Consider the following 115,032-nt stretch of genomic DNA (forward strand, 5'->3'; position numbering starts at 1 on the left):
AGCGCCTTCCTGCCGCGTCCACTTTCCGGGCCCGGCAGGAAGGTGGCGCGTTAGCGCTGGGCTTCGCCGCCCAGTCCTTCAACCAGGCTTTGAATCAATGCCGCCAGTTCGCCGGTCATCAAGATAAAGTCGGCGTCAAAACGCTGCGCAAAATCTTCGCGGTCAATATCTTCATTCTGGTCACGTAATTCGTCGCAGAACTTCAGACGTTTAATCGATGCGTCGTCGCAGATCACAAACTGGATACGCTGCTGCCAGTCGAGCGCCAGTTTGGTGACCACTTTACCCGCTTCGATATGTACGGCGATCTCATCGCTCACCAGATCCTGTTTCTTCGCGCGGATCACGCCGCCATCTTCCAGCATCGCTTTCAATTCGGCTTCGTCAAGCAGCTGGAAGCCCTGAGCCACGCTACCGGAGCGCACCCATTCGGTCAGCGTCAGCTCGATCGGATTTTCCAGCGTCAGCGGCACTACAGGCAGCGAGCCCAGCGTTTTACGCAGCAGCGCCAGCGTATCTTCCGCTTTCTTCGCGCTAGCGCAGTCCACCATAATCAGGCCGTTGACGGTATCGATCCACATCATCGTCTGGCTGAAGCGGCTAAAGGCGCGCGGCAGCAGCGAGTGTAGAACTTCATCTTTCAGCGAGTCTTTTTCCGTTTTCTTCAGCTTGCGGCCCTGATCGGCTTCGAGCTTGAGGATCTTTGCTTCCAGCGCCTGTTTGATCACCGGAGACGGCAGGATCTTTTCTTCTTTACGGGCGCAGATAACGATCTGGCCGTTTGCCGTATGCGTCAGCGCGTCGCTGTGCGATCCCATCGGCGATACCCAACCGGTTTTCGCCATATCCTGGCTGCCACAAGGGGTAAATGTCAGCTCGGCCAGCTGTTTTTCCATCTCTTCGGCGCGTAATTCGATATCGCGGCTCAGACGGTAAACCATTAAATTTTTGAACCACAGCATGATAATTTCCACGGCTTTGTCGTTAAATCAGGCGGGCATGATAGCGAATTGTCGCTATGCTTGCATTGTTAATCGGGGTGAGGAGCAGACTGTGCGTATTGGTATTGATTTAGGTGGAACAAAAACAGAAGTTATCGCCCTGAGTGAGCAGGGCCAGCAGTTATTTCGCCACCGCTTGCCAACCCCGAGGGAGGATTATCGCCAGACCATCGAGACGATTGCCGCGCTGGTGGAGATGGCCGAGCAGGCGACCGGGCAGCGCGGCACCGTCGGTATGGGCATCCCCGGCTCGATTTCGCCGTATAGCGGGGTGGTGAAAAACGCCAACTCGACCTGGCTGAACGGCCAGCCCTTCGATAAAGATCTCAGCCTGCGCCTCAATCGTGAGGTCCGGCTTGCCAACGACGCCAACTGCCTGGCGGTTTCGGAGGCGGTCGATGGCGCGGCCGCGGGTGCGCAAACCGTGTTTGCGGTAATTATCGGTACCGGCTGCGGCGCGGGGGTGGCGTTGAACGGGCGCGCGCATATCGGCGGCAATGGCTCCGCCGGCGAATGGGGGCACAACCCGCTGCCGTGGATGGATGATGATGAGCTGCGCTATCGTCAGCAAGTGCCTTGTTACTGCGGCAAGCAGGGGTGTATTGAAACCTTTATTTCCGGCACCGGCTTCGCCACCGACTATCAGCGGCTAAGCGGAAAACCGTTAACCGGCAGCGAGATTATGCGCCTGGTGAGTGAAGGTGACGAAAAGGCCGAACTGGCGCTGCGCCGCTACGAACAGCGGCTGGCGAAATCGCTGGCGCATGTGGTGAATATCCTCGACCCGGATGTCATTGTGTTAGGCGGCGGGATGAGCAATGTCGAACGCCTGTATCAAACGGTACCGGGGCTGGTGAAGCAGTGGGTGTTCGGTGGAGAATGCGAGACGCCGATTCGCCGGGCGATGCACGGCGATTCCAGCGGCGTACGCGGCGCGGCATGGCTGTGGCCGCTGTGATCTCATTCCCTCTCCCCTGTGGGGAGAGGGTTAGGATGAGGGGAAGACTTCACTCCACCGCAAACGCTTTTTCCAACCGGCTGTATCCCAGACCGTTTATCTTCTTCACTTTAATCTGCACCGGGATGCGCTCTTTCATCGCCTCGACGTGGCTAATCACGCCAATCACTTTGCCGCTGGCGTTAAGCGCGTCGAGCGCATCCAGCGCGGTATCCAGCGTTTCGCTATCCAGGGTGCCGAATCCTTCGTCAAGGAAGAGCGAATCAATCCGCGTCTTATGGCTCACCAGGTCAGATAACGCCAGCGCCAGCGCGAGGCTCACAAGGAAGCTTTCGCCGCCGGAAAGCGTGCGGGTATCGCGCACCGCGTCGGCCTGCCAGGTATCCACTACTTCCAGCTCCAGCGCCTCGCTGGCTTTACGTTGCAGCAAATAGCGGCCATGCAGGCGGTTGAGCTGCTGGTTAGCGAGCCACACCAGATTATCCAGCGTCAGCCCTTGGGCGAATTTACGGAACTTATCGCCTTCTTTTGAACCGATGAGCGCATTCAGCCAGGCCCAGTCTTCGACCTGCTGCGCGGCTTGTTCCATCTGCTGACGTAATGATTGCTGGCGCTGTTGGTTATCGCTGTTTTGCTTCAACTGCTGGCGGATCTCACCCTGACGGGCGCTGTTTTCCCGCAACTGGCGCGCCAGTTGCTCCAGCCTATTCTCTAGCTGCTCCAGCGGCTGGTTAATATCAATATCGGCGGGCGGCTGTTGCTGATGGCGTTCAAGCGACGTCTGCGCCCGCAGGGCCAGCGTTTGGTTCTGCTGAACTTCTTTTTCCAGCGTCTGCTTGAGTTGTTCCAGCCGCTGGCGGGTTGCCTCGTCAAGCAAAGCGGCAAGAAAGGCCGCTTGGTCGGCAAACGGGCTGGCGGCCAGCGCGGCGGTAAACTGCTTTTCGCTTTCCTTCACCTGCGCCTGCTGCTGGCTTTCCTGCTGGCCCAGCGTTTGCCACTGGCTCTGTAGCGCCAGGCAATCATCATGCACCTGCCGCCAGCCCTCCAGCGGCGCGGGATCCGCGGCCTCCGTTGACTCAGGCAGGGTTTCCAGCAGCGGCGTTAGCTGCTGGCGCTGTTCCTGCAGCGCGGCGGCTTCATTTTGTTTCGCCTGCCAGCCGCGGGTTTCGGCTTCACGCTGGGCCAGCCAGTCGTTAGCCTCCGCGGCAGGCGGCAGCGCCAGGGTATAAACGTCCAGCTCCGCCTGCAGCGCGCGACGGCGCTGTTCGAGATCCTGCTGTAACTGCTGCAGCTGCAGTTGGCTCTCCTGCTGTTGCGCCTGCCAGGCCAGCCGTTGTTGATGCTGATACAGCTGCTGTTCATGCTGCTGTTGGCTATCCAGCCAGCCGGCAATATCATCCTGCGGCGTCAGCGTAATCGCTAATTCCGTGAGGGTGGCTTGCCATTGAGAGGTGAGCGCTTGCTCCTGCTGCAGAAGCGATGTTTTCTCGTCAGCGTCTTTTTGTTGTTGTTTAAGCAGTGCTTCAAGCTGGCCGCGCAGCTGCGCGCCTTCTTCCGCCAGCTGTCGCACGTCACGCTCCAGCGCGTCGCGGCGGGTTTGGTTGATGCCGGGCACCAGCGCCTGGTATTCCGCGACCGCCGGATGATGTTCAGAACCGCACAGTGGACAAGGCGCGCCCGGCTGCAAGCGGGCGCGCTCGGCTTCCAGCCCGGCGATACGCGCTTCCAGTTCGCAGATGGCTTTTACATCGCTGAGCTGTTGATTTTTTTCCTTCCACGCCTGACGGCGCTGTTGTAGCGCGGCTTCAAGCTTCTCTTTTTCCTGCTGTGAGGCGTTTTCCGCGCTCTGTAGCTGCCGCAGACGCAGGAACAGCGGCTGCAGCTGGCGATGGAGGGTTGAGAGCTGCTGGCGCAGCGGGCGGGCGGCGGCATGCTGTGTCAGCTCGCGACTAACCTGTTCTCCATCCAGAGTCAGCGCAGTGGCCGGCAATTCGCCGAGCTTACGGCTGGCATCCTGCAGGCGCTGTTGTAGCGTCAACTCTTGCTGAGCGTCGCGGTTAAGCTGCTGGAAGGTGGCTTTCCAGCCTGCCAGCGCCGTGCTCCACTGGTGGAATCGCTCGTGCGCTTTAAGCCACTCATTTAACGATTGCTGGCTGGATTCTAGTTGAGCCAGACGTTGTTGGGCAGCCAGGCGGATCCCGGCGCGACGGCGCAGGTTGTGCTGTAAGCGAGTATTTACTTCCTCAACCTGACGGCGAGTTTGCGCCAGCGCGCTACTGTGTTCCTGCAGCCGCGACCATAATGGACGCAGTTGCTCTGCCGGCTGCGCGGTTTGTAGAGCCGCCAGCTGCGGCGCGGCGGCTTCCTGCGCCAGCAGCGCCTGCTGTAATGCAGCCTGAGCCTGGGTGGCTTCCGCGTTTAGCTCCTGACGGCGGCGCAGCCACTGTAGGCCATTTTGCTGGCGGGTCTGTTCGGCAAGCTGCTGCTGTTCTTCAGCAGTAAGTACTTGCAAACTTTGCTGTAACGCCTGCTGCTGCTCATCATTTAACAGTACGACGCCGGAGGCCTGCGCCTGCAGCTTTTCCAGCTCAATGCGGGCGAGTTTATGTTTTTCAAAGACCTGCGCGGAAATTTGCCCGTAAATTTCAGTCCCGGTCAGCTCTTCCAGCAGCTCGGCGCGCTCTTTCGGTTTGGCATTGAGGAAAGCGGCGAATTGCCCCTGCGAAAGCAGCATTGAACGGGTAAAGCGCCCATAGTCGAGGCCGGTAATTGATGCCGTCAGCTCCAGTTTATCTTTGACCTTGTCGGCAAGAATTTTCCCGTCGTCGCAGCGCGCCAGCTCAACGCGCGGCGCCTGTAGATTGCCATCCGGCTGGTTGCGGGCGCGGTTCTGGCTCCAGAAGGCGCGATAGGCGGTGCCCCGGACCTCAAATTCAACTTCCGCCAGGCACTCGGCGGTGTCGCGGGTCATCAGATCGTTTTGCGATTGCGATACGCTGCTCAGGCGCGGCGTTTCGTGGTACAGCGCGAGACAGATAGCATCTAACAGGGTGGTTTTCCCGGCGCCGGTCGGCCCGGTAATCGCGAATAACCCATTGCTGGCGAACGGTTCAGCGGTAAAGTCGATTTTCCATTCGCCTTTCAGCGAGTTAAGGTTTTTCAGGCGTAGGCTCAGGATTCTCACAGGCGTTCCTCACCGTTCAGGCTATGCAGCGTTTCCGTAAACAGTTGCTCCAGCCGCTGTTGCTGCGGAGCATCAAGGGTTTCCAGCGCCAGGCGGCGGGCAAACACCTCTTCGACCTGCAGTTCGCTCAGCGTTTCCATCTGAACGCCGGCCAGAATGCGTTCACGCTGGGCGCGACTGCGGCGCACCAGCAACACTTCCACCGGCAGCGATTCGGTCTGCTGCTGAATTTTTCTTTGGATATCGTGCAGGTATTCATCGCTGGTGATTTCGATATCCAGCCATACCGGCGGCTGCTGCGCGCTATCCTGCCACTGCTGAAGCTGTTCGGTGATGCTGGCGAAATCGCCTTTCAGTACCGCCAGAGGCTGGGTGATCGGCACCGTTAGCGGGGTGACTTCACTGAGCTTGCCCTCGCTGAATGAGACCAGATTAACGCTTTTGTTTTTTCCGGTTTCATCAAAACTCAGCGGCAGCGGCGAACCGCTGTAGCGAATATGCTCGCAGCCGCCAACCAACTGGGCGCGATGAATATGGCCGAGCGCGATGTAATCGGCGGGCGGGAAGCGGTTGGCCGGGAAGGCGTCGAGGGTGCCGATATAGATTTCACGGACCGCGTCGCTTTTGCTGGCGCCGACGGTGGTGAGGTGGCCGCTGGCAATAATCGGTAGTGCCCGTTCGCCGCGCAGATCGCAGGCCTGCTGATATTGCTGCTGATAGTAGTCGCTGATGGCGGTGAGCAACTGCTGCTGTTTTTCGCCGCTGGAGTGGCCAGCCTGGCTGACCACCAGTTCGCGCGGCCGCAAAAACGGCACCGGGCAGAAGACCGCGCCGGGCGCGCCGTCGCGCCGCGGCAAGATAAAGGGCGCGTGGCCGGCGTTGGCGACCACGGTGGTTTTCAGGAAGGCGAGTATTTCGCGCGACTCGTTTAACGTCGCCACCGAATCGTGGTTGCCCGCCAGCACCACCAACTGGCAGCCGGTTTGCTGCAGTTGAACGACAAAACGGTTATACAGTTCGCGGGCGTAGCTCGGCGGAGAGCCGGTATCAAAAATATCGCCAGCGACGATAATGGCATCCACCTCGTGTTCCTGCGCGCGCGCCAGCAGCCAGTCGAGAAAGGCGGCGTGTTCGTCCGCGCGGCTTTTGCTATAGAAGTTCTGGCCGAGGTGCCAGTCGGAGGTATGAAGGATGCGCATAAAAATTCCGTTGCGATAAAAGCCAGGCGGTCATTATAACGTTGATCCCGCCGCCCGTATTCCTTTTGCCATATTACCGCGAGACAGGATGCGTTAAGTGCGTGTCATCATTCAAAATCCGCATTCATCAGACGGTCATTTTTTCATAAATCTGTCACAAATCTGACGCATAATGGCCGCGCACTTCTATACTGATGGCTAAAAAACACAGGGTAAATAATGGCGAGAAGAATTCTGGTCGTTGAAGATGAAGCTCCAATCCGCGAAATGGTCTGCTTTGTTCTGGAGCAAAACGGCTTTCAGCCCGTCGAGGCGGAAGATTTTGACAGTGCGGTGAATCAACTCAATGAACCCTGGCCCGATTTGATTCTCCTTGACTGGATGTTGCCGGGCGGATCGGGGCTACAGTTTATTAAACAGCTTAAGCGCGAAGCGATGACCCGCGATATTCCGGTGGTGATGCTGACGGCGCGCGGCGAAGAAGAAGATCGCGTTCGCGGTCTGGAAACCGGTGCGGATGATTACATTACCAAACCGTTTTCGCCGAAGGAGCTGGTGGCGCGAATTAAGGCGGTGATGCGGCGTATTTCGCCAATGGCGGTCGAAGAGGTGATTGAGATGCAGGGGCTGAGCCTGGATCCCTCCTCGCATCGCGTCATGACCGGTGAAAACCCGCTGGATATGGGGCCGACCGAGTTTAAATTATTACACTTCTTTATGACCCACCCGGAACGCGTATACAGCCGTGAACAGCTGCTGAATCACGTTTGGGGAACCAACGTTTACGTTGAAGACCGGACTGTGGATGTGCATATTCGCCGCCTGCGCAAAGCGCTGGAACATAGCGGCCATGACCGGATGGTACAGACGGTTCGCGGCACGGGATATCGTTTCTCCGCCCGTTTCTGAATTTTGACAGGAGTGTGACCCGTGCTGGAACGGCTGTCATGGAAAAGGCTGGCGCTTGAGCTTTTCTTATGTTGTATCCCGGCCCTGATCCTCGGGGCGTTTTTCGGTCATCTGCCGTGGTTTTTACTGGCGGCGGTGACCGGATTGCTTATTTGGCATTTCTGGAATTTGTTACGTCTGTCGTGGTGGCTGTGGGTCGATCGCAGTATGACGCCGCCGCCGGGAAGCGGCAGTTGGGAACCGCTGCTGTATGGTCTGCATCAAATGCAGATGCGTAATAAAAAACGTCGCCGCGAGCTGGGGAGCCTCATCAAGCGCTTTCGCAGCGGGGCGGAATCCTTACCCGATGCGGTGGTGCTGACCACCGAAGAGGGCGCCATCTTCTGGTGTAACGGCCTGGCGCAACAAATCCTTAATCTACGCTGGCCGGACGATAGCGGGCAGAATATCCTCAACCTGCTGCGCTACCCAGAGTTTGCTAACTATCTGAAAAACCGTGATTTCACCAAGCCCCTTAATCTGGTGCTCAATAACGCCCGTCATCTGGAAATTCGCGTGATGCCTTATAGCGATAAACAGTGGTTGATGGTGGCGCGCGATGTCACGCAAATGCACCAGTTGGAAGGCGCGCGGCGCAACTTTTTCGCCAACGTCAGCCACGAGCTGCGCACGCCGCTCACCGTACTGCAGGGTTATCTCGAGATGATGCAGGAGCAGGTGCTGGAAGGGCCGACGCGGGAAAAAGCGCTGCATACCATGCGTGAGCAAACGCAGCGGATGGAAGGGTTGGTGAAGCAGTTGCTGACGCTCTCGCGTATTGAAGCCGCGCCGGTGCTGGCGATGAATGATAAAATCGACGTCCCGATGATGCTGCGGGTGGTTGAGCGCGAGGCGCAAACCCTCAGCCAGGGTAAGCATCAGCTGCACTTTAGCGTCGATGAAACGCTCCAGGTGATGGGCAACGAAGAGCAGTTGCGCAGCGCGATTTCCAATCTGGTGTACAACGCCGTTAACCATACGCCAGCGGGAACTGAGATTCACGTCAGCTGGCAGCGGGCGCCACACGGCGCGCTGTTCAGCGTTGAAGACAACGGTCCGGGCATTGCGCCTGAACATTTACCCCGGCTAACCGAGCGGTTCTACCGCGTCGACAAGGCGCGCTCCCGGCAAACCGGCGGCAGCGGTTTAGGGCTGGCTATCGTGAAACATGCGGTTAGCCATCACGAAAGCCGGCTGGAAATCGAAAGTACGGTCGGGAAGGGAACGCGCTTTAGCTTCCTGCTGCCGGAACGTTTAATTGCCAAAAATGTCGCCTGACGCGGCGTCTGTCAGCTTTCCTTGCCAATGACCAGCTTCGGCTGGTCATTTTCATTTGCAGTCAACTTTTCGTTGCGTATTAAACGAACGCCTGGTTATTTATTGTTCGCATGATTAGCCACGCGTTTTGCGTCGTTATGGTCAATTAATCCAGGTTCAAAATCATAGTTAGCATAATCATCTGGTTTTACGATCCCACCTTGCTTTAAAACGTTATAAGCGTTTAAATTGCCCCCTATGCAGTCCCGGTAAGACTGCTTTTGCGTGGTAATTCAAAAAACAATTCTTTTCCACGCCGCTTCGAGAGCATATCTCGCTGAGTTTACAGGCAATGGCCGCTGTATCATCCCGAAAGGAAGGCACGGTATTTTTCCGTTTTTTACAACACCACATCCACAGGCAGTAATGAATTTATGACCCATCAGTTAAAATCTCGCGACATCATCGCGCTGGGCTTTATGACCTTCGCGCTGTTCGTTGGCGCAGGCAACATTATCTTCCCTCCGATGGTTGGCTTACAGGCCGGCGAACACGTCTGGACCGCAGCCATTGGCTTCCTGATTACCGCCGTGGGTTTGCCGGTGCTAACGGTAGTCGCGTTGGCGAAAGTCGGCGGCGGCGTTGAGCGTCTGAGCTCGCCAATCGGCAAAGTTGCGGGCATTCTGCTGGCCGTGGTGTGCTACCTGGCGGTTGGGCCGCTGTTCGCGACCCCGCGTACCGCCACCGTTTCATTTGAAGTGGGGATTGCTCCGCTGACCGGCGACGGCGCGCTGCCGCTGCTTATCTATAGCGTTATCTATTTCGCGCTGGTGATCCTGGTTTCCCTCTATCCGGGCAAACTGCTGGATACCGTCGGCAATTTCCTGGCGCCGCTGAAAATTATCGCCCTGGTCGTGCTCGCGGTGGCCGCGGTTATCTGGCCGGCTGGCCCGATTAGCGACGCGATGGAAGCCTATCGTACCGCGCCGTTCTCTAATGGTTTCGTCAATGGCTATCTGACCATGGACACGCTGGGGGCGATGGTCTTCGGTATCGTTATCGTCAATGCCGCGCGTTCCCGCGGCGTTAGCGAAGCCCGATTGCTGACTCGCTACACCGTCTGGGCTGGTCTGATGGCCGGCGTGGGCCTGACGCTGCTGTACCTGGCGCTGTTCCGCCTGGGTTCCGATAGCGCGACGCTGGTCGATCAGTCGGCAAACGGCGCGGCTATTCTGCACTCCTACGTGCAGCATACCTTCGGCGGCGCGGGCAGCTTCCTGCTGGCGGCATTGATATTTATCGCCTGTCTGGTCACCGCGGTTGGCCTGACCTGCGCCTGCGCTGAGTTCTTCGCGCAGTATCTGCCGCTGTCGTATCGTTCGCTGGTGTTTATTCTCGGCCTGTTCTCCATGGCGGTTTCTAACCTGGGGCTCAGCCATCTGATTCAGATCTCGATTCCGGTGTTAACCGCTATTTATCCGCCGTGTATCGCACTGGTGGTATTAAGCTTTACCCGCGGTTGGTGGCATAATTCCTCCCGCGTTATCGCGCCGGCAATGTTTATCAGCCTGATGTTTGGTATCATTGACGGTGTTAAAGCATCGGCGTTCGCAGATATCCTGCCGCAATGGACCGCGAGCCTGCCGCTGGCAGCGCAAGGTCTGGCATGGTTGCTGCCAACCGCGGTGATGGCTGTGCTGGCCGCGATCATCGATCGCGCAGCGGGTAGCCCGGTGGTCTCAAAAGCCCACTAACCGACGCTTTACGCAGGTGTTTAACCACGGGACTTAAGGTCCCGTGGTTTTTTGTTTTTTTGGTCATTCCCTTTTGCGTTTTGCCCCCGCAAAGCACAAACGAGAAAAACGGCATGGAACACGATGGAAAGTAGTAACAAGCTTAAGCGCGGGCTAAGTACCCGGCACATTCGCTTTATGGCCCTTGGTTCCGCTATTGGTACCGGCCTGTTCTATGGTTCGGCAGACGCCATTAAAATGGCGGGGCCGAGCGTATTGTTGGCATACATTATCGGCGGCGTGGCGGCGTATATCATCATGCGCGCGCTGGGCGAAATGTCGGTGCATAACCCTTCCGCCAGCTCTTTCTCGCGTTATGCGCAGGAGAACCTCGGCGGGCTGGCCGGCTATATCACCGGCTGGACCTATTGTTTTGAAATCCTGATCGTCGCGATTGCCGACGTGACCGCCTTCGGTATCTATATGGGCGTCTGGTTCCCGGCGGTGCCGCACTGGATATGGGTACTAAGCGTGGTGCTGATTATCTGCGCCGTCAATCTGATGAGCGTGAAGGTGTTCGGCGAACTGGAGTTCTGGTTCTCATTCTTTAAAGTCGCCACGATTATCATCATGATCCTTGCCGGTTTCGGCATCATCATCTGGGGTATCGGCAACGGCGGTCAGCCAACCGGTATTCATAACTTATGGAGTAACGGCGGCTTCTTCAGTAACGGCTGGCTGGGGATGGTGATGTCGCTGCAGATGGTGATGTTCGCCTACGGCGGAATTGAGATTATCGGTATCACCGCCGGTGAAGCGAAGGATCCGGAAAAATCCATTCCGCGGGCGATTAATTCGGTGCCGATGCGTATCCTGGTGTTCTACGTGGGGACGCTGTTCGTCATTATGTCTATCTATCCCTGGAACCTGGTGGGTACTAACGGCAGCCCGTTCGTGTTGACCTTCCAGCATATGGGAATTACCTTTGCCGCCGGCATCCTGAACTTCGTGGTGTTAACCGCCTCGCTATCGGCGATTAACAGCGACGTATTCGGCGTTGGCCGTATGCTGCACGGAATGGCCGAGCAGGGGAGCGCGCCGAAAGTGTTCGCCAAAACGTCGCGTCGCGGTACGCCGTGGGTGACGGTGCTGGTGATGACCGTGGCGCTGCTGTTTGCGGTCTATCTCAACTACATCATGCCGGAAAACGTCTTCCTGGTAATTGCTTCGCTGGCGACCTTCGCCACGGTGTGGGTGTGGATTATGATCCTGCTGTCGCAAATCGCTTTCCGTCGCCGCCTGTCGCCGGAAGAGGTGAAAGCGCTGAAGTTTAAAGTACCGGGCGGCGTGGCTACCACCGTGGTCGGCCTGCTGTTCCTGGTCTTTATCATCGCGCTTATCGGCTACCATCCGGATACCCGCATTTCGCTGTACGTCGGCTTTGCGTGGATCGTGCTGCTGCTGGTTGGCTGGAAAATTAAGACCCGCCGCGATCGCCAGTTAGCGCAGGCGCAGTAATTCTCCACTCTTCCGGGTCCGGCTTTGCCGCGGCCCGGAAAAATCACATCCTCCTCCTTTCTCCTCCCCCAATTATTCTATTGATGATGAGTTATACGCCTGTTCACTGTGGCAAGGTGTGGCCATCACGCAAAAAGAGGAATGATGATGTTGAAGGCCTGGCACCTGCCGGTTGCTCCTTTTATTAAAGAGCAGCAGGAACGACTCGTTATCACATTGTGGCTAAGCGGCGAAACAATGCCGCAGCGAATTACGCTGCGCGCGGAAGAAGACAATGAAGAGCTGTCGTTGCCCATGCAGCGCCTGCGCCAATCCCCACACGCCGATGTCGTCGCCTGGCGTGGAGAGATAAACCTGATGAACGGCCAGCCGCGCCGCCGCTATAGCTTTAAGCTGCTGTGGGCGGACCGTCAGTTGTGGTTTACACCGCAGGGATTCCAGCGTTTCCCGCCCGCGAGGCTGGAGCAGTTTGCGGTTGATGTGCCGGATAGCGGCCCGCAGTGGGTCGCCGATCAGGTCTTTTATCAAATTTTCCCCGATCGTTTCGCCCGTAGCGAGGCGCGAGAAGCCGGGCAGGACGAGGTTTATTACCACCATGCGGCCGGCCAGGATATTGTGCTAAAAGCGTGGGATGAGCCGTTAACCGGCGAGGCGGGCGGTTCGACCTTTTATGGCGGCGACCTCGACGGTATTAGCGAGAAGCTTCCTTATCTGAAGCAGCTTGGCGTGACCGCGCTGTATCTCAATCCGGTATTCGTCGCGCCCAGCGTACATAAATACGATACCGCTGATTATCGCCGTGTCGATCCGCAGTTCGGTGGCGATGCCGCGCTGCTGCGCCTGCGCCACAATACGCAGCGTGAAGGGATGCGCCTGATCCTCGACGGCGTGTTTAACCATACCGGTGACTCGCACCCGTGGTTCGATCGCCACCAGCAGGCGAGCAACGGCGCCTGCCATCAGCCGGATTCACCGTGGCGTGAGTGGTTTAATTTTTCCCCGGACGGGGTGGCGCATAACTGGCTGGGTTACGCCAGTCTGCCAAAACTTGACTACCGTTCATCGAGCCTGGTTAACGAAATCTATGCGGGTGAAGACAGCGTGGTGCGCCACTGGTTAAAAGCGCCGTGGAGTATGGACGGCTGGCGGCTGGACGTGGTGCATATGCTGGGCGAGGATGGCGGCGCGCGTAATAACCTGCGTCATATTGCTGGTATCACCCAGGCGGCGAAGCGGGAGCAGCCGGAGGCTTTTGTATTCGGCGAACATTTTGGCGATGCGCGCCAGTGGCTGCAGGCTGATGCCGAAGACGCGGCGATGAACTATCGTGGTTTTACCTTCCCGCTGTGGGGGTTCCTCGCCAATACCGATATTTCCTACGATCCGCAGCACATCGATGCGCAAACTTGTATGGCGTGGATGGACAACTATCGCGCCGGGCTGTCGCATCAGCAGCAATTGCGGATGTTTAACCAACTGGACAGCCACGATACCGCGCGTTTTAAATCCTTGCTGGGTAAGGATGTGGCGCGACTGCCGCTGGCGGTGGTCTGGCTGTTCTGTTGGCCGGGCGTTCCGTGTATTTACTATGGTGACGAAGTCGGCGTCGATGGCAACAACGATCCCTTCTGCCGTAAACCCTTCCCATGGGATCCGGCGCTGCAGGATGAAAACTTGTTGGCGTTATATAAGCGTATGACCACCTTGCGTAAGGGGCATCAGGCGCTGCGCTATGGCGGCTGCCAGGTCATCTATGCGGAAGATAACGTGGTGGTCTTTGTTCGCGTTTACAAACAGCAGCGGGTGCTGGTGGCGATAAACCGCGGTCATGCCTGCGAGGTGGTAATCGACGCATCGCCTTTGCTGGAGGGGAAAACGTGGCAGCGAAAAGAAGGCACGGGCGACATGCACAATGATGTGCTGAGTTTGCCCGCGATTTCCGCAAGCGTCTGGTGTAGCCGTTAACGGTAGAGCTGGCTCAGACAGCTGTCTTCGAGAATAGCCTCTCGCCACCAGCGCTGAGCCAGACCGTTATTGCCGCTACGCCAGGCCATATAGGTTATATCTTTCTCACGGCTCGAAATCACCGGTTTCTCCAGCAACTCACCGCTCTCCAGCCACGGGAGGGCGATGTGGCGGGGAAGGAATCCGCATCCCAAACCGGCGCGCAGGAGCGCGACTTTGGTGGCGAAATCATCTACCCGGATTTGCTCCTGCTCATCGAGCAGGTTGCTGTTCAGTGGATGACAGTAGCGGGCGCTATCGCTAATAACCACCGCGCGATGCAGGCTGAGTTGTTTGTTGGTCAGTGGCTGGGTTGTTGCCGCCAGCGGGTGGCCGGGCGCGACAACGAACACGTTGTCCATCGCGCCGAGCATTTTCCACGACCATTCCGCTGAAGTCGGCGGTTCGTTAATCGCCCCAAGAATAATATCCGCGCCGTTGTGAGTCAGCTCTTCCCACGAGCCCGCCAGGGTATGGTGGGTAAAGTTGAGCCGGGTTTGCGGATATTGCGCGTAAAATTTTTCAATCAGCGGCAATAGGGCCTGGAAAGGAAAAGAGTCGTCCAGCGCAATCGCCAGATCCCGCTCCCAGCCGGAACTCAGCAGCTGCGCCTGTTTTTCCAGATCGTTGGCGGCATTGAGCAGCAGGCGCCCCTTTTCCAGCATCATTTTACCGGTATCGGTAAATTTCGCCCGGTGTCCGGAACGATCCAGCAGACTGATGTTTAGATCGTTTTCCAGTTTTTGGATCATATAGCTCAGCGCGGCGGGGGTTTTAAATAGCGACTCCGCCGCCAGCGCGAACGAGCCATGCCTATCCAGAGCATCAAGAATCAAAAGTACATCAAGGTTTAAACGCATTAGTCTCGATCCGCCAGTCTAATAATAACGTTGTTTTACCGAAGGCCGATGTTCAATTCCAGTGAATAAATTAGAACAGTTCCCATTAATTTTTTGATTAGTCTTTTTTTAATTATTCAAACGGTCACTATTTTTACTCAAGTGAATTAAAACGGAAAGATTTCTTTAATAACTCGTTAGAAATTACTGACTATACTCATCATGCGTTATTGGCCACAATCAGCACAGCACAACGGCAGTGTATTATCTTCCTAACTAATTGATTAATAGGATGTGTTATGTCTATTCGTGAACTGATTGATCCGTCTAATTCCACCCTTATTTTTATTGACCACCAGCCGCAAATGGCTTTTGGTGTGGCCAATATCGATCGCCAGACGCTGAAAAATAACACCGTCGCGTTGGCCAAAGCGGGCAAGATTTTTAACGTTCCGGTTATTTATACCTCTGTCGAAACCAAAAGCTTCAGCGGCTATATCTGGCCAGAACTGCTGGCGGTTCATCCTGAAGTGAAACCGATTGAACGTACTTCTATGAACTCCTGGGAAGACACCGGTTTTGTTAATGCGGTGAAAGCCACTGGACGTAAAAAACTGATTATTTCCGCGCTGTGGACTGAAGTGTGCCTGACCTTCCCGGCGCTGATGGCGCTGGAAGAAGGTTATGAAGTGTACGTGGTAACCGATACCTCCGGCGGTACCTCCGTTGACGCTCACGAGCGCGCCATCGACCGTATGGTGCAGGCCGGCGCGGTACCGGTGACCTGGCAGCAGGTCCTGCTGGAGTACCAGCGCGACTGGTCACGTAAAGAGACTTATGACGCGGTGATGGATCTGGTTCGCGAACATAGCGGCGCCTACGGTATGGGCGTGGATTATGCTTATACCATGGTGCACGGCGCGCCGGAACGTAAAGCCTAAAACACTTCATCCTGCAAGCTGCCTCTTTGTTGGCTTCGCTTGCCCGCCCCGTCACTGGCTGATGTCAGCGCTCGAGGGCGGGCAATCTTGCCGCCTCAATGCGGCATGAATGATTTTGTGTATTGTCATTTATGGCTGATGGCGGGAGAAATCCCGTCATTCCCCTGAAGCAAGGAACTCTTAATGGCGCAACAGAAATCAGTGACGCTGGTCATCAGTCATCATCTCGATCCACAAAACGGCCAGCGGTATGAAGCATGGTTGGGCAAAATCATGCCGGTTGCGGCGGAGTTTCCCGGCCATCTTGGCGCCAACGTGATCCGTCCGGCGGCCGGGCAAAATCTCTGGAGCGTGATAATTCGCTTCGACACCATTGAACATCTCTACGCCTGGACGCAGTCGGAAACCCGTCGTGAATTAGTCGCGGAAATCGCGCCGTTTCTCAATGATGGCGATCGTACCGAAATCCGCACCGAACCGGCGTTCTGGTTTACCCCGCCTGCGGCCAATATTCGCCAGCCGCTGCGCTGGAAACAGTTCCTGATAACCCTGCTGGTCATCTTCCCAAGTACCAACCTGGTACCATGGCTGACCGGCATGGCGCTACCGGAGTTACGGGGAAGCTTGTTACTGCATCTGATTAACGATGCCCTGGTGGTCGCGTTGGTGGTCTGGTTGTGGATGCCTATCGTGACCCGTCTGTTTGCCGGTTGGTTGAAAAAAAACTAGCTCAACCAGCTTAAAGGAGTGCGTTATGTCGCAAACTGCCACACTGATTCTGACCCACGGTCAGATTCATACACTCGACCGCGCGAACCCACTGGCGGAAGCCGTGGCCATCGCCGATGGAAAAATTCTCGCGACCGGAAGCCACGATCGAATCATGACGTTCGCCGCCGAGGGGACGCAAATTGTCGATCTTAAAGGCCATACGGTGATCCCAGGTCTTAACGACTCCCACCTGCACCTGATTCGTGGCGGCCTGAACTATAACCTCGAGCTGCGCTGGGAAGGCGTGCCATCGCTGGCGGATGCGCTGCGTATGCTAAAAGATCAGGCCGATCGCACACCGTCGCCGCAGTGGGTGAGGGTGGTCGGCGGCTGGAGCGAATTCCAGTTTGCCGAACGCCGCATGCCGACGCTGGAAGAGCTGAATGAAGCGGCGCCTGACACGCCGGTATTCGTGCTGCATCTGTACGATCGCGCGCTGCTTAACCGCGCGGCGCTGAAAGCCGTTGGCTATACCAAAGAGACGCCGGATCCGGCGGGCGGCGAGATCGTTCGCGATAACAACGGCAACCCGACCGGGATGCTGATCGCCAAACCGAATGCCATGATCCTGTATGCGACGCTGGCCAAAGGACCGAAGCTGCCGCTTGAGCTGCAAGTCAACTCCACGCGCCAGTTTATGCGCGAACTGAACCGTTTAGGATTAACCAGCGCCATCGATGCCGGCGGTGGTTTCCAGAACTACCCGGAAGATTACGAAATTATCGAGCAACTGCACGCCAAAGAGCAGATGACCGTGCGTATCGCCTATAACCTCTTTACCCAGCGGCCGAAGCAGGAGCTGGACGATTTCGAGCGCTGGACCGATATGCTGAAGCCGGGGCAGGGCACCGATTTCTATCGTGCCAACGGCGCAGGTGAAATGCTGGTCTTCTCGGCGGCGGATTTTGAAGATTTCCTGCAGCCGCGGCCGGATCTGCCGCAAGGCATGGAAGATGAGCTGGAGCGGGTGGTGCGTCATCTGGTGGAACACCGCTGGCCTTTCCGTCTGCATGCCACCTACGATGAGTCGATTAGCCGAATGCTGGATGTGTTCGAGAAGGTGAACCGCGATATTCCGTTTAACGGCCTGCACTGGTTCTTCGATCACGCCGAGACCATCACCGAACGTAATATTGAACGCGTGAAGGCGCTAGGCGGCGGTATCGCGGTGCAGCACCGGATGGCTTTCCAGGGCGAGTATTTCGTCGATCGCTACGGCAAAGAGGCGGTGAAACATACGCCGCCGGTGGCGAAAATGCTGGAACTGGACGTACCGGTAGGCTTGGGTACCGATGCGACCCGCGTCGCCAGTTATAACCCGTGGACCGCGCTGTACTGGCTGGTTTCCGGACGTACCGTCGGCGGCATGGCGATGTACGACGATAACAACCGTTTGCCGCGCGACGTCGCCCTTGAGCTATGGACCGCCGGTAGCGCATGGTTCTCCAGCGAGCAGGGTAAAAAAGGACGCATTGAGAAAGGGCAACTGGCTGACCTGGTGGTGCTGTCAAAAGACTACTTCAGCGTTGCGGAAGAGGAAATTAAAGGTATTGAGTCGGTATTGACCATCGTTGATGGCAAGGTGGTGTACGCGGCCGGCCATTTCTCGCCGCTGGCGCCGCCGCCAATTCCGGTATTGCCGGAGTGGTCGCCGGTGGTAAAAGTGCCAGGGCATTATCGCTCGGCGCCGCCTGCGGCCGCGAAGATTGGCGCGGTGGTGCAGATGCACCAGTGCTGCGGCAGCTGCGGCGTGCACGGACATCAGCATGATATTGCGCGCAAGTCGTCGATTCCGGTGGCGGATGAGCAGGCTTTCTGGGGCGTATTAGGCTGTTCTTGCTTCGCGTTCTGATACTTTTGCCCGGTGGCGCTGCGCTTACCGGGCTCACAGCGAATATAACAGGCACAAAAAAGGCTCGCATTTGCGAGCCTTTTTATGGAAACGTCTAGCCGATTACAGGCTGGATACGTTTTCGGTCAGGTATTTAGCTACGCCTTCCGGAGAAGCGGCCATACCTTCTTTTCCTTTTTCCCACTGAGCCGGGCAAACTTCACCGTGCTCTTCGTGGAACTGCAGCGCGTCAACCATACGCAGCATTTCGTCGATGTTACGGCCCAGCGGCAGGTCGTTAACAACCTGGTGGCGAACGATGCCGTTAGCGTCGATCAGGAAGGAACCGCGCAGCGCAACGCCTTCGTCCGGATGCTCGATGCCGTAAGCTTTCTGAATTTCACGTTTGATGTCGGCAACCATCGCGTATTTAACCGGGCCAATACCGCCCTGGTCTACCGGGGTGTTACGCCATGCGTTGTGAACGAACTCGGAGTCAAAGGAAACGCCAACCACTTCTACGCCGCGTTTCTGGAATTCTTCGTAGCGCTTGTCGAAAGCGATCAGTTCAGACGGGCAAACGAAAGTGAAATCCATTGGCCAGAAGAACAGGACGGTAGCTTTACCGTTGGTGTGCTGTTTGAAGTTGAATTTCTCAACGATTTCGCCGTTACCTAATACTGCTGCAGCGGTAAAGTCCGGAGCCTGACGAGTAACCAGAACCATATGATTCTCCTGTTATTACTAAGGTTAATTGGAACGCAACGCGGGCCAGTATAGGCAGAGGCGGGCAGGAACTCAATGCGGCGCTGACAATCGATGAGATAGATTTTGCCTATTGATAATTATTCAATAGCGCTTTCAGAATAATCGTTTTGTGAGAAAGCGCAAGGTTTTACAGCGTTCTCTTTTTCGCCTGCTCCATCATTCGCGGATAAAAACGCCAGAATTGCTGCTCCAGTTGCCCATAGTGGTTATCAAGGTCGTACCATGAATCACGCAGCGCATCGAGGCGCGGGCGGCGACTGGCCATACCGTTCAGGACGCGCTGAATGAATTCCATATCCTGATAACGTTCCAGCCAGCGTTCGGACCACATATATTCATTGAGATTAACAAAGCGCGGCGGCGAATCCGGCAGAATTTGCGCTACCTGCGCGTGGGCGTAGCGCACAAACTCGTTTAGCGGCAGATCCGGCGACAGCTGCGCCCAGTGATGCGACAGGAAATGATCCCACATGACGTCGAGGGAAATTGGCGCGACGCGGCGGGTCTCGGGGCGAAACCATTCGCGCGCCGTTTTAACTTCCGCCAGATTGTCGGTCATTACATCTATACGCCGATGCATATAAATGCCGTCAACCACATCCGCAGGATACTCGCCCTGCGGGTTACCGCGGACAAAATCGGCCAGCAGGTTGCCCGGCAGCGAGCTATCCGCAAGATGGGCGAGATGTAAATGCGCGAGAAAATTCATATCGACTTCAATCCTTCACACGGTCATGCCGTTCTTGCTGGTTAATCATGGTATTCCGCTATTATATCCAGCGTTGAATAGGGTAACGGTTGCAGGAAGACCCGCCCGGCACTAGACTACCCGCCTCTTTATTTAGTCTGAGTCATCGTCATGCGCGTTACCGATTTTTCCTTTGAATTACCTGAATCCCTGATTGCTCACTATCCGCAGCCGGAGCGCAGTAGCTGCCGCTTGCTGTCGCTGGACGGGCCGACGGGCGCGCTGACGCACGGTACTTTCACCGATCTGCTCGATAAGCTCAACCCTGGCGATCTGCTGGTCTTTAACAACACCCGGGTGATCCCGGCGCGTCTGTTTGGCCGTAAAGCCAGCGGCGGCAAGATTGAAGTGCTGGTCGAGCGAATGCTGGATGATAAACGTATTCTGGCACATATTCGCGCCTCTAAAGCGCCGAAACCGGGGGCGGAGCTGCTGTTAGGCGATGATGAAAGCATTAACGCCACAATGCTGGCGCGCCACGGCGCACTGTTTGAAGTTGAGTTCAACGATGAGCGCCCGGTGCTCGATATTCTGAACAGCATCGGTCATATGCCGCTGCCGCCGTATATCGACCGCCCGGACGAAGACGCCGATCGCGAGCTGTACCAGACAGTTTACGGCACCAAGCCGGGCGCGGTCGCCGCGCCGACCGCCGGCCTGCATTTTGACGACCCGCTGCTGGAAAAACTGCGCGCTAAAGGCATTGAGATGGCGTTTGTGACGCTGCACGTTGGCGCGGGGACCTTCCAGCCGGTGCGCGTCGACAGCATCGAAGAGCACATCATGCACTCAGAATATGCGGAGGTGCCGCAGGATGTGGTTGATGCGGTTCTGGCGGCGAAAGCGCGCGGTAACCGCGTCATCGCCGTCGGCACCACTTCCGTGCGTTCGCTGGAAAGCGCGGCGCAGGCGGCTAAAAATGGCCTGATTGAGCCGTTCTTTGCCGATACGCAGATCTTTATCTATCCGGGATATCAGTACAAAGTCATCGATGCGCTGGTGACTAACTTCCATCTCCCTGAATCCACACTGATTATGTTGGTCTCCGCTTTCGCTGGCTATCAGCACACCATGAACGCCTATAAGGCTGCGGTAGAACAAAAATATCGCTTTTTTAGCTACGGGGACGCGATGTTTATCACGTACAATCCGCAGGCTATTTCTGAGCGTCCCTAAAAAGGCCGGCACGCCGGCTTTCTGACGCCTTGACGCATTTTTTAGCCACGGAATCATTCCGTGGCGAGTATTTAAACGTCGGACTGTTTTTCTGACGCAGGAGCAATAATGAAATTTGAACTTGATACCACCGATGGCCGCGCGCGTCGCGGCCGTTTGGTGTTTGATCGCGGCGTAGTGGAAACGCCAGCCTTTATGCCCGTTGGTACCTACGGCACCGTCAAAGGGATGACGCCGGAAGAAGTTGAAGCCACCGGCGCGCAAATCATCCTCGGCAACACCTTCCACCTGTGGCTGCGCCCGGGCCAGGAAATCATGAAGCTGCACGGCGATCTGCATGATTTCATGCAGTGGAAAGGGCCGATCCTCACCGATTCCGGCGGCTTCCAGGTCTTCAGCCTTGGCGATATCCGTAAGATCACCGAGCAGGGCGTGCACTTCCGCAATCCGATCAACGGCGATCCGATTTTCCTCGATCCGGAAAAATCGATGGAGATTCAGTACGATCTCGGTTCCGATATCGTAATGATCTTCGACGAATGTACGCCGTACCCGGCAGACTGGGATTACGCTAAGCGTTCGATGGAAATGTCTCTGCGCTGGGCCAAGCGCAGCCGTGACCGTTTCGATGGCCTCGGCAACAAAAACGCGCTCTTTGGCATCATTCAGGGCAGCGTTTACGAAGATTTACGAGATATCTCGGTGAAAGGTCTGGTAGAGATTGGCTTTGATGGCTACGCTGTCGGCGGTTTGGCTGTCGGCGAGCCGAAGGAAGACATGCACCGTATCCTGGAGCACGTTTGCCCGCAGATCCCGGCAGATAAACCGCGATACCTGATGGGCGTCGGGAAACCGGAAGACCTGGTGGAAGGGGTACGTCGCGGCATCGATATGTTTGACTGCGTTATGCCGACGCGCAACGCGCGTAACGGCCATCTGTTTGTGACCGATGGCGTAGTGAAAATCCGCAACGCGAAGCATAAAAGCGATACATCGCCGCTGGATGCCGAGTGCGATTGCTATACGTGTCGCAATTATTCACGTGCTTACTTGCATCATCTTGATCGTTGCAACGAAATATTGGGCGCGCGCCTCAATACCATTCATAACCTGCGCTACTATCAGCGTTTAATGGCTGGTTTACGCAAGGCTATCGAAGAGGGTAAATTAGAGAGCTTCGTGACCGATTTTTACCAACGTCAGGGGCGTTCCGTTCCTCCTTTGAACGTTGATTAATTTTAATAATGAGGGAATTTCAATGAGCTTTTTTATTTCTGATGCGGTAGCAGCAACCGGCGCGCCGGCGCAGGGCAGCCCAATGTCTCTGATTCTGATGCTGGTGGTGTTCGGTCTGATTTTTTACTTCATGATCCTGCGCCCACAGCAGAAACGTACTAAAGAGCACAAGAATCTGATGAACTCCATCGCCAAAGGTGATGAAGTCCTGACTAACGGTGGTCTGGTTGGTCGTGTGACTAAAGTCGCGGAAAACGGCTACATCGCTATCGCGCTGAACGATACCACCGAAGTGGTTATCAAACGTGACTTCGTAGCTGCCGTTCTGCCGAAAGGCACCATGAAGGCGCTGTAATTACCATTTTCCCTAAGGGAACTGCCGTGTTAAACCGTTATCCTTTGTGGAAGTACGTGATGCTGGTCGTCGTGATTATCGTCGGCCTGATTTACGCGCTTCCCAACCTGTATGGTGAGGATCCGGCTGTTCAAATCACTGGCGCGCGCGGCGTCGCCGCCAGTGAGCAAACGCTGATCCAGGTCCAGAAAACTTTACAAGAAGAAAAAATCACCGCGAAGTCTGTGGCACTGGAAGAGGGCGCAATTCTTGCGCGCTTCGACACCACCGACACTCAGCTGCGAGCGCGTGAAGCGCTGGTTAACCTGCTGGGTGACAAATACGTCGTGGCGCTAAACCTTGCTCCTGCTACCCCGCGCTGGCTGGCGGCGATGTATGCCGAGCCGATGAAGCTGGGTCTTGACCTACGCGGCGGCGTGCACTTCCTGATGGAAGTAGACATGGACACCGCATTAGGCAAACTGCAGGAACAAAACATCGATAGCCTGCGCAGCGAGCTGCGTGACAAAGGCATTCCTTACTCCACCGTGCGTAAGGAAGACAACTACGGTCTGAGCATCGTCTTCCGCGACAGCGCGGCGCGCGACCAGGCTATCTCTTATCTCAGCCCGCGCCATCGCGATCTGGTTATTTCAAGCCAGGGGAACAATGCGCTGAAAGCGGTGATGACCGACGAACGTCTGAAAGAAGCCCGTGAATACGCCGTTCAGCAGAACATCAACATTCTGCGTAACCGTGTAAACCAGCTCGGCGTGGCCGAACCGCTGGTGCAGCGTCAGGGTTCCGACCGTATCGTGGTTGAACTGCCGGGTATCCAGGATACCGCGCGTGCGAAGGAAATCCTTGGCGCGACCGCGACGCTGGAATTCCGTCTGGTGAACACCAACGTCGATCAGTCCGCAGCCGCTTCTGGCCGCGTACCGGGCGATTCGGAAGTGAAAGATACCCGTGAAGGCCGTCCGGTGGTGCTGTATAAGCGCGTGATCCTGACCGGCGATCATATCACTGACTCCACTTCCAGCATGGACGAGTACAACCAGCCGCAGGTTAACATCTCGCTCGATAGCGCGGGTGGCAACATCATGTCTAACTTCACCAAGGACAATATCGGTAAACCGATGGCGACCCTGTTCGTGGAGTACAAAGACAGCGGTAAGAAAGATGCCAACGGTCGCGCTATCCTTGCGAAAGAGGAAGAGGTGATTAACATCGCCAATATCCAGTCTCGCCTTGGCAATAGCTTCCGTATCACCGGTATCAGCAACCCGACCGAAGCGCGTCAGCTTTCTCTGCTGCTGCGTGCGGGCGCCCTGATTGCGCCGATTCAGATCGTTGAAGAGCGTACTATCGGCCCAACTCTGGGTATGCAGAACATCAAGCAGGGCCTGGAAGCGTGTCTGGCCGGTCTGGTGGTCTCTATCCTGTTCATGATCTTCTTCTATAAGAAGTTCGGCCTGATTGCGACTTCCGCGCTGATTGCTAACCTGGTGCTGATTGTCGGCATTATGTCCCTGATTCCTGGGGCAACGCTGACCATGCCGGGTATCGCGGGTATCGTCTTAACCCTTGCGGTGGCGGTCGATGCTAACGTACTGATTAACGAGCGTATCAAAGAAGAGCTGAGCAACGGACGTACCGTTCAGCAGGCGATTGACGAAGGTTATAAGGGCGCATTTAGCTCTATCTTCGACGCCAACGTGACGACGCTAATTAAGGTTATCATCCTGTACGCGGTCGGTACCGGTGCCATTAAAGGGTTTGCGATTACTACCGGTATCGGTATCGCGACCTCAATGTTTACCGCTATCGTCGGCACCCGTGCCATCGTGAACCTGCTGTACGGCGGCAAGCGCGTTAAAAAGCTGTCTATCTGAGGAGTGCGTTGTGGCACAGGAATATACTGTTGAACAATTGAACCACGGCCGTAAAGTCTGGGACTTTATGCGCTGGGACTACTGGGCCTTCGGCATTTCAGGTTTTCTGCTGATTGTGTCGATCGCCATCATCGGCGTCCGCGGGTTTAACTGGGGTCTCGATTTCACCGGCGGTACGGTGATTGAAATTACCCTCGAAAAACCGGTTGATATGGACCAGCTGCGCGATTCGCTGCAGAAAGCGGGCTTTGAGGAGCCGCAGTTGCAGAACTTCGGCAGCAGCCGCGACATCATGGTGCGTATGCCGCCGGTACACGATGCCAACGGCAGCCAGGAGCTGGGCAGCAAAGTCGTTAACGTGATTAACGAATCGACCAGCCAAAGCGCGACGGTGAAACGTATTGAGTTCGTTGGCCCGAGCGTGGGCGCGGACCTTGCGCAAACCGGCGCTCTGGCGCTGATTGCGGCGCTGGTGTGTATCCTTATCTATGTCGGCTTCCGCTTTGAATGGCGACTGGCGGCAGGGGTCGTTATTGCACTGGCGCACGACGTAGTCATTACCATGGGCGTGCTGTCGTTGTTCCACATCGAGATTGACCTGACCATCGTCGCATCACTGATGTCGGTAATTGGTTACTCGTTGAACGATAGTATCGTGGTGTCGGACCGTATCCGTGAAAACTTCCGTAAGATCCGTCGCGGTACGCCGTACGAAATCTTTAACGTGTCGTTGACCCAGACGCTGCACCGTACCTTGATCACCTCCGGTACCACCCTGATGGTGATCCTGATGCTGTTCCTCTTCGGCGGCCCGATTCTGGAAGGCTTCTCGCTGACCATGCTGATCGGTGTATCCATCGGTACGGCTTCTTCTATCTACGTCGCGTCCGCGCTGGCGTTGAAACTGGGCATGAAGCGCGAGCATCTGATCCAGCAGAAGGTCGAAAAAGAAGGGGCGGATCAGCCGTCCATTCTGCCGTAATTTGGTTCAGTTGATATAAAGCAATCCCGGCCTTGTGGCCGGGATTTTTTTTGCCCGCCAGAAACCTGCTGACAGTATGCTGTCAGGAGGCCTCTCGTACACTGCTTCTGAACTCACTAACGAGCAGGAGGAAGTATGAACAACGTGATTAACTGGTTTGAAATTCCGGTCGCTGATATGGATCGCGCCGTCGCGTTTTATGAGCCGGTAATGCAGGTGACGCTGCGTCGTGAAACCATGGATTGTGCGGACCTGGCCGTCTTCCCGCATCAGGATCCGGCCCCCGGCGGCGCGTTAGCTAAATTTGATGGTATCGCGCCATCGCCGCAGGGCGCTATTATTTATCTGCACACCGACAACCTTGCCGCCACACTGGATCGCGTCGCCTCGGCGGGCGGATTGTGCGTGTTTGGCCCGCTGGCGCTGCCGAATGATATTGGCACCATCGCCCTGTTTACCGACAGCGAAGGTAACCGCGTAGGTTTGCATCAACCGGCTTAACCTGACTATTTAGCGAAACGAGAAATGACCCGACGCGCCGACCGTTTATTTCAGATTGTACAGATCCTGCGCGGCAGGCGGCTAACCACCGCGGCGCTGCTGGCGGAGCGGTTGGGCGTGTCGGAGCGAACCGTCTATCGCGATATCCGCGACCTCTCGCTCTCCGGTGTACCGGTTGAGGGCGAGGCCGGGAGCGGTTATCGTCTGCTGGCGGGCTATGATCTGCCGCCGCTGATGCTGACCAGCAAAGAATCCGAAGCGCTAATCGCCGCGATTCGACTACTGAAGACCTGGGGCGGAGATGCGCTTTCGCAGTCGTTGGAGTCAGCTCAGGAAAAAATGCTGGCGATTTTGCCGGAAGACCGGCGGCGCAAAGCGGAGCAGACCCGGCTGTTTGCCCCTGACTTTGGCGCGCATCGTTATGCTAAAACCCATTTTGACGTTATCCATCAGGCCGTATCCAATCAGCAGGTGTTGCAGCTTCACTATCAGGATGAATCCGGTCAGGTAACGCGGCGTGAAGTGCTGCCGCTGGGGCTATTTTTCTGGGGGGAGCGTTGGCTGCTGGTGGCCTGGTGCGAACTGCGCAGTGATTATCGTAACTTTCGTCTCGATCGTTGTCTGGAGGTGAAGGTGATCGAACGTCGTTTCAGCGAGTGCGCCGACCGTTCACTGAGCGATTTCTTACGTAAGGTGAGATGTGAGGAGCGATAAAAAAACGCCCGGTAAGCGTAAAACGCGTCCCGGGCGCTGTCTTGCTGTATCAGCAATTAGAAGTTGTAACCGACAACGAAGTAGCCACCCCAGCCGGTAGAGCGAACGCTGAAGTCGCCGTCGCCGAAGTTCAGCTTAGCATCATCAGCCCACTGGCCGCCGTTATGGAAGTAACGCGCGACGATAGAGTAGTGCCAGTGCGCATAGTTCAGCGCCAGGATGTGGCTGGACGCGATAGAGTTGCTGGTACGCGCGTGCTTACCGTTCATATCGTAGAAGTTGTCGTCGCCAAGGTCAGAACCCCAGTCGAAGTTGGTGAAGCCAATATAGCTCAGCGAACCGCCCCACAGGTCGGTCAGCGGAACGAAGTATTTCACCTTGAAGCGGTAGCCGTCCCACTCGTTTTCGTTAGAGGCGCCGTAGTTCTGCCACTGGTATTTAGCATAGATATTCAGCGACAGGCTCATCGGCAGACCGGTATCGATGTCGGTACCAAGACCCATATACCAGGTGCTCTGCTCCTGAGAGTCGTTGCGGCCCATATCGTAGATATAGTTGTTCGCGAAGTACCACTCTTTGAACGGCCCGAAGCTCAGGTCGGTGTTGGTCAGCTTGTCGATAGAGAAACGCGGTTCGATCTCCATAAACAGCGGGGAGCCTTTGTTCCAGATACCTTTCGCCGTGCTGTTGCCGCCGAAGAAGACCGGCGCATCAATATAGCCGTAGAAATCAAACCAATCTTTTTTAGCAAACGCTTCGTATTCCAGATAGGTATCGTTACGGATCTGCGGTCCAAAACGAGTGTGGTAGCTACCGACCACGTTCACACTCTGGTGCCACCAATCAGACAGGTACTGCGGTTTTTCAGTTTCTGCCGCGCCAGCGGTGAAAGAAGCGGAAAGCGCCACAACAGCGCTCGCTGCCAGTAATGTTTTTTTCATGTTGATGCCACTGTTTAAATTAAGCCAAAAGGCGTTAAGAAAATTGCCGAAGCGTTGCTAAATATTTCGTCTTTCTGTGGGGGTCTATTATAGAAATCATTGCTCACAAAAATACGTGTTGTTTCACATAACCAGAACATGCGTAATCGATTGCGTTCACGATTCTATGCATTTCTTGACAAAATGCTACTGAAAATCGCCTTCAGGAGCGATTTCTAATGAACTCTTATGAAAAGTTGTAAATGGATAACTTCGATAGATGAAAAGCGGGCGCCGGGCCGTTTTGCCCGGCGTGAGCGCTTACTGCGCGCTGGCGGGTTGGATATCGTGGATACGAATAAAGCCGACTTTATCAGGCGTCACATTCAGGCGCAGCGGGATATCCACATCGCTAGGCGCCAGGATGCTGGCCGGGGCGCTAATCAGCTGATCCTGGACGTTGACTTCCTGATAGCTGTGGGTGGTGCCGGTAATCTGTCCGGAAGCGACGGTCGCGGTGAAGGCCGGGAGCGGATCGTTAGACTCGCCCTGGATGCGTAAGGTCAGGCGCGAACCGTCGCCATCTGGCGTAATGCTACCCACTGACATGCGCAGGGTGCCGATCTGGCTCTCCAGCCGCGCGGGGGTTTTGGCCTCCGGCAGCAGATAAACGCCGCGGGTTGATTTAGCATTCAGTGCGTTTTGCTGGGTGATTTTTATCGTTTGCTGATTCAGTTGGGTCATCTCTTTGCTCAGCGTACTGACGCTCTCGTTCATCTGACGAACTTCGCTTTGCTGGGCGCAGGCGGTAAGGGTGAACAGGCTGCCGATGATAGCCAGTTGTAGGTAACGTCTTGTCATGGTCAGGATTCCGTTTACAGAGGATGATTAATGGTAGCTAAACTGAATTGACCTACCATAGATCCTTTGTCTCAAAAGCTCTTTCTTTGTAGTCCGCTGACTTCAGGGTAAACTATCCTTCAGATTAACTACCTGTCAGGACGCGCCATGCATTGCCCTTTCTGTTTCGCCGTGGATACCAAAGTCATCGATTCTCGCCTGGTCGGCGAAGGCTCCTCCGTGCGTCGTCGTCGGCAGTGTCTGGTCTGCAATGAACGCTTTACCACTTTTGAAGTGGCTGAGCTGGTAATGCCGCGGGTGGTAAAAAGCAACGACGTGCGCGAACCTTTCAACGAAGACAAGCTGCGTAGCGGGATGTTGAAAGCGCTTGAAAAGCGCCCGGTCAGCGCCGATGACGTCGAAATGGCGGTAAATCACATTAAAACCCATCTGCGCGGCACCGGTGAGCGTGAAGTCGCGAGTAAAATGATCGGTAATCTGGTGATGGAGCAACTGAAGAAGCTCGATAAGGTCGCCTATATTCGCTTCGCTTCCGTCTATCGCAGTTTCGAAGATATTAAAGAGTTCGGCGAAGAAATCGCCCGTTTACAGGACTAAGCCATGCAGGACGAAATGTACATGGCGCGAGCGCTGAAGCTTGCCGCGCGCGGACGCTTTACTACCCATCCTAATCCCAACGTCGGCTGTGTGATTGTAAAAGACGGCGAGATCGTCGGCGAGGGCTTCCACTATCGGGCCGGCGAGCCGCACGCCGAAGTGCACGCGCTGCGTATGGCCGGCGATAAAGCCAAAGGCGCGACCGCCTACGTCACCCTGGAGCCCTGTAGCCACCATGGTCGCACGCCGCCGTGCTGCGACGCGCTGATCGCCGCAGGCGTGGCTCGCGTGGTAGCGGCAATGCAGGACCCGAATCCACAGGTGGCCGGTCGCGGCCTGTACCGCCTGCAGCAGGCCGGCATTGACGTCAGCCATGGGCTGATGATGAATGAAGCGGAAGCGCTGAATAAAGGTTTTCTCAAGCGGATGCGCACCGGTTTTCCGTGGATCCAGCTGAAGATGGGCGCTTCGCTTGATGGCCGTACGGCGATGGCCAGCGGTGAAAGTCAGTGGATCACCTCGCCACAGGCGCGACGCGACGTGCAGCGCCTGCGCGCGCAGAGCCACGCTATTCTCACCAGCAGCGCGACCGTGCTGGCGGACGATCCGGCGCTGACCGTGCGCTGGCAGGAGCTGAGCGCCGATACGCAGGCGCTCTATCCGCAGGAGAACCTGCGTCAGCCGCTGCGTATCGTCATCGATAGCCAAAACCGCGTCACGCCGGAGCATCGAATTATCCAGCAGCAAGGTGAAACCCTGTTCGCTCGCACCCATGCCGATGAACGTGCCTGGCCTGACAACGTGCGTACCCTGCTGGTGCCGGAGCATAACGGCCATCTCGACCTCGTGCTGCTAATGATGCAGCTCGGTAAACAGCAGGTGAACAGCATTTGGGTGGAAGCGGGGCCGACGCTGGCCGGCGCTTTGCTACAGGCCGGGCTAGTGGATGAGCTTATCGTCTATATTGCGCCTAAACTGTTAGGCAGTGACGCGCGCGGTTTATGCGCGCTGCCGGGGCTTGAGAAACTGAGCCAGGCCCCCCATTTCAAATTCAACGAGATACGTCAGGTCGGGCCCGATGTCTGCCTGCATTTAACGACTGCGTGATGTATTCCTAATATTAGGAAGCAGCGCCCAGAATATTATGATAAAATCCGCCCCCCTTGCGGGGCACATGAACCCGAAGGAAGAGTATGAACATTATTGAAGCTAACGTTGCTACCCCGGACGCTCGCGTCGCCATCACCATTGCGCGTTTCAACAACTTTATCAATGACAGCCTGCTGGAAGGCGCGATTGACGCCCTCAAGCGCATTGGTCAGGTAAAAGATGAAAACATCACCGTTGTTTGGGTTCCAGGCGCGTATGAGCTGCCGCTGGCGGCTGGCGCACTGGCAAAAACCGGTAAATATGACGCGGTAATCGCGCTGGGTACGGTGATTCGCGGCGGTACCGCCCACTTTGAATATGTGGCTGGCGGTGCAAGCAATGGCCTGGCGCACGTCGCTCAGGACAGTGAAATCCCGGTAGCCTTCGGTGTTCTGACGACTGAAAGTATTGAACAAGCCATCGAACGCGCTGGCACCAAAGCCGGTAACAAAGGCGCAGAAGCCGCGCTGACCGCGCTGGAAATGATTAACGTATTGAAAGCCATCAAGGCCTGATTTTTTGTAAGGGGAATTCCGTGAAACCTGCTGCTCGTCGCCGCGCCCGTGAGTGTGCCGTCCAGGCGCTCTACTCCTGGCAGTTGTCCCAGAACGACATCGCTGATGTTGAATACCAGTTCCTGGCGGAACAGGATGTAAAAGATGTAGACATTCTGTATTTCCGTGAACTGCTGTCCGGAGTGGCGACTAACAGCGCGTATCTCGACGGTCTGATGAAGCCATACCTGTCACGTCAGTTGGAAGAGCTGGGTCAGGTAGAAAAAGCGGTACTGCGTATTGCGCTGTTTGAGCTGTCGAAGCGTGACGACGTGCCGTACAAAGTGGCTATCAACGAAGCTATCGAGCTGGCGAAAACCTTCGGCGCTGAAGATAGCCACAAGTTCGTCAACGGCGTGCTGGATAAAGCGGCCCCGGTAATCCGTCCCCGCAAAAAGTAAACTGCAGGCCGGGCTTTGCAGGATCTGATCCTGCGAACCCGGCCTTATTCTTTTCTTTGCTGAGGCATAACGTATGGCATGCGGCGAATTTTCCCTGATTGCCCGTTATTTTGATCGCGTTAAAAGCGCCCGCCTTGATGTTGAAACCGGCATCGGCGATGACTGCGCGCTCCTGAATATCCCCGAGAAAAAAACGCTGGCAATCAGCACCGACACCCTGGTGGCGGGCAACCACTTTTTAGCCGACATCGACCCTGCCGACCTGGCGTATAAAGCGCTGGCGGTGAACCTGAGCGATTTGGCGGCGATGGGGGCGGAACCAGCATGGTTGACGCTGGCCCTCACTTTGCCGGAAGCAGACGAAGCGTGGCTTGAAGCCTTTAGCGACAGTCTGTTTGTCCAGCTTAACTATTACGATATGCAGCTGATCGGCGGCGACACCACCCGTGGGCCGCTGTCGATGACGCTGGGTATCCACGGCTTTGTGCCGCCGGGCCGCGCGATGAAGCGTTCCGGGGCAAGGCCTGGCGACTGGATTTATGTCACCGGCACGCCCGGTGATAGCGCCGCCGGGCTGGCGCTTTTACAGGACCGGCTAACGGTTGATTCGCCAGCGGATGCCGATTATCTGCTGGCGCGCCATTTGCGTCCAATGCCCCGCGTGCTGCAGGGGCAGGCGCTGCGCGATCTGGCTAATTCAGCGATCGATCTCTCTGACGGCCTTATCTCTGACCTTGGTCATATTCTCAAGGCCAGCGCCTGCGGAGCGCGTATCGATCTCGATGCGATGCCGTATTCCGATGCCATGCTGCGCCAGGTTGATCCTGAACAGGCGCTACGCTGGGCGCTCGCCGGCGGCGAAGATTATGAACTGTGCTTTACCGTTCCCGAGCTGAACCGCGGGGCGCTGGATGTCGCGATTGGTCAGCTTGGTGCACGCTTTACCTGTATCGGCCAGATCGTGCCGGAAGCGGATGGACTGCAGTTTACCCGTGAGGGTAAGCCGATTAAATTGGATTTAAAGGGGTACGATCATTTTGGCACGCAGTAGAGACGAGGCGAAAAGCCGCCTCAATATGCGCAATCCCTGGCATCTGCTGGCGACCGGGTTCGGCAGTGGGCTGAGCCCGGTGGTGCCGGGAACGATGGGGTCTCTGGCGGCGATTCCGTTCTGGTATCTGATGACCTTTCTCCCCTGGCAGCTCTATTCGCTGGTGGTGATGATGAGCATCTGTATCGGCGTCTATCTTTGTCACCGTACGGCTAAAGATATGGGCACACATGACCACGGCAGCATCGTTTGGGATGAGTTTGTCGGGATGTGGATCACTTTGATGGCGTTACCGACGATGGACTGGCAGTGGGTGGCCGCCGGTTTCGTTATTTTCCGCATTTTTGATATGTGGAAGCCGTGGCCAATTCGTTGGTTCGACCGCAACATCCATGGTGGAATGGGGATCATGGTCGACGATATCGTCGCCGGGGTGATCTCCGCCGGCGTACTGTATCTGATTGGCCACCACTGGCCGATAGGTCTGCTCTAAATCTGCACTCCGGCGCGGCCGGGGTTTAAATTGCGGCGTTACTTGAAGCCGACGATTGGGTGGGGCCGATAGGGCGCCTCCAGCTTGTCGATTTGTTCTGGCGTCAGGGTTAAATCGACGGCATGCAGGAGCTCATCCAGCTGTTCCTGCCGCGAGGCGCCAATAATCGGCGCAGCCACGCCGGGCTTGCTTAATAGCCAGGCCAGCGCCACCTGCGCGCGGTTGGCATCTAATTCTTCAGCCACCTCCTCCAGCTTCTGTGCTATCTGCTCATCATTGGCGTCGGTGGCGCTATACAGCGATTTGCCGAATTCATCGGAGACGAGACGCGCGGTCGTTTCTCCCCATGGTCGTGTTAGTCGGCCGCGTGCCAGCGGGCTCCACGGCATGACCGCAATCCCTTTGCGCTGGCAGAGCGGCAGCATCTCGTTTTCTTCTTCGCGATAAATCAGGTTGTAGTGATCCTGCATGGTGACGAAGCGTGGCCAATTGTTCTGTTCCTGCAGGGCGAGCGCCTGGGCGAACTGGCGGGCATGCATTGATGATGCGCCGATATAGCGCGCTTTCCCGGCGCGTACGACGTCGCTGAGCGCCTCCAGCGTCTCTTCGATGGGCGTGGAGTAATCCCAGCGGTGGATCTGCAACAGGTCGACGTAGTCCATTCCCAGGCGACGCAGGCTATCGTCAATGGATCGCATGATTTGCGCGCGAGACAGCCCCTGCGGCAGATCGCCGACCTGATGATAAACTTTGGTGGCGACGATCACCGAATCGCGGCGAGCATACTCCCGCAGCGCGCGGCCGAGGATCTCTTCGCTGCTGCCGTCGGAGTAGTTGTTCGAGGTATCGAAGAAATTAATTCCGCCTTCCAGCGCACGTTTAATCAGCGGACGGCTACTCTCTTCTGGCAGCGTCCAGGCATGATTGCCGCGGTCAGGTTCGCCGAAGGTCATGCAGCCGAGACAGAGTCGGGAAACGCGAAGATGGGTATCGCCAAGAGGAATGTAGTGCATAAGACGCTCCTGCTACTTTAAAAGGTATCCTTTAAGCATAGCAGGAGCGGTATGGGTAATTATGCCAACCAGTCGCGGATTTTGGCTTCGATACCGGCGGCATCCAGGCCGAGGTCGGCGCGAACTTCTTCCTGAGTCCCCTGCGGGATAAAGAAGTCCGGCAGACCGATATTCAGCACCGGCACCGCGCGACGGTGGGCCATCAACAGCTCGTTTACGCCGCTGCCAGCGCCGCCCATGATAGCGTTCTCTTCAAGGGTGACCAGCACTTCGTGATCGGCGGCAAGCTGCAGGATCAGCGCCTCATCAAGCGGTTTCACAAAACGCATATCGACCAGCGTCGCATTGAGTTTTTCCGCAACCTGAGCGGCTTCCGGCAGTAAAGTCCCGAAGTTAAGGATCGCCAGCTTCTCGCCGTTTCTTTTCACCACGCCTTTCCCGAGCGGCAGCGGCGCCAGTGGTTCCAGTTCCGCGCCGGTACCTGTGCCGCGCGGATAGCGTACCGCACTAGGGCCATCGTTATAGTGGTATCCGGTGTAGAGCATCTGGCGACATTCATTTTCGTCGCTCGGGGTCATGATCACCATTTCCGGAATGCAGCGCAGGAAGGAGAGATCGAACGCTCCCTGGTGGGTCTGACCGTCGGCGCCGACGATGCCCGCACGATCGATTGCAAACAGCACCGGCAGCTTTTGAATGGCGACGTCATGGATCACCTGATCGTAAGCGCGCTGCAGGAAGGTGGAATAGATCGCCACGATCGGCTTATAGCCGCCAATCGCCATCCCGGCGGCAAAGGTCACCGCGTGCTGTTCGGCAATCGCAACATCGAAATAGCGATCGGGGAATTTTTTCGAGAACTCGACCATCCCGGACCCTTCACGCATCGCCGGGGTGACGGCCATCAGTTTGTCGTCTTTGGCCGCGGTTTCGCACAGCCAGTCGCCAAAGATTTTCGAATAGGAAGGCAGGCCGCCGCTGCTTTTCGGCAGCACGCCGCTGGTGTGATCGAATTTCGGTACCGCGTGGAAGGTGATGGGATCTTTTTCCGCCGGTTCATATCCACGGCCTTTTTTGGTCATGATATGCAGGAACTGCGGCCCTTTCAGGTCGCGCATATTTTTCAGCGTATTGACCAGACCCAGCACATCGTGGCCATCTACCGGGCCGATGTAGTTAAAGCCCATCTCTTCAAACAGCGTGCCGGGCACCACCATACCTTTAATATGCTCTTCGGTACGTTTAAGCAGTTCTTTAATCGGCGGTACGCCGGAGAAGACTTTTTTGCCGCCTTCACGCAGCGAGGAATACAGCTTGCCGGACAGCAGCTGCGCCAGGTGATTATTCAGCGCCCCGACGTTTTCTGAAATCGACATTTCATTGTCGTTCAGCACGACCAGCATGTCTGGTTTGATATCGCCCGCGTGGTTCATCGCCTCAAAAGCCATCCCGGCGGTGATAGCCCCATCGCCGATGACGCAAACGGTGCGCCGCTGTTTGCCTTCTTTTTCGGCGGCAATAGCGACCCCAATACCCGCGGAGATAGAGGTAGAAGAGTGGCCAACGCTCAGTACGTCATATTCGCTTTCGCCGCGCCACGGGAACGGATGCAGGCCGCCTTTCTGGCGGATAGTGCCGATTTTGTCGCGGCGGCCGGTGAGAATTTTGTGCGGGTAAGCCTGGTGGCCGACATCCCAAATTAAGCGGTCGAACGGCGTATTGTAGACATAGTGCAGCGCCACGGTCAGTTCAACCGTGCCAAGGCCAGAGGCAAAATGGCCGCTTGAGCGGCTCACGCTGTCCAGAAGATAGCGGCGCAGCTCATCGCAAAGCTTGGGCAGGCTATCTTTTGGCAGCAGGCGCAACTCCTGGGTGGAATCTACCAGCGCCAGGGTTGGGTATTTGGCAATATCAAAACTCATCAGAGACTCATTTATTGTTTATTTATCGCGCTGAATAATGTAATTCGCGAGCGCTTCCAGTGCCGTGGTATCCAGCGATTGCGCAGCCAGTTCATCTAAAGCCTGGCGGGCGTCGGCAATCAGATCGCGCGCTTTCTGCTGGGCTTGCTCAAGACCCAAAAGCGCCGGATAGGTACTTTTGCCTAACTGTTGGTCGGCACCCTGACGTTTGCCAAGAGTCGCAGTATCACCTACCACATCCAGAATGTCATCCTGCACCTGGAAGGCGAGACCGATATTCTCCGCAAAGCGATCGAGTGCTGGCAGCGCCTGACGGCCACGCTCGCCGGCGCTCAGCGCGCCAAGACGAACCGCCGCGCGAATAAGCGCTCCGGTCTTATGGCGGTGAATTCGCTCCAGCGCCTGTAGATCGACCTGTTTGCCTTCCGCCTCGAGATCCAACGCCTGACCGCCGCACATTCCGGCGACGCCGCTGGCCTGGGCCAGTTCGGAAACCATCGCCAGACGGTCGCGATCCGGTACTTCCGGCATCGGCGTATCACTCAGTATAGAAAATGCCAGCGTTTGCAGGGCGTCACCGGCAAGAATAGCGTTCGCTTCGCCAAACTTGATGTGGCACGTGGGTTGACCGCGGCGCAGATCGTCGTCGTCCATCGCCGGCAGATCGTCATGCATCAGCGAGTAGGCATGAATGCATTCGACGGCAGCGGCTGGGGCATCCAGTGTGGAACGACTAACGCCGAACATCTCGCCGGTGGCGTAAACCAGGAAAGGGCGCAGGCGTTTGCCGCCTAATAATGCGCCATAGTGCATGGCTTCAACCAGCGGAGTGTTCTGAAATGGCAGCGGAGAGATAAAACGGCGCAGCGCGTCATTGGCCTGGGTGACACAGGTCTGTAATTGTTGCGGGAAGTCCATTTATTCAGCGTCCGGCGTAAAGGGAGTCAACGGCGCATCTTCGCTATCGGCCAGCAGGATTTGGACACGCTGCTCGGCCTGTTGCAGTTTCGTCTGGCCCTGGCGCGCGAGCTGCACGCCGCGTTCAAATTCGCTGAGCGCTTCTTCCAGCGGTAGTGAGCCGCTTTCCAGACGATTAACGATCTGCTCGAGTTCGCCTAAAGCGCTCTCAAAGCTGGCCGGGGCCTCATTTTTCTTTGGCATAGTGAATATAGACTCTTGTTATGTCTCGATGGCTATCAGTATGGTAACGGAGTCGGGCGGTTAAGCAAACTCGCGGCATTCACCCTACGGATACATTTTTGCGAAAATGCGCAATGCCAGGCGAAAAGCGAACAATGATGGTATACTCCGCGCCCTGGATGCAGACGCTGTATCGCGCCTGTACAACTTTTTTGCTTAAAGCCCCGTCGGGCTTGCCAACGAACTATTGTCGCCATGAAGTTTATCATTAAATTGTTCCCGGAAATCACCATCAAAAGCCAATCTGTGCGGTTGCGCTTTATTAAAATCTTAACCGGGAACATTCGTAACGTTCTCAAAAACTATGATGAGACGCTCGCCGTCGTTCGTCATTGGGATCATATCGAAGTTCGCGCGAAAGACGAAAACCAGCGGCCGGTTATTCGCGATGCGCTGACCCGTATCCCTGGCATTCATCATATTCTGGAAGTGGAGGACGTACCTTTCACTTCTCTGCATAACATTTTTGAACAGACGCTACCGCTGTGGCGTGAACAGCTCGAAGGCAAAAGCTTCTGCGTGCGTGTGAAGCGCCGTGGTAAACATGAATTCACCTCAATTGAGGTTGAGCGCTACGTTGGCGGCGGCCTGAACCAGCATATCGAATCGGCGCGCGTGAAGCTCACCGATCCGGACGTGACGGTTAACCTGGAAATCGAAAACGATCGTCTGTTGCTGGTGAAAGGGCGCTATGAAGGTATTGGCGGCTTCCCCATTGGTACTCAGGAAGATGTGCTGTCGCTTATTTCCGGCGGCTTCGACTCCGGCGTCTCCAGCTATATGCTGATGCGTCGCGGCTGCCGCGTACACTACTGCTTCTTCAACCTCGGCGGCGCCGCGCATGAAATTGGCGTTCGTCAGGTGGCGCACTATTTGTGGAACCGCTTCGGCAGCTCCCATCGCGTTCGCTTCGTGGCAATCAATTTCGAGCCGGTGGTTGGTGAAATCCTTGAGAAAGTCGAGGATGGCCAGATGGGCGTGGTGCTCAAACGTATGATGGTGCGTGCAGCATCGAAAGTCGCTGAGCGTTATGGCGTGCAGGCACTGGTGACCGGCGAAGCCTTGGGCCAGGTATCCAGCCAGACTCTGACTAACCTGCGTCTTATCGATAATGTCTCCGACACGCTGATCCTGCGCCCGCTGATTTCTCACGATAAAGAACACATTATCAATCTTGCGCGCGAAATCGGCACTGAAGATTTTGCCCGCACCATGCCGGAATACTGCGGCGTTATCTCGAAGAGCCCAACCATAAAAGCGGTAAAAGCGAAGATCGAAGCGGAAGAAGAAAACTTCGATTTTAGCATTCTGGATAAAGTGGTTGAGGAAGCGAATAACATCGACATTCGCGACATCGCTCAGCAAACGCAGCAGGACGTGGTGGAAGTCGAAACCGTCAGCGGCTTCAGCGCGAACGACGTGATTCTCGATATTCGTTCTGTCGATGAGCAGGATGATAAGCCATTGAAAGTGGAAGGCGTCGATGTTGTTTCGCTGCCGTTCTATAAACTGAGCACCCAATTTGGCAACCTCGATCAGAGCAAAACCTGGCTGTTGTGGTGTGAGCGCGGCGTAATGAGCCGTCTGCAGGCGCTGTACCTGCGTGAGCAGGGCTTTACTAACGTGAAAGTGTATCGCCCGTAATTCACCTGTACTGATGAAAAAGCCTTCCCTTAGGGAAGGCTTTTTTACATCTGGGTTTAGCGTAGCGTCATCGCCAGGGCATTCAACTGATCGATAACGATATTCCAGCCTTCAAAAAATCCCATCTTTTCGTGTTGCTCACGGGTTTCATCATCTGCATGCAGTACCGTTGCCGTATAGCGACAGCCGTCGTTTTCATCCGCAAAGGTGATAATAGCCGTCATGGCAAATGGGGAAACGGCAGGGCGAAAGTCTGCGGTCAGCATTGAGGTCATGACTAATTTTTGCTGCGGAATGACTTCAAGAAAGCAGCCGGGATTATCGCTACGTTCACCGTCAGGGCCGTGCATCACGGTGTGAAAAGCCCCTCCGGGACGCAAATCAAAGGCCAGAACGTCGGTATACCATGGCTTAGGACACCACCAGGTTTTGAGTAAAGCCGGGTCGGCCCACGCGCGCCAGAGGGCTGTCGTGGGGGCGCTGAGTAGGCGGCTGATGACGAGGTCACGAGAATCGGTTGCGCTACGGGACATGCTACGGCTCCTCAAGAAGGGGGGAACCAGCCCGCTGCGCGGACCGGCTATCAGGATTCGTAGTAATTATAGATGCCAGCAGCCATGACCAACTGCGAAGCCACTTCGTATGCTTTTTCGCGACCGACCAGCAGGTCAATCATTTTTAGCGCGAAATCAATAGAGGTTCCCGGACCCTGACTGGTTAACAGATTAACCCTTGGGTCCCAGACGACGCGCTTATCCTGCCACTGTTCGGCGGGGATTTGCTCTTTTAGCGCCGGGAAACCGGTAATGTTGCCGATAGGAAACAGATTATGCGGCACCAGAACGGTCGCTGGCGCGGCGCAGATAGCCGCCACGATGCGCCCGGATAAATGAAATTGTCTCACGGTTTCTACCAGCAAAGGGCTGTCGCGAAAGCACTCGGCGCCTTTAATACCGCCAGGTAAAACAATGATATCAAAATCGCCATCAGCGACTTCGACCAGCGGCGCATCCGCAAGTAGCTTCACGCCGCGCGAGCAAACGATGGTCAGATTGCCATCACTGGCGACGCTGGCGGTAGTCACTTTCACGCCGCCGCGCGCTAATAAATCGATAGTGGTGACCGCTTCGGTCTCTTCACTACCAGGGGCGAGGCAAATCAGTGCCGACGCGCTCATAAGTATTCTCCTTCCGCTTTACCTGTTCAAATAAACGGGCATTTTCTGGCACTGACAGACCGTGGGCCCGGGCGCGATTCAGCAGAAAACCGGTGATGTAGTCGATTTCCGTATGCCGCTGCGCGCGAATATCCTGCAACATCGATGAGATATTATCTGCTGTACTTTCAATTACCTGATTTACATACAATAACAGGTTTTCCGCAGATGTATGAATGCCTTCACGTTGCATTACCGCTGCGACTTCATGACAGATTGCGCCGATCTCTTGCGGAAAATCTCGCAGATCGCCGTTTCTACAATCTTTCAGCGCAGTCAGGGGATTAATCACACAGTTGACGGCCAGCTTACTCCAAAGAGCAGGGTGAATATTGTCGTGCCAGGCGACATCCGGCAGGACGTTTTGCAGAATGTCGGCGAGGCCGCTGTAATCTTCGCTATAGCTTTTGGCTGGTCCAATATGAGTTGTTCCCTGCGCGACGTGAATGATGACGTTGCCATCGCGGCGGGCGGCATGAGTGGTGGACGCCAGCAGCAGTGGGTGTTTAACGCTTTTTAATTCATCAAGGGTGCCCATGCCGTTATGAATGAGCAAGATAGGCGCAGAAGCCGGTAAGATAGCAGCCAGATTTCTCACTGCCTGGGAAACCTGCCATGCCTTTAGCGTCACCAGTAGTAAATCGCTGGTGGCGAGAAAATCAGGATCGTTAGCGGTCATTGATTCGTTGAAATTACTACCGTCAGTCTCAATGAGATTAACGCTACAAAATGGTTGCGGGACGCGTAACCAGCCCTGAACCTCATGTCCGTTTTTATACAGCGCGGTTAACCATAGTTGCCCCAATGCACCGCATCCCAGTACGGTTACTTTCATTATTCCTCCTCACCTGCGACTTCCCAGGCGCTTGTAGCTAAAGTATAGCGTTATCAGCTAAGCTTCCGGGATAACAAGTTGAGTTATGCCGCGTTGTGGGTATTATGCAACGCAAAAGAAACGGAAGGAGAGGAAAAGATGCCATCTTTCGATATTGTCTCTGAAGTCGATCTTCAGGAAGCGCGTAATGCGGTCGAAAACGCAAGCCGCGAAGTCGAGTCACGATTTGATTTTCGTAATGTTGAAGCCACCTTTGAGCTGAACGAAACCAGTAAAACCATCAAGGTGCTGAGCGAGTCTGATTTCCAGGTCAATCAGCTGTTGGATATCCTGCGTGCAAAGCTACTCAAGCGCGGTATTGAAGGAAGCTCGCTTGACGTGCCGGAAAACTTCGTACACAGCGGAAAAACCTGGTTTGTTGAAGCTAAGCTGAAGCAGGGTATTGAGAGCGCAATACAGAAGAAAATCGTTAAACTGATTAAAGACAGCAAGCTAAAAGTACAGACGCAGATTCAGGGCGAAGAAATTCGCGTCACTGGCAAATCCCGTGACGATCTGCAGTCGGTTATGGCGTTGGTTCGCGGCGGCGATCTTGGCCAGCCATTCCAGTTCAAGAATTTCCGCGATTAATAAGCAAAGCCCGATGGCGCAACGCCATTCGGGCATAATGTCGATGTCGATGCCGGAGAAGGCTTAAGCCGCTCTCCGGCAAATTCAGCGCTCTCCACCCTCTCTTCTCTGACCTGCGTCACCCTTTACGATGCGTTTCACATTGCTTTTTCACTACCTACAGCTGGCTGGCATTACTATTTTTAATCAAATTGTAATTCATAAATATGAATTCATATAAACGTGAGGAAATTACGCGATCAATAATCGATAAGGGCGGAGAGGCGTACATTGTTGATCTTAATCATGAAGTGAAGGAAGTTGATTATGCAGGTAAATAATTCACTTTTTATTCATTGTGTTAATCGGGGAAACTGTAACGGAATAAGGATATGGCGTGAAGTATGTCATTATTTATCACACAGCGCTCAAATACTGGACTTCGCGTGTGGTCAATATATGGATTACCGGCGCTTAAAAAAGTAATTAGTCTTCATGCATGGGCAAAGGATGTCTCATATTTTGTATGAATTTAATCAGCTTTCTTTGTTCCAGATGTGTATAAGCGGTCGCAATGTATTTATATAATTTGCTGAGTAGAGCCGAATATAACGTTTGATGGGTTTACGTGCTTTTCACAGGGATTTGTACGCATAACGCGTGCTTAAAATAGTCAGAAGAGAATGCACCTGTACAGGGCATTCCTTTTGGCTGCACTCAATCAATACTATCTTAGAAAGGTTCATATGAAATATCACGAAAATAAAAAAAAGTCCGTTAAATTAAACCCGATTGCGGCATCATTATTACTGTTGATGCCTGTAATGGCGCAAGCGGAAATTTCGATTAAAAATGGCAGCGTTACTGAAGCCTCCAATGGGGTGCCGGTTGTTAATATCGCGAAAGCGAACAGTAATGGCCTTTCACATAACGTATATGACACGCTGAATGTTGGCACCGAAGGCGTTATTTTTAATAACGCGACCAGCGCAGCACAGTCCGTGCTGGCAGGGCAGATTGCGGCTAACCCAAATCTTACCGACCGCAGCGCCATGGTTATTCTTAACGAAGTGACTTCAACGAATGCCAGTACCATTAATGGCATGATGGAAGTTGCAGGTGATTCCGCTCACTTAATCATTGCCAACCCTAATGGCATCACGACTCAGGGTGGTGGGTTCATCAATGCTGAAAAAGGGACATTGACGACTGGTACGCCAAAGATAGGTGACGATGGGCTATTAAATGGCTATTCCGTAAATGGTGGAACGATTACTGTAAATGGATTTCAGAGCGAATCGCCGACCGAAATTCTGGCGCGTAGTATCGTTGTGAAGGGAGCGCTTTCTGCAAGTGAGCTTAAGATCGTCGCGGGGAGTAATGCGATCAACGCCGACGGTGTGGTCACCGACTCCGTTACGCCAACCGGTAACGCAAGTACCTATGGCGTGGATGTTTCTAAGCTCGGTGGTATGTATGCGAATAAAATTAGCCTGGTCAGCACCGAAAGTGGCGTAGGTGTACGTAACCTGGGGACGATTTCTGCCGGGGATAGCGGTATTAAGATTACCAGTAACGGTAAACTGCTTAACAACAACGCGGTTATACAATCCAGTGGCGATATCACCTTAAACACCAATGGTGTTCTGGAAAATAGTGCAGGAAAAATCAACAGCGATAAAATGATTGCTATTGATACTGCGGGCAATAAAGTAAGTAATATCAATGGTGGTAACATATTAGCAACCACTAACAACTACATTAATAGCGGTAAGTTCGATAATAGCAATGGGAAACTGGCTGCTGGCCAAACGCTGGCTGTCAATACCAGTGGCAATACTTTTACCAATACTGGTAAAGCTAAAACCGCGGGTATTGAGGCGGGTATCGTTGCTATCGAATCAGGTAGTTTTGATAATAACAACGGTCAGATTCATGCTGGCTATGTTGGCCTGAAAAATACATCATTAACCAATAATGGCGGTACTATTGATTCAACAGGCAATGTCGAAGTTGAAAGTACTGGAAACATTGAAAACGTAAGTGGCTTGATTCGCTCCAGTTCTGGTGCTGTAAAATTAACGACAACTAAAGCAGTAAAAAATAATGACAACAAATCGGCCGATACCACGGGCGGTGAATCCTTGGGTATCGTCTCAGGTAATGGCATCGAGATTGCTGCTGACTACTTATTCAACTGGGCTGGCGAAATTGCCTCAGATGGTGATGTGAGTATCCAAACCACCAGTGATATTGATAACTATATGGGTAAAATTGAAAGCAGTAAGACTGTTTCAATTACTGGTCGCGACATGAATACCAGCCAATCCGGTATTAACGGCGGAGAAGGTGTAAATATCGATCTCGATAATTACTACAGTCGATTGGGAGTGATAACTTCAGTAAACGGTGATGTTACTATCAAAGCCAACACCGTTAGCACAGACAGTTCAGTCATTAAAGCTAAAAATATCAGTATCGAGTCCGGAGCTGATATCGATGCTAAATATACTATGATGGTTGCTGATCAAAAACTAGCGCTTAATGCGGTTGGTAAAATCACCAGTACTGACAGTGACAAATTTGGTTTCTACGTGGGGCAATACTTCGGCTACGGGAATCAGCAAGGCGGTCTAATTGGCGGTGAAGGGGTTGATATTACGGCTAAGAGTCTGAATAACGAATCTGGCCGTATTATTGCGCAAACCGGTGATGTAAATATTAATCTGACTGGCGATCTCGCAAGTAACAAAGGGCAAATTATTGCTAATTCCGGAAAAATGACGATTGCTGCGAAGAAAGTTGCTGCTGATTACGCAACAATTTATAGTTCAGGCAATATGCAGATTGATGCAACTACGATATCATCAAAAGCAAGTGGCTCTGTTGCCAAAAATACCGCTACCGGTATCATCTCTTCAGATAGTGATATTTTAATTAATATTACTGGTGACTACAATAACACTGGATGGGTGAATGCAGCAGGCAATCTGACAGTAAATACTTCCGGTTACGTGACAAATAATCACGCCTTTAATGCAGGTGGTGATTTAAATCTGACTGGCAAAACTATTACTAATAACAGCGATATTGCATCTGGTAATACACTTAATATCACCACTGCTAATGATTTAACTAATAATCTCGGCGCGAATATTACAGCTAAGACTACTAATGTCACCGCTAAAAATATCTCGAACTGGTCTAACCTGGTTGCTGATAGTCAGTTAAATGTCACTGCAAGTAATAATATTTACAACTACGGTAATTTGTATACCAGCGGTAAGGCTGTTATCAATGCCAAGAAAATAGTCAATACTGGTTTCTGGGCTGTATTAGGCGGCGCTCAAGGACTTGAGACTACTGCCAATGTTGTAAATGTATTTGGTACCGTTGTAGGTAAATAACTTAGGTTGAAGGTAAAAGCGGTAAGGGATTACTGCTTTTACCTGATTAGGGTATGAAATGGATATTCGCAATATAGTAATTATTAGCCTGGTATTGTTGATTGCTGGCCCTGCAGTAGCGGCTGATGCTCAGTTAGGGCGGCTTGTAAAAGAGCAGCAAAACAATGATAACGCTGCTTTCAAAGACCGAAAAATAGAACAAAAGGATGTGTTCTCCGATGCTATCGCAAAAAAAGAAACCGATAGCACATTCCCGTTGGAAAATCCGTGTTTTCAAATTGATGAATTAGTACTTAGTAATGATTTTTTAGACGACCGCGGATTAAATAAAATAAAAAAAATGGTTGCTGGAAAATGCTTAGGAATGAATGGGTTGAAAAAAGCGGCTGTGCTTTTTCAAGATTACTATATAAATGCAGGCTATATAACAACGAGGGTGGAAATTCCATCTCAAGATCTCTTGACTAAAAAATTAAAGTTAGCAGTGATACCTGGAAGGATTTCTGAGATTATCATTGTTGATAACGATATAAGTAAGTGGGTTTTGCCATTTTCACAAGGTGATATTCTCAATATTAGGGATGTTGAGCAGGGTTTGGAAAATATACAGAGAACACCTGAGGTTGATGTTAAAATTAACATAGTGCCAGGCCCTGAAAATGGCACGAGCAATCTGGTAATTAATACACAACGAAAAAAAATATGGAGTGCCAGAACTTCGTATAATAACTATGGTGATGACAGCACAGGAAACCAACTTATTGGTGGAGTGGGGTATTTATATAATATCACTAGCTTGAGCGATGTTTTTTATCTTGCGGGAACAGGTAGCCAAACCGGGGGTTATAAAAATGCTAGTGCCTATTATAGTGTGCCTTTTGGTTACACCGATCTCAGTCTTTTTTATAGTAAAAGTAAATCAACTCAGGGTATTGATCTTGGTGCATATACTTTTGACTATGTAGGTGAGACGGAATATTTCAGTCTCAAAAGTAATCGTATGCTTTACCGCAATGTGAACTCTAAATTGTCTGCGAGTGCCGAACTGATCAGACGGAAGTATGACTATACATTGGGAGGCACAGAGCTAGTTTTGCAAAAGCGTGATATGGGCAACATACGGTTAGGCTTAAATTATAAAAGAAACTTTACCGGAGCTGCGCTGGATTCAACGTTAACCTGGCAGCGGTTTACTAAGGCTTTTGGCGGTACTGATACACCAGACATGCGTACAGGGACCGTTAGTAAGCGAAGTCAGATTTTGAATCTGAATGTGAACTATGTGAAATGGTTAACTATGTTACCCGTTAACGCCTATTACGAACTGAATATTGGGGCTCAGTATTCACCAGATAATTTGACGTTGCAGGATCAATTCACAATAGGCGATCGCTGGAGTGTGCGTGGTTTTCAAAATAGTGATGGTATTTATGGTAATAAAGGGTTCTTCTTACAAAACACGCTAAATGTGGTTGCTGGATATAATGGTTTCGTCCCCTATATTGGCACGGATTATGGTCAAATAATTGGTAAGCTACCTTCGCAGGATCTTAACGGTAAGAAAATAATAGGGGGAGTTTTCGGTATAAAAGGGGCTGTTAAAGCGCTGGAATATGATGCTTCATTATCTTCACCCTTTCTATATCCGGATGATCTGGATGTAGACAGCTATAAGATTAACTTTAATCTTGCTTACCAAATTTAATCTCCATGGAAGGATATTATGCGTATTGGTACTGATATAGTCGAAGTAGCCCGGATCGAAAAAGCTATAACCAATGAAAAATCAGGTTTTCTCTCGAGAGTTTTTACAGCTAATGAAATCAGAGATATTGGAATTATTGATTCTAATTATGAACGTGCGGCAGGTTTTTGGGCGGCGAAGGAGTCTTTGGTAAAAGCTGTTGGTTATGGATTTAGTCATGGCATTTGTTTTCATGATATTGAAGTCACGCATGACGAAAATGGAAAACCAGACTTTATAGTGTCAGGCAAGATCAAAGATATACTTAATGAACAATATATTATGAATATTTCACTAAGCATTTCGCATTGTCGAACTTATGCGATAGCCGCAACCATTATTTATTAAATTAAGGCACTCACTATAAATGTATAACTATAACGATCTAATAGGTAAGAAAGTGCTGGTTACTGGCGCCAGCGGCGACATAGGGCTTGCAATTTGTGGAAAGTTTCTCGAGCAAAAATGTACGGTTTATGCACTGTATAAGACGAATGCCGGGCCATTGCTTAGTCTGAAAGAAAATCACATCGCTGGTGAGCTGCTTCACATCTTACCTTGCGATCTTTCGAAGCAAGACGAAGTTATAGCGCTGTGCGAGCACTTGACCAGAGAAGCCGGGAGACTGGATGTACTGGTAAATAATACAGGGATTGTTAAAGATAGCCTCTTTGCATCAATGAGCTTTGATGATTTTTATTCGGTTATCAATACTAATCTCCTTAGTTTGTTCCGATTGACGAAAGAAGCACTAATGTTATTACGTTCAGCGGAAACACCCGCTGTAATTAATGTTGCGTCTGTGGCTGCTATTGTTCCAAGCGTCGGACAGGCCAACTATAGTGCATCAAAAGGGGCCATACTAAGCTTTACCCGTACGCTTGCGGCGGAACTGGCGCCACGGGGGGTACGTGTCAATGCGGTGGCGCCAGGGATGATTGAGTCTAAAATGGCGAAGAAGGTTCCACGCACTGTCGTTCGCGAAGTGACTAACTCTATTCCATTAAAAAGACTAGGAAGGTGCGACGAAGTAGCTGATGTCATCGTTTATTTAAGCTCTGCCGCATCAAGCTATATCATTGGGCAAACCATCGTGGTCGATGGTGGCATGGTAATGCGGTGATTTATGTCTAAGTATTCAATACCAGCTAAAATTTTTCTTGCCATGGGAGGGTGGCGTCAACCGCTTATCATGGTCGATAAAATAGTTGATTACAAATATGGAGAGAGTGGCTTCATTAAAGTTATTAAGCATGTAACTTACAATGACCCCTATCTTCTTGGGCATTTTCCAGAAGACCCGATTATGCCTGGAGCCATTATCTCTGAGATATTTGGTCAGGCAAGTGAATATTATTCATTTCTGACTGACATTTGTGATATTTATCAACAACGCTATGGTGAAAATCTTAGTTCATTACGTGACCTCTACGCTCTTATCAGACATCCAGATATGCTGAGTACGATACGTACTCGGCGAGCCCAGGTCCGAGGCGTATTAGCTTCACAGAATTTAAAATTTAAAGGGACAGCTTACCCCGGAGATACGATTGAAGTAGTAAGCAAACTTTCGTTTTCTGATGATAGTGGTTTTAAGCATTATTCAGTTACAGCTAACGTAGGGAAAAAGATTATTAGCCAGGGTGTAATTATTAATTTTAGAGAAGTTACTAAATTACAAGGAGAGCAGGCATGACCAATATCAATGACGAAATCGAAAAAAGAAAAAATATAATTGTTAAAATTAAAGCCGAGATTATCCAGCGTCTGAATGTTCAGCGTGAACCTCATCAAATTGATGATGATACGCCATTGTTTGGAAACGGTTTGAAACTGGATTCTGTTGATGCAACAGAGATTATCGTTATGCTTGATAAAATCTTCGATATTCAGGTTTCTGAGGGTGATGATCCATCTTATATGCGAAGTGTAAATAATCTGGCATCTTTTATTTTAAAGAAGAAGTCTTTCTAAGCTGATTATAATGTATAAAAGGACGTTTTATGAAATTACTTTCTGAACTTCACCTGCAAAATAATGCGCTAATGGGCATTTATAATGATAAATGCGTGCCTTCTTCATATCATGATATTTTTGAAGAGTATAAGGCCGTACGCGAAAATGTTTTGCTTGTTGATTATTCCCATATGTCAATTACCAGCGTGATGGGTGATGATGCATGGGCGCTAGTGAACTACATGGCTTCAGCAGATGTATCAATTATCCGTGATGAGCAGGGTATTTATTCTCTAGTACTTAACGTTGATGGAACCATCCGCGGTGAAGTTTATATTCTTTGTGCTGAAGAAGGCTATTATATTTTGTCAGAGGATATGACTTCTAAGGAAATTATAAACATTCTAAATGAAGTTCTCCTTAAGGCCGAAGAGCTAGATATACAGGATATTCCAGAAATCAAATCGATGGACGGAGAAGATTGGGGGATTGTTATGCTGGAAGGCCCCTATGCCTGGGAAATAATGGCGGAAGCTTATGGTTTTGATATCATCGGTCTGCCTTATTACGAATATATGAATACCGATGATGGTTTAATGGTATTTCGCTGCGGTAAACATGGTGAGTTTGCATATCAATTAATCGGTTCTCAAGCAGTCCTGGTTACAATGTGGATGAGGCTACAAGAAATAGGATCAAAATATTTACTAAAAACGGGTGGTTTAGATTATCAAGGGCTGGTGAGGATTGAGAATCCAGGATGGGATGAAAGCCTTTATTCTAGTTACTCACGTAATCCAGTGGAATTGCAAATGCAGTGGGCGATTCAATACGATAAAGAGGATTTTATCGGTAAGAGCGCAGTCGAAGAGTTATCCCTTAAGAGTGCTGAACGTAAACTTGTTGGAATTATACCGGATGAAGGGTGTGGCCATATCGATTCTGATGACCTTGTTATGGTAAATGGGCATCAGGTTGGTGTCATTGTTAACGCCGTATATTCTCCGGCGAAGCAAAACTGGATTGCGTTGGCACTTATTGATGAATGCTATGCGTTAGCGGATATTACTGGATTTAGTATTGTAACTACAAACGGAGAATTTGCTGCTAAAACGCAAAGTGTTCCATTTATTTATAATCGTAGTTTATTAATTAACCCAACAACTCATAGCTATGTTGATGCTTCGAAGGCTAAGAGCGCGCTTGAAACGTATTAATTGTTAGCCTCATTCATACTGTTTTTCCGTCAGTAACGGGATAATGATAAAAATTAAGGATATGTCAGGATATTATGAAAACGAGCAGAAAAAGAGTAGTTATTACCGGTATGGGAATACTGTCGTCGCTGGCTGATAATATTACAGACTTCAGACAAGCGCTGTTGGAGAAAAAAAATGGTATAACTGACAGTGCTCGTTTTTCTAAATGGTTTGAGAATGCCCGTGCGGCGGAAATGTTGCACGAAATTCATTGTCCTGAATTATCCGAAGAGATTGTCTCATCACTCGATAATGCCGCGCTTTGGGCGTATAAAGTCGGCAAGGAGGCACTAAATCAGGCGGACCTTTTCAGCAATCAACAGTGTCTGGAACAGATGGGTCTGATTGTTGGCGTGTCTTCGGCGGGGACTGAAGCATTTCTACCACTCTTTGAACAGCGTGTTGACGATTTCTCGTTACGTAAAGCTCTTTTCTCAGGCGGCTTTTCTTCATGTTGTTCCAGCGCTTCTACGCTTCTGGGTCTAAAGGGTGGAGTGGAACTCGTCGCAACGGCTTGTACGGCGAGTCCGAATGCTGTCGGCATGGCTTTTGATTATATCCAGAATGGCAAAAGCAAGGCGATGTTAGCGATAGGAACGGAGCCTATCTATCTGCCTACCTTCGCTGGATTCTATGCCCTGAATGTTATGCATCCGCAATCATGCTCGCCATTTTCAGGGCAATCTGGGATGTCGATTGGCGAAGGGGCCGGCGCCGTTGTACTGGAAGAGTACGAGCATGCGGTTGCTCGTGGCGCGACCATTTTTGGCGAAATTCTCTCTTATGCAACATCTTGCGATGCCTATCATGAAACCGGGCCTGACCCAAGAGCCAATGGCGCAGTGCAGGTTATGCAGAAAGCAATGGCGAATGCAGGGGTGCAACCTGAGCATATTGATTACGTCAATGCGCATGGCACAGGCACTGAAGCCAATGATCAAATAGAGACTCTGGCGATGAAGAAAGTTTTCTCAGGGGCAGAAAATTTATTGATCAGCTCCACCAAGTCCTATTTTGGTCACAATATTGGCGCTGCCGGAATTGTTGAGCTGATTGCATGTTTGGTTACTCTGCCTGAGCAAAATGTTCTACCAACGTTGAATTTTTCACTGGCGCGCCCAAATTGCGATCTTGACTACGTTGCGAACGCATTCCGGGAAAAAGATATCAATATCTTTATGAAGAACAACTACGCATTCGGCGGCAATAATTGCTGCATGATTGTGAGTACAAAACCTGGCTCTGTTCCTCTCACCTCCTATGACGCAAAACGTGTTGCCATTACAGGGATTGGCGCAGTATCGGCGATAGGCCACTCGATAAATGAAATCCTTCACTATATCCATGAAGCAGATAGCCCTGTAGAACTCAGCGGTGTCGTATTCCCTGATGATACACTTGAGGAGGCGAATGCACTGTTGGATGTACTGGCAACAACCAATCAGCTTACAGAAATTTTCGGTCCTGAATATCAGAAAGAGACCTATCAACAGCCGGAGGATGAGAAGAATTTTAAAACTTACCAGGTAAAAGATCTGGAACCTCGTAAACATCTACGCCGATACGATCCGCGTAAAGCAACGCGCGGCGGGACTTTTGCTCTCATCGCACTCACTGAAACGTTGAATATGGCTAAACGTAAGATTAAACGCGATGGCAATGACCTGGGCATGGTGCTGGGAATGGCGCGAGGTCCACAAGAGACAACCTATAAGTATTTGCAGAGTTTGAAACCTGACCCGAGAAAAGTACGTACTTCTGAATTTCCCGGTTCCCTGATGAACTCAATTACAACATTCTGCGGGATTTCCGAGGGGATAAAAGGATATACGACAACGCTGGCGACAGGTGAAAACGCTGCGCTTGGCGCATTGACTTATGGTTATGAAATTGTTCGCCAGCAGCTCCAGCCGCAGGTGATTGTGGGCGGAGCCGATGAATATTTCCCTTCCATGTCTCTGTATATGGATGCTGTGACAAATAAAATTCATATGACCTCAGATGCTTCGGGTTATCAGATATATGCTAAAGAGGCGAATGGATATGTTCCTGGCGAAGGTGCCTGTATGCTGTTATTAGAAGACCCACAGGCTGCGGTTTCTCGCGGAGCCGAGGTATTGGCCGAAATCGCCGGATATGGTAAGTCATGTAGTAATTCCTATTTTGATATCACTCAGGTTGAAGAAAAATCCGCAGCAATGTCTCAGGCCATTACTCGTGCGCTTGTTGATGCAGGTATTACATCGAAAGATATTGATTTGGTATGTGGTACCAGCAATGGCAGCGAAGTGAATTCTTTGATAGAAATGAATGCAATTTATATGTCGTTTAATTGCCATAATCCACGTGTCCCAGTAGTGAATTATAATGCTTTCTTTGGTTTTGTCGCTTCGGTTGCGGGTCTTTTAAACCTGTCAGTGATTCTTGATTGTATTAAAAAACAATCAGTTCCTGCCATTCCCTATACACAAGCATTCGCTGATAAAAGGATTAATTTTGTGCATAAGCCATTAAATCTAAATATCAAGTATGCTCTTTTAATTGGTGCTACCGAAGGTGGTAATTATTACGCAATTGTAATAAAAGGATAGCCCGGTGAACGAAAGAGCAATTATTTCTGGTTTCAGTGTTTGTTTGCCTTATGCAGAGAATAGTTCGCTGCTAATTGAAAGTTTAAAGCAGGGAAAATGCGTGAACTTATCTCCATGGTTTGCATCAGATAACCAAGCTATAGAATGTGGGTTCTCTGGCAATATAAATATTGCAAAACTAAAGCAGAATAATGATAGCGCTCTTGACCATTTGTATAGACTTATCGATGAAGCCTTACTTCAGGCTGGTCTCAATGATGACTGCCTGAAAGGCGACAGGGTCAGAGTGTACATTACTGGGATCGGTCCTCGTGTCGATGTCATGGATTATAGAAATTTCTATAATTATAATGATATGGAGGATGTGTCGGTAACATCCTCAATTAAAAATCTGGCTGTGAAAAATATGTCTCAGGATAGCTTTTCTTACAATCTGGCGAAGAAATATGAATTAAGTTACCTTCCGCCGAATATGAACTGCACAAGTAACTCGTCGCTAACAGCTATCCATCTGGCCACCAGAGCAATTGAAAAAAATGGTATTGATCTTGCACTGATTATCAATATCTCAAAAATTAAATATCAAGATCTGGGGTTTCTTGCGAGCCAGGGAATGCTGGATAGTGAGATTGTTCAACCCTTTGGTGTGAATAGCAATGGTGTGCTTTTTGCTGAGGGTTATGGTGTTATGCTGCTGGAAAACCAACGACATCGATTAGGGCGAGGGAAAAGTCCAGGAATAAGCATTTACTCGGCTTATAAACAAATTAATGCTGGTCGTAGTAATGATGCCTACTGGCAAAGTGCCAGCATTCTAAAATTAATAAATTCACTGCTGAATGATTCGGGTGTGCAAAAAGAAGAACTTTGTGCATTTATACCTCACGGTAATGGCACCTCATCAAGTGATAATGTTGAAGCAAAAGCTATCGCTATATTTACAAGTGAAATGACTCTTCCAGTACTGGCCTATAAGGGACAAATCGGTTATACCGCAACCGGTTCAGGATTGATAGATATAGTAATTGGTTATCACTCTTTGAAAAACGGTGAGTTAATTTTCCCTGTTGTTAATGATGACATCATAAATGATGTCTCGCGCCATATACCGACAGAGGGCAGGGGAAGCAGACATGACAAGAAACATTTATTAAAGACTGGGTTGGGTGTAGATGGTTCCGTCATTGCACTCTTAATGACTAATTTAAATACCAACACTGGCTACGAGGGAGAGTGATATGTATCTGTCATCATATTCTTTCCTTGAACCGGAAGAACCATTTTATTTATATTATCCAAGCTGGCTAAATGTTTGGGAATCACACTCCTACAATACAGCATTGAAGACAACTGGAGCTAATGGTTGGAGGTTCAAACGCTTTGGAACAAGAAATGATGTATACACGCGCGAGATTACAAGACGACCAGATCATATACCTTATATAAATGCTCTTGATAAGGTATCAGATGCCGCTTTACACAGCTTGTCAGCAAAAGAACGGATGTTATTACTTAAATCGCGAACCGCATTTATCTATATCGATTCATGGGGAGAGTCAGGCGTGTTTGAATACAATATCAGTAGCCTTAATTTATCCACTATTGATACTTTACCAAAGATTCTGATCAAAAAATTTTCCATCAATGATGTAACCTGCAAAATTCGCGGTGAAAATAGTTCACTCTTTCAGGCTATGGCAATGGCTCAAGATTATCTCGGCTGGGATGTTTTTGATTTTGTCGTTATCTGTGGTGGATACCGAGCTGTACCATTGTTAGCTTTCACTGCAGAAAGTATGAAACAACGTAAAGAAAAAAAGAAATATCATCATATTCCTGGTGTGAATTTATCTATCGAACGGGTAGGTTGCTTTGTTTTTAGTAAAAGAGAAGGTGGTTTCAAAGTACACTGCAGCCCATACACATATGCTGATGTAAATGAAATTAGTCTGCCGGGTCATAAAAATATCAATGATATTGACTGCATTGCCTATGCCGGAGGTATAAATAAATCCATAACAGCCTCTGAGAACGTGATAGATCTTATCGCTCGCTACGGTTGCAGCGGATGTGTGACACCGGCGTTAACTTGGCAATATATTAACCAGTACGCATTACATAATGGTTGTATCAGAACCGTTATTCCGGGAGTAGCTAGCGGCTATGCCTACTTTGATACCTGGTACCAATAGGAGGGAATATGCGCAGCAATATAACAGAACTACCGGATATTTCGTTATCTGGAATATATAAGACCTATGGTTGTCTGGACAATATAACTTATGCTTTAAACAATATTAATCTGGACGTTGTGAAAGGCGAGTTTCTTGTATTGTGTGGGCCTTCCGGTAGCGGAAAGAGTACTTTGCTAAATATACTTTCTGGTATTGATATGCCAACTTCAGGCCATGTCTTCTTTCTGCATAAAAATCTCAATGCGTTGTCTGAAAAAAATCTTGCACACCTTCGCAGTCGACATCTAGGTTTCATTTTTCAATTTTTTAATTTAATACCGGTGCTTAGTGTTTTTGATAATGTTTATTATCCCCTGACGCTGAATGGTCATTTTAATGCGAAAGAGGCCCGAGAGCGAACGCTGCATTTCCTCGATAGTGTTGGTTTATCCCACTTATTGGCTAGAAAACCTGGCCAGTTGTCAGGTGGTCAACAGCAAAGGGTCGCTATTGCAAGGGCACTAGCGCATAGCCCTGAAGTTATTGTTGCTGACGAACCTACCGGTAACTTGGATCTGGCTACCGGTGAATCGATTTTGGACCTCCTGGTTGAGATTAATCAGCGAACGAAAACAACTTTTATTATCTCAACCCATTCGACTCAACTTAAAGATCGCGCAAGACGGAGCGTGGAAATTAAGGATGGAGCAATAATTTATGATTCAGCGAAGTAATCTTTTTAAAATTCTCCTCCTGTGTCTGACCATGTTTACATTTGCAGTATTTGCTGAGATGGGATCAACTCCTGCGACCTCCCGTGTCTTACAGAACGGATTTCCTGGTGAGCCAGAAGCTTTAGCATCTATCACTGCTGATTTATATAAAGAATATGAACATACTAACAACGTCGGCGCGCTGATCTTTTACTCATGGGGAATGTTGCGACAGGCTAACTATTATCAGAGCGTTAATGATCTAATTAACGCTTCTGAATACGCGAAGACTGGATTCTTTTATCTGGATGAATCAGTAGATGCTAATGAAGATAACATGCTAATTCGATATTTGCGTGCAAGAGTGGATGCCTGGCTTCCCGTGGAATTAGGTCGCTGCGTGATTACAATCGAAGATACTGATTTACTTCTTGAAAATAAAGAAAAATTTAGCGGTGAGGTTATTAATAATATAATTACAATGCGTTTGCGAGCACTGCATAATTGCCATCGCAAACAGCAAGAAAAGCAACTCACTGAGCATCTTCGCAGAATCAATCAGCAGCGTGAAATTGATTTTGAAAGTAACCAGTCGCCGGTTTGGGAAATGGCTGAAGTCATGCAGGTTGTCGTTCCTGTTATTAAGGGTGATTAAATGTCAAAGGATATGATATTTTTTAATTCTATTCTGGTTTTAATATTGATGTTTGTTATTTATAATGTCATCTTTAATTTTGGCGATGCAAAATTCTCATTTTTGAACTTGCTACGACATCGGCGGAGAACAATATCTACTCTTTCTGCCATCATTTTAGGTGGTTGCGCAATATTTTTGTATGGTGGTTTTATCAACTACTCTTTTTGGATACTCAAAGAACAAACGATACGTACCAACATTGGTCATGTGCAAATTTATAACAGGACCTATTTTGAAACCGCTAACAAAAATAAGAGCCTGATCTCTGATTATGCTACGTTAAAAAATAAAATTTTACATAACGCCGATTTTTCTAATGAGATTTCAACAATAGCTGGCCAGCTTGAATTTACCGGAATAATTTCACACTACGAAAGTGAAACGTCAAATTATTTTTCAGCACAAGGCGTAGAACCTTTACCAGCCCTGAAGTTAGGGGCATTTGATAAGATAGTTTTTGGTAGCGATTTATCTCGCGTAAAACACAATGAAGTTACTATTGGCAGTGGCCTGGCAAAAACACTAGATAGCCACTATGGTGACTGGCTTGATGTCATGGCGGTTAATATAGCCGGAGGGCAGGGGGCTATCTCTGTCAAACTACGCGGCGTCTTTGAATCAGGAATAAAGGATTATGACGATGTTGTTATAAAAATGCCTCTTGAGACTGCGCAGCGAATTATGGGGACTGATGGTGTTAGTAAGATAGTCATCTTGCTAAACAACGATGATGTAACATCTTTTGTTAAGAAAATGAGAGAGTATATAGCAGACCAGCATTTGCCTCTGATCGTTAAGGACTGGAAGGAGAACTCTATTTTTTACCAGCAGGTGGAGGGCATGTTGTCGGGGATCTATTTTTTTATTAAACTTATTGTGGCGCTTATCGTGGTTTTCATGATCGGTAATTCAATGACGATGAATATTGTTGAACGAACCCGGGAAATTACTACACTTCGCGCAATTGGTTTACAATCAAGTCGTGTAACGCGTTTATTCTGGATGGAAGGCATATATATCGGTATCTTTGGCGCATTGGGGAGTCTTTTCTTTGGTTTCACTATTGCTGCCATAATTAATATTTCTGGTATTGCGATGCCACCTTCGCCGGGCCAATCAGTAGGCTACACCGCATTTATTAAAACAAATGATGTTGAATTGATCTGGGTAACCATGATATTACCAATTTTAACATCAGTCGTGGCTTCCATTATTCCCGCATACCGTGCATCGCGCCTTAACATCACTGATGCATTCAAATTTTCATAGAGGAAAGTATGAAAACCAGTGTATTGTATTTATTTATCATAGCTATATATTTGCATTCTGTCCCGGTGCAGGCTACGAGTAATAGCCTGCAAGCTCTGAATATAATTCGGAGAGCTGATGATGTTCGCTCACCAAATGAGCCTTTTCGCTATAACGTGACTGTACTTGAGTATAAAGAGGGTGGCAAAGTGCCTGAAAACATGCAGTCGCTGGATATATCGATGCGCTTTATTAAACCAAAAAACGGTTTGAAAGCTGATGCTCGTTCACTTATCCGTTTTACCTATCCTCCGCGAGATAAAGGCAAGATCATGTTATCTGATTGGTATGACTTATGGTTTTATACGCCAGAATTACGCAGGCCTATTCCTATTTCGCGCTCACAACGATTAATCGGTCAGATCTCTAATGGCGATGTTATAGTGACGAACTTCGAGTATGCTTATGATTCGACCCTGGAAGGGGAAGAGCCTTGTGGAGATAAAATTTGCTATCGACTGTCTCTCACTCGGAAATCTGAGGCCGTTACTTATCCTAAAGTGATTTACCTGGTGGAAAAAAATGCGGAATATCGGCCATTTAAAGCATCATATTATTCTCTTGATAATCAACTTCTCAAAAGTGTCTTGTATAAAAACTATCAGATAGTATTAGGGAAGAATCGTCCAACAGAGATTATTGTGCAGAATGCTCGCTATGAAAAAGGTTATTCTGTCATGAAGTATAGTGATGTTCGCCTTGAATCGTTGCCTGAATTCCACTTCACTAAAGAGTTTATTCAGCGAGGCGCGAAGTGAAGGGCCATCTGGGTACATTGCTATTTGCTTTGTCACTAACACCATTATGGGGAATGGCTAATTGTCTGTCAGGTGACCAAATACGCTCGAATGGCCAGATTATTTTGAACGCGCAGGCATCTTTTGCGCACAAAAGTGACTCCATTTGGCGCATCAATGGCGCTAATCCATACACGGCCGATAACGCGTATAATGATATTTCTATTAATCTTTCAAGCGCTTGTTCCTTCATTGAGGATGTGCTGGGATTAGATTTTTCATTATATAGTTTAGGATATTATGCGATAAAAGAAGTAGGATTATTCGAACAGGATGATCATCGCGGAAAAATATTAATTGATAGGCTCAAGATTAACTGGTCGTTGTCTGATAGCATAAGTTTTGAAGGTGGAAAAATAAATTCATTTCCAGGTGCCTTTCATTTAAAATCACCAGCATCACTGTTGACTTCCTATTATGCCGGATTTAAACCGACACGAATATACGATCCGAAGCTGGAGTCCGCCTATAGCGAGTCGTATTGGGGGGGGCGGTTAGCCAAAGAATTTCGTGATTATGCATTCTCGCTTACTGTTATACCCAAATTAGCAAGTATCGATAAATATTATGAATCATCCAGTAACTGGACAGCCAATCAAAGGGCTAACAGCAGTGAATACTATTTATTAAGTTATACCGATTATCGGCTTGTTAACCATCGGCTAGCAGCGAATATAATGCTTGGCGACTCTCCTTCATTGGCACTATCTGATGGCTATAATTTAACTCCTCAGTTTGTTGTCAACGTAGAAGCGGCTTTGCACAAAACGCAACAGTGGCGTCACTTTTCTGTTGAAAAACGGAACGAGGTGCTTTCTGGGCTATATCCTTCATCGCTATATGCGCAGAATGACAAAAAAGGTTATGAATTAGCCGTTGGTGGGCAATACACCACTGACTTTTTTAGTGTGTTTGGTATTGAGTACTACTATCAAAGCGAAGGCTACTCAAAATCGGCATGGCGAGAGCAGGCTGATTTTATTAGGCTATTAAGTAAAAAAACCGGTTATTCCAGCTTAGACCAAGTATTAGATGATTATAAGTATCTGATGGGCTCAGAAATAAGTAATACAGGAAATAAAGGTATGCTGCAGGGGCGGCATTACATTACTTCATGGTTAAGTTTACAGAGTATAGATCATTCAACTTTTCAGCCTTATTTAGTGGTGAACTTAGTCGATGGTAGCTCCTTAATCGGGGCCCATTTTGTCCAGCCATTAAAAGGGGTGAGCGAACAGGCTGAGACTTATACGGGGTTGTATAGCGCATTAGGTAGTCGTGATTCTGAGTTCGCACTTTTTGGCGAGACTCTCGGAGTTTACGTTGGATTTAAATATTATTTATAAGGATATTTTTTCTATGATAAAGCTATCAGACCAGCCAACGGTGCTTATTTTTGCCGGTCAGGGAAATCCTGCCGTCGGAATGGGAGCTGATTTATGGGATTTGAATACAACGACGAGACAAATCTGGGACTGCGCCAGCGATGTGACAGGGTTAGATCTTCGTCGGTTGTGTCAGAAAGGACCGATGAATCGTCTGGTGAAAACGACGACGCAGCAGTCGGCGGTGACAGCTATCAATATCACTCTCTATAGTTTGTATGCCGAGCGATTCGCTGACGCTAACGTTGTTGGTTCGTGCGGCCATAGCGTTGGTGAATATAGCGCACTTTATGCGGCCGGCGCCTTAACGCTGGAAAATGTGTTCAAGCTAATATTGGCGCGCTCTACTATCATGGGCGATTTAAGCAATATTCATAAAGGCGCGATGCTAGCCGTGAGAGGTGCCGATTTTCAAACGGTAAGTCAGTTGATTATCGACTCCGGAAGCCCGGTCGTGGTGAGTTGTGATAATAGTCCCTCTCAGCAGGTGATTGGCGGTACGCTACCAGATTTAAGTGAATTCTCTGGGGTTCTGATGGGGGCTGGTCTGGATGCTGTCAAGCTAGGTGTTAGCGGAGCCTGGCATACGCCTCTTATGTCTGAGGGGATTCAGCCCATGCGGGATGTGCTCAAGACGGTGGAGATTGTACGGCCAAATTATCCTGTACTGATGAATGTCACTGGACGGGAAGAATATAATCCGGAGAAAATTAAAGAGAACTTATCTTTGCATTTGACCCATAGAGTACGGTGGAGCGCATCGATAGCCGCCTTTTTACAACATATCCCCTCCGTCAGGTTTGTTGAAATCAGTAACAAGGTGTATCTTGGGCATCTGCTAAATGATTTCGACGGTTTCTCTGTAGAATATTTTACACATTGTCGAAAAATGTTGGCGGCGTAACGAGGGTATCATGATTCCGGATTATTTAACGTTTATTCGTCGTCAGGATCGGTCGCTTTTACCGTATTTGTACTTTCTTACTACATTACTAATTGCATTTTACGTCAAAAACAGAGGGTATCTGTTAACCGTAGAGGATGCCTTTCCAGTAAGTGCCATCTTTTCGTTAACTATGTTCAGCTTTGTTTATGAGTTAAAGGGATATTGGGCATATAAATATGCGATAAGGAATATCAATTTTTCTTGGTTGCAGGGGAAAAGCTATTCGCGATTTGAGATAATACTGTGGCAGCCGCTTGTCGCTACAACGTGCTGTTTACTGAGTTGCTATCTGGTTGTTACAGGATTTCTACTCTTTTTTTCAACCATTGTAGCCATGTTCTGTATTGCTATTTTTGTGCCAATGATAATCTATATAATGTGTTGGATGGCGAGAAATTGTTACGTCAAGCAGTTGCAGCAGGCAACTATCTATACGCTTAAATATCGTAATCTCCATCACTATACCTGCTTGAACGTTACCGTGACTGTCTTGACCAGTTTTGCGGTTATCAGTCCGCTGATTGCAGATGATGATTTTTCCTTAGCCGATGGTTTTTTTTCACCTCGCTTGATGGTGGCTATGCTGATCCTATGTTCATTAATCCTGCTGGTTAATCTGTCTTTCGCTCACCCTTCCAGGCGTTATACCTTTTTAGGTAGACTTTTGCAAAAAGAGTTTGATGTAAACCTTGTCAATACGATGATACTTCCTGGGATAAATAGCAAACCTTTGTGGCTTAGATTGGTTATTTTCTTCACCCTTCAGGTTTTCTGGATTGTGACTGTTAGTCTGTTGTTGAAACTTTTAGGGTGGGAAATATATTTTTATGCATATTTTATTTTATGTATGATACCTGCGATAGGATACTTTTACTTGCATGTCTATTGGAAGTGGCATGAAGATTACATGACTGCCTGTGATATGTATCTCAGATGTGGTGAAAATAATAAAAATTAGAAATTGAAAGGAAAATAAGGCCAGTCAGAATGCTGACTGGCCTTATTCTATTTAGCTTTGCAGGGCATCAACAACGCCGCCCCAATCAGTCGCAGCATTATAAACGAAATTTGACCAAACCCCAGATTCTGCATACAGCAGGGAGTTGATATGATCGGTTAGAATGCTTCCCAGGCTAGATGGCGAACCGCCAAGAATATTGGAAATTAGATCAATAGTGGTTTCCATAGCGGAGGAGGTCAGAACCATACCAGCATTAATACCTGCTGCTACCAGGCCCAGTGCTGATTGAATCGTGAAATCAACCAAAGCACAAGGCAGGTCGATAATACCAGCACCTGAGATATATTCCATTTCGTTTGCTGTTAATTCTTTCATTTTTAATTCCATCCTAGATTAATGAATAGTTAGTGATGTGCTTATACACACCGGGCAATATACTAATCAGAGGTTTTTTTATATAATAGTGAATATTTAAATGATCTATTAGTTTTAATGTGAATTAAAATTCACTAACGACACTTACATAAGTGATGGGTATTATTTAGCTACTTCATATTTGATAACAGAAGATACCCGAGAGTATCTTCTGTGTGTGCGAGCGTGCAGCTTATTGTTTAGAACTCAGCAATTCAGGTCTATTATGAAGTTGCGATGATGGTCTGTTCAACCTCGAAGCGGTTGGTCACTTTGCTATCGATCTTTATATAGGCTGAACGTTCTTCAGCGACAATCATGACCTGTTCAACGCCAGGTTTCGACAACAGACGGCGCTGTAGCTCATCATCAATGACTACATCGTCCGGGATCTCAACACGTAAACTGCTGACATAAGGCGGTTCACTCATGGTGCTGGCCACCAGTAGCCACAACATCGCCAGTAGCGCACCGAGTAAAAACACGGTCTGCGAGTCAAAGAATCCGTCTACCCAGCCGCCCAGGGCGCCACCGATGGCCACGCCGATAAACTGACTGGTAGAATAAATCCCCATTGCTGTGCCTTTGTAGCCTGCCGGTGATTCCTTGCTGATTAACGAAGGCAATAACGCTTCCAGTAGATTGAAGGCGAGAAAGAACAGTTGCACCCCTGCAACTAACTCCCAGAAATAGCCACCAGCTCCCCAGAGCACGATTTCCGCTATCAGAAGCAGAGCGACGCAAAGCAGGAACACCCGTTTCATCTTGCGCTTCACTTCCGCATAGATGATGAATGGCACCACGGCGACAAAGGAAATGACCATGGTTACCAGATAAATTTTCCAGTGCTCGGCGGCCGGGAAACCTGCGGCCTCCAGTTGTCCTGGCAGCGCAACAAAAGTCGACATTAGCATGATGTGCAGACACATAATGCCGAAGTTCAGCTTGAGGAGTTTAGGCTCAGCAAGCACTTTGCTGAAACAGCCCTTTACCATGCCAGATTCACGGTTCAGTACATGATTGTGGCTATTTGGTACTACCCACAGAGTCAGCAAAATACCGAGGCTTGCCAGAATAGCGATCATCCAGAAGAGGGCGTGCAGCCCCAACTGGTGAGTGACAATAGGGCCGAGCACCATAGCGATGGCAAAGGTCACGCCAAAGCTGACGCCAATGAAGGCCATCGCTTTGGTACGGTTCTGTTCGCGGGTTAAATCGGAAAGCAGTGCCATGACGGCGGCGGCGATAGCGCCTGAACCCTGTAGGGCGCGGCCAAGAATAATGCCCCAGATGGAATCGGTCAGCGCGGCGATGATGCTGCCGATAACAAATATCAGCAAACCACCAATAATTAACGGTTTACGGCCGATGCGGTCAGACAGGAGGCCAAACGGGATCTGGAAGACGGCCTGGGCGAGCCCGTAAATGCCTATAGCCAAACCAATCAGCGCTTCGCTAGCCCCCTGCAGCGCCATGCCATATGTGGTCAAAACGGGCAGGACCATAAACATGCCGAGCATGCGCAGTGAAAACACGGTCCCTAAACCCCAGGTTGCGCGCAGTTCTCCTGGCGTCATTTTGTTATCGTTCATTACCACCTCAATATAAAAACTGTGACTAGTGTAGTGGGGGGATAAGGACGCGTAAATAAATGTTTGTTTAGCAGATATTACGACTGTGTTGCGTAATAGAAGAAGGGATGAGAACCAGAGGCTAAAATGGTGAGGCGCTAAATAAAAGATTTAAAACAACAGAAAGGGCAGAAATGAAATCTGCCCTTATCATTATACCGATTAGGAAGCAGCTTGATCCAGGAAGCTATTCCAGTCGGTAGCGGCATTGTTCACGAAAGTGTTCCAGCTGTTACCAGCGGTAGAAACGAAGTTTGCCCAGTTTTCCTGACCGGTGCTGACTACACTTTCCCAGTTTGCCTGTCCAAGGAGGAATTTACCAAATTCAATCGCGCTATCGCCGACAAAAGAGGCAAAAGCCAGACCGGAGGTCAGAGCAAATGAAGAAAACCCTGCCGCAGAATTAGCGACAAAGCTGGCGAAGCCGGTTGCAGCGCTCACCAGGTTGAAACCACCTGAGACAGATTCCATTTCGTTGAATGTTAATTCTTTCATTGTTATTCCTTGCTATTAAAAATCCATATTTTTGTAGGTGCTTGCCTACCGTGTAAGGCTAGCACCATCTCCGCTAATGGCGCGAGATGGTTGGCGGTTAGCAATGCTCAATTTTTTCCTCAATTTTTAGCTGCGTGATGAGTGAAGAAAATGAAGTACAAAAGTGAGGGGAGGGCGGTATTGATGAAGTGACCCGATATTGGCGCATAAAAAAGCCCCCGGCTAGCGGAGGCTCTTTTCATTCAGATTTAGCGTAATCTTATCTGACGTAAGCCAGCAGATTATGTGAATCCGGCACCATGAAATCGACAGACATCATGACTGACAGCGCGGTGATGGCGACGATGGAAAAGACGAACAGCTTACGTGCCCAGACTTTATCATCCGCCACTTTGTATCCGCGCAGCGCCATACCAAGCCACCAGACGCTTACCGCGGCCGCTACGACCAGATATTTATATCCAGCGTACCCCCCCAGAGAAAGCATCAGCGTTGCCACGGCAAAGGCCACGATGTACAGCGTGATATGGTTTTTCGCGACTGAGATGCCTTTCACTACCGGCAGAACCGGAATATTCGCCGCCTGATAATCCTTGAAACGGAAGATCGCGATGGCGTAAGAGTGAGGCATCTGCCACAGGCTAAAGATCGCCAGCAGAATCGCCGCGCCGCTGTCAAAATCACCGGTAACTGCGCAGTAGCCAATCACCGGCGGCGCAGCGCCGGAGAGTGAGCCAATCAGCGTGCCGTAGACAGAGTGGCGTTTCATATACAGGCTATAGATGCCGACATAAACCACAAACCCCATCACGCCAAGCCAGCAGGCCAGCGGGTTAGCGCCGAACCACAGCAGCATGAAGCCAGCAATACCCAGCAAGGTGGCGTATACCAGCGATGATTCTGGCGAGATCAGCCCTTTGACCAGCACCCGGTTTTTCGTCCGTTCCATCTTACGATCGATATCACGGTCGATGTAGTTGTTGAAAACACAACCCGAGGCGACCACCAGGGATACTCCGAGGAGCGTCCAGACGAACAGCGGATAGTCGATGTGGCCTTTGGAGGCCAGCAGGAAACCGCCGATCACGGAGATCAGGTTGCCAAAAATGATGCCTGGTTTCGTTACTTGCAGGTATTGCTTAAACATACTCGCCGCTCTTAGTGCATCATCATGTTGTAGTTGAGGTTCCACATAATCCAGATGGAGCCGACAACAACGATAGCAATGATGATTACGGTGAAGATAAACGCGGTCAGGTTCCAACCTTCGTCAGATTTACTGTTCATGTGCAGGAAGTACACCAGGTGCACCAGAATCTGCACTACAGCCGTGACCAGGATGGTTCCCAGAATCGCTGCATGCGAGGCAGAGCCACTCATAACCATTGCAAACGGGATTGCCGTCAGAATGATCGACAGGATGAACCCTGTCATGTAGCTCTTCACGCTGCCGTGAGAAGCGCCGCTATGATCGGTAGAATGACTCATTACATCGCCCCCATCAGATAAACAACAGAGAACACGCAGATCCACACCACGTCCAGGAAGTGCCAGAACAGGCTCAGGCACATAATACGGGTACGGTTAGTGCTGGTCAGGCCGCGACGGGATACCTGAACCATCAATACCGCCATCCACAGCAGACCAGAGGTGACGTGCAGACCGTGGGTACCAACCAGCGCGAAGAACGCTGACAGGAAGCCGCTACGGTCCGGACCCATACCTTCAACAATCAGGTGATGGAATTCATAGATTTCCATCCCAACGAACCCTGCACCGAAGAGGAAGGTCAGGGCGAGCCAGGAAACGACCTGGCTCTTGTTGTTCTTGTACATGGCGATAGCCGCCATGCCATAGGTGATGGAGCTGAATAACAGCAGTGCGGTTTCAACCAGAACGAACGGCAGTTCAAAGATATCTTTACCCGCCGGGCCGCCAGCCGTGCCGTTCACCAGAACGGCATAGGTTGCGAACAGCGTAGCGAAGATAATGCAGTCGCTCATCAGGTAGATCCAGAAACCGAAGACTTTCATCGGTCCTGTATCATGGTGCCCGTGTTCATGCGCGTGGGCATTGTGCGCAAGAGTATCAGTTGCCATTTTTCAGCCCTGCTTTGTTAATCTCATCGAAATGCTGATTTTCCAGTTTTTCGACTTCTGCAACCGGTACGTAGTAATCCACGTCCTCGTCAAAGCTCTTGATAATCCAGGTCACTACGATGCCGGCGAAACCAACAATCGCCATCCACCAGATATGCCAGATCATCGCGAAGCCAAACACCGTTGCGAATGCAGCAATGATGATGCCCGCGCCGCTGTTTTTCGGCATATGAATTTCTTCATAATGCGTAGGTTGCTTGTACGCTTCGCCTTTTTCTTTCATTTCCCAGAATGCGTCACGTTCGTGAACGTTAGGAACGACAGCGAAGTTATAGAACGGCGGTGGAGAAGAGGTTGCCCACTCCAGAGTACGACCGCCCCATGGGTCACCAGTCAGGTCACGGTTCTGATCGCGATCGCGGATAGAAACGTAGAACTGGATCAGCTGGCACAGGATACCGCAAGCAATCAGCGCCGCGCCGCATGCTGCAACAACCAGCATGGAGTGGAACTGCGGATCGATGTCCTGGCTCAGACGACGGGTCATGCCCATGAAGCCCAGCACGTACAGCGGCATAAATGCGACGAAGAAGCCGATGATCCAGAACCAGAATGCGCGTTTACCCCAGGTTTCGTTCAGGGTGAAACCAAAGGCTTTCGGCCACCAGTAGGTCAGGCCTGCGAAGCAACCGAATACCACGCCGCCGATGATGACGTTATGGAAGTGCGCAATCAGGAACAGACTGTTGTGCAGTACGAAGTCCGCACCCGGTACCGCCAGCAGAACACCGGTCATCCCACCAACAGAGAAGGTAACGATGAAGCCGATAGTCCACATCATCGCCGAGTTGAAGACGATGCGGCCCTGGTACATGGTGAACAGCCAGTTGAAGATCTTAACCCCGGTCGGGATTGCGATAATCATAGTGGTAATACCGAAGAAGGCGTTTACGTTCGCGCCGGCACCCATGGTGAAGAAGTGGTGCAGCCAAACGATGAACGACAGAACGGTAATACAGACGGTTGCCCACACCAGCGAGGTGTAACCAAACAGACGTTTACGCGAGAAGGTCGCTGCGACTTCGGAGAAGACCCCGAATACCGGCAGAACCAGAATGTACACTTCCGGGTGACCCCAGGCCCAAATCAGGTTGATGTACATCATCATGTTGCCACCCATATCGTTGGTAAAGAAATGGGTGCCCAGGTAGCGGTCCAGGGTCAGCAGCGCGACGGTGACGGTCAGAATTGGGAAGGAGGCGATAATCAGGATGTTGGCGCACAAAGATGCCCATGAGAATACCGGCATCTTGAACATGGTCATGCCAGGGGCACGCATCTTGATAATGGTCACAAAGAAGTTGATACCGGTCAGGGTAGTACCGATACCGGAGAGCTGCAGCGCCCAAATCCAGTAATCGACCCCTACGCCAGGACTGTACTCAATTCCCGAAAGCGGCGGATACGCCAGCCAACCGGTCTGTGCGAACTCACCGACGCCCAGAGACAGGTTAACCAGAATCACGCCCACAACCGTGAACCAGAAGCTCAGGTTGTTGAGGAACGGGAACGCAACGTCACGCGCGCCGAGCTGAAGCGGAACCACCAGGTTCATCAGGCCGATAACGAATGGCATTGCCACGAAGAAGATCATGATAACGCCGTGGGCGGTAAAGATCTGATCGTAGTGATGAGGTGGCAGGAATCCTGCTTCCCCGGCTGAGGCCAGCACCTGCTGGCTACGCATCATAACGGCGTCAGCAAAGCCACGCAGCAGCATGACGATTGCCACGATAACGTACATGATACCGAGACGTTTGTGGTCGACGGACGTCAGCCACTCGTTCCATAGGTAGGACCACTTACCGAAGTAAGTGATCGCTGCCAGTATCGCCAGTCCCCCGACGATGATTGCAGCAACCGTTACCACGATAATAGGTTCGTGGTAGGGCACTGCATCCAGTGTAAGTTTTCCGAACATCGTTTTCTTCCTCGGCCCCTTAGTGAGCGGTTTCCGCGTGGCTCATGTCCATGCCTTCCATCCCTTCGTGCGCAGCGTGCTCGCCCTCAGGTTTAGACATGTTCATGCTCTCGTGAGACATGAATTTGTTAACAACATCTTTGAACAAATCCGGTTTCACATTAGAGAAGTATTCCACTTTGTTGTTTTCGCTAGGCACAGCCACTTTGTCGAATGCAGCCATGGAGTCCATGGAGTTCGGGGACTGTTTCGCTTTTGCTACCCACTGATCGAAGGTTGCACGATCCGGGGTGGCGATAGCCTTGAACTTCATACCAGAGAAGCCCGGGCCACTATAGCTTGCGGAGATACCGTCATAAGTGCCTGCTTCATCTGCGATGAGGTGCAGCTGAGTCTGCATCCCGGCCATCGCATAAATCTGGCTACCTAAGCGCGGAATAAAGAACGAGTTCATCACGGAGTTGGAAGTGACTTTAAAGTGTACCGGTACGTTCGCCGGGAAGGCGATTTCGTTGACGGTAGCGATACCCTGTTCCGGGTAAATAAAGAACCATTTCCAGTCCATCGATACAACTTCGATGGTGATTGCTTTCTCGTCGTGGACAAGCGGTTTGCTTGGCTCCAGAGCGTGAGTGGTTTTCCAGGTCAGAACGGCCAGGAACAAGATGATCAGAATAGGAACCGTCCAGACCACAGCTTCAACTTTGTTGGAGTGTGACCAGTTCGGGCTATACTTCGCATCTTTATTGCTCGCGCGATACTTCCAGGCAAATCCTACTGCCATTAAGACGGCGGGAATAACGACAATCATCATCAGGCCGAATGCCGTCAGAATCAAAGAGCGTTGCTCCAGTCCAATCTGTCCTTTTGGGTCAAGGAGCGCAGAATCACAACCACTGAGTAATACAGTACCTGCGATTAATGACATCCATCCCAAACTTTTATTGTATTTCCTGAGTCTCATTGAACGACCTCAATTCCACGGGATCTGGTGGCGTTTAAAGTGTACGGGCATTTTACGGTAAGGTTGCATTACTGTAAACACGATTGGATCTGTGTCAGTTCTGTGTTAGCGGGTTCTGCTTGGATTGTCACATATGTTACGGAATGTGACGTAATTGCTTGCAAAGCCTGATTTACGCTGGATCTATAACGAAAGGGATAAGAAAGGGAATGCTTATGGGTGTACGGGTATAAACATGGTTAAAATAACACAAATAATTAACAATTAATTATCAAATAAAAGACATAAAGAAAACGTTAAAATAAAGTAACGCTGCTGAATCGGTTAAATTAATTAAAGAATCGCGTAAAAATTGTCAATAATTTCCAGAAATCTAAAACGCACAAAACAACAAATCAGCTCCCAAGGAAAATAAAATCGCTAATAAGCCGTTATAATTACCTCGGGTAATTAAAACGGCTATTAACGGTTTGGCGAAAATTAAATCAGCTGCGTTTTGCGTAGCGCCATATAGTCCAGAATCGCGCCGAGCAAAATACCACCGATAGCGGTCAGCGCGGCGACTTCCAGCAGGCCAGGCAGGAAGGAGAAAGAGGTATAATCCAGCGCGTTCATCGCCAACAGCAGCAGCCATATCGCCAGCATCAAGCAACCTACCGCCAGGATAAGCAGCGCCAGGGCGTAAGTCTGAGGGTATTGCGTGCGCGGCAAGAAGCTTTCCGTGCGTTGGGTATATTCCAGCGTACGGCGACACAGAAGCAGGAGCAAAATCCCCGGCACGGCGGCAACGACGGAGAAAAGATAAAACGTCGGCCAGCCGTTCGCTTCGACAAACCAGCCGGCAATCGGCCCAACGTAAACGCGACCCACCGCCGACAGCGCCGACAGTAGCGCAAACTGAGTGGCGGAAAACGACTTGTTACACAGCGTCATTAACAGCGCAACAAACGCCGCGGTGCCCATCCCGCCGCACAGGTTCTCAAAAAATACCGCCGCCGCCATCGAATAAAGGTGTTTATCGGTGACCGAGAGGATCCAGTATCCGGCGTTGGAGGCCCCCTGCAGCAAGCCAAAGATCAGCAGGGCGCGGAACAGCGTCAGGCTCTGCATCAGCACGCCGCCGTAGAGTGCGCCGACAATGGTGGCGAACAGGCCCAACGTTTTATTCACCATTCCGACTTCGCCGGCATCAAAACCGACGCCGCGAATAAGGAAAGTGGTGGTCAGGCTCATGGCGAAGGCATCGCCGAGCTTATAAAGGACAATTAACAGCAGAATAAGCCAGGCGTTGTTGCGACCGAAGAAATCGCGCAACGGCGCGGCGACGGCCTGCTCAAGCGATTTAGGCACCGGAATGACGTCGCTGGGCTCCGGCGCCAGCAGCGTGGCGATAATACAAGGAATAAGCAGCGCGGCCATTAGCCAGTACATACCTTGCCAGCCCAGCCAACGGTCGGCCAACCAGAGCGCTAACCCTCCGGAAACCAGCATTCCCAAACGATAACCGAGCACGCTTATCGCCGCACCGGCGCCGCGCTCTTCCGCCGGGAGGACGTCGGTTTTCCAGGCGTCAAAGACGATATCCTGCGATGCGGAGCAAAAAGCAATAACCACAGCCAACGCCGCCATCCAGCGCAACTGCGTTGCGGGTTCAAGAAAGCCCATCGCGGCGATGGCGATAAGCAGCGCAAGCTGAGTCGTCAGCAGCCAGCCGCGGCGGCGGCCTAAAAACGGCGGCGTGTAGCGGTCCATTAATGGCGACCACAAAAACTTAAATACGTAGGCCTGACCGACGAGAGAAAAGAAGCCGATAGTTTTTAAATCGATATTTTCAACGGTCATCCACGCTTGCAGCGTGCCGGAGGTCAGCGCGAGAGGTAAACCAGAAGCAAAGCCAAGGATCAGCAAAATAGCTGATTTGGGCTGCTGAAAAATACGCAAGTAGTGATTGGACATGGCATATAGAGCAGACCCGGTATGATACCGGGTCTGCTATTTTATTAACGAGCGTTTTGTTTGATGAAGTCGTGAATGCTGGTGTCCTGCGCCATGTCGGCGATGGTATCGGTCAGCACGCTATTAACCGCGTTCGCAATGTTCTCGTTGGAAGCCTGGAAAGCGCCCTCAACGGAGTAGCTGGCGCGATAGTTTTTGGTCATCTTGGTGCCGTTAGCGGCGGTCGCGATGATGGCGATATCCGCTTTAGTGGCGATGTTGTAACGCACGTTGCCCTGCGAGACGTCAGCATACAGTTTGTTAACAATGATCTGCAGGTCGACGGCGCCGTTCGGGCCAATCATGTAGCCGCGCGACGTCATTTGCTTCTCAAGCACTTCCTGCAACAGGAAGCGCAGATCGCGAGAGGCGGTCAGCGTAACCAGCTGGTTGTTACGGGTGACCTTCGCCAGCGCCTGATCGGTACGCTGGTCTGCGCCGTTGATGCTGACGGTAACGCCCATCAGGCTCGGATCCTGCTGCGGCAGGGTGATTTTCGGCGATACTTCAATGGTCGTCGGCGGGGTGGCGCATCCTGCGAGTACAAACATCGCGACCAACGGGAATAGAATTTTCTTCAGCATGTTCAGGGTCTCAACGCACGGTGTTGTTATACCCGTCATAATTCAGGTTTCAGACGCCGCGGGGAATCGCGGGCGCTTTTTTCTGCAACTCGAAGTAGTTAGGGTGTTTAAGGAAAATTCCCGCCATCATAACATCGCCAACGGTGAGGGGAAGTGGCTACGAGTGGAAAATCATCGTGTTGTGCGTTTTATGACCTCGTCCCATTTCCGGTGGCGATTTAGCAGGGAGATTTAGCGTTCATCATCAGTAAACCTGATACTTTTGCGTGAAAATATCAGAGGAATGCTAATTTTTTGTTGTTTTCTGCCAATGGAAGCGGTAAAAGCGGCTAACATTTAAAGGGAAAGGCGGCATCTCAGCGTTGTCGGAGGAGAAAATTCATGATGATACGTGAGCAGATCGAAGCAAAACTTAGAGCAGCGTTCGACCCGATGTATCTGGAAGTCGTGGATGAAAGCTATCGGCACAACGTCCCTGCGGGCTCTGAAAGTCATTTTAAAGTGGTGTTGGTGAGCGACCGCTTCACCGGCGAACGTTTCCTTAATCGTCATCGTATGATTTACGGTACGTTGACCGAGGAGCTGTCAAGCACCGTGCACGCGCTGGCGCTGCATACTTACACGATTAAAGAGTGGGAAGGGCTACAGGATACCGTCTTTGCCTCTCCGCCATGCCGCGGAGCGGGTAGCATCGCGTAAAAATCACATTTGCAACCGCTGGCGCTTTTCCAGTATGTTGCGTGAAGATTTAGCAAAAACGGCCTGCGGGCCGTTTTCTTTTGCCTGGAAAATGCGCAAAGTTCGCGCTTTTGCAGACAAATTTGAGCGGGAAATGTGAAAAACGCCGCAGCAGTGGGTGACAACCGTTCTCGACTCACAAAAGTGATGCCGCTATAATGCCGCGTCTTATATATGAATGTCTTCGGGATGATTCTGACGACAGGGAATGTGTTTCTGATTTGAAGAGGGCATCCCGGTTCTGCGAAGCCACCTACACGCGCTTCCAGAGTTGACCGAGCACTGTGATTTTTTTGAGGTAACAAGATGCAAGTTTCAGTTGAAACCACTCAGGGCCTTGGGCGCCGTGTAACGATTACTATCGCCGCTGACAGCATCGAGAATGCTGTCAAAAGCGAGCTGGTCAACGTAGCGAAAAAAGTTCGCATTGACGGCTTCCGTAAAGGCAAAGTGCCGATGAATGTTGTTGCTCAGCGTTATGGCGCTTCCGTTCGCCAGGACGTGCTGGGCGACCTGATGAGCCGTCATTTCGTTGACGCGATCATCAAAGAGAAAATTAATCCGGCCGGCGCGCCGAACTACGTTCCGGGCGAATACAAGCTGGGCGAAGACTTCACCTACGCGGTAGAGTTCGAAGTGTATCCGGAAGTTGAGCTGAAAGGTCTGGACGCAATCGAAGTTGAAAAACCGGTTGTTGAAGTCACCGACGCTGACGTTGACGGCATGCTGGACACCCTGCGTAAGCAGCAGGCGAACTGGAAAGAAAAAGAAGGCGCTGTTGACGCTGAAGATCGCGTTACCATCGACTTCACCGGTTCTGTAGACGGCGAAGAGTTCGAAGGCGGTAAAGCGTCTGACTTCGTACTGGCGATGGGTCAGGGTCGTATGATCCCGGGCTTCGAAGACGGTATCAAAGGCCACAAAGCTGGCGAAGAGTTCACCATCGACGTGACCTTCCCGGAAGAGTACCACGCTGAAAACCTGAAAGGTAAAGCCGCTAAGTTCGTTATCAACCTGAAAAAAGTTGAAGAACGCGAGCTGCCGGAACTGACTGCTGAATTCATCAAGCGTTTCGGCGTTGAAGATGGTTCCGTTGAAGGTCTGCGTGCGGAAGTGCGTAAAAACATGGAACGCGAGCTGAAAGGCGCCGTGCGTAACCGCGTTAAATCTCAGGCTATCGAAGGCCTGGTGAAAGCGAACGACATCGACGTTCCGGCTGCTCTGATCGACAGTGAAATCGACGTACTGCGTCGTCAGGCTGCTCAGCGTTTCGGCGGTAACGAGAAGCAGGCTCTGGAACTGCCTCGCGAACTGTTCGAAGAGCAGGCTAAACGTCGCGTAGTTGTTGGCCTGCTGCTGGGCGAAGTGATTCGCACCAACGAGCTGAAAGCTGACGAAGAGCGCGTGAAAGGCCTGATCGAAGAGATGGCTTCCGCGTACGAAGATCCGTCAGAAGTGGTTGAGTTCTACAGCAAAAACAAAGAGCTGATGGACAACATGCGCAACGTGGCGCTGGAAGAGCAGGCTGTTGAAGCCGTGCTGGCGAAAGCTAAAGTGTCTGAAAAAGCCACTTCCTTCAACGAACTGATGAACCAGCAGGCGTAATTTAGCCCGGCTGTTTAAAGTTCGCGCAAAAGCCCGTTGCCGAAAGGCGGCGGGTTTTTTTTATTGCAATGATAGGCTTAGGATGAGTGCTAAAACACATTTTCAGTGATAGCGTTACTCCAAAAGGTTGTTATGCTTGAATTATGGCTGCGCCATCCCCATAACCGGGTGACGTATCTGCATCCGCAGCGTCAGGAATAATGACCAGGTCAACGTATCAGTGCCCTGCGGATAGAAACTCTGGCTGATAATCCGTCCATAAGGTTACAATCAGTGCAGCAGGTTTTTTCAAAATTAATCCAGGAGACGGAAATGTCATACAGTGGCGAACGAGATAACTTTGCACCCCATATGGCCCTGGTGCCGATGGTCATTGAACAGACCTCACGCGGTGAACGTTCTTTTGATATCTATTCCCGTCTGCTCAAGGAACGCGTTATTTTCCTGACCGGCCAGGTGGAAGACCACATGGCTAATCTGATCGTGGCGCAGATGCTGTTTCTGGAAGCGGAAAATCCAGAAAAAGATATTTACCTGTACATTAACTCTCCGGGCGGCGTGATCACCGCCGGGATGTCAATTTACGACACCATGCAGTTCATCAAGCCGGATGTCAGCACTATCTGTATGGGGCAGGCGGCTTCAATGGGCGCCTTCCTGCTGACCGCCGGGGCGAAAGGCAAGCGTTTCTGTCTGCCGAACTCCCGCGTGATGATTCACCAGCCGCTGGGCGGCTATCAGGGTCAGGCGACGGATATTGAAATCCACGCCCGTGAAATTCTGAAAGTGAAAGGGCGTATGAATGAACTGATGGCGCATCATACGGGTCAATCCCTTGAGCAGATCGAGCGCGATACCGAGCGTGACCGCTTCCTGTCGGCGTCGGAAGCGGTGGAATACGGCCTGGTCGATTCCATCTTGACCCATCGTAATTGATGCCCGTGGCGTAAGGGTGCCGCTATACTTGTTTTAACAACTGGGCGGCACAACGCGTGATCGCGACTTGCGCCTGAGAATGGCATTTGCGTCGTCATCTGCGGCACAAAGAACTTAAGAAGAGGTTTGGACTCATGACAGATAAACGCAAAGATGGTTCGGGCAAACTGTTGTACTGCTCTTTTTGCGGCAAAAGCCAGCATGAAGTGCGTAAGCTGATCGCCGGGCCATCCGTGTATATCTGCGACGAATGCGTTGATTTATGTAACGACATCATTCGCGAAGAGATTAAAGAAGTCGCTCCGCACCGCGAGCGCAGCGCGCTGCCGACGCCGCACGAAATTCGCCACCATCTGGACGATTATGTTATCGGTCAGGAACAGGCGAAAAAAGTGCTGGCAGTGGCGGTATACAATCACTACAAACGTCTGCGCAACGGCGACACCAGCAATGGCGTGGAACTGGGTAAAAGCAACATTCTGCTGATCGGGCCGACCGGTTCCGGTAAAACGCTGTTGGCTGAAACGCTGGCGCGTCTGTTGGATGTTCCGTTTACCATGGCCGATGCCACCACCCTGACCGAAGCGGGTTACGTGGGCGAAGACGTGGAAAACATCATCCAGAAGCTGCTGCAGAAATGCGATTACGATGTGCAGAAAGCGCAGCGCGGCATCGTGTACATCGATGAGATCGACAAAATTTCCCGTAAATCGGATAATCCGTCGATTACCCGCGACGTGTCCGGCGAAGGCGTTCAGCAGGCGCTGTTGAAGCTTATCGAAGGTACCGTAGCCGCTGTTCCGCCACAGGGCGGGCGCAAACATCCGCAACAGGAGTTCTTGCAGGTTGATACCTCCAAGATTCTGTTTATCTGCGGCGGCGCGTTCGCAGGCCTGGACAAAGTGATTTCCCACCGTGTTGAAACCGGCTCCGGCATTGGTTTTGGCGCGACGGTTAAAGCGAAATCCGACAAAGCCAGCGAAGGCGAACTGCTGGCGCAGGTCGAGCCGGAAGATCTGATCAAGTTTGGTCTGATCCCGGAGTTTATCGGCCGTCTGCCGGTTGTCGCGACGCTGAATGAACTGAGTGAAGAAGCGCTGATTCAGATCCTGAAAGAGCCGAAAAACGCCCTGACTAAGCAGTATCAGGCGCTGTTTGGCCTCGAAGGCGCTGAGCTGGAATTCCGTGATGAAGCGCTGGATGCGATCGCCAAGAAAGCGATGGCACGTAAAACCGGCGCCCGTGGTCTGCGTTCGATCGTTGAAGCCGCGCTACTCGACACCATGTACGATCTGCCGTCCATGGAAGATGTCGAAAAAGTGGTGATTGACGAGTCGGTGATCGAAGGTCAGAGCAAGCCGCTGCTGATCTACGGCAAGCCGGAAGCGCAGCAGGCATCTGGCGAATAATTCGCCAATCGACACAAGCAGTTAAGCAAAAAGGGGGGATTTTATCCCCCCTTTTATTTTTCCTGTGTTCCCGCCGTTGAATGTATGGAATACATCCCCATATACTGGATTACATATTAACGGCGACGCGTTAATGAAGGTGTCGTCGGCTACCTGGCGGACTTTAAACTAAGAGAGAGCTCTATGAATCCTGAGCGTTCTGAACGCATTGAAATCCCCGTATTGCCGTTGCGCGATGTGGTGGTTTATCCGCACATGGTCATACCCCTGTTTGTAGGGCGGGAAAAATCTATCCGTTGTCTGGAAGCGGCCATGGACCATGATAAAAAAATCATGCTGGTCGCGCAGAAAGAAGCGTCGACGGATGAGCCGGGTGTAAACGATCTTTTCACCGTCGGGACCGTGGCGTCAATTTTGCAAATGCTGAAGCTGCCGGACGGCACTGTGAAAGTGCTGGTGGAAGGCTTGCAGCGTGCGCGTATTACTGCGCTGTCTGATAACGGCGAGCACTTCTCCGCCAAAGCAGAGTACCTTGCTTCTCCGGTCATTGAAGAGCGGGAGCAGGAAGTGCTGGTGCGTACGGCTATCAGCCAGTTTGAAGGCTACATCAAGCTGAACAAAAAAATCCCACCGGAAGTGCTGACGTCGCTGAATAGCATCGACGATCCCGCGCGTCTGGCGGATACCATCGCTGCGCATATGCCGCTTAAGCTGGCGGACAAACAGTCCGTGCTGGAGATGTCCGACGTGAACGAGCGTCTGGAATATCTGATGGCGATGATGGAATCTGAAATCGATCTGCTGCAGGTTGAGAAACGCATTCGCAACCGCGTGAAAAAGCAGATGGAAAAATCTCAGCGTGAGTACTATCTGAATGAGCAAATGAAAGCCATCCAGAAAGAGCTCGGCGAGATGGATGACGCCCCGGACGAAAACGAAGCGCTGAAGCGTAAGATCGACGCGGCGAAGATGCCGAAAGAGGCGAAAGAAAAAACAGAAGCGGAACTGCAAAAGCTGAAGATGATGTCCCCGATGTCGGCGGAAGCCACCGTCGTGCGCGGCTACATCGACTGGATGGTGCAGGTGCCGTGGAATGCCCGCAGCAAGGTCAAAAAAGATCTGCGTCAGGCGCAAGAGATCCTCGATACCGATCATTATGGTCTGGAGCGAGTCAAGGACCGCATCCTTGAGTATCTTGCGGTGCAGAGTCGCGTTAACAAGCTGAAAGGGCCGATCCTGTGCCTGGTAGGGCCGCCGGGGGTGGGTAAAACCTCGCTGGGTCAATCTATTGCCAAAGCCACCGGGCGTAAGTACGTGCGCATGGCGTTGGGCGGCGTGCGTGATGAAGCGGAAATCCGTGGTCACCGCCGTACCTATATTGGCTCGATGCCGGGGAAACTGATCCAGAAAATGGCGAAAGTGGGGGTGAAAAACCCGCTGTTCCTGCTGGATGAGATCGACAAAATGTCCTCCGACATGCGCGGCGACCCGGCTTCAGCATTGCTGGAGGTATTGGATCCGGAACAGAACGTGGCCTTTAACGACCACTATCTGGAAGTGGACTACGATCTCAGCGACGTGATGTTCGTGGCGACCTCCAACTCCATGAACATTCCGGCTCCGCTGCTGGACCGTATGGAAGTGATTCGTCTCTCCGGTTATACCGAAGATGAAAAACTGAACATTGCTAAGCGCCACCTGCTGCCGAAGCAGATCGAACGCAACGCGCTGAAAAAGGGCGAGCTGACGGTCGACGATAGCGCCATTATCGGCATTATTCGTTACTACACCCGTGAAGCAGGCGTACGTAGCCTGGAGCGTGAAATCTCCAAGCTGTGCCGTAAAGCCGTTAAACAGCTTCTTTTGGATAAGTCGCTGAAACACATCGAGATTAACGGTGAAAACCTGCACGATTATCTTGGCGTGCAGCGCTTTGATTACGGCCGCGCGGATAGCGAAAACCGCGTAGGTCAGGTGACCGGTCTGGCGTGGACGGAAGTGGGCGGCGATCTGCTGACCATCGAAACCGCCTGCGTTCCGGGCAAAGGCAAGTTAACCTACACCGGTTCACTTGGCGAAGTCATGCAGGAGTCGATTCAGGCAGCGCTGACCGTGGTACGCGCGCGTGCTGAGAAGCTTGGTATCAACCCGGACTTCTACGAAAAACGCGATATTCACGTGCACGTACCGGAAGGGGCAACGCCAAAAGATGGTCCGAGCGCCGGTACGGCGATGTGCACCGCGTTGGTTTCCTGCCTGACCGGTAACCCGGTACGCGCCGATGTGGCGATGACAGGGGAAATCACCCTGCGCGGCCAGGTGCTGCCAATCGGCGGTCTGAAGGAAAAACTGCTGGCGGCGCATCGTGGGGGGATTAAGACTGTTCTGATTCCTTACGAAAACAAGCGTGACCTTGAAGAAATTCCGGAAAACGTTATCGCCGATTTGGATATTCATCCGGTACAGCGAATCGAGGAAGTTCTGACACTTGCCCTGCAAAATGAACCGTTTGGCATGCAGGTTGTAAGCGCAAAATAGTGATATCGCGCAAATAGCGTTAAGAAAAGTGGGGCTGGTAAGTAAATTCGTACTTGCCAGCCTTTTTTTGTGTAGCTAACTTAGATCGCTGGCAGGGGTCATCGACAACTCTGTTGTAAGGGCATGACAGTCCTGATATAACTGCTGCGCGGTCGCGCCATGAAGGATTCTGGTGCGATATAAATTATAAAGAGAGGAAGAGAACAGTGAATAAATCTCAACTGATTGACAAAATTGCTGCGGGTGCGGACATTTCTAAAGCTGCAGCTGGACGTGCGTTAGATGCTTTGATCGCTTCTGTTACTGAATCTCTGCAAGCTGGGGATGATGTTGCGCTGGTAGGGTTCGGTACTTTTGCTGTTAAAGAGCGTGCTGCCCGTACTGGTCGCAACCCGCAAACAGGTAAAGAAATTACCATTGCTGCCGCTAAAGTACCGGGCTTCCGTGCAGGTAAAGCGCTGAAAGACGCGGTAAACTAATCGGCACTCCCGTCAGGGAATGTGACGAAGTACAAGGGCGCATCGCGAGATGTGCCTTTTTTATTTGTCCAGAACGCGACTTTATGTGTGTTTATGCGCACTTGTGGGCTGACAATTGCCCCGTTTTCTTGTCAAAATACGTCCTCACGCGCGGCAGCCATCACGTGCTATGCTGCGCGAGCTAAAGTCATCTACAGCGGAGCGTTGTTACACCATGATGGACAACCTACGCACGGCCGCCAACAGCGTCGTGCTCAAGATTATTTTCGGTATCATTATCGTCTCGTTCATTTTGACCGGGGTGAGTGGTTACCTGATTGGCGGCGGCAACAACTATGCCGCAAAAGTGAATGGTCAGGAGATTGGCCGCGCGCAGTTTGAAAATGCCGTTGCCAGCGAGCGTAACCGCATGCAGCAGCAGCTAGGCGATCAGTTCTCCGAGCTGGCGGCCAACGAAAACTACATGAAGACCATGCGTCAGCAGGTGCTGAACCGTCTGATCGATGAATCGCTGCTGGATCAGTATGCCCGTGAACTGGGCCTGAGCATCAGCGACGACCAGGTGAAACAGGCCATCTTCCAGACCCAGGCCTTCCAGTCGAACGGCAAGTTTGATAACGAGCGCTTCAGCGGCATCGTGAATCAAATGGGCATGACCACCGATCAATACGCGCAAGCGCTGCGTAACCAACTGACGACGCAACAGCTGATCAATGCGGTAGCAGGTACCGATTTCATGCTGCCGGGCGAGTCCGACCAACTGGCGGCGCTGGTATCCCAACAGCGCGTGGTTCGTGAAGCGACTATCGACGTTAACGCGCTGGCGGCGAAACAGACCGTTAGTGATGAAGAGATTAACGCCTTCTGGCAGCAGAACCAGGCCCGTTTTATGGCGCCAGAGCAGTTCCGCGTGAGCTACATCAAGATGGATGCCGCCAGCATGCAGGAAAACGCCTCTGACGAAGAAATCCAGTCATGGTATGACCAGCATAAAGATCAGTTCACTCAGCCGCAGCGTAATCGCTACAGCGTGATTCAGACTAAAACTGAAGCTGATGCGAAAGCGGTGCTCGCCGAACTGCAAAAAGGCGCCGATTTCGCCACGCTGGCAAAAGAGAAATCTACCGACATCATCTCTGCGCGTAACGGCGGCGATATGGGCTGGATGGAAGAGGCCTCTACCGTGCCTGAGCTCAAAGATGCCGGCCTGAAAGACAAAGGTCAGCTTTCCGGAGTGATCAAATCTTCCGTAGGCTTCCTGGTGGCGCGCCTTGATGATGTTCAGCCGGCGCAGGTAAAACCGCTGGCCGATGTGCGAAACGACATCGCGGCTAAAGTGAAACAGGAAAAAGCGCTGGACGCGTACTACGCGCTACAGCAGAAAGTTAGCGATGCAGCCAGCAATGATAACGAATCCCTGGCGGGCGCGGCGCAGGTTGCCGGCCTGAAAGTGGTTGAGACCGGCTGGTTCGGCCGTGACAACCTGCCGGAGGAGCTGAACTTCAAGCCGGTTGCCGATGCTATCTTTAATGGCGGTCTGGTGGGTGAAAACGGCGCGCCGGGTAGTAACTCCGATATCATTACCGTTGACGGCGATCGCGCCTTTGTTCTACGCATTAGCGAGCACAAAGCGGAAAGCGTTAAGCCACTGGCGGAAGTGAAAGCGCAGGTGACTGATATCGTGAAGCGCAATAAAGCGGAACAGCAGGCGAAACTGGATGCTGACAAACTGTTAGCCGCCCTGAAAGCGGGCAAAGGTGATGAAGCGATGAAAGCCGCAGGGCTGAGCTTCGGCGCAGCGCAGACGCTGTCCCGTACCGGCCAGGATCCACTGAGTCAGGCTGCATTCTCTTTGCCGCTGCCGCAGAAAGATAAAGCCAGCTACGGCGTAGGCAGCGATGCTAAAGGCAACGTAGTATTGCTGGCGCTGGATGAAGTAAAAGCGGGCGCTATGCCAGAAGAGCAGAAGAAAGCGATGGTGCAGGGTATTACCCAGAATAATGCGCAAATCGCATTCGAAGCGTTGATGAGCAATCTGCGTAAAGAAGCCAAAATCAAGCTCGGCGACATCATCGACCAGCAGCAATAATTTCGCGCCGCCTCGCAAAACGAGGTAACGCGATGCAATACTTAAAGGCCGCTTTCGCGGCCTTTTCCATTTCCGCAATCTGCCTTTTGTACTCCTTTTTTGTAGCCGCTATCGTGACCTTGCTGTCTACAAACAAGGAGATAACAGCATGAACAGAGGAATGAAAATGGTTATTGTCGCCGTGTTGCTGGCTTGTGCGGCGGGTTCTCAGGGGGCGCTGGCGGCATCGGCGAGCGGCAAGGCGGCATCGGCCAAAGAAACTATTCAGGCGCCGCAGACGAAAATGCCGGAGGAGGCCAAAACGGCGGATACCCACGGCGCGCAGGTTAGCATCAATAATGCCAGCGCGGAGGAGTTAGCACAGGCTATGAACGGCGTTGGGCTCAAGAAAGCGCAGGCAATCGTCAGCTACCGCGAAGAATATGGGCCGTTTAAGACTCTCGACGATCTTAAACAGGTCCCTGGGATGGGCAGTTCACTGGTAGAGAGAAATCTGTCACATCTGACGCTGTAATTTTCGCCTGTTGGTTTGCACAGTGGCAAATCTTTGCCATGCTAAAGAGGTTACATCATCTGGTGTGACCTCTTACCTGATTAACAACAATAATAGTAAGGCATGTGCGCTATGCAGACTCAAATTAAAGTTCGCGGTTATCACCTGGATGTTTACCAGCACGTTAACAATGCTCGTTATCTGGAGTTTCTCGAAGAGGCGCGCTGGGATGGGCTGGAGAGTAGTCCGGCGTTTCACTGGATGACCAGCCATAACATCGCTTTTGTGGTGGTCAATATCAATATTAATTATCGTCGCCCGGCGGTACTTGGCGACGTGCTCACCGTGACCAGTAAGCTTGAGCAGTTGAACGGCAAAAGCGGCACCCTTAGTCAGGTTGTGACCCTTAACCCTAACGGTGAAGTGGTGGCCGATGCGCTGATTACCTTTGTCTGCATTGATTTGAAAACGCAGAAGGCGCAGCCGCTGGAAGGGGAGTTGCGCGAAAAGCTCGACCAGATGAATTTACGCTAATAACAGTCGGACCGCGGAGAGTTGCGAACCCGTAGCCCCGGTAAGCGAAGCGCCACCGGGGACGTTGAACTTAAGCTTCGTGCCCCTGGCCCAGACCGGTTTTTTGCTTCATGACCGCCATCACGCCGGCCTTATCGCCCAGATACTGATTCAAGCCGTTGGCGCGCAGGTTGCAGGCCGCACACTGGCCGCAGCCGTCACCCTTGATGCCGTTATAGCAGGTGAGCGTTTCGCGGCGAACCAGATCCAACTGGCCCCAATAATCGGCCAGCGCCCAGGTCTCGGCTTTGTTGAGCCACATCAGCGGCGTTTCAAAGCGAATGTCTTTCGCCATACCAAGGCTAACCGCGTGGTGCAGCGCTTTAACAAATTCGTCGCGGCAGTCCGGGTAACCGGAGAAGTCGGTCTCGCAAACGCCGGTAATAATTGCTTCGGCCTTAACCTGATAGGCGTAGATCGCCGTCAGGGTTAAAAACAGAATATTGCGACCTGGAACGAAGGTATTCGGAATACCATCGGCATCCGGCTCGTAATCCGGTACCGGAATGCTATCGCGGGTCAGGCTGCTCACCGCCAGTTCGTTAAGCAGCGTAACGTCCAGCACTTTGTGCGCCACCGCGCCCAGTTTTAGCGCCAGCTCGCGAGCCACGTCAATCTCGGCGCGGTGGCGTTGGCCATAATCAAAAGTGACGCAATGCACTTCATCATACTGTTCCAGTGCCTGCACCAGGCAGGTTGTTGAGTCTTGTCCTCCGCTGAAGACAACTACGGCGCGTTTCATAGCAATTCCTGACTAAATAAGTGAGAGCGTTATGGTACCGTCAGACGCTCGCGGCGACCAGCTCTCTCACGCCGATGATGCCGGTAGCCAGGCGCTGGCAAAGTCGAACCACCCTCTGGCATTAAGGCGCAGGCCGTTAACCCCCGGCGGCGCGCTGATGCGGTAATTATATTTGAATAACGGCGTCATGATGGCGTCATCCATCAGCGTGTTGAAGACGTTGCGCAGGGCATCGTTGCGGCTACGCGCTTCGGGCTGCGCCTGCACGGCATCTAACGTTGCCTGCAGGTGCGCATATTGCGCCCCGGTCAGCAAATGGGGCCATAGAGTATCGCAGCGCAGCCACTGCTCAAGGGTATATTCCGGCGCTTCGCCAATCAGGCGGTCGCCCATCATCATATCGGCCTGCGCCAGATACCGGCAGCCGTCCCAATTTTTGGCGTCGTGAAAAATGAGCGTCAGTTCGCAGCCGAGAGTGGCGAGGCGCAGTTTCAGTTGCTCAGCCATTGTGTGTAATTCGACCGGCAGATGATAGAGCAGGGTGAGTTGGGGCGGCAACGGCACCTCATGATTTTCCGGGCCCTGGGGAATGGACCAGCCGGGCAGCACCTCATGGCTCGGTGTGATCAGGTCTTCGTCAAGCGGTAGCGTTTCCAGCAACGATGAGCGGTGGATAATCGAAATTATCCGCTGGGCCTGCGCTTTACTAAGGTGAGGGCTATGACGCAGGGTCAGAAAGCAGAAACCGAGGCTGATGCTGTTGCTCACCTGGCGCAAATTATTGAGCTCTTCGGGATCGCCGATGGTGATCTGTACCGGATGGCGACAGCTGGTGCCGAGATCGCTTTCGAATAGCTGCGGCGTGATCCAATATTCTACCGCCTGGATCAGCGGATGCTGTAAATGGTAGCGGGGATGGTTCTCCAGCCGAACCAGATCCGGGCCAAAAAGCTTTATTCGGAACGGACCGCTACCGAGCGCCGGATCGTCAGGATGCGCCAGCACGCTGCAATAGCTGGCTAAACGGAACGGTAGCCAGTAGTCCGGGCGATGCAGCGTAATCGTCAAACATTGGGCGTGGGTGACATCGATACGGCTGATGCTGGCAAAGAGGGTGCGAAGAGCCGGGAGTTCCAGGAGCAACAGTAGTCTTTGCCGCAGCTGTGAGGTTTCCACGGTATCGCCGTTATGCCAACACAGGGTAGAGCGGATATAAAAGTGCCACCGCAGCCCATCGGGTGATACCTGCCAGTGGTGTGCCAGATCGCCCACCGGCGTATTGTCGCTATCGTCGAAACGCGTCAGGCCGGAATAGATCTGCCCGGCCAAATGTTGTTCTGCGCGCCCGGGAAGAAAACCGGGGCGCAGCGGTTCCAGCGGACGATAGTAAGGAATACGCAGGGTCGGGGTATTGTTTTGCCACTGGCCGCCGAGGAAGGGGTGCAACAACGCTTTCAGCTCAACCGGCGCCAGCTGCGCCAGCTCCAGCGCGTTTTGTTGCTGACCCTTATTCAGCGCCTGTTCCATCATCTCGTTACGCAAACTTTCCGGGGTTTTGTAAAAACAGAGCATTCCGCGCTTGCCGCGCCCGGAGCTGGCCTGCCAGCTTAACCAGCCGGCCTCCTGAGCCTGGCGCAACAGCGTACGGATATGGCGCTCGCTACAAAAGCAGCGTTCAGCCAGCTCGCCAACGGTCACCTGCTGCGGAGCGCCGGACGACGGCTGCCAAAGGCGCTGGTACTGATTTAAACGATTTAATAATCTCATTTGCCGAAAACCCGGAACAATAAAAAATATCTATTCACTATTACTTCCGTATATCTCAGGCGATACTGCTACACAAGCAAAACCCATCACACATCGGGGAAAATACCATGGCAAAATTAGCGGCATTTGATATGGACGGCACCCTGCTGATGCCGGACCATCGTCTCGGAGAACAGACTCTGACGGCGCTGAGACGGCTGCGTGAACGCGATATCGCCCTGACCTTTGCCACCGGTCGCCATGCTCTGGAAATGCACCATGTGATCGGCGAGTTTTCCCTTGATGCTTTTCTGATTACCGGTAACGGCACGCGCATCCATTCACTGGAAGGTGAAGAGTTGTATCGCCAGGATCTGAATCCGGAAGTGGCGGAAGAGGTGCTGCACAGCGTGTGGGATACTCAGGCGAGTATGCACGTTTTCAATGATGGCGGCTGGTTTACCGGCCAGGCAAGGCCGGAACTGCTCCGGGCTCACGCCTTCAGCGGCTTTCATTATCAACTGCGCGATCCGAAACGGATGCCGGCGCATCACGTCACCAAGATCTGTTTCTGCGGCGATCATGACGATCTGCGCCGTCTGCGGATCCAGCTAAATGACGTGCTAGGCGATCGCGCGTTTCTTTGTTTCTCGGCGATGGATTGCCTGGAGGTGCTGCCGGTCGGCTGTAATAAAGGGGCTGCGCTGGCGGTGCTGAGCCAACACTTAGGTTTCACTTTGCAGGACTGCATGGCCTTCGGCGATGCAATGAACGATCGCGAGATGCTTGGTAGCGTAGGGCGAGGGTTCATTATGGGCAACGCGATGCCGCAGCTCAAAGCTGAACTGCCGCATCTACCGATCATCGGAGACTGCCGTCATCAGGCTGTTTCTCATTTTTTAACACATTGGCTGGATAATCCTGATCTTCCTTATTCCCCCGAATAGAGAGACCCTACCAGCAAGCCGGATAACGTTCTATCCGGCTTTTTTTATTGTGCGCCGCTCAGTTGCATAATCTGCGCCTGCCACGGGGTAATATCGCCGATATTTGCCGCGACCCACTGCGGGTTGTAATAGCTTTCGAGATAACGTTCGCCACTGTCGCACAACAGGGTGACGATGGAACCCTGGCGTCCTTCATCGCGCATGCGCGTGGCCAGTTGCAGCACGCCCCACATATTGGTACCGGTGGAGGCGCCGACTTTTCTTCCAAGCTGCTTTTCCAGCCACAGGGCGGTAGCGACGCTGGCGGCATCCGGAACGCGCAGCATCTCATCGACGACGTCAGGAATAAACGATGGCTCGACGCGCGGACGGCCAATCCCTTCGATCTTGCTGCCGACCGGGCTGCGCAGGCTGGCGTCGCGGCTTTGCCAGTAATCGAGGAACACCGAATTCTGCGGGTCGACGACCATCAGTTGCGTCTCGTAACCCTGGCAGCGAATATAGCGGCCGATGGTTGCAGAAGTACCGCCGGTACCGGCGCTCATGACGATCCACGACGGCTGCGGATACGGCTCATGGGTCATCTGGCGGAAAATGCTGTCGGCGATATTGTTATTGCCGCGCCAGTCGGTAGCGCGCTCGGCGAAGGTGAACTGATCCATATAGTGGCCATTCAACTCGCGCGCCAGCATTTCAGAAGCGGCGTAGATTTCGCAGGCGTTGTCGACGAAATGACAGCGTCCGCCATAAAATTCAATCTGTTCGATTTTACGCTTCGCCGTGCAGGAGGGCATCACGGCAATAAACGGCAGGCCCAGCAGGCGAGCAAAATAGGCTTCTGAGACCGCCGTCGAACCCGAAGACGATTCGATAATCGTGGTGCCTTCTTTGATCCATCCGTTGCACAGGCCATAGAGAAACAGCGAGCGCGCCAGTCGGTGCTTGAGGCTACCGGTTGGATGCGTACTCTCATCTTTCAGATAAATAGGGATACCCGGAAAACCAGGCAACGCCAGGCGGATCAGGTGCGTATCGGCGGAACGCTGATAGTCGGCGTTAATTTCACTAATGGCATGTTTTACCCAGGCGCTGTTCATCTCGGATTCCTGTTTGTCATTTTGTGCCCAGCTTAGCGGATTGTGCGGGAAAAATTGTTGCTATTTGGCCTTTCAATTACAATTACGGGAGTAAATTATTCTCTCTGGTGGCCTTATGCTAGATAAAATTGACCGTAAGCTGCTCTCATTGCTGCAAACTGACTGCACCCTCTCTTTGCAGGCGCTGGCGGATGCCGTTAATCTGACCACCACGCCCTGCTGGAAACGGCTCAAGCGTCTTGAGGACGAAGGCATCCTGCGCGAGCGCGTGGCCATCCTGGATGCGGAAAAGCTGGGGCTCGGATTAACCGCCTTTGTGTTGATAAAAACCCAGCACCACAGCAGTGACTGGTACTGCCGTTTTGTCAGCGAAGTGGCGCAAATGGCGGAAGTGCTGGGTTTCTGGCGTATGGCCGGCGAGTACGACTACCTGCTACGTGTACAGGTCGCTGATATGAAGCGCTATGACGACTTTTATAAACGTCTGGTGAACAGCGTGCCGGGGCTGTCGGATGTCACTTCGAGTTTTGCCATGGAACAGATAAAATACACCACGGCCTTGCCTATTGATTAACGGCTTTTTGCCGCCACGAATTATACATTCAGGATTTTACCGTTTGCGATTATTTGCTCAACTTAGCTGGTACTTTCGCCGGGAGTGGCGCCGCTATCTCGGCGCCGTCGCTCTGCTTGCCGTTATTGCCGTACTCCAGCTAATCCCGCCGAAAGTAGTGGGGATTGTGGTCGATGGCGTGACTAAAGAACATTACACCGCAGAGCAGGTGTGGATGTGGATCGGCGCGCTGGTGGTTATCGCGGTGATGATTTATCTGCTGCGCTATGTCTGGCGCGTGCTGCTCTTCGGCGCCTCTTATCAGCTGGCCGTTGAACTGCGTGAAGACTTCTACCGTCAGCTCAGCCGCCAGCATCCGGCCTTTTATCTGCGTCACCGTACCGGCGATCTTATCGCCCGCGCGACTAACGATGTTGACCGGGTTGTCTTCGCCGCCGGCGAGGGCGTCCTGACGCTGGTGGATTCATTGGTGATGGGCTGTGCGGTACTGATTGTGATGTCGACGCAAATCAGCTGGCAGTTAACGCTGCTGGCGCTGGTGCCGATGCCGTTTATGGCGCTGGCGATCAAGCGTAATGGCGATGCCCTGCATGAGCGTTTCCGCGTGGCGCAGGCGGCTTTTTCCAGCCTCAACGATCGCACACAGGAAAGCCTGACCAGCATACGGATGATTAAAGCGTTCGGCCTTGAGGATCGCCAGTCGGCGCAGTTTGCCGCCGATGCGGCGGATACCGGGGCGAAGAACATGCGGGTTGCGCGTATCGATGCCCGCTTCGACCCGACAATTTATATTGCCATTGGCGCGGCCAACCTGCTGGCAATCGGCGGCGCCAGCTGGCTGGTGTTGCAGGGCGAGCTGACCCTGGGTCAGTTAACCAGTTTTGTCATGTATCTCGGCCTGATGATTTGGCCAATGCTGGCGCTGGCGTGGATGTTTAACATCGTTGAGCGCGGTAGCGCCGCCTATGGACGTATTCGTTCGATGCTGGAAGAAGCGCCGGTGGTCAACGATGGTAGCGAAACGGTGCCGGAGGGTCGCGGGGCACTTAACGTGGCGGTGCGCGAATTTATCTATCCGCAGGCGACGAAACCGTCGCTGGAGAAGGTTAACTTCACCCTGCAGCCGGGGCAAATGCTCGGTATCTGCGGCCCGACGGGAGCCGGGAAAAGCACCATACTTTCCCTTATTCAGCGCCATTTTGATGTTACCGAGGGGGATATCCGTTTCCATGATATTCCGCTGTCTCGCCTGCAGCTTGATAGCTGGCGCGGGCGGCTGGCGGTGGTGAATCAAACCCCATTCCTGTTCTCCGATACCGTGGCCAATAACATTGCCTTGGGTAAACCGGACGCGACCCGGGAACAAATCGAACATGTCGCGCGGCTGGCCAGCGTTCATGATGATATTCTGCGCCTGCCGCAGGGCTATGAAACGGAAGTCGGCGAGCGCGGCGTCATGCTCTCAGGCGGTCAGAAACAACGTATTTCTATTGCCCGAGCGCTGCTGCTGGAGGCGGAAATTCTGATCCTCGATGATGCGCTGTCGGCGGTTGATGGGCGGACGGAGCATGATATTTTGCATAACCTGCGGCAGTGGGGGGAGGGGCGGACGGTGATTATCAGCGCCCACCGCCTTTCAGCATTAACCGAAGCCAGTGAAATTTTGGTTCTGCAACACGGCCATATTGCCCAGCGCGGACGCCATGAGCAGCTTGCCGCCCAGTCTGGATGGTATCGCGACATGTACCGCTATCAGCAACTGGAAGCGGCGCTCGACGATGCGCCGCAGGATGAGGAGGCGATAGATGCGTAATTTCGCCGATCTCTGGCCGACCCTGAAACGTCTGCTGGCCTACGGTTCGCCGTGGCGTAAGCCGCTTATCATTGCCGTTATCATGATGTGGATAGCAGCGGCGGCGGAAGTCAGTGGCCCGCTGCTGATAAGCTATTTCATTGATAACATGGTGGCGAAACAGTCGCTACCGGTGAAGCTGGTCTGCGGCCTGGCGGCGGCTTATATCTTCCTGCAGATCCTTGCCGCTACGCTGCACTATAACCAGGCGCTGCTGTTTAACCGGGCGGCGGTCGGCGTGGTGCAGCAGTTGCGCAGCGATGTGATGGACGCCGCGCTGCGTCAGCCGTTAAGCGAGTTTGATACGCAACCTGTCGGCCAGTTGATATCACGCGTTACCAACGATACCGAAGTGATTCGTGACCTGTACGTGACAGTCGTGGCGACGGTGCTGCGTAGCGCGGCGCTGATTGGCGCGATGCTGGTGGCGATGTTTAGTCTCGATTGGCGAATGGCGCTGGTGGCGGTGGCTATCTTCCCGGCGGTGCTGATCGTGATGGCTATCTATCAGCGTTACAGCACGCCGATCGTGCGTCGCATGCGCGCCTGGCTTGCCGATATCAATGATGGCTTCAACGAAGTGATCAACGGCATGGGCGTTATTCAGCAATTCCGCCAGCAGGCGCGATTCGGCGAGCGAATGCGTGAAGCCAGTTACGGACACTATCTGGCGCGCATGCAGACGCTGCGTCTGGATGGTTTCCTGCTGCGACCGCTGTTAAGCCTGTTTTCATCGCTGATCCTCTGCGGCCTGCTGATGCTGTTTGGTTTTAGCGCTTCCGGAAGTATCGAAGTCGGGGTGTTATATGCCTTTATTAGCTATCTCGGGCGGCTTAACGAACCGCTGATCGAACTTACCACCCAGCAGTCGATGCTGCAGCAAGCGGTGGTGGCGGGCGAACGCGTGTTTGAGCTGATGGACCGTCCACGCCAGAGCTGGGGTAACGATAGCGCGCCGTTACGCAGCGGTGCGGTGGCGATTGATAACGTCTCTTTTGCCTATCGCGACGATCGGCTGGTGCTGCAGGATATCAATCTGGATATTCCTTCGCGCGGTTTTGTGGCGCTGGTTGGCCATACCGGTAGCGGCAAGAGCACGCTGGCCAGCCTGATGATGGGCTACTACCCGTTGACCAAAGGCGAAATTCGTCTTGATGGCCGCCCGCTGTCGTCGTTAAGCCACAGCGCTTTACGTCGGGGCGTCGCGATGGTGCAACAGGATCCGGTGGTATTAGCCGATACCTTCTATGCCAACGTGACGCTGGGCCGCGATATCAGCGAGCAGCAGGTCTGGGAAGCGCTGGAGGCGGTGCAGCTCGCTGACCTTGCCCGTGAAATGAGCGACGGGATTTATACCCAACTGGGCGAGCAGGGCAACAACCTGTCGGTGGGGCAGAAACAGCTGTTGGCGCTGGCCCGTGTGCTGGTCGAGACGCCGCAGGTGCTGATCCTCGATGAAGCGACAGCTAACATCGATTCCGGTACCGAGCAGGCTATCCAGCAGGCGCTGGCGAAAGTGCGCGAGCACACCACGCTGGTAGTTATCGCCCACCGTCTGTCGACCATCGTCGAAGCGGATACGATCCTGGTGCTGCACCGTGGCCAAGCCGTCGAGCGCGGGAACCATCAGCAATTGCTGGCGGCGAAGGGCCGTTACTGGCAGATGTACCAGCTACAGCTGGCTGGCGAAGAGCTAGCCGCCAGCGTTGAGGAGGAGTCGCTGAGCGCCTGATGCACCATCAGCAGGCATTGGTGCAGGGGTGACGTGAAGTGGTGCAACTTGCTCACTAAGGGCGCACCGTATTGGTGCATTTTTGCGCATTAGCGGTCATTTGCCGTCTCGCCAGTAACATCCTCGCGTTTTTTTCTCCATAAACGGGCCGATTCACGGCCCGTTTTCATTTTTGGCATATCCCTTGCTTTATCTCCTGTGTTAGCTGCGGCCACTATCAAATACTGACTGGAGGGGATTTATGAAGCTGGTTACCGTGGTAATCAAACCATTCAAACTGGAAGACGTTCGCGAAGCGTTGTCCTCCATCGGCATTCAGGGCCTGACGGTCACGGAAGTGAAAGGCTTCGGCCGCCAGAAAGGCCATGCCGAGCTCTATCGCGGCGCCGAATACAGCGTCAATTTCCTGCCAAAAGTAAAAATTGATATTGCGATTGCCGACGATCAGCTGGATGAGGTTGTCGAGGTGATAGGCAAGGCCGCCTGGACCGGAAAAATTGGCGACGGCAAAATTTTTGTCGCCGAACTGCAGCGCGTGATTCGTATTCGTACCGGCGAATCCGACGAAGCGGCACTGTAATTGCCTGACCACACAGCGATGGGGATGAAGAGATGATGAGAACGACGATGAAAACGGCTCTGGGAGCGCTGGCGCTGCTTCCGGGACTGGCGCTGGCGGCCGAACCGGCGGTGGCGGATAAAGCCGACAACGCCTTTATGATGATTTGCACCGCGCTGGTGCTGTTTATGACAATCCCCGGCATTGCGTTGTTCTACGGCGGCCTGATTCGCGGTAAAAACGTGCTCTCAATGCTGACTCAGGTCATTGTGACTTTTGGCCTGGTTTGCGTGCTGTGGGTTATCTATGGCTATACGCTTGCCTTCGGTAGCGGCGGTAGCTTCTTCGGCAGCTTCGACTGGGTGATGCTGAAGAATATTGAACTGAAAGCGTTGATGGGCTCGTTCTATCAATATATCCACGTCGCTTTCCAGGGCTCTTTCGCCTGTATCACCGTGGGCCTGATCGTCGGTGCGCTGGCGGAACGTATTCGTTTCTCCGCGGTACTGATTTTTGTGGTGGTTTGGCTCACGCTCTCCTACGTGCCGATTGCGCATATGGTGTGGGGCGGCGGCCTGCTGGCGACCCATGGTGCGCTGGACTTCGCCGGCGGTACCGTCGTACACATCAACGCTGCGGTAGCGGGGCTGGTGGGCGCGTATATGATGGGCAAACGCGTGGGCTTTGGCAAAGAAGCGTTTAAACCGCATAACCTGCCGATGGTCTTCACCGGTACGGCGATTCTGTATGTCGGCTGGTTCGGCTTTAACGCCGGTTCCGCAAGCGCGGCCAACGAAATTGCCGCCCTGGCCTTCGTAAATACCGTCGTGGCGACCGCTGGCGCGATTCTGGCCTGGACCTTCGGCGAATGGGCCACCCGCGGCAAACCCTCGCTGCTGGGCGCCTGCTCCGGCGCGATTGCCGGTCTGGTCGGCATTACTCCGGCGTGCGGTTATGTTGGCGTTGGCGGCTCGCTGATTATCGGTATCATCGCCGGCCTGGCCGGGCTGTGGGGCGTCACGGTGCTGAAGCGCTGGCTGCGCGTCGATGACCCATGCGATGTGTTTGGCGTTCACGGCGTGTGCGGCATCATCGGTTGTATCCTGACTGGCATCTTCGCTTCCACTACCCTTGGCGGCGTCGGCTATGCGGAAGGCGTCACGATGGGGCATCAGTTGCTGGTACAGCTGGAAAGTATCGGCATTACCGTGGTCTGGTCCGCCGTCGTCGCCTGGATCGGCTTCAAAGTGGCGGCGATGACCGTCGGCCTGCGGGTTCCGGAAGAGCAGGAGCGCGAAGGGCTGGACGTCAACAGCCACGGCGAAAACGCCTACAACGCCTGATATATTGTGCAATCTCCATAAGCGTCAAAGCCTCCCGCATGGGAGGCTTTTTCTTTGCGTGGAATTTATTTCTTACTGAAGCCAGGAATAAAGCGGTCAACATCCACTTCCATAAACTGGCTGCGCTGGAAGTGGGCTTTCATATTCCACGGGACGGTGCAGTCGAAAATGGTTTTGCAGGCAATACCGCTATCGCGAATCGATGGGCTGAAGGCCGGGTCGGATGATGGATCCAGCGGATGGCAACGTACGCCGGGAATAAACACGGTGCTGACATCGCCCTGATAGCGGGTGGTCATCGCCCACATGACGTCGTTGATGTCGAAAACGTCGACGTCTTCATCGACCAGCATTACGTGCTTTAGCTCCGAGAAGGCGGAAAACGCCAGTAGCGCGGCCTGACGCTGACGGCCCTCATCGCTGGGGGTGCGTTTCTTCACCTGCAGCACGGCGAGATATTTACCGGTGCCTGGCGAAGGACAGTGGACGTTTTGCACAAAGCCTGGAAGCGCGCGCTCTACCATTTGCAGAATGCTGGCTTCGGTCGGGATCCCGGCAAGATTGGTATGTTCATCGCTCGGCCCGATACAGGTTTGCAGAATCGGGTGACGGCGGTGGGTAATTGCTTTGACTTTGATCACCGGCACTTCCGCCTGAGCGCTACCGGTATAGCCGGGGAACTCCGGCATCGCTTTCCCGCTGTTGGTATTCTGATCTTCGCGTACCCGCACGCCCGGCAGCAGTTCACCTTCAATAACGATTTCGGCGTTGGCGATGGCGCGGGCGTTGACGCTCACGCATTCGCTGAGCTCGACGGCCTGATTACGTAGAGCGCCGGCGATGGAGAGTTCATCAAACCCGAGAGGGGTGGTCGGCGGCTCAAAGCAGGCGCCAATTTCAATCGCCGGATCCACGCCGATGCTAATCGAGATAGGCAACGCTTTCCCGGCCGCCTCGGCTTTTTGCCGGAAAGTATCGAGATGACGTCCCGGTACGAAATACATCGAGATTTCGTCTTTGCTCTGTACGCACAGGCGGTGGATGGTGACATCATGATCGCCGGTTTCCGGATCCGCGGCATAGCACATGCCGAGGGTAAAGTAGGGACCCGCGTCTTCCGGGGTGTTAGTCGGCGCAGGCAAAATTTTGAGAATATCGAAATCAGGATCGCTTGCCAGATGTACCACCTCCTGGCAGGCCGCCTGGTCGCGTGGGATGGTGATTGGCGCGATAGGATTCGCCACGGAGTCTTTGAGCATAAACGCCAGGTTTTCCGGCGTGGTGCCAAACAGGCGGGCGACGCGCTGGCGTGAACACAGCAGGCCAATAAGCACTCTGACATCATCGTAGCCTTTGACCTTATTAAAGATCATCGCCGGGCCAACACGGGTCGGGCGCTGAACGGTGCCGTGGGCGCCGACATAGCGGTACACGCCGGAGAGCTCGGCGATGGGGTCAACGGGTTCGTCGGTGTAGATCAGTTCATCATCGTACTGGCTTAATACCGCCAAAGCAGAACGCAGATCGGTTACTTTCATTTGTGGTTCAGACATCGTACTTCCTTCAGGTTTCTGGCAATGGCTATTCATTCTCACCAGATACCGATAAGAGTCCAATCACATTTTCCCTCATTTTAATAAGAGATTATTATCAGTGTTTTCGGGAGGGCGTGATGGATTATCGACAGCTACAGGCATTTACGGTTCTGGCGGAAGAGTTGCACTTTGGTCGGGCGGCGCAGCGTCTGCATATCACGCAACCGGCGCTGACGCAGCAGATTAAAAGTTTTGAGAACGCGCTGGAATTGCGGCTATTTACCCGCGATCGACGCAACGTCGCGCTGACCGCCGAAGGGCAATTTTTGCTGGCCGAGGCGCGGATGATCCTCGGCCACTGCGATAAATTTCGCGAGAATGCGCGCAGTTTGCGGCAGGGGCGCAAAGGGCAGTTGAAAATTGGCTACGTTGGCTCGGCTATTTTCGACCCGGCGTTGAGCGTGTTAATAGGAAATTATCGTCAACGTAAACCCGAAGCCGATCTGCTGATTGAAGAGCATAACGTTAACGACCTGATAACCGGGCTATTAAGCGAAACGGTCGACCTGGCGTTTATTCGCTCGCCAGGGGCGCAATATGATGAACTGGAGTCGCTGGATATTGCGACCCGGCCGCTGGTGGCGGTGGTACCTCGCCATCATCCGCTCGCCAGCCGGCGCGCTATTCCACTCGCGGCGCTGGCGGAAGAGACGTTTTTTATTCAGCAAGATCCGTGCGGCGTCGGACTGGGTTGGTCAGCCATCAGCGCCTGTCGGCAGGCGGGTTTTACGCCCCGTAAGATTCAGTACTCGCGTGATGTCTCCACGGCGATAGGCCAGGTATCGATGGGAATGGGCGTGACGTTGGTGCCCGAGACGCAAAGCGCCATGCTGGTGTCGGAGGTCAGTTATTGCCTGCTGGAAGAGACTTTTGCCGTGACGACGCTTACGCTGTGCTGGCGGCGGGAGAGTCGCAATGGGCTATTGGGTGATTTTATTGCCGGTGCGCGCGAACTGCTTGGCCGTTAAAGGTAAGCGGGCCCATTGCGGGCCCGTCGCGAATTAGTTATTGCGGTTACGCATGACGCCTTCCTGCACCGTCGAGGCGACCAGAATACCGTCCTGGGTATAGAATTCGCCGCGAACAAAGCCACGGGCGCTGGAGGCTGAAGTGCTTTCGACGCTGTATAGCAGCCATTCGTTGATGTTGAACGGGCGGTGGAACCACATTGAGTGGTCGATGGTGGCAACCTGCATACCCGGCTCAAGGAAGCCGACGCCGTGCGGCTGTAGCGCTACCGGCAGGAAATTAAAATCAGATGCGTAGCCCAGCAGCGACTGGTGGACGCGAATATCATCCGGCACTACGCCGTTGGCGCGGATCCACACCTGGCGGGTGGGTTCGGCAACGTGGCCTTTCAGCGGGTTATGGAACTCCACCGGGCGAATTTCCAGCGGTTTATCGCTGAGGAACTTCTCTTTCGCCTGCGGCGGCAGCAGATGCGCCAGTTTACGGGCGATATCGGTTTCAGAGGGCAGGCCTTCCGGTGAAGGGGCTGACGGCATTGCTTTTTGATGTTCGTAGCCCGGTTCCGGGGCCTGGAACGAGGCGGTCATGTAAAAGATGGGTTTACCGTGCTGGATAGCCGCCACCCGGCGAGCGCTGAAGCTATTGCCGTCGCGCAGCACTTCAACATCGTAAACGATGGGTTTTTGGCTATCGCCGGGACGCAGGAAGTAACTATGAAAGGAGTGAATCAGGCGTTCCTCAGGCACGGTTTCTTTGGCGGCATACAGCGCCTGACCGACCACCTGGCCGCCGAAGACCTGACGTAAGCCGAGGTCTTCGCTCTGCCCGCGAAACAGCCCTTCTTCAATTTTTTCCAGATTTAATAATGCCAGCAGATTGGTTAGAGCCTGACTCATAGTTACCCTCAATTAATGATAGCGGCGCTGACGCAGCGCGTATTGTGGGCAAGTATAACCTGGAATCTCAAGTGGTCCGATGGGTGTAATAATCTGAATAAATGCCCCTTTCCGGGAATTATTCTGAGATCTGTGCCACACTTATTCACGATACTAATGTCTTAGCCATCGTGATGGCAGGACGTACTCCTGTGACTAAAGGGATGAAAAGGAGAACATAATGAAATTTGCCTATATGTTAAGTGCTATCGCCGTTGCTGCGGCCTTATCCGCCTGTGCGAATAACCCGAACAGCAACGCCGCTCATCAGACGACGGCACCCGATCCTTACGGCATTGCCTCACTGAGCTCCTCGCAGCAACAGCCTAATGTTTCCGGGACTATCAATATTCGCCAACGCGTAGCGTTACCGCCGGATGCGGTACTGACCGTGACGTTGTCCGATGCGTCGCTTGCCGATGCGCCAGCGCGTGTATTGTCGCAAAAAGCGGTCCGTACTGAAGGTAAGCAGGCGCCGTTCAACTTTGTGCTGCCTTACAACCAGGCGGATATCAAACCGAACGCGCGGATCCTGCTGAGTTCGGCGATTACCGTAAATGGCCAGCTGATGTTTATCACCGATACCGTGCAGACCGTGGTAACCCAGGGCGGTAATCGCGCCGATCTGGTGCTGGTGCCGGTGCAGCATGCGCCAGTGCCGGTGGCTAATGATATGGCGCCGATGGCGCAATAAACGTCTCCATGCCCCTGTTCAGGGGCATTTTTTTGCCCTTAATAAACCCAGCGATAGTGTTGCAGGTCGATATGACCGCTGCCGGATACCTGGACGCCTTCCGCCAGCAGCGCCTGACGCTGGCGCTGTAGGTCAGGGCCGGTCAGCGAAATATCGCCGTGGCGATTCACCACCCGGTGCCATGGCAGCGTTGAGCCTTCCGGTAGGCGCTTTAACACGCCGCCCACCTGACGCGCCGCGCGCGGCGACCCCGCCAGCAGAGCGACATCGCCGTAGGTGGTGACATACCCTTCCGGAATTGAGGCGACTATCTGCCAGACCCGCTGGGGAAAGCTGTCGTGGGCGTCCTCCATCATCACTCCTTCACGCGAGAAAAGCTCAGAATAAGCGCTTGCCCCCATACTGTACAGCCGTCAAAGGACGGTGAATTCCAGCGCCAGCCCGAGGATCTGCATACCATGAATATTGTCATGCGGGCTGTTGGCAATCAGGCTTTCAAGAAACTTCAGCCGCTGCGATTGCGCATTGATAATCAGTTTGCCGCGCAGCGTCGGGTATTTGAGCGATGAAATGGGATAAACCACCCGGCCTTTAACCTCAACGGGCAGCTTACGCAGCTCGACGTGTTGCAATACGCCTACCGTGGAAAAGAGCAGGGCAACGGGGGTCACCGATAACAACGGCGCGGGACTGACGCTGACGAAATCCAGCAGCAGCTCGGGGCGTAGAAAATTCATGCCGTGAAAGGGTACGGTTACGCCATCAATGGCGGGCATGGGCAAGGTAGTGGTGGAGCGTGGTGATTGAGTCATGCGATTACCGTAGCGACAACACGTTGAAAAGACACAGGACGAATAAGTATGGCGGGTTGCGGTAAACTGTGCCGCGATGGGGCTCGCAATCTCTCTCATTGCTGGGACGTTCGGCCGGATAAAGGCACTATTTGCCGGGAAAACCTACGTTTTGCATAATAAACCAGCAGCTGGACGCGAGTGGCTTGCAATTCAGGAGTGCTATAGGGATAATGCGCCAGCGCGTTGGTTATCAACGCTCTCAATGGGGGCTCTGTTGGTTCTCCCGCAACGCTACTCTGTTTACCAGGTCAGGTCCGGAAGGAAGCAGCCAGAGCAGACGACGTGTGTGCCGGGATGTAGCTGGCAGGGCCCCCACCCATTTCAGGCGGTCCTGATTTAAAATCCCTTCATTTGTTGTGCTTTTATTCTCTGCTACTATTATAGGCAGCTTCACTTCATTTATTGTTTTACGTTACTAAAACGACTCTTTTTTATACCTTAATTTTGTATTGTCATAAATATGAAATAATAATGACATACTAATGTCATTTTCATGTCATATATAATGGGCAAATTATTCCCTGGAATTACCAGATATTATTAAGGATAAATAATATCTCTGGATCAAGATGTTAACTTCGTGTATTAATTATGATGATTTTATTGCACGGGAAGCGTGATCATGACCACAGTAGTTCTGAATGTGAAAATTGACGCAGAGTTAAAAGATAAACTGCGTCATTATGCGGAAGTGAATAACGAGAATTTAGGCACGGCAACGGAAAAGCTGCTGCAATTGGCGCTGGCGGCCATTGATTCAGCAGACGAGGCGGGGGTTTCGCATGAGGATATTGATAACCAGCATACCGAAGAGGAAGCGTCGCCGTTAACCCCTAAAGAAATCAAAGCATTACGTAAACTTCTGAAGAAGAAAAGATGAAACAACAATTCTCTACAGCCAGCAGTTACAGTGAAGCCTGTGATCTGCTTCGTTCCGGGTACGTTAAGCACGTGCGCCTGAACTGGAATATCGGTAGTGATGAGTTTTTTCGCATTGCTTCCGACTGGTGTGAAACCGGCGCAAAAATTAAAAAAGATGACGATGGCTTTATTATTTCGCTAAAAGGTTTTCCTATTCCGCGCCAGCATTAATGAAATGACTACGCTGTTGTCATCGTAATGACATGCGGCGTGGGCAAGATGGCACTGCAATTTTATAAAACATCTCATATTCATCATGGATGGTGGTTTTTGACGGGCTGATACCAGCCCGTCGATATTTTATTATATTATTTTACGCATTCGCGTCATTTCTTTCTGTTGCGTAAGGGTCTGCCACAGCGGTTGTAAAATGCTGAAGGCGTTGCGCAATTCCGTATCCGGCAGGGTGAAAGGCAAACGTAAATAACGATCGAAGGCCCCCTCCAGGCCGAAACGCGTACCGGTACCGATATGAATGCCGGCATTCTCAGCGCGCACCGAAAACTGCGTTGCCAACATCTTCGGCAGCTCCACCCAAAACGATAGCCCGCCCTCGGGGACGCAAAAGCGCCAGCGGGGAAAATATTCCGCCATCAACGCAGCGCACATATCACGACGCGCGGCCAGCATTGCCCGCCGCGGCGGCAACAGTGTTTGTTCGTTCTCCAGTAGCCAACAACAAGCCAGCTGCTCCAGCAGCGGCGAACCGAGATCGAGTGTATCCCGCGCCTGGATGAGCGAGGCAATCGTCCGCGCCGGGGCGCGGATCCAGCCAATTCGCAGTCCTCCCCAGAACGTTTTACCCGCTGAACCAATAGTGATTATCGGTGCTTCAGGGTTGAAAGCCGCCAGCGGCGGCGGCGGCGGGGCGTTGTACCATAAATCGACCATCGTTTCGTCGGCGACCAGCGTCGTTCGCGTGCTGGCGGCCAGATCGGCGACGCGCTGCCGGGTCTCGCTATCCATGCAGCGACCGGTGGGATTATGAAAATCCGGCATCATAAAGGCCAGCCGCGGCGAAGTTTGGGCAATGGTCGCCGCCAGGCCGTCGCAGTCCCAGCCCTTTTCCGGTAAAGAGACGCCTACTGGCCGGCAGGAGGCGCCGCGAATAGCGTTAATCGCCATCGGGTAAGAGGGCGCGTCAACCACCACCCGATCGCCTGGCCCGGTTAACAGACGCAGTACCAAAGCAAATCCGCTCAGCGCGCCATTCACAATCATCACTTCATCCGCCTGTGTCGGCAGGCCGCGTTCGCTATAGCGGCGGGCAATGATTGCGCGCAAATCGACTAACCCCTGCTGATCGTACCCGGTATAGGACAAATACTGCGGCATCAGCGTCAGCGCGTGGCTGTAGGCTTGATGAATCTCCGGTCCGGCGCTGAGGGCGGCGGTGGCGAGATTGACCGATGGCGCTGAAAGCGTCTGCTCTCCGGGGAGCAGAGGGCCGGCAGGTAGCGCAATGCGTGAACCACTTCCCTGGCGACTTTGCAGATAGCCTTCTTCTCGCAATAACCCCAGCGCGCTGGCGATAGTGGTGCGGCTAACATTTAGCGCCGTCGCCAGTTCTCGCTCGCCGGGCAGACGGGTCTCCAGCGCCAGCCGTCCATCGAGGATCAACAGACGCAGCGCTTCCGCCAGCTGCCGCCACAGCGGCGCGCGCGAGGAAGGGGATTGCCAGTTGCCGAGCAGGCGTACCAGCGATTGTGTTCCAAAACGACGTACTGACATAGCGATCCACTTTTAAAAAACTGGCCATTAATTATCAATCCATTTTTGCTGATGATGGGGTTGTTCGCAATACATACTGAGGTGTTTATGGTCCGTCGTTTGCTACAACTTTATATTGGTCTGGTGCTCTATGGCGTGTCGACGGCGTTATTCGTCCATGCCAACCTCGGGGCCGATCCGTGGGATGTGTTTCATCTGGGGGTGGCGAAACAACTTAATATCAGTTTCGGTACGGTGATTATTGCGACCGGCGCCGCGGTGCTGCTGCTGTGGATCCCGCTGCGTCAGATGCCGGGTCTCGGCACCATTAGCAATGTCATCGTGCTTGGCCTTGCGGCCGATGCCACGCTCGCGGTACTTCCGCCGCTGGAATCGCTGCCCGCGCGTAGTCTGCTACTCGCCGGCGCGGTGGTGATGAATGCGATAGCAACCGGGATGTATATCGGCGCCGGTTTTGGTCCCGGGCCGCGTGATGGCTTGATGACCGGATTGCATGCGCGAACCGGCTGGTCTTTGCGTGGTATCCGTACCGCTATCGAAGTCTCGGTACTGCTGATTGGCTGGCTGCTGGGCGGCAAAGTCGGGGTTGGCACCGTGGTTTACGCCTTTGCTATCGGCCCGCTGATCCAGCTGTTTTTACCCTGGTTCCGTCAACCGCGAGCAGTCAGTACGGCGGCGAAAAGCCGGGGGCTGGCGTCCTGAAATCGCCGTTCGCGATAGCAGCGACTAAACTTATCACTCAGACGCCGACGGATATGCCGCCGGCGCTGTTCACTTCGGAGACTCACTCATGAAGTATGTTGATGGTTTTGTCGTTGCCGTCCCTGCGGAAAATAAGGAGGCATACCGCGAACTGGCAGCAAAATCGGCGCCGCTGTTTAAAGAGTTTGGCGCCACGCGCGTCGTGGAGTGTTGGTCGGATGATGTCCCGGAAGGAAAGCTGACGGATTTCCGCATGTCGGTTAAAGCGCAGGCGGATGAGGAAGTGGTTTTCAGTTGGATCGAGTACCCGTCTAAGAAGATCAGGGATGCGGCCAATGCGAAAATGATGAGCGACCCGCGGATCAAAGCGCTTAGCGATAGCTTGCCCTTTGATGGCAAGCGCATGATCTTCGGCGGGTTTGTGCCGATTCTTGACGAGTAAATCCGGCGGCGCGACTGGTTGCCAGCGCGCCGCACATGGTATTAATGCGTTTTAATATTATGTTCCGCCCACTGAATAAATTCCTCTTTCGGTAGCGCCTTACAGTACAGCCAGCCTTGCGCGTAATTGACGCCATGCGCGCGCAGCCAGTCGCGCTGAGCGGGCGTTTCCACTCCTTCGGCGACAATCGCCAGATTCAGCGCCTTCGCCATCTCAATGATATGCGGCGTCAGCGGCTTATATTCCAGGGTATCGACAAATGACTTGTCGATCTTCAGCGTATCGACATCCAGCGTTTGCAGGTAGCTGAGGCTTGAATAGCCGGTGCCGAAATCATCGATCGAGATCCGGTGTCCCGCCTGGCGATAGCCAATAATCACCGGCAGAGTGGTTTGCGGATCGACAAAGCCGCGTTCGGTAAGCTCAAGGGAGAGCTGTTCCGCATTGATTCCCCAGCGCGCCAGTTGTTCCTTGAGTAGTGTTGGCAACGTAGGCGAGCGCAGGTCATCCACCGACAGATTAATAGAGATGTGCATCTGCAGATGATGGCGCAGCCAGGGGCCGAGGTCGGCAAAGATTTTACGCACGATATCCTCGGTCAACCGGGTGATCAGCCCGGTTTGCTCGGCCAGCGGGATAAAAATATCCGGCGATAAAAAAGTGCCATCCGGCTGCTGCCAGCGGGCCAGCGCTTCGGCGCCGGCGATTTTGCCATCCTCCAGCGAGACGATCGGCTGATAGTAAACCTGGATGGCATCGGATTGCAGCGCATCCAACATGCCATAACGCGGCGAGCGTAATCTGCGCAGCAGGCGTAGAAGTAAAAAAGAGGTCAACAGGCTGGTAAAGAGCCCTATCGGCAGCCATAGCAGCAATTGCTGGCGAAGGCGCGCATCCAGTGGCTGCGTGGACGACCAACTGGCGACGCCAAGACCCAGTTCAGGGATGATATGCACGCGATAGACGGTGTCATTCAGCGTTAGCGTCTCGCTATGGAGGTTTTTAATTCGCGTCCAAACCGCGGGATCGAGCGGCTGGCTGCTGATCACTACCTGATCGTGCTCGGTGCCGAATAATATCGTATGGATCTTTTCCTGACCGGTGGCGATGACATCAATAAACGACACCGGGTCGATCATCACAATATGATTTTTGTTGCCAAAGGCGGTCATGCGATGTTGCAGGCCGAGGTCGTTGATTGAGGTAAGCCAGGTGCTGTAACCGTCGGCGGTGACGTGGTCTGGCTGCGGAAACGTCACCGAGACCTGGTGATCCTCAAGCGATGAGCACATCGGCACCGAATTACGCAACCAGAGTACTTCCTGCACATAGCGATGGGTGTAGGCAATACGGCGCATATTCAGCAAATGTTCTGGTGAACAGGCACTGGCGCTGTGCGCATCGGCTTCTTGTAATGCTTCTTTGGCCTGAGCGGCGACTTGTTCTACGCGCATGACAATGCGTTTTGAGTAGTGGTCGAGCTCGCTATAAAACTGCGCCTGCGCCTGGCGCATTGCCAGCCAGATACTTAAGGCGATGGGTAGCACGATGGCGAGAATAAGCACCCCTGTAACCAGACTCATTAAATGGCGAGTCGTCATGGGTATGTCCTTATTTTACGGGGAATTGCTCTGAGTATACGCGAAAGCGACGAAAAGACCCGGGTCGCGAATATTGTGATTCGGGAGAAGGGGGCAAATGATCGCCCTCTGAGCCACCGCGTGGTTCCCGCTGAAACCGTAAATTTCCTGTGGTTGATCTTTGGCAGTCAACGGTGTACTTTTATTGTTATGTTATAACATATAAATTGAGGTTTGCCATGAAAGCTAATATTCATCCGCACTACCGTACCGTCGTTTTTCACGATACGAGCGTAAACGAGTACTTCAAAGTGGGATCCACTATTAAAACCGAGCGTGAGATTGAACTGGATGGCGTAACCTATCCGTATGTCACCTTAGATGTTTCGTCTAAATCCCATCCGTATTACACCGGTAAGCAGAAAACACATGCTACCGAAGGCAGCGCCGCTCGTTTCCGCCAGCGCTTCGGTGGTTTTATTGATGCGAAAAGGAGCTAAACATGCAGGTACTGAACTCATTGCGTAGCGCTAAACAGCGCCACCCGGATTGCCAGATAGTGAAACGCAAAGGGCGGCTGTATGTTATCTGCAAAAGTAACCCGCGCTTTAAGGCGGTGCAGGGACGTAAAAAACGCCGTTAATTCGTTGGTTTGCGAAAGCTTTCCAGCGTGCGGTATTGCTGGCCGTTGGCATCAAAATTACCGGCGGCCAGCCACTGGCGCATTGCGCTATCTATCTGTGGCCACTCGCTATCGATAATGGAAAACCAGTCGGTATCGCGATTGTGGCCTTTTATCACCAGCGCTTGTCGAAAGCGCCCCTCGAACTGGAAACCTAAGCGCAGCGCCGCGCGCCGCGACGGTTCATTCAGGCTATTGCATTTCCACTCATAGCGGCGGTAGCCGAGCGACTCAAAGACATAACGCATCAGCAGCCACTGTGCCTCGGTGGCCATTGCTTTGCGGCTCAGCAGCGGCGAAAAGTGAACATGGCCGACTTCAACGACGCCGTTTTTGCCGTCAATACGCATCAGCGCTAACGATCCGACCGGCTGCCCACTGCGTTCATCAATAACCGCGAAGTGAAGCGGATCGTTTAGCTCGCTGATGCTGGCAATCCAGGCGCTGAACTCGGTAACGCTGTTTTCCGGTTCACGCAAAAGCCACGTCCAGGCGCGGGTATCAGGCGCCTGTCGATAGGCGTTGAACAGCGCTTGCGCGTGTTTGACGTCAAGCGGTTCCAGGCGGCATAACTGTCCTTGCAAGGTCTGGCGCTGCGGCCAGGGGCGTGGCTGCCAGTCAGGTAAAGCGTCGCCAACGAGTTGGTTGAATTGGTTGTATTGCGTCATCGGTCAAGTCCTGTTTGCGGGAAGAGTCCTGAGATTAAACGTCTGCTGGTTCCATAAAAAGGGCCATAAAGGTATCTTTTTAGGGTGCCACGAGGAGCCATGATGAATATTCCGGACGATGCTTTTTTTGCCCTGCTGACGCGCGGGATACAGCAACGGGGAGACGCGACGCTACAGCGCGCGCTCTATCAGGCGCTGCGCGAGGCTATTTTACAGGGCGAGTTACTCAGTCATAGCCGGTTGCCGGGCGCGCGCGTTATTGCGCAGCGTGCTGGCGTATCGCGCAATACCGTAAACAGCGCGCTGGAACAGCTGGCGATAGAGGGATATCTGATCCGCAGTCGTCAGGGGACGTATGTGGCAGCGCTCAATACGCTGGCGGAAAGCGAGCCGGCGCCACCAGCGTTTGTTTTGCCTGAGCGCTTGCGCACGCTACCGCTGCCGGGTCGACGGGACTCCCCGGCACTGTTGTTGACTACCGGAATGCCCGCGGTGAACTACTTCCCGCTGGTTATCTGGCGTCGTTTGCTCGATCGGGTACTGCGCGAGGATGGCAGCACGATCCTGGGATACGGGGAGGCGGCCGGTGAACCGGCGCTGCGCGAGGCGATAGCCCGTCATCTGACTTTATCCCGGGGTATACGCTGCACGGCGCGGCAAATTGTGATCACTGAAGGCGCGCTGGAGGGCGTTAACCTTTGCACGCATCTGCTGAGCGTCGCGGGGGATACTGCCTGGGTTGAAGAGCCCGGTTATTTCGGCGCGAAAAGCGTGTTTATTAAAGCCGGGCTACAGCTGAAGGGGATACCTGTTGACGGTGATGGCATGTGTCCTGATAGCGTTAACGAGGTAGCGCCGCGGCTTATCTTTACCTCGCCTTCGCACCAATATCCGAGCGGGGCGGTGATGAGCGCCGGACGTCGTCTGGCATTGCTGGAATATGCCCGCCAGCATGACGCGTGGATTGTGGAAGATGACTATGATAGCGAGTTTCGCTACAGCGGCGAGCCGATTCAGGCGATGCTCGGCATGGTGGCGCAGGCGCCGGTGGTTTACCTTGGTACCTTCAGCAAAACGCTATTTCCTTCATTAAGAATAGGCTTCGCGGTGATGCCGTCGGCGCTGGCCGAGGCGGCTCAGGGCGCGATCGGCGCGCTGCTGCGCGGCGGCCATCGTCTGGAACAGCGTGCGCTGGCGCTGTTCATCGAAGAGGGCCATTATGCGCGCCATCTGGCTTCAATGCGCCGATTATATCGTCGGCGTCAGCAGCAGTTACGCGAGGCTGTGGCAAGCGAATTCACGCTGGCGAATGAGATTTGGGGGGGAGAGGGCGGCTTGCATTTAACGGTTGCCGTCGATGACATTGACGATGTGCAAATTGTCGAGCAGGCGCGTCAGTATCAAATGGCGCCAGCGGCGCTTAGCCGCTTTTATCTTAACCCGCATAAGGCGCGTAGCGGTTTGGTTCTGGGGTATGGCAATACGTCCGCGGCGCATTTCGTACCGGCGCTGCGGACGTTGAACAGGCTAATCAGGCAGCAACGCGGGTCAGGGTGAAAACATCGTAGAAGGAGAGTTCACCTTTGGTCGCGATCATTTTCTGCAGTTGAGCTTTCTGCGCATGGGCGACCTGTGGCGATTGCAGAATGCCGTCAATCAACTGTTCAGGGACGAAACGGGTGTTATACCATTCACCGTTATAACAGACGCGAAAATCGAGCACATCGATATCTTCATAACGGTAGCGCGGGTAGACGTCAAAGAAGAAAAAGCCGTTCAGCAGAACAAACAGAACGATCAGCAGCCACACGGAATCCACCAGCGTCTCAGAGCGCAGCATGACGATGAGAGTGGCCAAAAAGGCGGCGTACATAGCGACAAATAGCCATGGATGGTTGCGAATAAAACTGATACTAAAACGCGGGCGATTATCGCGCTTTTCTTTTTCGTTCAGTTCCTCGATGGTATTGGTTAGCAGGCGCTGTATTTCTGTCATTTTAGTCCCCGAATTCTTCGTAGAGCCCGGCATTTCAGGCTCTACGGCTCAGTCTGACAGTTATTTTATGTTGCCGGAGACCGGGGTTAAAGTAACAGATCAGTTACAGAAAAGCATAACAGTTACTATTTTTCGGTTAATAGCAGCTTGATGATTTGGGCTGGATTACCGCCAACTACCGCATTGGCCGGCACGTCTTTCACCACCACTGCGCCGGAGGCAATAACCGCATTGTCGCCAATGGTCACTCCAGGGTTGATGACCGCCCGGCCGCCAATCCATACGTTGTGGCCGATCGTTACCGGTTTACCATACTCGATACCGCTGTTGCGTTCCGTTGGGTCCAGCGGATGGGTCGCGGTATAGATATGAACGCCCGGCGCCAGCATACAGTTATCGCCAATTCGGATCGGGCAAACATCGAGCATCACGCAGTCAAAGTTCGCGTAAAAATTGGCGCCGAGGCTGATGTTATAGCCGTAATCGCAGCGGAAAGTGGGTTCGATATACGCGTCAGTGGGCTTACCAAATAGTTCAGCCAGCAGAGCGGCGCGCGATTCGCGCTCATCCGGTGCTGAGTGGTTGTAGCGGTGCAGCACCTGCCGGGCATGCAGGCGGTCTGCTTTTAGCGTGGCGTCTCCAGCAAGGTAAGGTTCGCCGGCGATCATTTTCCTTTTTTCTTCGCTCATGGTCTTCTCCTGTTTAAAGAAAAAACAGTATAAAGCGAAACCGGTTTCATATGCAGCAATACGGGACTCAGGCGTTTAATATCCCGAGTAATCCCTGTTGAGGTGCTGTTGTATTAATGACAGAAAATGAACTAGCGGATAAATTTCCATACTGAAGTTGGGATTTTGTCGTATAGCTTATTCATGGTCAATTCAGCAAGACGATGGTCGGCTGCTGAGTAAAATACCGCCAATTCATTGTCGGAAAGTTCATATTTATTCTTTTCAATTACGCGCTCCAGCGTATCAATTGTCTGACAGCGGCGTAAACGCATCAAATAGTCTGTTTTAGTTAATGGTTTACCAGACATCATTTCACCTTTTGAATGTAATAATTCTAACAAGAAAGACTTGCCGGGTTCTCCCGGCTGGCGTTCACAAAGCATCGGAATAACCGATTGCCGGATTTGCGCCATTTTTGGAGATCGCTTGTGTTTATGCCATAGCTACTGAACAGCATAAAAGTGTCATCCAGGTATTCGTCAAGCTGAGAAATCAGCTTATTATCCTCAGCGTACTTAATTTTATAATTAAGCGCGTAAGTTGCTATGTGCTCGATCAATTCATTTAATTGAAGATTCACCGCCGAGGTGGGATCGTTAACCCAGCCGCGGTTGCTTTCTTCCAGGTTTGCAAGGCAGTCATGATACAACGTTTCGCAGAGAAATCTTAGCTGCGCGATATCATGTCTTTTTGGCGAGTACTCGTCCATAACACATCCCCTTGTAAGTGGTTTAAACGACGACTAACAAACACCGTTGTGGGATGAAGACCAGGCTCAAACATTGTAATCCTGTGATTTAACTATAATCCAGTCTCAAAAACATTTCACCGTGCTATTACGAAAAATTACAATAAATACGGTTAATTTATCTTAAAAAAACAGGACCTATTATACTGATTCCTTTTATGTTTGGCGAAACTGGAAGGTCAGCCTTATATATCATAAGTTTATCTGATTGACGCCTGCCTGCAGCGAGAAGGTTGTCGGGAGATTGTTGGTAATTAAGAATATTCTGAATGAGACCTGATGACAAAACCGGTAATCGAAATCTTAATAAAAATAGAACAACGTTCATCAATGTATATTATATGTCAGAACGTAAAATAAACAATAACAATGTGTGCGTTTAAATACCCCTAAAGAAAAAGGGCCGCAAATGCGGCCCTTAGCTTAAGCAAGATTAATGATGCTCAACCGGATGGTTATGCTCAATATCTTCAGTTTTCTTAGTGAAGCGGCGACGAACCACCACGAAGAACACCGGCACGAAGAAGATAGCCAGAACCGTCGCGGTCACCATCCCGCCCATTACGCCGGTACCGACGGCGTTCTGTGCGCCGGAACCTGCGCCAGAGCTGATAACCAGCGGCATGACCCCGAGGATAAACGCCAGAGAGGTCATCAGGATTGGACGCAGACGCATACGTACCGCTTCCAGCGTCGCTTCAATCAGGCCTTTGCCTTCTTTTTCCATCAGGTCTTTGGCGAATTCAACGATAAGTATCGCGTTCTTCGCCGACAGGCCGATGGTCGTCAGCAGGCCGACCTGGAAGTAAACGTCGTTAGTCAGCCCGCGGAAGGTTGCCGCTAACAGCGCGCCAACAACACCCAACGGTACCACCAGCATGACGGAGAACGGAATCGACCAGCTCTCGTACAATGCTGCCAGACACAGGAAGACGACGATAAGCGAGATAGCATACAGCGCCGGGGCCTGGTTGCCTGACAGGCGTTCCTGATAGGACATACCGGTCCAGTCGTAACCGACGCCTGAAGGCAGTTTGCTTGCCAGCTGTTCCATCATCGCCATCGCTTCACCCGTACTGCGGCCCGGCGCTGCCTGACCGAGGATTTCCATCGACGGCAGACCGTTGTAACGTTCCAGACGCGGTGAACCATATTCCCAATGGGAAGTGGAGAAGGCGGAGAACGGCACCATTTGGCCATCGCTGCCGCGTACATACCAGTTGCCGATATCCTCTGGCAGCATACGGTATTTCGCTTCAGACATGACGTACACTTTCTTCACGCGACCGCGGTCGATGAAGTCGTTGACGTAGCTGCCGCCCCACGCTGCGCCGAGGGTGGTGTTGATGTCGCTAATTGAAACGCCCAGCGCCTGCGCTTTTTCCTGATCGATATCGATCTTGAACTGCGGCGTATCTTCCAGGCCGTTAGGACGCACGCCAACCAGCAGATCGGGATGCTGAGCAACCATACCAAACAGCTGGTTACGCGCCTGAGTTAATTTCTCATGCCCTAAACCACCCTGATCGATGAGCTGGAAGTCAAAGCCGGTAGCGGTACCCAGTTCGACGATCGCCGGCAGGTTAAACGCGAAGACCATCGCATCTTTAATCTGCGAGAAACGGGCCATCGCGCGGCCGGTAATCGCTTCAACTTTGTTTTCTGAACCTGGGCGTTCGCTCCAGTCTTTTAACGACACGAAGGCGATACCGGTGTTCTGACCGCGGCCTGCAAAACCAAAACCGTTAACCGCGAACACCGATTCAACGTTGTTCTTCTCTTTGGTCAGGTAGTAGTCAGTCATCTCGTCGAGGACTTTCTGCGTACGTTCCTGACTCGCGCCCGCCGGAAGCTGCGCCATACTCAGGAACACGCCCTGGTCTTCGTCCGGCAGGAAGGAGCTTGGCAGACGAACGAACAGGTAAGCCATACCGACGACGATAATCAGATACAGCACCAGGTAACGACCGGTACTACGCAGAATGTTGCCTACGCTGTCGGTGTAGTGGTGCGTGCTCTTATCGAACATGCGGTTAAACCAGCCAAAGAAGCCTTTGTGCTCGCCATGGCCGCCTTTCTGAATCGGCTTCAGCATGGTGGCGCACAGCGCTGGCGTCAGAATCAGCGCTACCAGTACCGATAGCGCCATCGCGGAAACGATTGTGATCGAGAACTGGCGATAAATCGCGCCGGTTGAACCGCCGAAGAAGGCCATCGGGATAAATACCGCCGACAGTACCATCGCAATACCGACCAACGCGCCCTGAATCTGACCCATCGACTTACGGGTCGCTTCTTTCGGCGGCAATCCTTCCTCCGCCATTACGCGCTCGACGTTTTCTACTACCACGATGGCGTCATCCACCAGCAAGCCGATGGCCAGCACCATCCCGAACATCGTCAGGGTGTTTATCGAGAAGCCAAACACCGCCAGGATGGCGAATGTCCCAAGCAATACCACCGGTACTGCAATGGTCGGGATCAGCGTGGCGCGGAAGTTCTGCAGGAACAGATACATGACCAGGAACACCAGGATGATCGCTTCCACCAGCGTTTTTACCACTTCATGAATAGAGATTTTCACGAACGGGGTAGTATCGTACGGGTAGACGATTTTCAGGCCTGACGGGAAGTACGGTTCCATCTTCGCCAGCTCGGCGCGGATGGCGTTGGCGGTATCCAGGGCGTTAGCGCCGGTGGCCAGTTTAATCCCCAGACCAGAAGCCGGTTGGCCGTTGAACTTCGCGATGATGTCGTAGTTTTCGCCGCCGAGTTCAACTTTCGCCACGTCGCGCAGACGAACCTGTGAACCATCCTGATTGACTTTCAGCAGAATCTTGCTGAATTCATCAGCGGAAGTCAGACGCGTTTGGGCGATGATCGAGGCGTTCAACTGCTGGCCTTTCACCGGCGGCGTACCGCCTAACTGACCTGCCGCGACCTGGGCGTTCTGCGCTTTAATGGCGTTGATGACATCTACCGGAGTTAACTGGAAGTTGTTTAGCTTCGTCGGGTCCATCCAGATACGCATTGCGTACTGGGAACCGAACAGCTGAACGTCGCCGACGCCGGAAGTACGGCTGATGGCATCCTTCATATTGGCGCCCACGTAGTCGGAAATATCCTCCTGCGTCATGGTGCCGTTAGTGTTGATAACCCCGACAACCATCAGGAAGCTACTGGAGGATTTCTCCACGCTCACGCCCTGTTGTTGTACTTCCTGCGGCAGCAGCGGCATCGCCAGCTGCAGCTTATTCTGCACCTGTACCTGGGCGATATCTGCGTCGGTACCGGACTGGAAGGTCAGGGTGATCTGCACCGTACCGGTGGAGTCACTGTTCGAGGACATGTACATCAGGTTATCGATACCGTTCATGTTCTGTTCGATAACCTGTGTCACGGTGTCCTGCACCGTTTTCGCATCAGCCCCCGGATAGGTGGCCGAGATCGTCACTGCTGGCGGCGCAATCGTTGGATATTGCGCCACGGGGAGTTTCATAATCGAAAGCCCCCCTGCCAACATGATGATTATGGCGATCACCCATGCAAATATGGGGCGATCGATAAAGAAATTAGGCATGTCTTAACGGCTCCTGTTTAAGTTAAGACTTGGTTTGTTCAGACTGAGCGTTCGCGTTGCCGGCGGTTTGCTGTTGGTTGTCTGAAGCTACTTCCTGCGCTTTTACCTGTACGCCTGGTTTGACTTTTTGCAGGCCAGCGACGATCACGCGATCGCCTGATTTCAGACCTTCGGTCACTAACCACTTGTCGCCGATAGCCTGAGTCGCGGTGACCTGGCGCACTTCAACTTTGTCGCCTTCGCCGACCACCATCACGCTGGCATCGCCGCGCGGGGTACGGGTAACGCCCTGTTGCGGAACCAGCAGCGCATCCGGGTTAATACCTTCTTCCAGACGTGCGCGAACAAACATTCCTGGCAGCAGAGTGTGGTCCGGGTTCGGGAAGATAGCGCGCAGCGTGATAGAACCGGTGGTCTGGTCAACGGTGACGTCGGAGAATTCCAGCGTACCCTCTTGCGGATATTTCAGACCGTCATTGGTGACCAGTTCAACTTTCGCCTTACCGTTTTCTTGCTTCAGTTTACCGTTCGCCAGTTCCTGTTTCAGACGCAGGAAATCGTTGCTCGATTGGGTAACGTCAACATAGATAGGGTCTAGCTGCTGAACAGTAGCCAGCGCGGTAGATTGCCCGTTTTGCACCAGCGCGCCTTCGGTGACCGCGGATTTACCGATGCGTCCACTGATTGGCGACGTCACTTTGGTATAAGCCAGGTTGATACGCGCGGTTTCAACTGCGGCTTTCGCCGCGACGACAGCGGCGTTGCTTTGCTGAGCGTCGGCAACGGCTGAGTCATATTCTTGTTGGCTGATGTATTTGGTGCCAACCAGTTTCTGATAACGTTTGACCGTCAACTGAGCGATGTTTGCGGCGGCCTGGGCTTTCGCTAAGTCGCCTTTAGCGCTTTCATAGCTTGCCTGATAGGTTGCCGGATCGATCTGATAAAGAGACACCCCCGCCTGAATATCGCTGCCTTCAGTGAAGTTACGTTTCAGAATAATGCCACTTACCTGAGGACGGACTTCTGCGACACGATAAGCATTGGTACGACCAGGAAGTTCAGTGGTGATTTGTAGAGGTGCGGATTTGAGCGTGACAATACCGACTTCCGGCATTTGCTGGGCTCCTTGTTGAGCCGGTTTATCGTCACATCCTGTTAGCGCTAAGCTGCCTGAGAGCATCAGAACGACCGCCAGAGGCGTTAACCCTCTGTTTTTGTTCATATGTAAACCTCGAGTGTCCAATTTCAAATTTTTTAGTGGCTCAAACGTCCACAAACCCACTACAGTCTTTCTATTATGGTCATGCTATGGTACATACATTCACAAATGTATGTAAACGCAACCTCTGTAAAGTCATCAACCTATGGCACGAAAAACCAAACAACAGGCACTTGAAACCCGGCAACTGATTCTTGACGTCGCCCTGCGATTGTTTTCGCAGCAAGGGGTATCATCTACCTCGTTGGCCGCGATTGCAAAAGCTGCTGGAGTGACCAGGGGCGCTATATACTGGCATTTCAAAAACAAATCCGATCTGTTTAATGAAATATGGAGTCTTTCTGACGCCAGCATTAGCGATCTCGAAGTTGAGTATCGGGCAAAATTCCCTAACGATCCACTGTCAGTTGTTCGCGAAATACTGGTTTATATCCTCGAAGCGACGGTAGTAGAGGAGCGTAGGCGCCTGATGATGGAAATCATCTTCCATAAATGCGAATTTGTCGGAGAAATGGCCGTTGTCCAACAAGCGCAGCGCAGTTTATGGCTTGAAAGCTACGATCGTATTGAGCAAACATTAAAAGATTGTATCACTGCTCAACAATTACCTGCGAATTTACTCACTCGCCGTGCGGCAATTCTGATGCGCAGTTATCTTTCCGGATTAATGGAAAACTGGCTCTTTGCACCAGAGAGTTTTAACCTTCATGCGGAAGCCCGTGCTTATGTCGATGCGCTGATTGAGATGTATCAGACCTGCCCGTCGCTACGAAGTTCGTCTGAGGTCATGGCCTGAATCCGCAGGCGTAAATAAAGGTAAATTTTACTTATCTCTGCCGCTATTCGCGCGCAGGGAGAAGTGCTATTCTGCGCGCTGCGACGACCCCCGGTATTCTCCGGCATTTGCAACCATTCATGTTAATACTATGCAGCATACAAATCGTTGGCCTCATGCTATTTCCACCATTGTCTTTGCACTGGTCCTTATAGTTGGCACTCTGAGCTTCAGCCAGGTTCAGGCTGCAGATTTACCTGACCGTTCTGACATTCAAAGCCAGCTCACTACGCTAAATAAGCAAAAAGAACTCACGCCGCAGGAAAAATTAGTTCAGCAGGACCTGACGCAGACTTTAGAAACGCTCGATAAGATTGAGCGTATAAAGTCTGAAACTGTGCAACTGCGTCAGCAGGTTGAACAGGCGCCGGCGAAAATGCGTCAGGCGGTAGACAGCCTGAATGCGCTGAGCGACGTTCCTGATGATGAGGTCACCCGTAAAACCCTGAGCACGTTATCGTTGCGACAGCTTGAATCCAGGGTGTCTCAGGCGCTCGACGATCTGCAAAGCGCGCAGAACGATCTTGCGACCTACAACAGCCAATTGGTCTCGCTGCAGACGCAGCCGGAGCGCGTGCAGAACGCGATGTACTCCGCCTCCCAGCAGCTACAGCAAATTCGTAACCGTCTCAACGGCACCGCGCCGGGTGAAGAGACGCTGCGCCCGACGCAGCAGGGGTTGCTGCTGGCGCAGCAGGCCTTGCTGAATGCGGAGATCGAACAGCAGCGTAAGAGCCTGGAAGGCAATACTGTGCTGCAGGATACGCTGCAGAAACAGCGCGATTACGTGACCGCCCACAGCAACCGGCTGGAACATCAGCTGCAACTGTTGCAGGAAGCGGTGAACAGCAAGCGGCTGACCCTCACCGAGAAAACCGCTCAGGAAGCGGTCTCGCCGGAGGAGACCTCGCGGATCCAAAATAACCCGTTGGTCAAGCAGGAGCTTGAAGTTAACCATCAGCTTAGCGAAAAGCTGATTCAGGCGACGGAAAACGGCAACCAACTGGTGCAGCGCAATATCAGAGTGAAAAACTGGCTCGACCGCGCGCTGCAATCCGAACGCGATATCAAAGAGCAGATTTCGGTATTGAAAGGCAGCCTGCTGCTGTCGCGTATCCTCTATCAGCAGCAGCAAACATTGCCATCAGCGGATGAGCTGCAGGATATGACCAACCGCATTGCCGATCTGCGCCTGGAGCAGTTTGAAGTTAACCAGCAGCGCGATGCGTTATTCCAGAGCGATGCCTTTGTGGCAAAGCTGGAAGAAGGCCATAGCAGCGAAGTCACGCCGGAAGTTCACGACGCCCTGTTGGAAGTCGTGGACATGCGCCGTGAATTGCTCGACCAGTTTAACAAACAGCTGGGGAACCAGCTGATGATGGCCATCAACCTGCAGATTAACCAGCAGCAGTTGATGAGCGTCTCCAGCAATCTGAAATCGATCCTGACCCAGCAGATTTTCTGGGTGAACAGCAATAAGCCGATGGATTGGGAGTGGATCAAATCCTTCCCGGAAGCGCTGAAAGCCCAGTTCAAATCGATGAAAATCACCGTCAACTGGGAGAAAGCCTGGCCGGCGGTATTTATCGCGTTC

Annotated in this window: 108 protein-coding genes and 1 other RNA gene (1 of these 109 only partly in view); 68 read left to right on the forward strand and 41 right to left on the reverse strand. The window is 52.4% G+C overall.

Going from position 1 to position 115,032, the window contains the following annotated elements:
- Positions 1-50 precede the first annotated feature (50 nt).
- The gene (gene rdgC / locus ABLV08_RS04120) at positions 51-962 is read right to left on the reverse strand and encodes a recombination-associated protein RdgC (RefSeq protein ID WP_015368016.1); all 912 of its coding nucleotides are present in this window, start codon (positions 960-962) and stop codon (positions 51-53) included.
- Positions 963-1,053: 91 nt separating this feature from the next.
- Between rdgC and mak the strand changes: the two genes are divergently transcribed.
- Positions 1,054-1,959, forward strand: a complete 906-nt coding sequence (mak, locus tag ABLV08_RS04125; protein ID WP_348855597.1) for a fructokinase — start codon at positions 1,054-1,056, stop codon at positions 1,957-1,959.
- Positions 1,960-2,008: 49 nt separating this feature from the next.
- On the opposite strand, the gene sbcC is transcribed toward mak, so the two are convergent.
- Together sbcC and sbcD are read right to left on the reverse strand one after the other, a co-directional pair.
- Positions 2,009-5,143, reverse strand: a complete 3,135-nt coding sequence (gene sbcC, locus ABLV08_RS04130) for an exonuclease subunit SbcC (RefSeq protein ID WP_047056099.1) — start codon at positions 5,141-5,143, stop codon at positions 2,009-2,011.
- Complete coding sequence (gene sbcD / locus ABLV08_RS04135; protein ID WP_047056098.1) at positions 5,140-6,342, reverse strand: exonuclease subunit SbcD; 1,203 nt, start codon at positions 6,340-6,342, stop codon at positions 5,140-5,142. The genes sbcC and sbcD overlap by 4 nt, the downstream gene beginning before the upstream one ends.
- 219 nt (positions 6,343-6,561) lie before the next feature.
- Here sbcD and phoB point away from each other — a divergent pair, with 219 nt between their 5' ends.
- The 5 genes from phoB to malZ all read left to right on the forward strand — a co-directional run bounded on the left by phoB (position 6,562) and on the right by malZ (position 13,763).
- Positions 6,562-7,251, forward strand: coding sequence for a phosphate response regulator transcription factor PhoB (phoB, locus tag ABLV08_RS04140; protein WP_004099401.1), 690 nt, complete (start codon positions 6,562-6,564; stop codon positions 7,249-7,251).
- A gap of 21 nt (positions 7,252-7,272) precedes the next feature.
- Positions 7,273-8,568 (forward strand): phosphate regulon sensor histidine kinase PhoR, encoded by a 1,296-nt coding sequence (gene phoR / locus ABLV08_RS04145; RefSeq protein WP_015704551.1) that lies wholly within the window; start codon positions 7,273-7,275, stop codon positions 8,566-8,568.
- A 413-nt stretch (positions 8,569-8,981) separates the two neighbouring features.
- Complete coding sequence (brnQ, locus tag ABLV08_RS04150; RefSeq protein ID WP_015368011.1) at positions 8,982-10,301, forward strand: branched-chain amino acid transporter carrier protein BrnQ; 1,320 nt, start codon at positions 8,982-8,984, stop codon at positions 10,299-10,301.
- 123 nt (positions 10,302-10,424) lie between these two features.
- The gene (gene proY / locus ABLV08_RS04155) at positions 10,425-11,798 is read left to right on the forward strand and encodes a proline-specific permease ProY (RefSeq protein ID WP_015368010.1); all 1,374 of its coding nucleotides are present in this window, start codon (positions 10,425-10,427) and stop codon (positions 11,796-11,798) included.
- Between the two features lie 147 nt (positions 11,799-11,945).
- The gene (gene malZ / locus ABLV08_RS04160; protein WP_032713967.1) at positions 11,946-13,763 is read left to right on the forward strand and encodes a maltodextrin glucosidase; all 1,818 of its coding nucleotides are present in this window, start codon (positions 11,946-11,948) and stop codon (positions 13,761-13,763) included.
- Here malZ and ABLV08_RS04165 read toward each other — a convergent pair.
- A complete protein-coding gene (locus ABLV08_RS04165; protein ID WP_015704553.1) occupies positions 13,760-14,662 on the reverse strand; it encodes a LysR family transcriptional regulator in 903 nt (300 codons plus the stop codon). The two genes, malZ and ABLV08_RS04165, sit on opposite strands and share 4 nt — an antisense overlap.
- A 278-nt stretch (positions 14,663-14,940) precedes the next feature.
- Here ABLV08_RS04165 and ABLV08_RS04170 point away from each other — a divergent pair, with 278 nt between their 5' ends.
- The 3 genes from ABLV08_RS04170 to ABLV08_RS04180 all read left to right on the forward strand — a co-directional run bounded on the left by ABLV08_RS04170 (position 14,941) and on the right by ABLV08_RS04180 (position 18,205).
- Positions 14,941-15,582, forward strand: a complete 642-nt coding sequence (locus ABLV08_RS04170) for a hydrolase (RefSeq protein WP_015368007.1) — start codon at positions 14,941-14,943, stop codon at positions 15,580-15,582.
- 183 nt (positions 15,583-15,765) lie between these two features.
- Positions 15,766-16,311 carry an antibiotic biosynthesis monooxygenase gene (locus ABLV08_RS04175; RefSeq protein ID WP_015368006.1) on the forward strand — a complete coding sequence of 182 codons (546 nt, stop codon included), beginning with the start codon at positions 15,766-15,768 and terminating at the stop codon, positions 16,309-16,311.
- Positions 16,312-16,336: 25 nt separating this feature from the next.
- Complete coding sequence (locus ABLV08_RS04180) at positions 16,337-18,205, forward strand: amidohydrolase (RefSeq protein WP_032712727.1); 1,869 nt, start codon at positions 16,337-16,339, stop codon at positions 18,203-18,205.
- Positions 18,206-18,307: 102 nt separating this feature from the next.
- Here the strand turns inward: ABLV08_RS04180 and ABLV08_RS04185 are convergent, their stop codons facing one another.
- Both ABLV08_RS04185 and acpH read right to left on the reverse strand, forming a co-directional pair.
- On the reverse strand, positions 18,308-18,910 hold the full coding sequence (locus tag ABLV08_RS04185; RefSeq protein WP_015368004.1) for a peroxiredoxin: 603 nt from the start codon (positions 18,908-18,910) through the stop codon (positions 18,308-18,310).
- A gap of 169 nt (positions 18,911-19,079) precedes the next feature.
- Complete coding sequence (gene acpH, locus ABLV08_RS04190) at positions 19,080-19,661, reverse strand: ACP phosphodiesterase (protein ID WP_015704556.1); 582 nt, start codon at positions 19,659-19,661, stop codon at positions 19,080-19,082.
- Between the two features lie 150 nt (positions 19,662-19,811).
- Between acpH and queA the strand changes: the two genes are divergently transcribed.
- The 7 genes from queA to ABLV08_RS04225 all read left to right on the forward strand — a co-directional run bounded on the left by queA (position 19,812) and on the right by ABLV08_RS04225 (position 26,538).
- Entirely contained in the window at positions 19,812-20,876 is a 1,065-nt protein-coding gene (gene queA / locus ABLV08_RS04195) for a tRNA preQ1(34) S-adenosylmethionine ribosyltransferase-isomerase QueA (RefSeq protein WP_015368002.1), read from the forward strand.
- 108 nt (positions 20,877-20,984) lie between these two features.
- Positions 20,985-22,112: a tRNA guanosine(34) transglycosylase Tgt gene (gene tgt / locus ABLV08_RS04200; protein WP_015368001.1), complete on the forward strand. Its 1,128-nt coding sequence runs from the start codon at positions 20,985-20,987 to the stop codon at positions 22,110-22,112.
- 22 nt (positions 22,113-22,134) lie between these two features.
- Positions 22,135-22,467 (forward strand): preprotein translocase subunit YajC, encoded by a 333-nt coding sequence (gene yajC / locus ABLV08_RS04205; protein ID WP_003859109.1) that lies wholly within the window; start codon positions 22,135-22,137, stop codon positions 22,465-22,467.
- Positions 22,468-22,493: 26 nt separating this feature from the next.
- The gene (secD, locus tag ABLV08_RS04210) at positions 22,494-24,341 is read left to right on the forward strand and encodes a protein translocase subunit SecD (RefSeq protein WP_015704558.1); all 1,848 of its coding nucleotides are present in this window, start codon (positions 22,494-22,496) and stop codon (positions 24,339-24,341) included.
- Positions 24,342-24,351: 10 nt separating this feature from the next.
- Positions 24,352-25,323, forward strand: a complete 972-nt coding sequence (gene secF / locus ABLV08_RS04215) for a protein translocase subunit SecF (protein WP_015367999.1) — start codon at positions 24,352-24,354, stop codon at positions 25,321-25,323.
- Between the two features lie 135 nt (positions 25,324-25,458).
- Entirely contained in the window at positions 25,459-25,824 is a 366-nt protein-coding gene (locus ABLV08_RS04220) for a VOC family protein (protein ID WP_020079502.1), read from the forward strand.
- A 24-nt stretch (positions 25,825-25,848) separates the two neighbouring features.
- Positions 25,849-26,538, forward strand: coding sequence for a YafY family protein (locus ABLV08_RS04225; RefSeq protein WP_020079501.1), 690 nt, complete (start codon positions 25,849-25,851; stop codon positions 26,536-26,538).
- 56 nt (positions 26,539-26,594) lie between these two features.
- Here ABLV08_RS04225 and ABLV08_RS04230 read toward each other — a convergent pair whose 3' ends face one another.
- The gene (locus ABLV08_RS04230) at positions 26,595-27,479 is read right to left on the reverse strand and encodes a nucleoside-specific channel-forming protein Tsx (RefSeq protein WP_015367996.1); all 885 of its coding nucleotides are present in this window, start codon (positions 27,477-27,479) and stop codon (positions 26,595-26,597) included.
- A 300-nt stretch (positions 27,480-27,779) separates the two neighbouring features.
- Positions 27,780-28,319, reverse strand: a complete 540-nt coding sequence (locus ABLV08_RS04235) for a DUF3251 domain-containing protein (protein WP_015367995.1) — start codon at positions 28,317-28,319, stop codon at positions 27,780-27,782.
- A 147-nt stretch (positions 28,320-28,466) separates the two neighbouring features.
- Between ABLV08_RS04235 and nrdR the strand changes: the two genes are divergently transcribed.
- The 6 genes from nrdR (at position 28,467) to pgpA (ending at position 32,564) form a co-directional block, all read left to right on the forward strand.
- A complete protein-coding gene (gene nrdR, locus ABLV08_RS04240) occupies positions 28,467-28,916 on the forward strand; it encodes a transcriptional regulator NrdR (RefSeq protein ID WP_002890417.1) in 450 nt (149 codons plus the stop codon).
- A gap of 3 nt (positions 28,917-28,919) precedes the next feature.
- Positions 28,920-30,023, forward strand: coding sequence for a bifunctional diaminohydroxyphosphoribosylaminopyrimidine deaminase/5-amino-6-(5-phosphoribosylamino)uracil reductase RibD (gene ribD / locus ABLV08_RS04245; protein ID WP_015704561.1), 1,104 nt, complete (start codon positions 28,920-28,922; stop codon positions 30,021-30,023).
- 86 nt (positions 30,024-30,109) lie between these two features.
- The gene (gene ribE / locus ABLV08_RS04250) at positions 30,110-30,580 is read left to right on the forward strand and encodes a 6,7-dimethyl-8-ribityllumazine synthase (RefSeq protein WP_001021161.1); all 471 of its coding nucleotides are present in this window, start codon (positions 30,110-30,112) and stop codon (positions 30,578-30,580) included.
- A gap of 20 nt (positions 30,581-30,600) precedes the next feature.
- Positions 30,601-31,020, forward strand: coding sequence for a transcription antitermination factor NusB (nusB, locus tag ABLV08_RS04255; RefSeq protein ID WP_063443369.1), 420 nt, complete (start codon positions 30,601-30,603; stop codon positions 31,018-31,020).
- 73 nt (positions 31,021-31,093) lie between these two features.
- Positions 31,094-32,071: a thiamine-phosphate kinase gene (gene thiL, locus ABLV08_RS04260; RefSeq protein ID WP_032713972.1), complete on the forward strand. Its 978-nt coding sequence runs from the start codon at positions 31,094-31,096 to the stop codon at positions 32,069-32,071.
- Positions 32,052-32,564, forward strand: coding sequence for a phosphatidylglycerophosphatase A (gene pgpA, locus ABLV08_RS04265; RefSeq protein ID WP_257393917.1), 513 nt, complete (start codon positions 32,052-32,054; stop codon positions 32,562-32,564). The genes thiL and pgpA overlap by 20 nt, the downstream gene beginning before the upstream one ends.
- 38 nt (positions 32,565-32,602) lie before the next feature.
- On the opposite strand, the gene ABLV08_RS04270 is transcribed toward pgpA, so the two are convergent.
- From ABLV08_RS04270 to xseB, 4 genes are read right to left on the reverse strand one after another with little or no spacing between them, the layout of a single operon-like run.
- Positions 32,603-33,577, reverse strand: a complete 975-nt coding sequence (locus ABLV08_RS04270) for an aldo/keto reductase (RefSeq protein WP_047056093.1) — start codon at positions 33,575-33,577, stop codon at positions 32,603-32,605.
- Between the two features lie 59 nt (positions 33,578-33,636).
- The gene (dxs, locus tag ABLV08_RS04275) at positions 33,637-35,499 is read right to left on the reverse strand and encodes a 1-deoxy-D-xylulose-5-phosphate synthase (protein WP_015367989.1); all 1,863 of its coding nucleotides are present in this window, start codon (positions 35,497-35,499) and stop codon (positions 33,637-33,639) included.
- An 18-nt stretch (positions 35,500-35,517) separates the two neighbouring features.
- Positions 35,518-36,417, reverse strand: coding sequence for a (2E,6E)-farnesyl diphosphate synthase (gene ispA / locus ABLV08_RS04280; RefSeq protein ID WP_015367988.1), 900 nt, complete (start codon positions 36,415-36,417; stop codon positions 35,518-35,520).
- Positions 36,418-36,660 carry an exodeoxyribonuclease VII small subunit gene (gene xseB, locus ABLV08_RS04285; RefSeq protein WP_015367987.1) on the reverse strand — a complete coding sequence of 81 codons (243 nt, stop codon included), beginning with the start codon at positions 36,658-36,660 and terminating at the stop codon, positions 36,418-36,420. It lies immediately after the preceding gene.
- 234 nt (positions 36,661-36,894) lie between these two features.
- Here xseB and thiI point away from each other — a divergent pair, with 234 nt between their 5' ends.
- On the forward strand, positions 36,895-38,343 hold the full coding sequence (gene thiI / locus ABLV08_RS04290) for a tRNA uracil 4-sulfurtransferase ThiI (protein ID WP_015367986.1): 1,449 nt from the start codon (positions 36,895-36,897) through the stop codon (positions 38,341-38,343).
- 56 nt (positions 38,344-38,399) lie between these two features.
- Here the strand turns inward: thiI and ABLV08_RS04295 are convergent, their stop codons facing one another.
- The 3 genes from ABLV08_RS04295 to panE are packed head-to-tail and all read right to left on the reverse strand — an operon-like array spanning position 38,400 to position 40,394.
- Entirely contained in the window at positions 38,400-38,876 is a 477-nt protein-coding gene (locus tag ABLV08_RS04295; protein ID WP_015367985.1) for an SRPBCC family protein, read from the reverse strand.
- A 50-nt stretch (positions 38,877-38,926) separates the two neighbouring features.
- Positions 38,927-39,520 carry a protein deglycase YajL gene (yajL, locus tag ABLV08_RS04300; RefSeq protein ID WP_015367984.1) on the reverse strand — a complete coding sequence of 198 codons (594 nt, stop codon included), beginning with the start codon at positions 39,518-39,520 and terminating at the stop codon, positions 38,927-38,929.
- On the reverse strand, positions 39,483-40,394 hold the full coding sequence (panE, locus tag ABLV08_RS04305) for a 2-dehydropantoate 2-reductase (protein WP_015704565.1): 912 nt from the start codon (positions 40,392-40,394) through the stop codon (positions 39,483-39,485). The genes yajL and panE overlap by 38 nt, the downstream gene beginning before the upstream one ends.
- Before the next feature lie 138 nt (positions 40,395-40,532).
- Here panE and ABLV08_RS04310 point away from each other — a divergent pair, with 138 nt between their 5' ends.
- The 18 genes from ABLV08_RS04310 to ABLV08_RS04395 all read left to right on the forward strand — a co-directional run bounded on the left by ABLV08_RS04310 (position 40,533) and on the right by ABLV08_RS04395 (position 60,938).
- Complete coding sequence (locus ABLV08_RS04310; protein ID WP_015367982.1) at positions 40,533-41,024, forward strand: YajQ family cyclic di-GMP-binding protein; 492 nt, start codon at positions 40,533-40,535, stop codon at positions 41,022-41,024.
- 686 nt (positions 41,025-41,710) lie between these two features.
- The gene (locus ABLV08_RS04315) at positions 41,711-44,410 is read left to right on the forward strand and encodes a filamentous hemagglutinin N-terminal domain-containing protein (protein ID WP_348855598.1); all 2,700 of its coding nucleotides are present in this window, start codon (positions 41,711-41,713) and stop codon (positions 44,408-44,410) included.
- A 58-nt stretch (positions 44,411-44,468) separates the two neighbouring features.
- A complete protein-coding gene (locus ABLV08_RS04320; protein WP_348855599.1) occupies positions 44,469-46,115 on the forward strand; it encodes a ShlB/FhaC/HecB family hemolysin secretion/activation protein in 1,647 nt (548 codons plus the stop codon).
- 18 nt (positions 46,116-46,133) lie between these two features.
- Positions 46,134-46,502 carry a holo-ACP synthase gene (acpS, locus tag ABLV08_RS04325; RefSeq protein ID WP_045381043.1) on the forward strand — a complete coding sequence of 123 codons (369 nt, stop codon included), beginning with the start codon at positions 46,134-46,136 and terminating at the stop codon, positions 46,500-46,502.
- Positions 46,503-46,521: 19 nt separating this feature from the next.
- Positions 46,522-47,277, forward strand: a complete 756-nt coding sequence (locus ABLV08_RS04330) for an SDR family NAD(P)-dependent oxidoreductase (protein WP_047056089.1) — start codon at positions 46,522-46,524, stop codon at positions 47,275-47,277.
- 3 nt (positions 47,278-47,280) lie between these two features.
- Positions 47,281-47,850 (forward strand): 3-hydroxyacyl-ACP dehydratase FabZ family protein, encoded by a 570-nt coding sequence (locus tag ABLV08_RS04335; protein ID WP_015704571.1) that lies wholly within the window; start codon positions 47,281-47,283, stop codon positions 47,848-47,850.
- Complete coding sequence (locus ABLV08_RS04340; protein WP_015704572.1) at positions 47,847-48,128, forward strand: phosphopantetheine-binding protein; 282 nt, start codon at positions 47,847-47,849, stop codon at positions 48,126-48,128. Before ABLV08_RS04335 ends, ABLV08_RS04340 begins: the two co-directional genes overlap by 4 nt.
- Before the next feature lie 29 nt (positions 48,129-48,157).
- A complete protein-coding gene (locus ABLV08_RS04345) occupies positions 48,158-49,327 on the forward strand; it encodes an aminomethyltransferase family protein (protein WP_015704573.1) in 1,170 nt (389 codons plus the stop codon).
- 74 nt (positions 49,328-49,401) lie between these two features.
- Positions 49,402-51,960 carry a beta-ketoacyl-[acyl-carrier-protein] synthase family protein gene (locus ABLV08_RS04350; RefSeq protein ID WP_348855601.1) on the forward strand — a complete coding sequence of 853 codons (2,559 nt, stop codon included), beginning with the start codon at positions 49,402-49,404 and terminating at the stop codon, positions 51,958-51,960.
- Positions 51,961-51,964: 4 nt separating this feature from the next.
- Positions 51,965-53,197 (forward strand): beta-ketoacyl synthase N-terminal-like domain-containing protein, encoded by a 1,233-nt coding sequence (locus tag ABLV08_RS04355; protein ID WP_348855602.1) that lies wholly within the window; start codon positions 51,965-51,967, stop codon positions 53,195-53,197.
- A gap of 1 nt (position 53,198) precedes the next feature.
- Complete coding sequence (locus ABLV08_RS04360) at positions 53,199-54,152, forward strand: ATP-binding protein (protein ID WP_348855603.1); 954 nt, start codon at positions 53,199-53,201, stop codon at positions 54,150-54,152.
- An 8-nt stretch (positions 54,153-54,160) separates the two neighbouring features.
- Positions 54,161-54,868 (forward strand): ABC transporter ATP-binding protein, encoded by a 708-nt coding sequence (locus tag ABLV08_RS04365; protein WP_032712733.1) that lies wholly within the window; start codon positions 54,161-54,163, stop codon positions 54,866-54,868.
- A complete protein-coding gene (locus ABLV08_RS04370) occupies positions 54,852-55,502 on the forward strand; it encodes a hypothetical protein (protein WP_032712734.1) in 651 nt (216 codons plus the stop codon). Before ABLV08_RS04365 ends, ABLV08_RS04370 begins: the two co-directional genes overlap by 17 nt.
- A complete protein-coding gene (locus tag ABLV08_RS04375) occupies positions 55,503-56,813 on the forward strand; it encodes an ABC transporter permease (protein WP_015704579.1) in 1,311 nt (436 codons plus the stop codon).
- An 8-nt stretch (positions 56,814-56,821) separates the two neighbouring features.
- Positions 56,822-57,610 carry an outer membrane lipoprotein-sorting protein gene (locus ABLV08_RS04380; protein WP_348855604.1) on the forward strand — a complete coding sequence of 263 codons (789 nt, stop codon included), beginning with the start codon at positions 56,822-56,824 and terminating at the stop codon, positions 57,608-57,610.
- A gap of 53 nt (positions 57,611-57,663) precedes the next feature.
- Positions 57,664-58,995 carry a hypothetical protein gene (locus ABLV08_RS04385; RefSeq protein ID WP_049053590.1) on the forward strand — a complete coding sequence of 444 codons (1,332 nt, stop codon included), beginning with the start codon at positions 57,664-57,666 and terminating at the stop codon, positions 58,993-58,995.
- Positions 58,996-59,008: 13 nt separating this feature from the next.
- On the forward strand, positions 59,009-59,938 hold the full coding sequence (locus tag ABLV08_RS04390; RefSeq protein ID WP_015704582.1) for an ACP S-malonyltransferase: 930 nt from the start codon (positions 59,009-59,011) through the stop codon (positions 59,936-59,938).
- Between the two features lie 10 nt (positions 59,939-59,948).
- A complete protein-coding gene (locus tag ABLV08_RS04395; RefSeq protein WP_015704583.1) occupies positions 59,949-60,938 on the forward strand; it encodes a hypothetical protein in 990 nt (329 codons plus the stop codon).
- Between the two features lie 51 nt (positions 60,939-60,989).
- On the opposite strand, the gene ABLV08_RS04400 is transcribed toward ABLV08_RS04395, so the two are convergent.
- From ABLV08_RS04400 to ABLV08_RS04445, 10 genes are all read right to left on the reverse strand, one after another.
- The gene (locus tag ABLV08_RS04400) at positions 60,990-61,316 is read right to left on the reverse strand and encodes a hypothetical protein (protein WP_348855605.1); all 327 of its coding nucleotides are present in this window, start codon (positions 61,314-61,316) and stop codon (positions 60,990-60,992) included.
- A 263-nt stretch (positions 61,317-61,579) separates the two neighbouring features.
- On the reverse strand, positions 61,580-62,947 hold the full coding sequence (locus tag ABLV08_RS04405) for an MFS transporter (protein ID WP_032712739.1): 1,368 nt from the start codon (positions 62,945-62,947) through the stop codon (positions 61,580-61,582).
- A gap of 201 nt (positions 62,948-63,148) precedes the next feature.
- Entirely contained in the window at positions 63,149-63,481 is a 333-nt protein-coding gene (locus ABLV08_RS04410) for a hypothetical protein (RefSeq protein WP_032712740.1), read from the reverse strand.
- A 259-nt stretch (positions 63,482-63,740) separates the two neighbouring features.
- The gene (gene cyoE / locus ABLV08_RS04415) at positions 63,741-64,628 is read right to left on the reverse strand and encodes a heme o synthase (protein WP_015367961.1); all 888 of its coding nucleotides are present in this window, start codon (positions 64,626-64,628) and stop codon (positions 63,741-63,743) included.
- Positions 64,629-64,639: 11 nt separating this feature from the next.
- Entirely contained in the window at positions 64,640-64,969 is a 330-nt protein-coding gene (locus tag ABLV08_RS04420; RefSeq protein WP_015704585.1) for a cytochrome o ubiquinol oxidase subunit IV, read from the reverse strand.
- A complete protein-coding gene (locus ABLV08_RS04425) occupies positions 64,969-65,580 on the reverse strand; it encodes a cytochrome o ubiquinol oxidase subunit III (protein WP_015704586.1) in 612 nt (203 codons plus the stop codon). The genes ABLV08_RS04420 and ABLV08_RS04425 overlap by 1 nt, the downstream gene beginning before the upstream one ends.
- The gene (cyoB, locus tag ABLV08_RS04430; protein WP_032712741.1) at positions 65,570-67,561 is read right to left on the reverse strand and encodes a cytochrome o ubiquinol oxidase subunit I; all 1,992 of its coding nucleotides are present in this window, start codon (positions 67,559-67,561) and stop codon (positions 65,570-65,572) included. Before cyoB ends, ABLV08_RS04425 begins: the two co-directional genes overlap by 11 nt.
- 19 nt (positions 67,562-67,580) lie before the next feature.
- Entirely contained in the window at positions 67,581-68,525 is a 945-nt protein-coding gene (gene cyoA / locus ABLV08_RS04435; RefSeq protein WP_015704588.1) for a cytochrome o ubiquinol oxidase subunit II, read from the reverse strand.
- Positions 68,526-69,005: 480 nt separating this feature from the next.
- Positions 69,006-70,481: a muropeptide MFS transporter AmpG gene (ampG, locus tag ABLV08_RS04440; RefSeq protein WP_348855606.1), complete on the reverse strand. Its 1,476-nt coding sequence runs from the start codon at positions 70,479-70,481 to the stop codon at positions 69,006-69,008.
- Between the two features lie 44 nt (positions 70,482-70,525).
- A complete protein-coding gene (locus tag ABLV08_RS04445; RefSeq protein ID WP_015367955.1) occupies positions 70,526-71,104 on the reverse strand; it encodes a lipoprotein in 579 nt (192 codons plus the stop codon).
- A 381-nt stretch (positions 71,105-71,485) separates the two neighbouring features.
- Here ABLV08_RS04445 and bolA point away from each other — a divergent pair, with 381 nt between their 5' ends.
- The 9 genes from bolA (at position 71,486) to ABLV08_RS04490 (ending at position 81,925) form a co-directional block, all read left to right on the forward strand.
- Positions 71,486-71,803 (forward strand): transcriptional regulator BolA, encoded by a 318-nt coding sequence (gene bolA, locus ABLV08_RS04450; RefSeq protein WP_015367954.1) that lies wholly within the window; start codon positions 71,486-71,488, stop codon positions 71,801-71,803.
- 345 nt (positions 71,804-72,148) lie between these two features.
- Entirely contained in the window at positions 72,149-73,447 is a 1,299-nt protein-coding gene (gene tig / locus ABLV08_RS04455; RefSeq protein ID WP_015367952.1) for a trigger factor, read from the forward strand.
- A gap of 312 nt (positions 73,448-73,759) precedes the next feature.
- Entirely contained in the window at positions 73,760-74,383 is a 624-nt protein-coding gene (gene clpP, locus ABLV08_RS04460) for an ATP-dependent Clp endopeptidase proteolytic subunit ClpP (RefSeq protein WP_003021624.1), read from the forward strand.
- A 134-nt stretch (positions 74,384-74,517) separates the two neighbouring features.
- Positions 74,518-75,792, forward strand: coding sequence for an ATP-dependent protease ATP-binding subunit ClpX (clpX, locus tag ABLV08_RS04465; RefSeq protein WP_015704591.1), 1,275 nt, complete (start codon positions 74,518-74,520; stop codon positions 75,790-75,792).
- 183 nt (positions 75,793-75,975) lie between these two features.
- Positions 75,976-78,330, forward strand: coding sequence for an endopeptidase La (lon, locus tag ABLV08_RS04470; RefSeq protein WP_015367948.1), 2,355 nt, complete (start codon positions 75,976-75,978; stop codon positions 78,328-78,330).
- Positions 78,331-78,536: 206 nt separating this feature from the next.
- Complete coding sequence (gene hupB / locus ABLV08_RS04475; RefSeq protein ID WP_002444653.1) at positions 78,537-78,809, forward strand: nucleoid-associated protein HU-beta; 273 nt, start codon at positions 78,537-78,539, stop codon at positions 78,807-78,809.
- A 214-nt stretch (positions 78,810-79,023) separates the two neighbouring features.
- The gene (gene ppiD / locus ABLV08_RS04480) at positions 79,024-80,898 is read left to right on the forward strand and encodes a peptidylprolyl isomerase (RefSeq protein ID WP_015704592.1); all 1,875 of its coding nucleotides are present in this window, start codon (positions 79,024-79,026) and stop codon (positions 80,896-80,898) included.
- A gap of 148 nt (positions 80,899-81,046) precedes the next feature.
- On the forward strand, positions 81,047-81,412 hold the full coding sequence (locus ABLV08_RS04485; protein ID WP_032712744.1) for a helix-hairpin-helix domain-containing protein: 366 nt from the start codon (positions 81,047-81,049) through the stop codon (positions 81,410-81,412).
- A gap of 111 nt (positions 81,413-81,523) precedes the next feature.
- Positions 81,524-81,925 carry a YbgC/FadM family acyl-CoA thioesterase gene (locus ABLV08_RS04490; RefSeq protein ID WP_020079469.1) on the forward strand — a complete coding sequence of 134 codons (402 nt, stop codon included), beginning with the start codon at positions 81,524-81,526 and terminating at the stop codon, positions 81,923-81,925.
- Between the two features lie 70 nt (positions 81,926-81,995).
- Here ABLV08_RS04490 and queC read toward each other — a convergent pair whose 3' ends face one another.
- Positions 81,996-82,706: a 7-cyano-7-deazaguanine synthase QueC gene (gene queC / locus ABLV08_RS04495; protein ID WP_020079468.1), complete on the reverse strand. Its 711-nt coding sequence runs from the start codon at positions 82,704-82,706 to the stop codon at positions 81,996-81,998.
- 66 nt (positions 82,707-82,772) lie between these two features.
- On the reverse strand, positions 82,773-84,473 hold the full coding sequence (locus tag ABLV08_RS04500) for an SgrR family transcriptional regulator (RefSeq protein WP_063411051.1): 1,701 nt from the start codon (positions 84,471-84,473) through the stop codon (positions 82,773-82,775).
- Between the two features lie 107 nt (positions 84,474-84,580).
- Here ABLV08_RS04500 and cof point away from each other — a divergent pair, with 107 nt between their 5' ends.
- Positions 84,581-85,399: an HMP-PP phosphatase gene (cof, locus tag ABLV08_RS04505; protein WP_015367942.1), complete on the forward strand. Its 819-nt coding sequence runs from the start codon at positions 84,581-84,583 to the stop codon at positions 85,397-85,399.
- A gap of 44 nt (positions 85,400-85,443) precedes the next feature.
- Here the strand turns inward: cof and ABLV08_RS04510 are convergent, their stop codons facing one another.
- On the reverse strand, positions 85,444-86,496 hold the full coding sequence (locus ABLV08_RS04510; RefSeq protein WP_032706970.1) for a PLP-dependent cysteine synthase family protein: 1,053 nt from the start codon (positions 86,494-86,496) through the stop codon (positions 85,444-85,446).
- 115 nt (positions 86,497-86,611) lie between these two features.
- On the opposite strand from ABLV08_RS04510, the gene ABLV08_RS04515 reads away from it, so the two are divergent.
- From ABLV08_RS04515 to amtB, 5 genes are all read left to right on the forward strand, one after another.
- Complete coding sequence (locus ABLV08_RS04515; protein ID WP_063411050.1) at positions 86,612-87,070, forward strand: Lrp/AsnC family transcriptional regulator; 459 nt, start codon at positions 86,612-86,614, stop codon at positions 87,068-87,070.
- A 43-nt stretch (positions 87,071-87,113) separates the two neighbouring features.
- A complete protein-coding gene (locus tag ABLV08_RS04520) occupies positions 87,114-88,883 on the forward strand; it encodes a SmdA family multidrug ABC transporter permease/ATP-binding protein (protein ID WP_348855607.1) in 1,770 nt (589 codons plus the stop codon).
- The gene (locus ABLV08_RS04525; RefSeq protein WP_047038868.1) at positions 88,876-90,654 is read left to right on the forward strand and encodes a SmdB family multidrug efflux ABC transporter permease/ATP-binding protein; all 1,779 of its coding nucleotides are present in this window, start codon (positions 88,876-88,878) and stop codon (positions 90,652-90,654) included. Before ABLV08_RS04520 ends, ABLV08_RS04525 begins: the two co-directional genes overlap by 8 nt.
- A 241-nt stretch (positions 90,655-90,895) precedes the next feature.
- Complete coding sequence (gene glnK, locus ABLV08_RS04530) at positions 90,896-91,234, forward strand: P-II family nitrogen regulator (RefSeq protein WP_015367937.1); 339 nt, start codon at positions 90,896-90,898, stop codon at positions 91,232-91,234.
- Between the two features lie 32 nt (positions 91,235-91,266).
- A complete protein-coding gene (gene amtB, locus ABLV08_RS04535; protein WP_020079462.1) occupies positions 91,267-92,556 on the forward strand; it encodes an ammonium transporter AmtB in 1,290 nt (429 codons plus the stop codon).
- A 65-nt stretch (positions 92,557-92,621) separates the two neighbouring features.
- On the opposite strand, the gene ABLV08_RS04540 is transcribed toward amtB, so the two are convergent.
- A complete protein-coding gene (locus tag ABLV08_RS04540; protein ID WP_015367935.1) occupies positions 92,622-94,109 on the reverse strand; it encodes a UbiD family decarboxylase in 1,488 nt (495 codons plus the stop codon).
- 119 nt (positions 94,110-94,228) lie between these two features.
- Here ABLV08_RS04540 and ABLV08_RS04545 point away from each other — a divergent pair, with 119 nt between their 5' ends.
- Positions 94,229-95,119, forward strand: a complete 891-nt coding sequence (locus tag ABLV08_RS04545) for a LysR substrate-binding domain-containing protein (RefSeq protein ID WP_015704602.1) — start codon at positions 94,229-94,231, stop codon at positions 95,117-95,119.
- A 33-nt stretch (positions 95,120-95,152) separates the two neighbouring features.
- On the opposite strand, the gene tesB is transcribed toward ABLV08_RS04545, so the two are convergent.
- The gene (tesB, locus tag ABLV08_RS04550) at positions 95,153-96,016 is read right to left on the reverse strand and encodes an acyl-CoA thioesterase II (RefSeq protein WP_045366568.1); all 864 of its coding nucleotides are present in this window, start codon (positions 96,014-96,016) and stop codon (positions 95,153-95,155) included.
- 220 nt (positions 96,017-96,236) lie between these two features.
- On the opposite strand from tesB, the gene ABLV08_RS04555 reads away from it, so the two are divergent.
- A complete protein-coding gene (locus tag ABLV08_RS04555) occupies positions 96,237-96,749 on the forward strand; it encodes a YbaY family lipoprotein (protein ID WP_015367932.1) in 513 nt (170 codons plus the stop codon).
- A 38-nt stretch (positions 96,750-96,787) separates the two neighbouring features.
- On the opposite strand, the gene ABLV08_RS04560 is transcribed toward ABLV08_RS04555, so the two are convergent.
- Both ABLV08_RS04560 and ABLV08_RS04565 read right to left on the reverse strand, forming a co-directional pair.
- Complete coding sequence (locus tag ABLV08_RS04560) at positions 96,788-97,105, reverse strand: MGMT family protein (protein ID WP_285812764.1); 318 nt, start codon at positions 97,103-97,105, stop codon at positions 96,788-96,790.
- A 57-nt stretch (positions 97,106-97,162) separates the two neighbouring features.
- On the reverse strand, positions 97,163-97,561 hold the full coding sequence (locus tag ABLV08_RS04565; RefSeq protein WP_032707556.1) for a hypothetical protein: 399 nt from the start codon (positions 97,559-97,561) through the stop codon (positions 97,163-97,165).
- A 254-nt stretch (positions 97,562-97,815) separates the two neighbouring features.
- Here ABLV08_RS04565 and ffs point away from each other — a divergent pair.
- The 3 genes from ffs to ABLV08_RS04580 all read left to right on the forward strand — a co-directional run bounded on the left by ffs (position 97,816) and on the right by ABLV08_RS04580 (position 98,695).
- An RNA gene (gene ffs / locus ABLV08_RS04570) (signal recognition particle sRNA small type) lies at positions 97,816-97,912 on the forward strand.
- 313 nt (positions 97,913-98,225) lie between these two features.
- The gene (locus tag ABLV08_RS04575) at positions 98,226-98,483 is read left to right on the forward strand and encodes a hypothetical protein (RefSeq protein ID WP_015367929.1); all 258 of its coding nucleotides are present in this window, start codon (positions 98,226-98,228) and stop codon (positions 98,481-98,483) included.
- Complete coding sequence (locus ABLV08_RS04580; protein WP_015367928.1) at positions 98,480-98,695, forward strand: hypothetical protein; 216 nt, start codon at positions 98,480-98,482, stop codon at positions 98,693-98,695. Before ABLV08_RS04575 ends, ABLV08_RS04580 begins: the two co-directional genes overlap by 4 nt.
- Before the next feature lie 132 nt (positions 98,696-98,827).
- Here the strand turns inward: ABLV08_RS04580 and ABLV08_RS04585 are convergent, their stop codons facing one another.
- Positions 98,828-100,255, reverse strand: coding sequence for a PLP-dependent aminotransferase family protein (locus tag ABLV08_RS04585; protein ID WP_063411049.1), 1,428 nt, complete (start codon positions 100,253-100,255; stop codon positions 98,828-98,830).
- 87 nt (positions 100,256-100,342) lie between these two features.
- On the opposite strand from ABLV08_RS04585, the gene ABLV08_RS04590 reads away from it, so the two are divergent.
- Both ABLV08_RS04590 and ABLV08_RS04595 read left to right on the forward strand, forming a co-directional pair.
- On the forward strand, positions 100,343-100,957 hold the full coding sequence (locus ABLV08_RS04590) for a membrane protein (protein ID WP_015367926.1): 615 nt from the start codon (positions 100,343-100,345) through the stop codon (positions 100,955-100,957).
- Between the two features lie 88 nt (positions 100,958-101,045).
- A complete protein-coding gene (locus ABLV08_RS04595; RefSeq protein ID WP_045388534.1) occupies positions 101,046-101,399 on the forward strand; it encodes a DUF1428 family protein in 354 nt (117 codons plus the stop codon).
- A 41-nt stretch (positions 101,400-101,440) separates the two neighbouring features.
- Here ABLV08_RS04595 and ABLV08_RS04600 read toward each other — a convergent pair whose 3' ends face one another.
- The gene (locus ABLV08_RS04600) at positions 101,441-103,000 is read right to left on the reverse strand and encodes an EAL domain-containing protein (RefSeq protein WP_348855608.1); all 1,560 of its coding nucleotides are present in this window, start codon (positions 102,998-103,000) and stop codon (positions 101,441-101,443) included.
- Positions 103,001-103,218: 218 nt separating this feature from the next.
- Here ABLV08_RS04600 and ABLV08_RS04605 point away from each other — a divergent pair, with 218 nt between their 5' ends.
- Together ABLV08_RS04605 and ykgO are read left to right on the forward strand one after the other, a co-directional pair.
- A complete protein-coding gene (locus ABLV08_RS04605) occupies positions 103,219-103,479 on the forward strand; it encodes a type B 50S ribosomal protein L31 (RefSeq protein ID WP_015367923.1) in 261 nt (86 codons plus the stop codon).
- Positions 103,480-103,481: 2 nt separating this feature from the next.
- Positions 103,482-103,622: a type B 50S ribosomal protein L36 gene (gene ykgO / locus ABLV08_RS04610; RefSeq protein WP_003859006.1), complete on the forward strand. Its 141-nt coding sequence runs from the start codon at positions 103,482-103,484 to the stop codon at positions 103,620-103,622.
- Here the strand turns inward: ykgO and ABLV08_RS04615 are convergent.
- A complete protein-coding gene (locus ABLV08_RS04615; protein WP_015704607.1) occupies positions 103,619-104,329 on the reverse strand; it encodes a GNAT family protein in 711 nt (236 codons plus the stop codon). The genes ykgO and ABLV08_RS04615 overlap by 4 nt on opposite strands.
- 102 nt (positions 104,330-104,431) lie before the next feature.
- Here ABLV08_RS04615 and ABLV08_RS04620 point away from each other — a divergent pair, with 102 nt between their 5' ends.
- On the forward strand, positions 104,432-105,886 hold the full coding sequence (locus ABLV08_RS04620; protein WP_047464900.1) for a PLP-dependent aminotransferase family protein: 1,455 nt from the start codon (positions 104,432-104,434) through the stop codon (positions 105,884-105,886).
- Here the strand turns inward: ABLV08_RS04620 and ABLV08_RS04625 are convergent.
- The 6 genes from ABLV08_RS04625 to acrA form a co-directional block, all read right to left on the reverse strand.
- Positions 105,861-106,325 carry a YlaC family protein gene (locus ABLV08_RS04625; protein ID WP_042893755.1) on the reverse strand — a complete coding sequence of 155 codons (465 nt, stop codon included), beginning with the start codon at positions 106,323-106,325 and terminating at the stop codon, positions 105,861-105,863. The genes ABLV08_RS04620 and ABLV08_RS04625 overlap by 26 nt on opposite strands.
- 125 nt (positions 106,326-106,450) lie before the next feature.
- Positions 106,451-107,014, reverse strand: a complete 564-nt coding sequence (maa, locus tag ABLV08_RS04630; RefSeq protein WP_015704609.1) for a maltose O-acetyltransferase — start codon at positions 107,012-107,014, stop codon at positions 106,451-106,453.
- 131 nt (positions 107,015-107,145) lie between these two features.
- Positions 107,146-107,364 (reverse strand): HHA domain-containing protein, encoded by a 219-nt coding sequence (locus ABLV08_RS04635; RefSeq protein ID WP_015367918.1) that lies wholly within the window; start codon positions 107,362-107,364, stop codon positions 107,146-107,148.
- Positions 107,365-107,390: 26 nt separating this feature from the next.
- Positions 107,391-107,765 carry an Hha toxicity modulator TomB gene (gene tomB / locus ABLV08_RS04640; protein WP_015367917.1) on the reverse strand — a complete coding sequence of 125 codons (375 nt, stop codon included), beginning with the start codon at positions 107,763-107,765 and terminating at the stop codon, positions 107,391-107,393.
- 472 nt (positions 107,766-108,237) lie between these two features.
- Positions 108,238-111,384: a multidrug efflux RND transporter permease subunit AcrB gene (acrB, locus tag ABLV08_RS04645; protein WP_015367916.1), complete on the reverse strand. Its 3,147-nt coding sequence runs from the start codon at positions 111,382-111,384 to the stop codon at positions 108,238-108,240.
- A gap of 22 nt (positions 111,385-111,406) precedes the next feature.
- Entirely contained in the window at positions 111,407-112,606 is a 1,200-nt protein-coding gene (gene acrA / locus ABLV08_RS04650; RefSeq protein WP_020079451.1) for a multidrug efflux RND transporter periplasmic adaptor subunit AcrA, read from the reverse strand.
- Positions 112,607-112,748: 142 nt separating this feature from the next.
- Between acrA and acrR the strand changes: the two genes are divergently transcribed.
- Both acrR and mscK read left to right on the forward strand, forming a co-directional pair.
- Positions 112,749-113,399, forward strand: coding sequence for a multidrug efflux transporter transcriptional repressor AcrR (gene acrR / locus ABLV08_RS04655; protein ID WP_015704611.1), 651 nt, complete (start codon positions 112,749-112,751; stop codon positions 113,397-113,399).
- Between the two features lie 130 nt (positions 113,400-113,529).
- A protein-coding gene (mscK, locus tag ABLV08_RS04660; protein ID WP_020079450.1) for a mechanosensitive channel MscK crosses the window boundary here: on the forward strand, positions 113,530-115,032 show its beginning. It continues 1,842 nt past the right edge of the window; 1,503 of the gene's 3,345 nt are visible here — the first part of the coding sequence; the start codon lies at positions 113,530-113,532; its stop codon lies off the right edge, out of view.

Source organism: Klebsiella sp. CN_Kp088 (assembly GCF_040064335.1).
Classification (GTDB): Bacteria; Pseudomonadota; Gammaproteobacteria; order Enterobacterales; family Enterobacteriaceae; genus Klebsiella; species Klebsiella aerogenes.

Excerpts from the sequence above, each read along its gene's own strand:
- rdgC (WP_015368016.1), bottom strand. The coding sequence starts at position 962 with ATGCTGTGGTTCAAAAATTTAATGGTTTACCGTCTGAGCCGCGATATC.
- sbcD (WP_047056098.1), bottom strand. The coding sequence starts at position 6,342 with ATGCGCATCCTTCATACCTCCGACTGGCACCTCGGCCAGAACTTCTAT.
- phoB (WP_004099401.1), top strand. The coding sequence starts at position 6,562 with ATGGCGAGAAGAATTCTGGTCGTTGAAGATGAAGCTCCAATCCGCGAA.
- brnQ (WP_015368011.1), top strand. The coding sequence starts at position 8,982 with ATGACCCATCAGTTAAAATCTCGCGACATCATCGCGCTGGGCTTTATG.
- proY (WP_015368010.1), top strand. The coding sequence starts at position 10,425 with ATGGAAAGTAGTAACAAGCTTAAGCGCGGGCTAAGTACCCGGCACATT.
- malZ (WP_032713967.1), top strand. The coding sequence starts at position 11,946 with ATGTTGAAGGCCTGGCACCTGCCGGTTGCTCCTTTTATTAAAGAGCAG.
- ABLV08_RS04165 (WP_015704553.1), bottom strand. The coding sequence starts at position 14,662 with ATGCGTTTAAACCTTGATGTACTTTTGATTCTTGATGCTCTGGATAGG.
- ABLV08_RS04170 (WP_015368007.1), top strand. The coding sequence starts at position 14,941 with ATGTCTATTCGTGAACTGATTGATCCGTCTAATTCCACCCTTATTTTT.
- ABLV08_RS04175 (WP_015368006.1), top strand. The coding sequence starts at position 15,766 with ATGGCGCAACAGAAATCAGTGACGCTGGTCATCAGTCATCATCTCGAT.
- ABLV08_RS04180 (WP_032712727.1), top strand. The coding sequence starts at position 16,337 with ATGTCGCAAACTGCCACACTGATTCTGACCCACGGTCAGATTCATACA.
- ABLV08_RS04185 (WP_015368004.1), bottom strand. The coding sequence starts at position 18,910 with ATGGTTCTGGTTACTCGTCAGGCTCCGGACTTTACCGCTGCAGCAGTA.
- acpH (WP_015704556.1), bottom strand. The coding sequence starts at position 19,661 with ATGAATTTTCTCGCGCATTTACATCTCGCCCATCTTGCGGATAGCTCG.
- queA (WP_015368002.1), top strand. The coding sequence starts at position 19,812 with ATGCGCGTTACCGATTTTTCCTTTGAATTACCTGAATCCCTGATTGCT.
- tgt (WP_015368001.1), top strand. The coding sequence starts at position 20,985 with ATGAAATTTGAACTTGATACCACCGATGGCCGCGCGCGTCGCGGCCGT.
- yajC (WP_003859109.1), top strand. The coding sequence starts at position 22,135 with ATGAGCTTTTTTATTTCTGATGCGGTAGCAGCAACCGGCGCGCCGGCG.
- ABLV08_RS04220 (WP_020079502.1), top strand. The coding sequence starts at position 25,459 with ATGAACAACGTGATTAACTGGTTTGAAATTCCGGTCGCTGATATGGAT.
- ABLV08_RS04225 (WP_020079501.1), top strand. The coding sequence starts at position 25,849 with ATGACCCGACGCGCCGACCGTTTATTTCAGATTGTACAGATCCTGCGC.
- ABLV08_RS04230 (WP_015367996.1), bottom strand. The coding sequence starts at position 27,479 with ATGAAAAAAACATTACTGGCAGCGAGCGCTGTTGTGGCGCTTTCCGCT.
- ABLV08_RS04235 (WP_015367995.1), bottom strand. The coding sequence starts at position 28,319 with ATGACAAGACGTTACCTACAACTGGCTATCATCGGCAGCCTGTTCACC.
- nrdR (WP_002890417.1), top strand. The coding sequence starts at position 28,467 with ATGCATTGCCCTTTCTGTTTCGCCGTGGATACCAAAGTCATCGATTCT.
- ribD (WP_015704561.1), top strand. The coding sequence starts at position 28,920 with ATGCAGGACGAAATGTACATGGCGCGAGCGCTGAAGCTTGCCGCGCGC.
- ribE (WP_001021161.1), top strand. The coding sequence starts at position 30,110 with ATGAACATTATTGAAGCTAACGTTGCTACCCCGGACGCTCGCGTCGCC.
- thiL (WP_032713972.1), top strand. The coding sequence starts at position 31,094 with ATGGCATGCGGCGAATTTTCCCTGATTGCCCGTTATTTTGATCGCGTT.
- ABLV08_RS04270 (WP_047056093.1), bottom strand. The coding sequence starts at position 33,577 with ATGCACTACATTCCTCTTGGCGATACCCATCTTCGCGTTTCCCGACTC.
- dxs (WP_015367989.1), bottom strand. The coding sequence starts at position 35,499 with ATGAGTTTTGATATTGCCAAATACCCAACCCTGGCGCTGGTAGATTCC.
- ispA (WP_015367988.1), bottom strand. The coding sequence starts at position 36,417 with ATGGACTTCCCGCAACAATTACAGACCTGTGTCACCCAGGCCAATGAC.
- xseB (WP_015367987.1), bottom strand. The coding sequence starts at position 36,660 with ATGCCAAAGAAAAATGAGGCCCCGGCCAGCTTTGAGAGCGCTTTAGGC.
- thiI (WP_015367986.1), top strand. The coding sequence starts at position 36,895 with ATGAAGTTTATCATTAAATTGTTCCCGGAAATCACCATCAAAAGCCAA.
- ABLV08_RS04295 (WP_015367985.1), bottom strand. The coding sequence starts at position 38,876 with ATGTCCCGTAGCGCAACCGATTCTCGTGACCTCGTCATCAGCCGCCTA.
- yajL (WP_015367984.1), bottom strand. The coding sequence starts at position 39,520 with ATGAGCGCGTCGGCACTGATTTGCCTCGCCCCTGGTAGTGAAGAGACC.
- panE (WP_015704565.1), bottom strand. The coding sequence starts at position 40,394 with ATGAAAGTAACCGTACTGGGATGCGGTGCATTGGGGCAACTATGGTTA.
- ABLV08_RS04310 (WP_015367982.1), top strand. The coding sequence starts at position 40,533 with ATGCCATCTTTCGATATTGTCTCTGAAGTCGATCTTCAGGAAGCGCGT.
- ABLV08_RS04320 (WP_348855599.1), top strand. The coding sequence starts at position 44,469 with ATGGATATTCGCAATATAGTAATTATTAGCCTGGTATTGTTGATTGCT.
- acpS (WP_045381043.1), top strand. The coding sequence starts at position 46,134 with ATGCGTATTGGTACTGATATAGTCGAAGTAGCCCGGATCGAAAAAGCT.
- ABLV08_RS04330 (WP_047056089.1), top strand. The coding sequence starts at position 46,522 with ATGTATAACTATAACGATCTAATAGGTAAGAAAGTGCTGGTTACTGGC.
- ABLV08_RS04335 (WP_015704571.1), top strand. The coding sequence starts at position 47,281 with ATGTCTAAGTATTCAATACCAGCTAAAATTTTTCTTGCCATGGGAGGG.
- ABLV08_RS04340 (WP_015704572.1), top strand. The coding sequence starts at position 47,847 with ATGACCAATATCAATGACGAAATCGAAAAAAGAAAAAATATAATTGTT.
- ABLV08_RS04345 (WP_015704573.1), top strand. The coding sequence starts at position 48,158 with ATGAAATTACTTTCTGAACTTCACCTGCAAAATAATGCGCTAATGGGC.
- ABLV08_RS04350 (WP_348855601.1), top strand. The coding sequence starts at position 49,402 with ATGAAAACGAGCAGAAAAAGAGTAGTTATTACCGGTATGGGAATACTG.
- ABLV08_RS04360 (WP_348855603.1), top strand. The coding sequence starts at position 53,199 with ATGTATCTGTCATCATATTCTTTCCTTGAACCGGAAGAACCATTTTAT.
- ABLV08_RS04365 (WP_032712733.1), top strand. The coding sequence starts at position 54,161 with ATGCGCAGCAATATAACAGAACTACCGGATATTTCGTTATCTGGAATA.
- ABLV08_RS04370 (WP_032712734.1), top strand. The coding sequence starts at position 54,852 with ATGATTCAGCGAAGTAATCTTTTTAAAATTCTCCTCCTGTGTCTGACC.
- ABLV08_RS04375 (WP_015704579.1), top strand. The coding sequence starts at position 55,503 with ATGTCAAAGGATATGATATTTTTTAATTCTATTCTGGTTTTAATATTG.
- ABLV08_RS04380 (WP_348855604.1), top strand. The coding sequence starts at position 56,822 with ATGAAAACCAGTGTATTGTATTTATTTATCATAGCTATATATTTGCAT.
- ABLV08_RS04385 (WP_049053590.1), top strand. The coding sequence starts at position 57,664 with ATGGCTAATTGTCTGTCAGGTGACCAAATACGCTCGAATGGCCAGATT.
- ABLV08_RS04390 (WP_015704582.1), top strand. The coding sequence starts at position 59,009 with ATGATAAAGCTATCAGACCAGCCAACGGTGCTTATTTTTGCCGGTCAG.
- ABLV08_RS04395 (WP_015704583.1), top strand. The coding sequence starts at position 59,949 with ATGATTCCGGATTATTTAACGTTTATTCGTCGTCAGGATCGGTCGCTT.
- ABLV08_RS04400 (WP_348855605.1), bottom strand. The coding sequence starts at position 61,316 with ATGAAAGAATTAACAGCAAACGAAATGGAATATATCTCAGGTGCTGGT.
- ABLV08_RS04405 (WP_032712739.1), bottom strand. The coding sequence starts at position 62,947 with ATGAACGATAACAAAATGACGCCAGGAGAACTGCGCGCAACCTGGGGT.
- ABLV08_RS04410 (WP_032712740.1), bottom strand. The coding sequence starts at position 63,481 with ATGAAAGAATTAACATTCAACGAAATGGAATCTGTCTCAGGTGGTTTC.
- cyoE (WP_015367961.1), bottom strand. The coding sequence starts at position 64,628 with ATGTTTAAGCAATACCTGCAAGTAACGAAACCAGGCATCATTTTTGGC.
- ABLV08_RS04420 (WP_015704585.1), bottom strand. The coding sequence starts at position 64,969 with ATGAGTCATTCTACCGATCATAGCGGCGCTTCTCACGGCAGCGTGAAG.
- ABLV08_RS04425 (WP_015704586.1), bottom strand. The coding sequence starts at position 65,580 with ATGGCAACTGATACTCTTGCGCACAATGCCCACGCGCATGAACACGGG.
- cyoB (WP_032712741.1), bottom strand. The coding sequence starts at position 67,561 with ATGTTCGGAAAACTTACACTGGATGCAGTGCCCTACCACGAACCTATT.
- cyoA (WP_015704588.1), bottom strand. The coding sequence starts at position 68,525 with ATGAGACTCAGGAAATACAATAAAAGTTTGGGATGGATGTCATTAATC.
- ampG (WP_348855606.1), bottom strand. The coding sequence starts at position 70,481 with ATGTCCAATCACTACTTGCGTATTTTTCAGCAGCCCAAATCAGCTATT.
- ABLV08_RS04445 (WP_015367955.1), bottom strand. The coding sequence starts at position 71,104 with ATGCTGAAGAAAATTCTATTCCCGTTGGTCGCGATGTTTGTACTCGCA.
- bolA (WP_015367954.1), top strand. The coding sequence starts at position 71,486 with ATGATGATACGTGAGCAGATCGAAGCAAAACTTAGAGCAGCGTTCGAC.
- tig (WP_015367952.1), top strand. The coding sequence starts at position 72,149 with ATGCAAGTTTCAGTTGAAACCACTCAGGGCCTTGGGCGCCGTGTAACG.
- clpP (WP_003021624.1), top strand. The coding sequence starts at position 73,760 with ATGTCATACAGTGGCGAACGAGATAACTTTGCACCCCATATGGCCCTG.
- clpX (WP_015704591.1), top strand. The coding sequence starts at position 74,518 with ATGACAGATAAACGCAAAGATGGTTCGGGCAAACTGTTGTACTGCTCT.
- lon (WP_015367948.1), top strand. The coding sequence starts at position 75,976 with ATGAATCCTGAGCGTTCTGAACGCATTGAAATCCCCGTATTGCCGTTG.
- ppiD (WP_015704592.1), top strand. The coding sequence starts at position 79,024 with ATGATGGACAACCTACGCACGGCCGCCAACAGCGTCGTGCTCAAGATT.
- ABLV08_RS04485 (WP_032712744.1), top strand. The coding sequence starts at position 81,047 with ATGAACAGAGGAATGAAAATGGTTATTGTCGCCGTGTTGCTGGCTTGT.
- ABLV08_RS04490 (WP_020079469.1), top strand. The coding sequence starts at position 81,524 with ATGCAGACTCAAATTAAAGTTCGCGGTTATCACCTGGATGTTTACCAG.
- queC (WP_020079468.1), bottom strand. The coding sequence starts at position 82,706 with ATGAAACGCGCCGTAGTTGTCTTCAGCGGAGGACAAGACTCAACAACC.
- ABLV08_RS04500 (WP_063411051.1), bottom strand. The coding sequence starts at position 84,473 with ATGAGATTATTAAATCGTTTAAATCAGTACCAGCGCCTTTGGCAGCCG.
- cof (WP_015367942.1), top strand. The coding sequence starts at position 84,581 with ATGGCAAAATTAGCGGCATTTGATATGGACGGCACCCTGCTGATGCCG.
- ABLV08_RS04510 (WP_032706970.1), bottom strand. The coding sequence starts at position 86,496 with ATGAACAGCGCCTGGGTAAAACATGCCATTAGTGAAATTAACGCCGAC.
- ABLV08_RS04515 (WP_063411050.1), top strand. The coding sequence starts at position 86,612 with ATGCTAGATAAAATTGACCGTAAGCTGCTCTCATTGCTGCAAACTGAC.
- ABLV08_RS04525 (WP_047038868.1), top strand. The coding sequence starts at position 88,876 with ATGCGTAATTTCGCCGATCTCTGGCCGACCCTGAAACGTCTGCTGGCC.
- glnK (WP_015367937.1), top strand. The coding sequence starts at position 90,896 with ATGAAGCTGGTTACCGTGGTAATCAAACCATTCAAACTGGAAGACGTT.
- amtB (WP_020079462.1), top strand. The coding sequence starts at position 91,267 with ATGATGAGAACGACGATGAAAACGGCTCTGGGAGCGCTGGCGCTGCTT.
- ABLV08_RS04540 (WP_015367935.1), bottom strand. The coding sequence starts at position 94,109 with ATGTCTGAACCACAAATGAAAGTAACCGATCTGCGTTCTGCTTTGGCG.
- ABLV08_RS04545 (WP_015704602.1), top strand. The coding sequence starts at position 94,229 with ATGGATTATCGACAGCTACAGGCATTTACGGTTCTGGCGGAAGAGTTG.
- tesB (WP_045366568.1), bottom strand. The coding sequence starts at position 96,016 with ATGAGTCAGGCTCTAACCAATCTGCTGGCATTATTAAATCTGGAAAAA.
- ABLV08_RS04555 (WP_015367932.1), top strand. The coding sequence starts at position 96,237 with ATGAAATTTGCCTATATGTTAAGTGCTATCGCCGTTGCTGCGGCCTTA.
- ABLV08_RS04560 (WP_285812764.1), bottom strand. The coding sequence starts at position 97,105 with ATGATGGAGGACGCCCACGACAGCTTTCCCCAGCGGGTCTGGCAGATA.
- ABLV08_RS04565 (WP_032707556.1), bottom strand. The coding sequence starts at position 97,561 with ATGACTCAATCACCACGCTCCACCACTACCTTGCCCATGCCCGCCATT.
- ABLV08_RS04575 (WP_015367929.1), top strand. The coding sequence starts at position 98,226 with ATGACCACAGTAGTTCTGAATGTGAAAATTGACGCAGAGTTAAAAGAT.
- ABLV08_RS04580 (WP_015367928.1), top strand. The coding sequence starts at position 98,480 with ATGAAACAACAATTCTCTACAGCCAGCAGTTACAGTGAAGCCTGTGAT.
- ABLV08_RS04585 (WP_063411049.1), bottom strand. The coding sequence starts at position 100,255 with ATGTCAGTACGTCGTTTTGGAACACAATCGCTGGTACGCCTGCTCGGC.
- ABLV08_RS04590 (WP_015367926.1), top strand. The coding sequence starts at position 100,343 with ATGGTCCGTCGTTTGCTACAACTTTATATTGGTCTGGTGCTCTATGGC.
- ABLV08_RS04595 (WP_045388534.1), top strand. The coding sequence starts at position 101,046 with ATGAAGTATGTTGATGGTTTTGTCGTTGCCGTCCCTGCGGAAAATAAG.
- ABLV08_RS04600 (WP_348855608.1), bottom strand. The coding sequence starts at position 103,000 with ATGACGACTCGCCATTTAATGAGTCTGGTTACAGGGGTGCTTATTCTC.
- ABLV08_RS04605 (WP_015367923.1), top strand. The coding sequence starts at position 103,219 with ATGAAAGCTAATATTCATCCGCACTACCGTACCGTCGTTTTTCACGAT.
- ykgO (WP_003859006.1), top strand. The coding sequence starts at position 103,482 with ATGCAGGTACTGAACTCATTGCGTAGCGCTAAACAGCGCCACCCGGAT.
- ABLV08_RS04615 (WP_015704607.1), bottom strand. The coding sequence starts at position 104,329 with ATGACGCAATACAACCAATTCAACCAACTCGTTGGCGACGCTTTACCT.
- ABLV08_RS04620 (WP_047464900.1), top strand. The coding sequence starts at position 104,432 with ATGAATATTCCGGACGATGCTTTTTTTGCCCTGCTGACGCGCGGGATA.
- ABLV08_RS04625 (WP_042893755.1), bottom strand. The coding sequence starts at position 106,325 with ATGACAGAAATACAGCGCCTGCTAACCAATACCATCGAGGAACTGAAC.
- maa (WP_015704609.1), bottom strand. The coding sequence starts at position 107,014 with ATGAGCGAAGAAAAAAGGAAAATGATCGCCGGCGAACCTTACCTTGCT.
- ABLV08_RS04635 (WP_015367918.1), bottom strand. The coding sequence starts at position 107,364 with ATGTCTGGTAAACCATTAACTAAAACAGACTATTTGATGCGTTTACGC.
- tomB (WP_015367917.1), bottom strand. The coding sequence starts at position 107,765 with ATGGACGAGTACTCGCCAAAAAGACATGATATCGCGCAGCTAAGATTT.
- acrB (WP_015367916.1), bottom strand. The coding sequence starts at position 111,384 with ATGCCTAATTTCTTTATCGATCGCCCCATATTTGCATGGGTGATCGCC.
- acrA (WP_020079451.1), bottom strand. The coding sequence starts at position 112,606 with ATGAACAAAAACAGAGGGTTAACGCCTCTGGCGGTCGTTCTGATGCTC.
- acrR (WP_015704611.1), top strand. The coding sequence starts at position 112,749 with ATGGCACGAAAAACCAAACAACAGGCACTTGAAACCCGGCAACTGATT.